We start from the raw sequence: 115,343 nt of genomic DNA, 5'->3' as shown, positions 1-115,343 counted from the left end.
AAGCGATATATTGCTCAGCAAGGCGCACATGCTACAAATTATCCAATGCTTAATGTGAGGAAAACAGATAGCGGCTTCGTTACAATGGTAGGAATACCTACTAATAAAAAGTTACCTGCAAAAGGTGCATTTTATCCTAAGCGCTTTATACCTTATAAGAATAAAATACTTACCGTACAGGTTATTGGTGGTACATCATCTGTATTAGATGCTTACCGCCAAATAGAGCTATATATGCAGGATCATTCGTTAGATGCGCCTGTTATTCCATTTGAACTAATGATCACAGACAGAAGTAAGGAAGCTGATACAACCAAATGGGTGACCAGGATTTTTTATCCTATTGTATAATATCCATACTGTACCGCAGTGTTTTATTTGGGAAACTTGTAAACGAAACAATAAGGCTGAGATACCTTCAAATCTGTTTCTTATATTTATATACCTGATATAGTTGTGTGATGAAGTTGCTTTTTTCTATTACTGTTATGTTTTTTCTCCTTGCTCTTATGTCTTGCAAGCATAAGCAAGCGCCGGTACTCTTTCAATTAATGGATAAAACCGGCATTGACTTTTATAATAAAGTAGAGGATGGAAAAACAGAAAACACCTTTCTTTTTAGAAACTTTTACAACGGTGGTGGCGTAGCTATCGGAGACATTAACAACGATGGAAAGCCCGATGTTTTTTTTACCTCCAACATGGGTGATAACAAATTATATGTAAATAAAGGTAACTGGCAATTTGAAGATATTACTCTCAAGGCAGGCTTTAAACAAGACAGCATGTGGAGTACTGGCGTAGTAATGGCAGATATCAATGGTGATGGCTGGCTTGATATTTATGTATGCAACTCGGGGCACATGAGCGATGGCAACCGGCGAAATAAATTATACATCAACAATCACAATCTCACTTTTACAGAAGAAGCTGCTAAATATGGCCTAAACATTTCAGCTTACACAACACAAGTTTCTTTCTTCGATTATGATTTGGATGGTGATCTGGATTGCTTTATGATCAACAATAGTCCTATCAATATTAACAAATTAGGCTATGCAAATGACCGCGACTTGCCGGAACAGCAATGGAAAGTGGGAGATTTTTTGAAGGGTGGCGGTGACCATCTTTATCAAAATAATGCCGGACGTTTTACCGAAGTTACCAGGCAGGCAGGTATTCATGGCAGTTTAATAAGCTTTGGGTTGGGCGTATCTGTTACCGATATCAATCACGATGGCTATCCCGATGTATATGTTTCCAATGACTCCTACGAGCGGGATTACCTGTACATTAATCAAAAAAATGGCACCTTCAGAGATGAGTTTGAGCAGTGTATGGAGCACACCAGCTTTTCCTCAATGGGAGCAGATGTGGCAGATATTAACAACGATGGCTACCTTGATATCTTTACTACAGATATGCTGCCCGAGAGCGATTACCGCATTAAAACAACCGGCGCTTTTGATAATTATGATGTGTACAATATCAAGCTGAAGCAAGGTTTTTACCATCAGTTTATGAAAAACTGTTTACAACTGAATAATCAAAACGGCAAGTTTTGCGAAATAGCCAATTACAGTGGAGTGTCGGCAACAGATTGGAGTTGGGGCGCGCTTTTCTTTGATGCAGATAATGATGGCTATAACGATATCTATGTATGTAATGGTGTGAACCGTGATTTAACCAATCTTGACTTTATGGACTTTTTTGCCAATGATGTAAATCAAAAAATGGTACTAACCGGCAAAAAAGAAAGTGTAGATAATATATTAAAAGAAATACCTCGCACGCCTTTGGCCAACAAAGCGTACCGAAATAAAGGCAACCTGCAGTTTGAAGATGCCGGTGAGCAATGGGGCTTTACGCAGGGCTCCTGGAGCAACGGGGCAGCTTACGGCGATTTGGATGGAGATGGCGATTTGGATTTGGTGGTAAGTAACGAAAATGGCCCTGCTTTTATTTATAAAAATAATTCGCGCGAGCAAAACGATAATAACTACATCAGTATAGCGCTTAAGGGCGATAGCCTAAACACCTTTGCTGTGGGTAGTACCCTTAAAATATATGCAGGTAACGAGGTGATTACACGCGAAGTGGTGCCTAGCCGTGGTTTTCAAAGTTCTGTGGACTATCGGCAGGTGATTGGGGTGGGCAAACATAATACTATTGATTCAATGGTTGTTATTTGGCCTAATCACTATTATGATGTTTACCTGCACCCGCAGCTTAATAAACTCCATCAGTTAACGAAATCTACTTCATCAAAGCCTTATAATTTTTTACACAAAAATAATAATGCAGTTTATTTTGACAGCATACATACGGCTTTTGATAAACATACCGAAGACGACTATGTTGATTTTTATTATGAACGCAATGTACCGGAAATGCTATCGCGTGAAGGCCCAAAAGCGGCGGCTGGCGATGTAAACGGTGATGGACTGGAAGATGTATATATCGGAGGCGCTTTAAACCAGGGCGGACAACTTTATTTACAAACTGGGGATGGGCAATTTATAAAAAAAGACGAACCTGTATTTAAGCAGTTCCTCGATTTTGAAGATGAAGCGGTGCTCTTTTTTGATGCAGATAAAGACGGCGATCTGGATTTGTTTGTTGGTCCCGGCGGCAATAACACTATGCCTAACAGCCGGCAGTCGCAGCTTCGCTTGTACAAAAATGACGGTAAGGGAAACTTTGCTATTGATGCAAGTGCTTTTCCCAACAATGCCCATAATATAGGAGTAGCAGTTGCCAACGATTTTGATAGTGATGGTGATTTGGATTTATTTGTTGGTGGGCGTAATGTGCCCCGCGATTATGGCATTACACCGCAGAGCTTTATTTTTATAAATGATGGTAGCGGACATTTTACAGATATTGCAAAAAGCAGTAATGTTTCCATTTCCAATGCAGGTATGATTACCGGTGCCGTTTGGGCAGATGTTACCGGCGATACACACAAAGAGCTTATTGTAACTGGCGAGTGGATGGCGCCACATATTTTTACTTACAACAACAAAACATTCACGGAAGTAAAAAGCAATCTCAACAACATGTATGGATTATGGCAAACTGTAGCCACCGCGGATGTTAATGGCGATGGCAGGCAGGATTTAATACTGGGTAATATCGGTGAAAACTTTTACTTACATCCGGATGCTGAAAAACCTGTAAAGTTATTCATCAATGATTTTAATCAAAATGGCAACAGAGATAAAATTCTTACGTACACAGTGGATGGTAAAGACATGCCTGTGTTTATGAAACGTGAACTGCAAGACCAGATTCCGGCAATTAAAAAACAGAATCTTAGGCACGAGGACTATGCAAAGAAGTCTATACAAGAGCTGTTTCCTGAAGAGTTGGTAAGTAAGTCGGTGGTAAAGCAATTCAATTATTGTAGTTCTATAATAGCTGTTAATAAAGGCAACGGGCAGTTTGAAATACAAAAGTTACCACCAATGACACAACTATCATCGGTGAATGCTATCCACTGCATGGACGTAAATAGCGATGGTTTTACAGATTTGGTGCTCGGTGGCAATCTGTATGCACTACTGCCACAATTTGAGCGGCTGGATGCTAGTTATGGTGATGTGCTTATCAATAATGGTAAAGGAGCTTTTAGCTTTACACCACAACAACAAACCGGCTTGCAGGTGCAGGGTGAAGTACGGGATATTGTGCGCATTGAAACACAAAAAGGTAAACAACTCTTGTTTTTAAGAAATAATGATTACCCCGTAATGTACCGGCTACATAGCATTGCTTCAAACTCGTTGGCAGATAAATAAATATCCTGTTTTTGTACAGCAGCGTTATAAGAAGCTCCGTGCTGGTCTGTGCCGCCTGGTGCCGTTGGGTTCAAAAAAGTGTTAACAAAACTACTCCTTGTGGTATAATAAATGGCCACTAATTTAGTCACCTCTTAATGACGAGCGGGCAAGTGCATAAAAGAATACTTTTTTACATACTCATACTTACCAGTGCATTTGGTTGCCATTCAAAAAAGCAACCGCAGTTGCCGTCATTGTTTCAGGTACTCGACAGTAAATTTACAGGTTTAAATTTTATTAATCAGCTTACTCCTACCGAGCAGTTCAATGTATTTGATTACATGTACTTCTACAATGGTGCAGGCATTGGGGCGGCTGACTTTAATAATGATGGAAAAACAGATTTGTTTTTTGCAAGCAATCAAGGCAAAAACAAGCTGTTTTTGAATGAAGGCAACATGCACTTCAAAGAGGTAACAGATGAAGCGCATATACCAAACGATGGCGGCTGGAGCACCGGCGTATCGGTTGTAGATATCAATAGTGATGGCTTGCTGGATTTATATATCTGCCGGGTGGGTAAATACGAAATACTCAACAGCCACAATCAATTTCTTATTTGCACCGGTATAGATAAAAATGGCGTACCGCAATACAAGGATGAAGCTGCGCAAATGGGGCTCGCTTTCTCTGGCTTCAGCACACAGGCAGCTTTCATGGACTATGATATGGATGGTGATCTAGACATGTATCTACTCAATCACTCCATTCATCAAAACGGCACGTATGGCCCGCGCGCGCAAATGCTTGAAAACACCAGCCCCATATCCGGTGACCATTTATACCGAAATGATGGTAGCGGTAAGTTTACCGATGTTACCAAAGCAGCAGGTATCAACAGTTCTGTATTGGGTTATGGCTTGGGAATTTGTGTTTCCGACATCAATATGGATGGTTACCCTGATATGTATATCAGTAACGACTTTCACGAAGATGATTACCTATACATCAATCAGCGCAACGGTACATTTAAAGATGAAGATACTACCTGCCTCATGCACACCAGCCAGTATTCAATGGGAGTAGATGTAGCTGATGTAAACAACGATGCCTATCCTGAAATCATTACAATGGATATGCTCTCCAATGATCCTTATATTTTAAAGCGTTCACTGGGCGAGGACGCATATGATATCTTCAACATGAAGATTAATTATGGTTACACGCATCAATACACGCGCAATAACCTGCAGTTGAACGATCGCAATGGTATGTTTAGTGAAGTGGGTTTGTACGCCGGCGTGGCAGCCACCGACTGGAGCTGGGCACCGCTGTGGATGGACTTTGATAATGATGGATTAAAGGATTTATTTATATCGAACGGCATTCCCAAACGATTGAATGATATTGATTATGTAAATTTTGTATCGAACCAGGATTTGCAGGAGAAAATGCGAAACAATACATTGGACAAAAAGGATCTGTCGCTGATTGATAAATTTCCGCAAATAAAAATTCCTAATAAACTATATAAGAATGAGGGCGACCTCCGGTTTGCCGATTTGAATGTGCAGGTGCAGGGCAATGTGCCTACCTTTTCAAATGGTGCCATCTATGCCGACCTCGATGGTGATGGCGACCTGGACATTGTAGTAAACAATATTGATGGCGACGCGCTGGTGTACCAGAATAAAAACAATGATGTACAAAAAAAAGCTTTTATAGATATCAACCTGAGAGGCACACCTGATAACATCAATGCGCTCGGCTCCAGAATTATTGTATATACCAACAGCGGTATTCGTACGTATGAGAAATACCCGGTTCGTGGTTTTTTATCCAGCATGGAAGTGCCACTGCATATTGGACTGGGCAACACCAAAGTAGATAGCGTATTATTGGTATGGAATGATAATACGTATCAAAAAATAGACTGGCAGCACGATACAATGCAAACGGTAACTTTTACTTACAAAAAAGGCCTGCCTCTTTTTGATTATGCTGCTTTTTCAAAGCATTGGCAAAACAGTACGTTGCCGGTAAAAAACATTACTACCGCCACTGCACTGCAGTATAAGCACAGCGAGAACCCTTTTGTGGAATTTGACCGCGAGCCGCTGATGCCGCACATGGTATCGCGCGAAGGGCCGGCATTGGCTGTTGGCGACATAGATGGTGATGGACTGGAGGATGTGTTTATTGGTGCTTCCAAAAGAGAAAAAGGAGCAGTTTTTATACAAAATACAGCCGGAAAATTTGATAAAATGCTGCAGCCTGCTTTGGATAAAGACAGTATGTGGGAAGATATAGATGCTGTGTGGACAGATGTAAATAGCGATAAATATCCCGACCTTGTTGTAGCCAGCGGCGGCAATGAATATTATGGCAACGACGAGCACTTGTTGCCGCGCGTGTATCTCAATGATGGAAAAGGAAACCTGTCGCGTAAAATGGATGTGTTCAGTAATGAGTATATGACAGCATCGTGCGTAGCGCCTTGCGATATTAATGGCGACGGCTATACCGATCTGTTTATCGGTGGCAGAGCCGTACCCTGGAAATATGGCGAAGTACCGCGATCGTATTTATTGCAAAATGATGGTACCGGAAAGTTTAAAGATGTTACGGCAACCTACGCCAAAGATTTATCACATATCGGTTTTGTAACGCAGGGTTTGTGGTACGATATAGATAAAGACGGTGATAAAGATTTAATTCTTTCTTTAGAGTGGGATGGTATTGTGGCATTCATCAATAATAATGGGCATTTTACAAAGCAGTATTTAACGGATAAAAAGGGCTGGTGGAATTTTGTATTACCAGTGGATATTGATAAAGATGGCGATGTGGATTTAGTTGCAGGTAATTTAGGATTAAACAGCAGGCTAAAAGCCAATGATGCGCAGCCCGTACGCATGTACTACAACGATTTTGATAACAATGGCACCAAAGAACAAATCCTTACCTACTATTTGAATAACAAAGAACTGGTATTTGCCAATAAAGAAGAATTGCAACGACAAATTCCCACATTGAAAAAGCAGTTTTTATATGCGGAAGATTTTGCAAAGGCTACCCTCACCGATTTGTTTCCGCAGGATAAACTGGATGCTTCGAAAATATTTACGGCTGACTATTTTGACAACGCTATCCTTATCAATAATGGCAATCTGCAATATACAGTGCAGCCAATGCCCTGGCAGGCGCAACTTTCACCCTATAAAGATGCACAGGTGATAGATGCCAACAACGACAACCTGCCCGATATCTTGCTCTTTGGCAACTACGATGCGAACAACATTGAAATGGGCAGGTACGATGCCAATTTTGGAACTATTTTATTGAATAAAGGTAATAACCAGTTTGCAGCGCAAAGCCTCAACGGCTTGCAGGTAAAAGGTGAAGTGCGGCATGTACGCAATATTACCATTGGCGGAAAAAAGGCATATATTTTAGCCAAAAACAACGATAGTGCTATGGTGATACAATTTGAGCAGCCTGGTGTAAAGCAATATGGCTTTGTAAAGCAGCAGGAGAAGAAGTGAGCGGCCGATTATAAATTGAACAGGTAATATGTACTACTGAATATTTGCTCTTTTATAGAAATTCCCTATCTCAGCGAACGTTACTTTAAGTATCAAGCAACATTTTGCGCATTATTGTAATCATGCAAATTATGAAAAGGGTTGCCTTTGGTATTATATTGATAACGTTTGCCTGTAATAAACCGCCTATGCCGGCTCCTGCAACTCCTCAAACGGTTTGGATAGATGCAGCGACACATAGTGATACTATCATTACCAATGTTGGCAATCAGTATCCTGTTTTGTATTATGCTTCAAAAAACTGGCAGCAATCAGTAGACACAAATTTGTCACAAGGTTTTAGATTTATAGCGATCCGTTTTGGTGACAGTATTCTTGTTAAACAACTTAATGATACTTCTACCGGTTATGATGGTCCGTTCTTGCTTGCAGTCAATGCGGAGAATGATACATTAATGGCGCAAAATTTCATTGATACTGCAAGTGTTAATCCGGCAAGAACGTTTATACCATTCCATTAAGACTTTCAGGCTCCAAAAAGCTGATACCTGAAGATATGCATCAGTAAAAGGTATGGTAATGTGCAATATTCTTCCAGAAATTTTCTACCTTTTTCTTATCTCCCGAATTCTCCGTTTACATTTACAACTTTAACAGCTTCTCCGTATGAATAAACGTGTTCTGCTTTCGCTTGTTTGCTCCTTACTTTTAGCTTGTTCTTTTGCACAAGATGTCTGGACTATCAAAGCTGATAGCATTAATCCTAATAATTATTTTGGCGAAACAGTTGCTAACGGTATGGTGGGTATTGTGTCTTCACCAATACCTTTTACTGTAAAAGATGTGGTGCTCAATGGTGCTTTTGATTTATACGGCAGAGGTCGCGTAAGCAATATCCTCAAGACTTTCAACTTTGTGAATATGCACCTGGATATTGACGGGCAGCGTATCGAAAATTTTAACCAGGTGCAACACATGCAGCAGGTGCTCGATATGAAGCACGCCAGTTTTACTACCACATTCGATTATGGTGATAAAGCCAGTATTAGCTATACCTATTACTCCCTTCGCCAACTGCCTTATACCGCTTTGGTGGATGTAACGATTACTGCTAAAAAAGACATTGAAATTATTCCTGCTTCCGTAATGGAAGCGCCCGATATGCTGCGGGATGTAGAGAATTATTTCAATCAGATAGACCGCCCGCATGTAACTATTTCGTTGCTTACTTCCACCGCCAAAAGCCCCACCGGCAAACTGTTTATGGCAGCGAGCAACAGCTTTTTGTTTGACGAACCGCACGGCAGCGAACCCGTAGTCATTCATGAAATGTGGGATAATAATTTGCATCTTTTAAAATTTAAAAAGAACCTCAAAGCTGGTGAGGCTTATCACTTTGCTATTGTTGGTTCCACACTTACTTCGGCACACAACGATGATCCGCTGAACGAAGCTGAACGCCTCACTCTTTTTGCCACTTTGCAAGGTGCTAAGCGGTTGTTACAGTTTCATAATGAGGCATGGGACAGCCTTTGGAAAAGCGATATTGTAATTGAAGGAGACAATAAGACACAACAGGAAGTGCACAGCATGATTTACCACTTATATTCCTTTGCACGCAGCGGTACGGCGTATAGTTTATCGCCGATGGGCTTGAGTGGTTTGGGCTACAATGGTCATGCGTTTTGGGATACAGAGCTGTGGATGTATCCTTCGTTGTTGCTCTTACAACCCGATATTGCAAAGTCGCTGTTAGAGTACCGTTATCAACGGTTAGGCGCCGCCGTAAACAATGCGTTTTCGCACGGCTATAAAGGCGCGATGTTCCCGTGGGAAAGTGCAGCGAGTGGTAATGAAGAAACCCCGGTGTGGGCGCTCAGCGGACCTTTTGAACACCACATCACCGCCGATATTGCTATTGCTGCCTGGAACTACTATTGCGTAACGCAGGACAAAAACTGGCTTCGCGAAAGAGGCTATCCACTGCTAAAAGCAACTGCCGATTTTTGGGCAAGCCGTGTTGAACGGAACGGTGCTGGTCATTACGATATTAAGAACGTAGTAGCTGCCGATGAATGGGCAGAAAACATAGATAACAACGCCTTTACCAATGCTGCTGCAAGAGCCAACCTGAAGTATGCCACCGATGCGGCAAAAATATTGGGAATAGTACCGGATGCAGATTGGATGAATGTGTATAACAACATCCCGATTCTCAAATTTCCGGACGGTGTAATAAAGGAACACGCCACGTATGCAGGCGAAAAAATAAAGCAGGCAGATGTGAACCTATTAGCCTATCCGCTGCACGAAGTAACCGGCAACGCAGCCATCAAAAGAGATTTGGATTATTACCAGCCGCGTGTAGGTGAAGGCCCGGCAATGACGCACGCCATTTTCTCTATTTTATATTCAAGGCTTGGAATGCCCGACAGCGCTTACCACGCTTTTAAAATTGGCTTTGAGCCCAATATGCGTCCGCCCTTTGGTGTAATTGCTGAAACTGCCACCGGCAATAATCCTTATTTTTCTACCGGTGCAGGCGGCATGATACAAGCGATGCTCAACGGATTTGGCGGACTGGAAATTACACCAAATGGCATTACGCAATTAAAAACAAAACTACCTTCCAACTGGCAATCGCTTACGCTTACCGGCATTGGCGTAGATAAGAAAACGTATGTAGTGAAGTAGTGCTTTTCCTGATTAATATATTTATTAATGAAAGAAGCGTATTATCAAATCATTTCAGGCAAAGACTTGAAACATTCAAGGTTATAAGTGTTGGCACTAAAGGAAGCACTACTAAGGTTATTTATTATTTGCAAACAGAGGTTGAAAATGTATAAAAACTTGCTTTTGGAAATAAGATTAGGCATTCAAACGAATTTGATGATACGCAGTTTAGAACAATGGGGATACTGAAAAGGTATTAGAAACGGTTGCATCTACTATTTATACTTATACGGATAAACATTCCAATGCAATCATCTTTACAACTGGCAGTTCTACATCCAAAACCCGTCTATACCCGATGGGAATTGCAAAGTTTATAGAAGAAGCATTTACTGAATTTGAGATGTATAGTGAATATAATAATGAATGGCTTTCTTTTATAAAGGCGTAAACTATGATGCTTTCCTGCTAAGAAGAAAATAAGTAGATTTGAGTTATGAAAAAGGATCCGGTTCCGGTGGATAGAAAACCAGACATTGACATTGATGATTCTTTAGATAAGTACAAGAATGTTGTATGCTTTCCGGAAAAGCTTGCAAAAGCAAACGAGAATTTTGAAACGGATAGGACTTTCTAAAGAACTGCAACAGGAGGTAAAGCAAAAATAATTTATCATATTTTTTGCATTGTAAGTAAATTTATCGTTTCTTTCCTTAATATTGTAACCTCAAGTCGTGAAAAAGCTGGCTGCCATATTGCTCCTTTTACTCTTCCTGTTCAATCTTGTAGGTTACAGGCTGTGGTTCAATTATGTACAGCAGCAATCTGATATTCAGCTAACAGCTTCCCTCGATAAGCACCAATACAACGATGCAGATCTTATCAGCATTAAAGTACCACTTTCCATGCCGTACCAAACGACGCAATCCAATTACGAGCGTGTAGATGGTGAAATAAAAATTGACGGAAAAATTTACAAGTATGTAAAGCGCAGAATTGTAAATGGCGAACTCGAACTCCTTTGCCTGCCCGACCATAACAAAATGCGCCTGCAAAGTGCCAAAAACGACTTTTTTAAAACTACCAACGATATTGCTACAGATAATAGCAGCAAAAAATCGGATAACGGCAAAACAAACGTTTTTAAAAATCTTTCCTCCGATTACGAGCAGCAGGTAGCCACCTTTAGCTTATCTGCAGTTGCTGCTGTAAAAGCAGCCTATTCTTCCGTAATTATTTTTTCCCTTTCTTCCACCCCGCACACCCCGCCCGGGCAACCGCCGGATGCTGCATAAGGCATACATTCAACAGTTTCTTCTGTCATAATGCGCCAAAAGTTATTACACTGCCTCTGCCGTTACCAGGCAAGATGGCTGCTGTGTTGTTGTATTCCATTTACGTATAAGGCAGTTTTTATTCAAACAAAGCAAATGTGCATCCGGACTTTTCAAGGTCTGAAGTGGTTTTTTACAAGCAGATTTTCACCTTCGTGCACTTGTGTTGCGTTTTAAATGTAAAGCAATGTCTTATACCATTTTATGGTAAACATTACAAATTGAGTAAGGGGCATTAGGGCTTTTTGAAGCCTGAAGCAGTTTCACAAGCAGATTTTCACCTTCGTGCAACTTTATTTTTTGTAATACAACATACAAATGCAAAGCAGCAACAACCAGCTTAGCGGCAGATGCAGTAAGTATCAAAAAATTAATTTCGTTTTAACCATATCTAATAGTAGCAAAATAGTGTTCCTGAGGAAGTTTATGAAACAGATTTTCTTTTTTCTTTCAGTAATTGTTCTTTTAAGTGCCTGCAAAAACAACGGCGAGTATAAAAAAGTAATGCACGATCCCATTTTGTTTTCGCAAACTGTACATGAGTTAAATGGCATTGTAATGGGCAACAATTTTTCGCCGGTAGTAGCAACGCGCAATTATACGTATGCCAGTATTGCCGCTTACGAGGTAGTAGCTGCAGGAAATAGTAAATACCATTCACTGGCTGACCAGTTAAGGGGGTTGAATACTTTGCCACAGCCAACTGATGCGCAGCAAACCGATTTTCCTTTTGCAGCCTTGCTGGCTTATTGCAAAGTAGGCAGTGCTGTTACTTTCCCCGAAGGCAGTATGGATGCGTATGTAGATGCTTTAAAACAAAAAGCAAAAGATGCGGGTATGCCTTCCAAAATTTTTGACAATAGCGTAAACTATGCCGATGCCGTTGCAGATGCTGTTTTGGACTGGAGCAAAAAAGATAATTATGCCCAGACACGCAGCGCCAGCAAGTTCACTGTTACACAGGAAGAAGGCCGCTGGGTACCTACGCCCCCTATGTATGCGCAGGCAGTGGAGCCGCACTGGATGGAAATACGCCCGATGGTAATGGATAGCGCATCGCAGTTTCGCGTGCCGCCGCCACTTGAGTTTAATATGAAAGATACCAACAGTGAATATTGCAAACAGGTAATGCTTATTAAAAATGCAATAGAAAATCTTACACCAGAGCAGGAAGAGATTGCCAACTTTTGGGATGATAATCCATTTAAGCTGAATGTGAACGGACATGTGATGTTCGGCACCAAAAAGTTTTCTCCTACCGGCCACTGGCAAAGCATTATTGGTATTGCTGCACAAAAGGCAAATGCCGACTTTGATGAAACGGTATATGCGTATACCAAAACATCCATTGCTATGTTTGACGCTTTTATACAGTGCTGGGATGCGAAATACACCTACAATACCGCGCGCCCTGAGACAGTTATCAACAAATACATTGATCCTAACTGGCGCCCGTTGTTGCAAACACCTGCTTTTCCCGAATATACCTGCGGCCACTCTACTGTTTCCTCGGCTGCGGCAGAAGCATTGACCAGCGTTTTTGGTGATAACTTTTCTTATAAAGACACTACAGAGCTGGAGTTTGGACTTACAAGCCGTTCTTATCCATCCTTCCGCGCAGCAGCGATAGAAAACAACTGGGCGCGCTTTTACGGTGGTATTCACTATCATAGCTCCTGCATTACTGCTACCGAGTACGGACGAAAAGTAGGTGACTTTGTTGCCAACAAATTACGCATGAAAGAAGGGGAGGATCGCGTTGCACCCGCTGCCGATACCACACACTATTATTAACCGTATTCTTTAATTATTACGCTTCATTATTAACTACACAAAACAAATTGTTTATGAAAAATATACTACTGTATTCAGCTATACTAATACTTGCTCTCTGTCATATTAATCAGGCTAACGCGCAAGGCTGCGTGGCCATTCGCAGTACCGGCGGCACTTGTATGACGGCGCACCCCGATAGTACGCACAACAGCCAATGGGTGTTAGCAACCAATTTCAGGTATTTCAAATCGTTCCGCCATTTTAGCGGAACTACCGAAAACAAAGCCCGGCTTACACAGGGTACCGAAGTCATCAATCACAACGGCACCATGGACATTAATCTTACGCGTATCCTCAACGATCGCTGGTCTTTGATGATAGATATGCCTATTCTTGCCAACACACGCTCCTCCTTGTACGAGCATGGATTGATAAATGGTGTAAATAATTACAATCAGCGCCATACCATGCACTCTTTTGGTTTGGGTGACATGCGTTTAGCGGCTTACTATTGGTTATTCGACCCGGTGAAGAGCTTTCGTGGCAATATTCAGGTGGGTTTGGGTATAAAGCTGCCTACCGGGCAGGATGATTATGAAGATTATTGGTACAACGTAGGTCCGGGCGGCACCAAAGAATTGCGCCCCGTTGATCAAAGCATACAGCTTGGTGATGGCGGCACCGGTTTTACGCTTGAAGCAAATATGTTTTACAACTTCGTGCACAACTTTGGCATGTATGGCAATGTATATTACCTCAGCAATCCGCGCGAGCAAAATGGTGTGCGCACCTACCGCGAAACATTGACGCCTGCACTCGCCAATGAAGCCATTATGAGCGTGCCCGACCAATATATGGTACGTGCGGGCTTCAACTATGCTTTTGGTGGTGCGGTACATGGTTTATCGGCTGCTGCAGGTGTGCGTTTAGAAGGTATTCCGGTGCATGATATTATTGGCGGCAGCGGCGATTTCCGTCGTCCGGGTTACATCTGGAGCATAGAGCCAACCGTTAGTTACGCTGCCAAAAAATTCAGTGCTTTTGCCAGCGTGCCGGTAGCGTTTGTACGAAACAGAACACAAAGCGTAACGGATAAGGAAAACTCCATCGAGCAAGGCAAACATGTGCAGGGCGATGCCGCTTTTGCCGATTATGTTATCAGCGCAGGCGTGGCCTTTAAGTTTTAAAATAGTAGCTTATATGATAGCGTACAAAACATTCTTCCCTTCATTAGTATAATTAAAAATTAATTGCTTAGTTATGAAGCAAATTGCCTTACTGTACAGGCATTGCATTGTATTGCTGTGCACTGTACTGTGTATAATCACTGCCAACGCGCAAACCGACCATGATGCCATTATGCTGAATAAAAATCAATGGTGTAATGGATTTAATTACGAACATGCTCAATGGAAAAACTATTGGGAAGGCACACTCAAAAGAGACAATGAGAATATTGGTACTTTTACCTCGCATGCTGTGATGTATATGTCTGCTTACGGCATTACCAATAACCTCAACATTCTGGCTGGCTTGCCTTATATATGGAATCATACTTCTGCCGGCACATTGCACAAAATGCATGGCTTGCAGGATGCGAGCGTAGCTTTAAAATGGAAACCATGGAGTGTGACCTGCGGCAAGTCAAAATTATCGTTGTTTGCTGTAGCGGGCATCAGTACGCCAACAAGCAATTATACCGCCGATTTTTTGCCGCTGGCCATTGGCTTCCATTCTACCAACGTTACCGGCAGGGCAATGGTAGATTACCAGGCGGGTAAGTTCTTTACTACGGCTTCGGCTGCTTATATAATGCGCAGCAATACTACGATAGACCGTAATGCTTACTACACCGATCACCTGATTTACTCCAACAAAGTAGATATGCCCAATGCAGCCAGTTACATGCTGAGTGCAGGGTTACGCAGCAAATACCTGATTGCCGAAGCCATGATAAGTAATCTTACTACCCTTGGTGGCTTTGATATTCATCGCAACGATATGCCTTTCCCAAGCAACCGCATGAATATGACGAATATAGGTGCGCACGTAAAATATACCTTGCCATTTTATACGCATATAGAGCTAACTGCTGATGGTGGCTATACCATAAAAGGCAGAAATGTAGGACAAGCAACCAACTTTGGCTTTGGGGCTTACTATATTTTCAATTTCAAAAAGAAAACATCAGAACCTGCTACCCATTCGTAATCTGTTATTCATCATTCACAAACCCATTTATGAAAAAATATTATTGGCTTTTACTTACTGCCATGATGCTTGTAACTATTATCGTTATTTCCTGCTCAAAAATAGAAGGCAGAACCGATGATTTGCCCGCCTTGAATGCACAGGATAACGACCTGAATGCAGGCAACTGGAAAACCGTCTTACTCTCACACCCCGATACATTTCTTGTAGCAGCGCCAGCCACTACTACTTCGGGTACGTACGTTGGCGAACTGAATGAAGTAAAAGCTTTGCAGCAAAACCTTACTGCTGCACAAAAAGCAATAGTAAAATACTGGAGTGCCGGTGCTGTATTGCGCTGGAATGAGATTATGCGCGAACTGGTGGCAAAACACAACCTGCCACCGTACCAGCAAGAAGATGGTACTTATCCTATTCCCAATGCAACCAACCCTTTCAATTATCCGCAGTTTCCTTTTTCCAACCCGCCGTATGCAGCCCGTGCGTATGCTTATGTAAGCGCTGCGCAATACGATGCATTGGTAAGCGCCTGGCACTACAAAATGCTGTACAACCGCCTGTCGCCTTATCAGGCAGATTCTTTTATTAATGCCAATAAATTAGTACCGGCCTCTAATTTACCTTCCTATCCGTCCGAAGATGCAGTAGTAGCAGGCGTTACCGCCGAAATGATGAAAATGCTGTTTCCAACAGAAATTGCTTTTATTGAGCAAAAAGCAGCCGAAGCAGAAGAGGCAAGATTGCTTGCCGGTGCCAATGTGCGCAGCGATTTGGTAGCTGGTGAAGCACTGGGCAGAGCAGTGGCGCAGGTGTTTATTGCACGTGGTAAAACCGATAATGCCGGAAAAGCCGGCGGTACGCAAGCCGACTGGGATAAAATGGCTGCCGATTGCGTAGCACGTGGTGAGAAAGCCTGGATAAGCCTCGAAAGCCCAAAGCGCCCGCCCATGCTGCCGATGTTTGGTAATGTAAAGCCATTCTTATTCGATTCGGCTGCCTGTGTTGCGCTTCGTCCCGGGCCACCACCTTCTACCGGTAGTGAGCAAATGAAACAGGAAACAGAAGAGATTTATCAACTGGTAAACCATCCAACACGGGAGCATATACGCATTGTGCAGTTTTGGGCTGATGGTGTAGCTACCTATACACCCGCAGGACACTGGGATGCTATTGCAGCAGAAGATTTTATTAAAAAGAACTGGAGCGAAGTGCGCTGGGCACGCAACATGGCGCTGCTTAATATGAGCCTGATGGATGCTGCCATTGTATGCTGGAATACGAAGAATTATTATTACAATCCGCGTCCTTCGCAGATGAACCCGGCAATTAAAACTTTGACCGGCCTACCCAACTTTCCTTCTTACATTTCTGGTCACTCTACTTTCAGTGGTGCTGCTGCTGAAATATTAGGTCATATTGTTCCAGAGCGTGCTGCTGATTATGCGGCAATGGCACAGGAAGCTTCCCTCTCGCGCATGTATGGCGGTATCCACTTTCGCAGCGATTGTCAGGTTGGATTGGAGGTAGGTAAAAAAATAGGCGATTATGCCATAGCAAGAGCAACAACAGATGGAGCAGAGTAAAACTACTTGTATGTGCGGGTATGCTGCAAATTTAACAAAGGGCTTGTGGCGAGCCCGATTTGCATGCAGTACGCTGTGCACAACAATCCTTTATTCCTTAATTAAACAACTGTTCCGTTAAGCTCAATTAAACGCTGACAGGAATATAACCTGTCGGCGTTAGTTGAGCAATTCTTGTAATACCCTTTCCTCATAAGCAGAGCTTTTTGTAAGTGATAGTCATGCCCCTGTGATGGTGAAAAGATTCATTTACATAAAAAGCTGGTTGGCAAACAATGAAAAAAAAAGTTGTAAGTATTAGCGTTCTTATTTTATTAATCAGTAAAAGTCTGCTGGCACAAAAAGATACCACTACCCGCACGCTCGATAGCATAACAGTAAGCAGTTATTTGCACGGCACTACAAAACAACATCTGCCCGATATAAGTGGCACTTACATTTTTGCAGGTAAAAAATCAGATTTGCTTTCGCTTGATCCCTCTAAAGGAAATATGGCGCAGAATATGGGCAGGCTGCAATTTGCCCAAATACCCGGCTTGAATATGTGGCAGATGGATGGCGCCGGCACACAGCTCAACATTGGTACGCGCGGCACCGATGCACACCGCGATATAGAAATGAACATGCGGCAAAACGGCTATATGACTAACAGCGACGCCTTTGGCTATCCCGAAAATCATTATACCGTACCCTTGCAAGCTGTGCAGCAAGTGCAATATGTGCGCGGCTCCGCTGCATTACAGTTCGGGCCGCAGTTTGGCGGCATGATGAATTATGTACTAAAAGAAGGCGATACTACGAAGTCTTTATCTATCGAAAGCAATCAAGCAGCAGGTTCTTATAACTTGTTTAATTCTTACAATGCAGTAGGCGGCACGGTGGGCAAGCTGCAATACTATGCTTACTACGACAACCGCAGCGGCAATGGCTGGCGCGATAATGCGCGGTTTAATTATCGTGCTTATTATGCCGATTTGAAATATCATTTTACCAAAGACATATCGCTGGCTTTGCAGTTTTCGCGCATGGATTATGTACAGCAGATTGCCGGTGGTCTAACGGATGCACAATTTGCAGCAAATCCAAAACAGTCGGAGCGGGCGAGAAATTATTTTCAGCCGGTTATTAATATTCCGGCGCTTATTTTTAATTACAACATCAGCAATAACACCCAACTGCAAATAATCTCACATTATTTATTCGGGCAGCGCAACAGCGTGCAGTTTATTAATGCCGGTAATGTTCCCGATACGGTTAATACCGCTTTAAACAGCTACAATCCGCGGCAGGTGGACCGGGATTATTACAGCGGTTTTACTACCGAAGCGCGGGTAAGGCACCGTTATCAGTTGGCCCATATAAAAAGCACATTAGCAGGTGGTCTCCGCTATTTTACAGAAGTAACCAAACGTCGCCAAAAGGGCGTTGGTACCACCGGCAGCGATTTTGATTTATCGCTTACAAAACCGTACGGCATTGACCTGCATTTTACTACAAACAATTATGCGGTTTTTGCCGAAAATATTTTTCAGCTTACCAAAGACTTTTCCATCACGCCCGGCGTGCGCTACGAAATGATTGATACCTGGCTGACAGGCGTTATTAATAATGCAACCGATGCGGTGAATTATAATGGTAAAAGACGTTTTCCGCTGTTTGGTGCAGGCTTGCAATACAATGTGGGCAAAATGGTGCAATTGTATGGTAATGTCTCGCAGGAATACCGTCCTTTTTTAAATGCGAATGTAACGACTGCCGACCGGCTGGATGTAATAGACCCCAACCTGAAAGACAGTAAAGGCTACGATATAGACCTTGGCTATCGTGGTGTTTACAAAAATGTATTAAGCTGGGATGTAAACGCTTTTTATGTATTTTATGGCAATCGCGTAGGGCTCACTTCTTTTACAAGCGAAGATAGCAACAATCATTTATATACTACCAACATCGGCGATGGCATTATCAAAGGAATTGAAAGTTATATAGAGCTTTCGTTGCTGAAAATGACAGGTTATGCTGCAAAGGAAAACAACATCAGCATTTTTAATTCATTGGCTTACAACCATGCGCGATACCAACATGCAGTCATTAACAAAAGTGGTGTAAATACCAGCATCAACGGCAATCGTATAGAAAATACACCCGACTGGATAGAAAAAGCAGGCATTAGCCTGAAACGTAAAACTGTCAACCTGTGCATTCAATACAGTTATAGCAGTATGCAATACAACGATGCTTTAAATACAGTTGCAAGTGGTAATGGCGTTACCGGTATTATACCGGCTTATCATGTGTGGGATGCTACGTTTGATTGGGTGATTTTGAAAAATTACCGGCTGGGTGCAGGCATCAACAACTTTACCAACGAGCACTATTTCAACCGGCGTATTACCATGTATCCCGGCCCGGGTATTTTGCCCGCAGATGGCAGAACGTTTTATATTTCTTTTGGGGTGAAATGGTGATGTTGTGAGTTGTCAATTGTGAATGGTAAGTAAGGGTTTTGCTTACTTTCCATATTTCATTCCTCACATTATTATCTTATTTCTTATTCACAATTGACAATTCACTATTCACAAACTCCCCCACTCACCATCCCTATCTCGTATTTGCTGCTTTCTTCAGCAGGCTGCCTTCGGTAGTCAAATTATTATCTACTATGCGATTGTTGTATTGCTGTATCATTGCCTGTACTTTGGTGGTGAGTGCTTGTGCGGTATCCGGCATTTGCTGTAGCAGGTTATGTTGCTGGGTAAAATCCTGTTTGTAATTGTACAGTCCAACGGCTTTATCATTATTATACAACAATAAATAGTCACTCCAATACAGGTTGAAGGTGCCGTTCATGTAGTTAAAGGCATATGGCGTGGTATCTTCTTTGAACACATCTCTGCCAAAAGCAATATAGGGTTTGTGATAATGCAGATAACCTAACACTGTAGGCATGATATCAATCTGGTTTATCACTTCCTGCTTCATAGAAGACCAGTCTTCGCCGGGTTTATAAAAGAAAACAGGTATGGAAAAATTGCCCGGAACAGAACTGTTGTATGTAGGATATTGCGATTGTGAGGAAACATGGTCTGCCGTAATTACAAACAGCGTATTTTTAAACCAGGGCATGTTGGCAGCAGTTTCAAAAAAACGCTTTAATGAGTAATCGGTGTATTGAATACAGCGCTGCTCGGGTAATGGTCCACCTTTAAAAACACTATTATATTTTGCCGGTATTTTAAACGGGTCGTGCGATGAAACAGTAAAGAGCGTAGTTAAAAACGGCTGTTTGAATGTATTCATTTTATTAGCAAAAAACTGTAAAAATGGCTCATCCCAAATACCCCAGATACCATCGTAATCATCATCGTTGTTATATTCATCTTTGCCAAAATAATCATCGTAACCGATGGTTTTGGAGAAAGCTAAAAAACCCATAGACCCGTTGGGTGCACCATGAAAGAAAGCACTGTAATAACCTTTATCTTTCAGCAGCGAAGCAAGGCTGTTTACTTTATCACCCGAATAATGCGACAGTATATATGGCACTTCAAGGGAAGGCAGGCTGCAAAGCACCGAAGGCATCGCTTCGATGGATTTATGTCCGTTAGCGAGCGAATACTGGTAAGCGCGGCTTTTACCCGCCAGCGAGTCAAGGAAAGGCGCATAGCTTACAAAAGAGTTGCCCAGGTCTTTGTTGTAAGCACCCATAAACTCTTTGGAGAAGCTTTCCAATATCAAAATCACCACATTGTCATACCTGAATGGTACGGTATCAGCAGGCGTATGCAGCGGTGTAAAAACATTGCTTAATTCTTCCTCCGATTTAAAATAGTTAGCCTTTTTGATGGTTGTAGTAGTAGAAGTGCGAATAATGGCAAAAGGCGTATTCAGTACAATATTGGCGTACTTGGGGTTCTTGCTGTACTCGGCTGCATTGCTTAAGGTAATAGGACGGGTACTATGTTTAAAACCACCTCGTACACCGCCTACAAACAATACTATAAACAGAGGCACGAGCACCACACCGCCAACATAATGTGCCCATTTATTTTTTACCTGCGGACCTTCGTAATCTATTTGCTCGTACAGTTTTTTGAGCAGCCAAACCAGCACTGCAAAAAGCAATACTGCATACCAGTAAGTAAGAAAGAAATGCAGGAATAATTTACCTATATTTTGTTCGTGCTGAAACTGCGAGAAGATGCTGAGTGTAGTGCGGGCAAGTGTAAACTTATAGTAAATAAAATCAATTACATTAGTAGCTATTGCAACCGCATTTACAATAATAAACACCCATTTCAATACCTGCTTATACTTTTTATTGTAGCGGTAAGGGTGCGGAATAATCAGCATTAAAATAAACAAAATATTGCTGTACAACACAGCCGCCAGGTCAAATACCAATCCGCCCCGCATCACCTGCAAAAAAGTGCCTGCATCCATGCTGCCGAAGGAAGAGATATTGAACAGATAAAAGCCAATACGGCACAGGGAGTAAAACAGCATTGCCAGCAGCAGGTATAATAATAAGGCTACATAGATATTTTTCTTCCAGTTATTATTAGAGATAAGTGACTTGATAATATTGGGCATTAAAGAATGAATAAAATAACAAATTTAGAAAACGCTGCTGCTAACGGCTTAGTAATAAAAAAATATTTGTAAATATTTACCAAACCTTTGTTTAAGCCGCGAATTAGCCTTGCAGCAAAGTTGGGATACAAATACAAGAAAATATACGAAGTGCCTGGTATCATTTTTCAATAAGTTGTGTATAAGTTGCAAGCTTATGATTTTAAGCTAAACATTGTAATGCTACTAAATTTAAAATGGAATTACTCATGTTATTAGTACTTTGTGCAGCTTGCTGATCTCCGGGTTTTCGTAGTTCAAACAAGAGCAAAGCATAAATAAAAAAAGGAGTTGCTGTTGCAGACTCCTTTTTACACTAACATACACAAAAGGTGGGGAGGGTTTTATATGTTTTAAATGCTCAAAGCAAAATTAGTTTGGTTGCGGCCCCCTAAAGCGATTTTAAAAATCGGGGCGCAGCGTAGAAACGCGCACCCGTTAGGAATTAACATTTTTACTAATATGCCAATATAAATGCCAGATATAGAAACTAATGATAATAAGTAAGTTATAATATTACAGCTTATAATATCAGTTTCAATATTGGAAAAACAAGTTGCAAAAAGGGAGGAACTGCTTTAATGCCGCTCTACTTATTCAAAAAATGAGGCCCACCAGAAGGCAAGCCTCACCACATCAACACTCCTATATGAAAACCTGCTTATCTTTTATTGTATCATCACCGATGCAGTAACAATCTTTTGCTCTTTTGCATTGATGAGTTTGATGTAATAAATGCCCTGCAAATAATTATTAACGGGTATTACTTTTTGATTAATCATTTTGGCAGTCGTCAACACCTGTCCAAAGCTGTTGGCAACCGTTATCACATATTCTTTACCATCATTCATTACAATATTTAATTGCTTGCCTGCCTGATATACTTTTAACTGCTGCTGGCTGTTGTCTTTTGTAGCAGGTTGTGTATTGGATGCAACGGGTGCTGCAGCTTTTGTAGCAGTACGTGTTTTATTAAACTGAATATCAAACCGTTCGCCGCCAATGATGCCTGTTCTGTCCACCTGCTGCACATCAAACAGGTATAATAATCCGGTACTGAATTGCACAGGTGTAACTGCTACCGTAATGCTGCCCATTTGCGTAGCACCAATTGGCACACCATAAATCCTGCCTTTAGTTGCGGCTACCCTGATGAGCGTTTTGCCATTCTTATCCTGATACACTCTTCCACCTTCTACTTTTCCATTATTCTTCAGCCACGCTTCTGTAAACTCGCCCAGGTCTATGTCTATATTTGCCACGCCCAATATATTATTGTTACCTTTTTCATCTGGTACATTAAAAGCAATATCGGTAGTGGAGAAAGACCGGCGCAACAGCTTGGCGCCTGCAATAAGCACCGAGGTGCGGAATGTTGACATATCGGGTAGCAGATTAACAATCGAAACATTTTTCCATACAATATTGTTGTTGTCCTTCACATTATTGCCCAGGTTTGTGGTTTCGGAGAACGCCATACCATACGGACTGCTGTTTTTTGTTTCGATACGTGCCAGCAGGCAGAAGTGAGAAGCATCAGCGCCAAAGCAGGGATAATCGGAAGGCTTTGGTGGTGTCCAGGCAAATACCAGCGTGGTATAACTACCTGCTGAGATGGAAGAAATAGTTTGTGCTGAGCCTATTTGTCCGCCAATACTTACCGTACTACCAGAGCAGGAATAAGTAGCACCTGTCCAGGGGAAAGTCCAGCTAAGCCCGGTAGAAGCTTTTGCCCAATACAGTTTCAGTTTGCTGCCCGAAGCAGGTGAACTTAAATAGCCGCGGTTTCTTACCCGTACATACACGTAGTTCGTTTGGCCGGCTTCGGGGTTTTGATGTACTGTACCGCCATCATTGCTGTTCCTTACCCAAATATCGGGCGTAGCATAGTAAGCATCGGTGCTTGGGTTAGGTTCAATGCCGCTGTCTGTTGTTTGATCTTTCATGTATAAATCAGCACCGGCTTTCAGTACAGCTCTGTACAAATTAAGACGCCCAAATCCCATTTCATTACTGAATCCCGAACTATTGTAGGTATAACCACCTACTTTATCGGCATTTTGGGTAAGGATATTAAATACCTGCTGCTGGGTAAGATTGGCATTTTTAGAAAGTAGCAAAGCAGCAGCAGCAGCTACTTCGGGCGTAGCAGCCGATGTGCCACCCATTCGCCCCGTGTAAGATTGGTAATTGGTGCCGCTCGCCGGTAAATACGTGCCGCCCGACTGAGGATTGTAACCCGAAGTACCCGGAATATCCATAGACCAGATTTCAAAGTCTTCGCCGGCTATCTGGGTGGGATAAGCACGGTGCGAAGGCGCCACAATATCTACTATCTGGTTGTTGGCACTGGCAGGATTGCTGGTAGGGCTGTAATTAGCCTGCTTATCATAACGATCAGATGCACCCACCGTAAGCACACCCGCAATATTTACATTGCCCGGAAAACCTACGTAGCCGGCACTGCCATGTACATGATCGGCGGTATTAGTGGCGGCAAAAGCCATTACACAGCCCAAACCTCCACGACCAGTAGTAACCGCATCATTAATAGCAGTCACAATAGCCGGTATATAGTTGGGATCGGAAGTGCCATAGCCCCAACTGTTTGATATTACCTGGGCGCCATTATTTTTGGCAAATGTGATAGCATTGGCAATATTAGCGTCCGAAGCGGCGGGATTGAGAATTTTAATGGGCATTATTTTACAATTGGGCGCAATGCCGGCTACGCCTTCGCTGTTGTTTCGCGTAGCGGCTATAATGCCAGAGCAGGCATTGCCATGGTCGCCATCGCCTATGGGGGACGGATTGTTGCCTGGTACAGATGTGGAGAAGTTACTGCCATTCAGCCGTACCTGGCGGGTGTTGGGCAGGTCGGGGTGATTGCTGGTAACACCTTCGTCAATTACGGCAACCACTACACTGCTGCTGCCCATCGTTATTGGCCATGCTTCCACTGCTTTTATATCGGCGCCGGGTGTACCGGTATGCCCATCATTAATTACCTGCCCGGTATTGCGCAGGTTCCACTGGTAATTAAAAAATTCATCATTCGGCACTTGGTACATTTCGATGCGGCGATAAAAATTGGGATTGGAAAATTCAGCGACGCCGCTTTCCATAATAGCATTGGCAACAGCTAAAGTGTTTGCTTTTTTGGCAACTGTAAAAGTGTAAAACAATTCTCCTTTTTCTTTGAGTTGCAGATTGAAATTTTTGATAGTACGGTCAATAACTTCCTGGACAGTGCCTTTTTTAAAGCGTACCAAAATTTCATCGGTAGCTGCAATATCCAGCTTTTCGGCACTGGTGGTGTACAGTGGCTGCACACTCACCATTTCCGGCTCGTCCTGCAAATCGCTGATAATTTTATCCGTTGCCGCTTTCAAAAAATTGACGATGATGGTGCGTTCGTCTTTCCATTCCTGGGGTTTCAGCAAACCACTTTTTTCAAAAGCAGTTAGTTTGGCTTTAGCAATATCGCTGCCGGTGAAGCGTAGTACAAATTTGTTGGGTACGATTTCAAGTAGTTTTTTCTCGTTAAACTCATAATAATACAGTTCTTTCTGAAAATACCTAAAGCCGCTGAATGCAATAACGGCAAGGCAAAGGGTAGCAATAAGAAATGCGAATAAAAAATGTCTTTTCATAACAGCATTTTTAAGTGGGTTAAAGAATAATTGGTTTGTTTGAAAGGTGTAAAAACAAGGTCTTGAAAGGGGCGGGCTGCATCTTTCAACAGTTTTGTCGTATTTTTTGGTAAAAGGGAAATAGGAGCCGTTCCTTTATATAAAAAAACTTTTATAACCGGAACGGGTATACATACTACTCATAGAATAGATTGGAATATTACTGCATCAGAGGATAAATATGCCATACAGCTTCCCCAACAATTACTTTTTTTGAAGTATAGTTTTTGATACATAAAAACAAATGAAACGGTAAAGTTTTCAATCTTCACCTATGAAAAAAATATTCTTATTGGCAGGTATTGTTATTAGTATGATGGCGGCTGCACAAACACATATCCGATATATCGAAAACTTCGATAACGGCTGGAAGTTTATACTGGATAGCGTAAATGAATACAGTGCAGCCAACGTGAACGATACTGCGTGGCGCAACCTAAACCTCCCGCACGACTGGAGTATTGAATTTGCTTTTGATAAAAACAGTCCTACCGGCGTTGGCGGTGGTGCTTTGCATGGTGGTGTGGGCTGGTACCGAAAGACCTTCACGCTGCCCGAAGCATCCAGCAATAAGCAAGTGCTTATTGACTTTGATGGCGTATATATGAATAGTTCTGTTTGGGTAAACGGGCATAAAGTAGGCTTCCATCCTTATGGTTATACTTCCTTCCGGTACAACCTAACGCCGTACCTGCATGTGGATGGCACACCTAATACCATTGCTGTAAAAGTGGACAACTCCAAACAGCCCAATTCGCGCTGGTACAGCGGCAGCGGCATTTACCGCAATGTATGGCTTACCATTACCAATCCGGTATATGTAGATCATTGGGGCACTTATGTTACAACACCTGTGGTAAACAATGCATCTGCTACTGTACAGGTAAACACCAGCATCTGCCGCGCAGATACTTTGCATAAAGTAACACTCAATACGGTGATTGTGGATGATAAAGGCAATAAAGTGGCGCATAAAATAAATACGCTTGTTGAACTAAATGATAGTGTTACCAACGTGTCGCAGCAACTCACATTAACTAATCCAAAATTGTGGTCTGTCAACCACCCCGTTTTATATAAAGTAATTACTACGTTGCTGGATGGGAAGTCAGGACTGGATGATTATGTAACACCCTTCGGTATAAGGACATTCGGTTTTGATGCAAATAATGGTTTTTCGTTAAATGGTGAACATTTTAAAATCAATGGCGTATGCAACCACCACGATCTGGGTTGCCTGGGCGCTGCCGTTAACAGGCGGGCTTTGGAAAGGCAGTTGGAAATATTGAAAGGCATGGGTGTGAATGCTATCCGCACCTCGCACAATCCACCGGCGCCTGAATTATTAAATTTATGCGACAGCATGGGCTTGCTGGTAATGGATGAAGCCTTTGATATGTGGAAAAAGCAAAAAAATCCATACGATTATCATTTGTATTGGGATGAGTGGCATGAAAAAGATTTACGCTCGCAGGTAATGCGCGACCGCAATCATCCATCGGTTATTATCTGGAGCATTGGCAACGAAATACCGGAGCAATGGGGTGGCAAAAATGGCGAAGATTCGTCGGGCAAAATGATTGCCAGGGAACTTGCTGATATTGTTAGAAGCCTCGATACTACAAGGCCAATCACTGCCGCCAACAACAATCCCGAACCGCCGAATATGATTATTGAATCGGGTGCGTTAGATCTAATAGGATATAACTATCATCATCAATTGTATGCGGCTTTTCCGCAAACGTATCCAGGCAAAAAGTTCATTGCTACCGAAACCGTTTCGGCGTTGGAAACCAGAGGTCATTACGATATGCCTTCGGACAGTATCCGCCGCTGGCCGGTGCGCTGGGATATTCCTTTCAACAATGGCAATCCCGATCTTACCTGCTCTGCTTACGATAATTGCAGTGCACCCTGGGGCTCTACCCACGAAGAAACCTGGAAGGTGATAAAAAAGTACAATTTTCTTTCCGGGCAATTCATTTGGACGGGCTTTGACTACCTCGGTGAGCCAACGCCTTATGGATGGCCGGCACGCAGTTCTTATTTTGGTATTGTTGATTTAGCCGGCTTTCCCAAGGACATTTATTACATGTATAAAAGCGAATGGACAAATGAGCCGGTGCTGCATATTTTTCCACACTGGAACTGGAAGGTGGGCGATACCGTGGATGTGTGGGCTTATTACAACCATGCCGATGAAGTAGAATTGTTTTTAAATGGAAAATCGTTAGGTAAAAAACATAAAGAAGGCGATAGTTTGCATGTATGGTGGCGTGTTGTTTACCAGCCCGGAACATTAAAAGCAATATCAACTGAAAACGGAAAAACAGTACTAACGCAAGAAATAAAAACAGCAGGCGCTCCCGCCAAAATTGTATTAAAAGCTGACAGGAACACCATTCATGCCGATGGCAAAGACCTTTCTTTCGTAACGGTAACTGTTGTGGATAAAGATGGCAATACTGTGCCTTATGCAGATAATCTTATCTATTATAATATAACCGGACAAGGCAGTATAGTGGGACTGGACAACGGCCAGCAAACCGACCTGGAACCGTTTAAAGGAACACAGCATAAAACGTTTAACGGACTTGGGTTGTGCGTTGTTCAATCCAACGGTGCAAAGGGAGACATTACGTTACAGGCAAGTGCAGATGGATTGCAAGGGGCGAGCATTGTAATGAAGGCTTTGTAAAGATGTTTCTCACAGATGGCACAGATGAACGCAGATAAATTTATAAATAGCGTTTTCGGGATATAGAACTACCAAGACTCAAACAAATTAAGTCGCACCAAGTATTCACTATTTTTCTTCGCGTTTTTTGCGCCTTCGCGTCTTAGCGGTTTAAACCCTATTTTTCATATGTGCTCATCCGTGCCATCTTTTAGCAAACTACCCGTGTTTCACTTCAAATGTTTCAAACAATTGATCGGGTACATGGGTTATTGCTACTGATTCTACTTTAGCTCTTACAGGACCCACATGGCACCAGTCAATAAAGGCCTGTAATGCTTCTTCGCTGCCGCCGGCCATTACTTCCACATCGCCATTGCCGGTATTGCGCACCCAGCCTGTTATACCTTCTGTTTCAGCTATTTCTTTAGCTGTTTTTCTGTAAAAAACACCTTGTACTTTTCCTTTTATCAGCAGGTGAACGGTTGGCATGGTATTCAATTAATTATAGCACAAAGATAAACCCCGACATCTGCATCAATCATTTACCAGAAACAAAAAGCTGCGGCATATAGCCACAGCTTTTGCTCCTATTCCTATCCAATCATCAATAGTACATTCCAATCAAAAGTTCACTTCCGTTAAAGTAGCTATTCTATTAAAACAAAAAACTAAAAAACGACTGTAAAGTAATGGCACCTGTAAAAGAAGTTGCTTTAGGAAAAACGGCATCCAGCAATTGCTCAAGGCTATAAAAAGTGCTGTTTTTTTGTCTGGAAGAGCCGGCTCTTGCAAACGTATCTTCCAGCAGCGTATAAGCATATTCATTGCCTGCTTGTGCCTGCTGTATATTGCCAATTGCTATTTTGTAGCGCCTGTTGAGCGGCGAGAAGCTTACGTAACAAATAGCATATCCCTGGTCGGAAGCAATTTTGGCATCACTTATCGAAAAACGCACCGTCATTTTGTTGTAAGTAGCCTTCAATTGTTGCAGTGCATCTGTTGCACAAGCGAATCCTTTACTTTGAAAAAAAGCAATAAACTGACTTTTGGCAGTGGCGGCAAAGCTCGTTTCGGCAGTGGGCGCGTTTATTTCTTCTGGTACAATTGCATTTGTTGTAAGCATGGCAATACAAGTAAATTGGAGGTTAAAAATACCGGATTCAACAACTAAGTTTATAATAATACTGCAAAAAGTTATGCAGAATATTGGAATAACTTATTGGTTGTAAAATTAAATGGTGCTGTAGCTATGCTCACATTAAAGCTGCTTAAAAAAGATTAAGGAATGATTAATCTGTAAATGTTTAATGGAGACCGGACCATGCACTTATTTACAGTTGTCTTCTCCAACTTTTTGTGGAGGTGGAAACCTGTATTAAGTCAGCTTTGTTTTCATTCGAAATATAAATTGAAATAAATGTTGAGCACTTGTTCATCGCTCCACTCGCATAAACTTATCGTTGGTGGCTGATTTATTCTTTTACACGCTTATATATTAACTCATTTCCCCGCTCCAAATAGGTGAGGATTAAATAATTAGAGTCCAATGATGTAATATACCAACATAAGTCAGACTCTTTACAGCTTATATATTTATCCTTTTCTTTTGGTTCGTTACTAACACTATTTGATTCATTAAGGCAATGGTCAGATAAAACAAATATCTCATCCTCCCATTTATCCATTCCATCAGCTATTTCTCTTCTATGGTTCTTATCAAAAACTAAAAAGTTAGATTTGTCTTCCACTTGTTGCCACCTGCCTTGCAGTAAGTGCAAAGTTGAGCTTTTTTCCAAACTACTTATGCTGTCAATATTTTCTGATTGTTTTAGTGTTTTGTTATCTGGTCTCAGTTGATTATCTGCCTTGTTTGGGCTAATATTTTTGCATCTGGTAAAAATTAAAGTTGTTGCAGTTACAGTAAGAATAAAGTATCTGTTTTTCATTTAATAAAATATTTAACCGTCACTATTCTTATCTATTAAGCCTGTCAGCGCTTACTACTTCTTTAATGCTTTGCAATATAATTTCACAGGCTTGCGCCAGTTGTTGTTCGGTAATGATTAATGGCGGTGCTATGCGCATACGTTCGGGCGAAAAAAGAAACCAGTCGGTGATTAGTCCGTTAGCAATGCAGCGATGAATAATGGCAAGATTGGTTTCAAAGTCTTTAAACCGGAGTGAAGCCCACAAACCGGCACTTTGTACAGCCAAAATCGCCGGGTGCTGCAAATATTGAAGTAGTAGCTGTTCTTTCTTTTTTACCGCTTTTATACAATTGCTTTCCAATAAAACTTCCAATGCAGCTTTGCCCGCGGCACACGACACGGGATGCCCGCCAAAAGTAGTAATATGCCCCAGTACCGGATTGTGCGTAAGGGTTTGCATTAATTTATAATCAGCAACAAAAGCGCCCAACGGCATACCGCCGCCCAGGGCTTTTCCCAGCAATAAAATGTCGGGAACAACGCCGGTTTGTTCAAATGCCCACAAAGAACCGGTTCGCCCAAAGCCGGCCTGTATTTCATCAAAAACCAGTAAACTACCCCATTTATTACACGCTTCGCGCAATAGCTTTAGCCAGTCCGCCGGCGGTTTAGTTACACCACTTTCTGCCTGCACCGGTTCTACTAAAACACAAGCTACATTTTCATCTATTGCTTTTACAGCTTCTGCACTTCCATAATCATAATGATATACTTCGGGCAGCAACGGGCGGTAAGCATTTCTAAAATATTCGCAGCCCATGGCGCTTAATGCACCTTGCGTGCTGCCATGATAGCTGTTGTTGAATGCAATAATTTTAGTGCGTCCGGTACTGCGTTTTGCCAGCTTCATCGCACCTTCGGTGGCTTCGGCGCCACTGTTGGTAAAATATACGCAGTTGAGCGATTGAGGTAATAGGCTCGTAAGCAGTTGGGCATACGCCACTTGCGGATTTTGTATAAACTCGCCATATACAATCAGGTGCATATAGGCGGCAGCTTGCTCCTGCACAGCAGCAATTACTTTGGGGTGGCTGTGACCAATATTGGCTACGCTAAAGCCGGATATGAAATCTATATACGGTTTATTATTAATGTCGTATTGGTAAATGCCTGCCGCGCGCACCATTTCCAGTCCTATAGGCGATGGTGATGTTTGTGCTACATGGCGCAGGAATAATGCCCGGTTATCCATAAATTGGTTTAAAAATAAAGTACAAAAGTAGCTGAAGAAGAGGAGATAGAGTGCCGGGGGTTTAGCGGGAAAAACTGCACTAAAAGCAAACTATTCAGGATAAATACCTACTTTACTCTGCCAAACGGGCTATTTTGTGCCTTTTAGTTGTATATAAAAATTATTTATGGCTGTTATTTTACCGGTTTTAGGAAAAGAACCCCAAATGGGCAATAATTGTTTTTTGGCGCCCAATGCTACGGTGGTGGGTGATGTAGTAATGGGCGATGAATGCAGTGTGTGGTTTAATGCGGTTGTGCGTGGCGATGTCAATTATATACGCATGGGCAACCGGGTAAATGTGCAGGATAATGCGGTAATCCACTGCACGTATGAACGCTGCCCCACTGAGATTGGCAATAATGTGTCTATTGGACATAGTGCCATTGTGCATGGCTGCACAGTGCACGATAATGTATTGATAGGTATGGGAGCTATTGTAATGGACCGGTGCGTGATACACTCCAATGCTATTATTGCTGCCGGCGCCGTAGTGCTGGAAGGTACCAATGTGGAGGCAGGTAGCATCTACGCAGGGGTGCCTGCAAAGAAAGTAAAAGATATTTCTCCCGAAAAAATAACCGGCGAAATAGACCGGATTGCCGGTAATTACGTGAAATATGCAGGCTGGTTCAAAAAAAATTAATTTTTTGTGCAGCACAATTGAAAAGGCGTTTGTCTATTATCAACACAGGTAGCCTTTCTAAACAACAAAACTAATTGCTTATTTTATTTTTATGGTTCTTAATCCCTTCAGAAAGGCTATCCTGTTTTTTTGCATTGCTTTAGTTTGTACCTCCTGTGCTGTAAAGAAAGGATGTCCGACCAATGGAGCCAATATCGGTGCAGAGCGCGTATTAAGTGGAGACCCTAAGGCTATGAAAGCAATAAAGCACGGTAAGAAATTTAATGATTAATACAAATGCTAAATAATGGGGGAGATGAGCTATGCAAACGATGTACTACACCACCGCTACAGAAAAGGTGATTAGCGAAACCGGCAGCCTTACCGAATTTTACAACCTAACCAACAAATTGAGTAAAACCCGTTTTGTACGTTTTACCGGTAAAAGTGATGATGCCGATAATATTGAATGGCACTTTACTTATCGTGGCCACAAACTGATGCTGCAATACAGTATTTACACTGGCGTATCGCTGCATACCAGCAATGCAAAAGACATCAAAGCGGTAGAGAAACTCGCGGAAAAATTACTGCAGCACTAAAACTTAGCTTTTACTTATTTATCAACCTGCTTGTTTTTCACATAAAACGGGGTGGTTCTTTATTGCTCCTTTATTGTAAAAAATGGTTCTTAGATTATAGGTGTAAGCCGTAAGCTGCTACACAACCCGGTACAAAGTGCCGGGTTTTTACCTTTTTATGGAACAAATTTGGTGCTGTTATGTGGCTTCAGAGGCATCATTCATTTCAACTGTTGAATAAAAGTTGAGCTTTTAAGCGAGTACGTTTTTCACCGCAGCATAATGAGCGTTTGGCGCAGAGAAATTAAACATTTATCAATTTTATCTTTTTAGAGCAGCCTAAAGCAATAATCTTAAGTTTTTCTTTCAGCTTCTTCATCTGCATAATCCCAAAATCCTGGCTAAAACACTTTGCGTCTTTGCGGTATAAAGCGGCTCAACAATCTTCTTAATAATGCTTGTCTTCTATACTATCCAAAATATTTAAATAGCTGATATAGCGGCTATAGGCAATAGTACCGTTTTCCACCGCAGCTTTTATGGCGCAACCCGGCTCGTTAGTATGCAGGCAATTATTATAGCGGCAATCATTTAGCAGTCCGCGCATTTCCGGAAAATAATGTGATAATTCCTGCCGGCTGATATCGGTTATCCCAAACTCCCGTATGCCCGGCGTATCTATGATGCTGCCGCCAAACGGCAGGTCAAACATTTCGGCAAAAGTAGTGGTATGCATGCCCTTACCGCTCCAGTTGCTTACTTCGGTGGTACGCAGGTTGTAGCCGGGCATTACGGCATTAATAAAGGTAGATTTCCCCACGCCGCTGTGGCCGCTGAGCAAAGTAGTTTTACCATGCAACAATTCTTTAAGTTCCGGTAAGCCTTCGCCGGTTTGCATACTAAGCTTTATTACAGAATAGCCACAAGCTTCATATATTCCTTTCAGTTTTTCAAAAACGCCTATATCTTTTTGCCTGTACACATCGGCTTTATTAAACACAATAATAGCAGGCACATGGTATGCCTCGGCAGATACCAGAAAACGATCTATAAAACCTTGCGAAGTGCGCGGCTCGCGAACAGTGGCAAATAACAAAGTCTGATCGAGGTTGGAAGCAATAATGTGGTGCTGGCTTTTGCTGTGCGGCGAGCTGCGGGCAATGTAGTTTTTGCGATCTTGTATTTGGGTAATAACAGCCGTATTGCCCTCCTCCGTTTCGGGCACCAACTGCACGCTATCGCCAACAGCTATGGGGTTGGTAGAGGTAATTTCATCAATTTTAAAAATGCCTTTTATACGGGCATTGAAGGTTTGCCCGCTTTTCGTTTTAGCGATATACCAGCTACCTGTAGATTTGTAAATAATTGCCCGCATTGTATTGGCGAAGATACTATTGTAAGTGCTTATTAAAATATAGCGATGCAGGCGGGTTATCTCTTAATAAAGCCTTTGCTGATGGCATTTGTGTAATAAAAAGCAGAAAGGCATTACCCCGTGCAATGCCCTTTCTACTCAACCTTCAAAAACATATCCTGTACTATTTATATCTGCCTTTCTACATACTATATACGATAAAAGAGGTGCAGCAGTTTTAATAACTTTTGTTAAATGCAGGGGCACAACAGGCTGGCATTAACTTGGTGTTGCAACTCTATACATGGAAACCGCTATACCGTTATTTATTGCCGATGTACATTTGGGAAAGCTGGCGAGCATGCTGCGTATGCTGGGCTTTGATACAGTGTATAGTAATACTTTTTCCAATGCAGCATTGGTAAATATAGCCCTGGAACAACAATGTGTATTGCTAACACGCAATGTTACTATTGGCAGGCATCAGCATGCGCTACAAACTTTTATTATCATCCACGATGCGCCTGCCGAGCAATTAAAAACAGTGTTGCAGCATTTTCATTTATTAGCACATATTCAGCCTTTTTCGAGATGTATGGTGTGTAATGGCGCGCTGGAGCCGGTTGCGAAAGAAACGGTGATTAATGAACTGCCGGAGAAAACTGCCCAATATTATCACCAATTTTGGCAATGTACCCATTGCAGGCGTTTTTACTGGAAAGGGCCACATTACAACCGGATGGTGCATTTTATACAAAAAATTACAGGGGATTCTATTCGATAAATTATTGGGATAAGCGCAAATACTTTCTCATTCCTGCCAAAGCATTGCTTTTTTATCCGCTTGTACGACCGGCTTTTTATACATCGTCAAAACCATAATAAAATATATCATATCGGCTACAAAGCAACTGCTACCTAAAAATAGAACAAACGGCGATTTGACACCATACAGAATGGTTGGCGCCAGCGTACCAATCATTTTAAATAGTGCAATCCAAACCGATTGCCCTTCCCTGCTTTGCCTTTTGATGAGCAGGAGGATAAACAGCCAGCTCATCATTAAGTTTTGTATAAAGGCCGCATACGTGCCCCGCGACTGGTCCAACTGAACCGAGATAAGATAAACAAACAGGTAAGCGGTTATCAGTACCAGTAGAGAATAGGGGTAAAACCATTTTTTGCTTATCTGCGCCGGCCATTCTTTTTGTCCATACAGGCAATAAGCAATTACAATAGCCACATCAAAAAGGAGCCATAGTCTGTTAATCAGCGTTTGCAGCAGCATGGTAGGAAAAAGGAGGACTAAAGAAAAAATGGCTTCCCAACTGATGTTGAAAGCCAGCGCCCAAAAAGGCATTCCATACGTTTTATCTTTAAAAGAACGGATGATGATAAGGATATACACTACCGTCCAGCAAATGCCGCTGGTAAGTGTAAGTGCAGTATTTAAGGTTGGCCCTATTTCCACTTTTGCTTTATTTAGTTGGTTGCGTAAGCTAGTTTGTGTATAAAGTGTTATATCAGCAGCAGAAAGCGGTTGTAAGTTAGTAAAAAAGAAAAACGGGTTATCTTTGTTGCGCAATAAGCAATGAAAAGAATTTTCCTCATACTACTCATTTGTGCTTACGCCGTTTCTACAATGGGCGTAGGATTTGGAGAGTTTTACTGCTGTGGAAAACTGAAGTCAAAATTTATTACACTTGCCGATAACAACAAGGAAAAGTGTACTAAAGAAGGTTGCTGCAAAACAAAATACCAGTTTCTCAAACTGAAAGACAATCATGTAGCCAGTGCAGATATTTACCTCCCGGCTAAGCATTTTGCAGCACTGCATTTTTATGCACCTGCTTTTATAACTCTTTCACCCGAACGGCCATCTGTACCTACCAACCGCAGCCATGCGCCGCCTTTGTACGACGATGGTTTACCGCTCTATTTATCCAATTGTATTTTCCGCATTTGATACTGCTTTCTTGTAAGCAATAAGCATTGTTTCGCTATTGCTTTATCCTGTTCACACATTTCATTATTTTATTTATTACAGCACACATAGCAGAGCAATCTATCTAATTAAAAATGCTGTAATTATTTCATACTTAACTATTGCTGTTTTTTTCTTTTTATGAGCAAAAAAGAAGCACATCAAACGAACTATTGAATATATGAAGCGATTGAAATATATCGTGCTGTTGTATCTGCTGTTTACCAGCATTACATCGCAAGCACAAAATGATAAAACAAACCATACCGACACTACTGCCATTTTTAAAGTATCTGGCGTATGCTCGCAATGCAAGGACAGGATAGAAGAAGCATTGCAGGTTAAAGGTGTTCAGGCAGCCGATTGGAATCTGGATACTAAAATGCTTACAGTTACTTACAATACAGAGCGCCTATCGCTGGAAAAAATAAACAATAAAATTGCGGCTGCCGGGCACGATACTTATACCAAAAAAGCAGCCGATGCAGACTATTATGCACTGCCCAAATGCTGCCGCTACCGGGAACTCAATAGTATGGCAGATATAGACCATACAAAAGATGCTGCTGCAACAGCATCGGACAACAGTACCACACACGCTACTACACACTACATTAAAGGCGTAGTGCTGGAAGAGGATAAAAAAGGTGCTTTCAAACCTTTAGCGGGAGCAAGTATTGTGTGGCTTGGAACAAATACCGGTACCACTACCGATGAAAACGGGGTGTTTAGCATTCAGCATGATGGCGAAAGACTGGTGATAAGCTATACCGGCTTTGCATCTGATACCATTGCTGCCTTTCCTGCACAGGATTTGAAGATTGTTTTGGCAAACGGTACACAGTTGAACGAAGTGAAAGTAACTTCTTCGCGGGCATCTACTTACATATCTTCAAAAGATCCGTTTCGTACCTCTACCATTACGCAAAAAGAGCTCTTTAAAGCAGCCTGTTGCAACCTGAGTGAAAGCTTTGAAACCAATCCTTCGGTAGATGTATCTTATAACGATGCGGTCACTGGCTCCAAGCAAATTCAACTCCTGGGATTGGCCGGCGTTTATACCCAATTAACCGTAGAGAATTTGCCGGGCCCGCGCGGGCTGGGTACGTCTTTGGGTTTAAATTCTATTCCAGGCACGTGGATAGAAAGCATACAGTTGAGTAAAGGCACCGGCTCGGTAGCAAATGGTTACGAAAGCATTGCCGGGCAAATAAATGTGGAACTAAAAAAGCCGCTCACCAGCGAGCGGCTGTATGCCAACCTGTATGTAAATGATTTTGGTAAAACCGATGTCAATCTCAATCTTACCCAAAAGCTGAACAATAAATGGTCAACCACGCTGTTGCTGCACGATGATTTTTTCAACAATAAAAAATTAGACTTTAATAAGGATGGCTTCCGGGACTTGCCAACCGGTAATTTGTTTAGTGCTGTTAACCGCTGGAATTACGATGATGGCAAAGGCTTGATGAGTCAGTTTGGAATAAAATTGCTGAATGATAAAAAGACCGGTGGTCAAATTGATTACAACGAATCAACTGATAAGTTTACCACCAACAATTATGGTTTGGCCATCAATACAAAGCGGATAGAAGGCTTTGCAAAAATTGGCTATGTTTTTCCGCAAAAGAAATACAAAAGCGTCGGCTTGCAGCTATCTGCATTCGACCATCAGCAAAGCTCTTATTTTGGATTAACCAACTACGATGCACATCAGCAAAACTTTTATTCCAATCTCATTTATCAATCCATCATTCACACCACTACGCATAAGTTCCGCACGGGGTTAAGCTTTGTGTATGATAAATACAACGAAGACTTTAAAACAAACAATTATAAAAGAAAGGAAATTGTATCCGGCGCTTTTTTTGAATACACTTATACTCCCTCAGATAAGTTTGATGTGGTTGCCGGTATTCGCGAAGACTACAATAGTCTGTACGGCTGGTTTACTACGCCACGATTGAACGTGCGTTACGAGCCAATTAAAGGAACGGTTATAAGAGTGAGCGCAGGCAGAGGACAACGAACCGCTAATATTTTTGCTGAAAACAATAGTGTGCTGGTAAGTGCCAGAGCCATTGAGATTATGAACGGGGATGCAACCGGTGCTTATGGTCTGAAGCCGGAAGTGGCCTGGAATAAAGGCATTTCTGTTGATCAGAAATTCAGGTTGTTTAACAGAGCTGCTAACTTAGGAGTTGATTTCTTCAGGAACGATTTTGTGAACCAGGTGGTAGTAGATGTAGAAGACCCGCGTACCATCAAATTTTATAATCTGCAAGGCAAATCTTACTCCAACAGTTTGCAGGCAGAGTTATCTTTTATTCTCATTCAGCATTTAGATGTTCGATTAGCGTATCGCCTGTTTGATGTAAAAACAACATACAGCGATCAACTGTTAGAGAAGCCATTAACTGCCCAAAACAGGGCATTTGCCAACCTCGCGTATGAAGTAAAGGGCTGGAAGTTTGATTATACAGTAAGTTACAGCGGTAAGAAAAGATTACCTTCTACAACTGCTAATCCGCCAATGTATCAGCGGGCAGGTTATTCGCCCTCGTTTGTCACGATGAATGCGCAGGTAAGCAAAACATTGGGCAAAAAGAATCCCTTTGATGTGTATGTTGGTGGAGAAAACCTCACTAATTTTTATCAAAAGAATGCTATTATCGCTGCCACACAGCCGTTTAGCGAATACTTTGATGCATCGCTGATTTGGGGACCCGTAAGTGGCAGAATGTTGTATGCCGGCATACGGTTCAGGATAAAATGATTTATTCTCACAGATGGTAAAGATAAGGGCGGATAACACTGAATTATATGAATTCCATCTATGTTTATCTGTACCATCTGTGAGCAACAAAGCCTTACTTTCTTATTATTTCCCCTACTGTAAGTTTTTCTACTTTCAGGTCTTTAATTACAGCTTTACCTACGGCTAATCTGCCTACAGCTAAAACGCCGATAGCCAAAGCTCCCATTGCCAAAGCACCTAAAGCTGCAGCACCAACAGCTATGGCTGTAATAGTTGCGGGCTGTATTGTTTTATTTTGTTTCACACATGCATATTTTAGAGTCGCAAAATAGGACGCATTTGTTGAACCGCGAAGACGCTAAGTCGCGAAGTTGAGCAAAGAATATTAACAGGAAAGGTTCCAGACTTCAACAGTCCGGAACCTTTTATATTTAAAATCTTCGCATCTTAGCACCTTCGCGGTTAAAAAGTAATTATTTCCCCAGAACAGCTTTTGCTTTGTTCACCACATTTTCCACCGTAAAGCCAAATAGCTTCATTACTTCATCGCCCGGGCCAGACTCGCCAAAGCGGTCTATACCAATCACCGCCCCTTCAGCAGTTACCCATTTCCACCAGCCCATCGTAATGCCGGCTTCTACCGCTACACGCTGGTGAATGTTTGGAGGTAGTACTTCATTGCGATAGGATTGATCCTGTTGTTCAAACAACTCCCACGACGGCATGCTTACCACGCGTGCTTTGATATTTTCTTTTTTCAGTTCTTCCTGTGCCTGTACAGCAAGGTGCAGTTCAGAACCGGTGCCAATCAAAATCACATCGGGCTGACCACCTTCGGCTTCGCTCAGTATGTAAGCACCTTTTTGCACATTACCGGCAGCCGGTGCATATTTTTCCTGGTCGATATTTGGCATCTTTTGGCGCGAAAGAATCAATGCAACCGGCCCGTGCATTTTTTTCATTGCTATGCGCCATGCTTCTATGGTTTCATTAGCGTCGCCCGGGCGAATAACCGTAAGATTAGGTATAGCACGCAATGCGGTTACCTGTTCTACCGGCTGGTGCGTAGGACCATCCTCGCCCAAGCCAATACTATCGTGTGTGAATACGTAGGTTACCGGCGCTTCGGTTAAAGCAGCGAGACGAATAGCACCACGCATATAATCGGAGAAAGTAAGGAATGTACCGCCATACGTGCGCACGCCGTGGTGCGAAGCAATGCCATTCATAATAGATCCCATAGCATGTTCGCGTACACCAAACCATACATTGCCATTATCATAATGTCCCGGTTGAAAGCTGATATCACCTTTTGTGGGCATTTCGTTGGAGCTGGCTAAGTCGGCAGAGCCGCCCAGCATCCAGGGAACGTTCTTTTTAATAATATCCAGTGCTTTACCCGATGCCTGCCGGGTAGCTAAGGCTTCGCCACCTTTAAATACAGGCATACCCTTATCCCAGCCTTCGGGCAACTTGCCTTCGAGCGCCATGTGTAACTCTTTGCCTTCCTGCTCAAATTTTTGACTATAAGATTCGTACAATTTATTCCATTCAGCCTCCAGTTCAGCACCTCTTTTAGCCGGCTCCTGTAAATGTGTTCTTACTTCGTCGGGTACATAAAAAGTAATATTCGGATCCCAGCCAAGGGTTTCCTTTGTTTTTCTTACATTCTCTTCACCCAGCGGACTACCATGCACTTTGCTGGTACCCTGCATCGGGCTGCCAAAACCTATAATGGTTTTAACGGCTATAATAGAAGGTTTTTCTGTTTCCTGCTGTGCATTGCGGATAGCCTGCTCAATGGCAGCCACATCGTTGCCGTCCTGTACCGTTTGCGTGTGCCAGCCATACGCATCAAAACGCTTCATGGCGTCTTCGGTATAAGCAAGGCTGGTAGGGCCATCCAGCGAAATATTGTTATCGTCGTACAGATAAATGATTTTGCCCAGTTTAAGATGCCCTGCCAGCGATGCAGCTTCCGATGCTACGCCTTCCATCAGATCGCCATCGCTCACAATGCCATAGGTGTAGTGGTCAAATAGTTTGAAGCTATCTTTGTTATAGCGGGCGGCTAAGAAAGCTTCTGCCATAGCAATACCTACCCCATTGCCAAAGCCCTGTCCCAATGGTCCGGTAGTTACTTCCACGCCGGGGGTTAGCATAGATTCGGGGTGGCCGGGTGTTTTGGAACCTACCTGGCGGAAGTTCTTAATTTCTTCCATCGGAAGGTCGTAGCCATACAAGTGCAGCATGCTATATAACAATGCCGAACCATGTCCTGCAGATAAAACAAAACGGTCGTGATTAGGCCATCCGGGATGTTGCGGGTTGAAACGCAAAAACTTTGACCATAACACATATGCCATGGGCGCTGCACCCAACGGCAAACCGGGATGTCCTGAATTTGCCTTCTGTACGGCATCTACCGAAAGCAGGCGGATGGTATTAATACTTAACTGATCAATATTTGTTTGTTCTGCAACATTTGACTGTTCTGCAGCGGACTGGTTAGCCATAATTAGCGGTTTTTAGTTATGAGATAATTGAAGGTCTTACTGTTTAGCCGATAAAAATATAAACTTCGATGGTTTATGCGTAATCTTTTTGGCGATATTCTGTAATACGGCTAAAATGTTTGAGTTTAATATTAAAGTAATATAGATTTTAATATGCAAAACAGGCGCTGGCAAGGAACAAGATGTTAAAGTTGCAATTTTCTTTTGCTTTTTTTCCTTCACTTATGAGTCACTACTCGCACTATTATGTGCTTTATCCTTATCGGTTGCAAACAGGTTATTGTGCCGTACCCGGCTGTACACTATAATATTTAAGGGTGTGAATGCGCACATTGCCATTTGCTACCGATACCAGCTTGTAGTCTCTAAAAACACCTTTGTCATCCAAAAAGCCAATGACGCACGAATAATCGTCTTTGCCTTTTTGCAAGGCAGGCTTCGGCATAAAACCAAGGTTAGGCAATTGCAGGCTGTCGGTTACGTTTAGTTCGGCATATTGTATTTGCACGCGATACATAAATGTTTGATGCGTTTCGTACATCGCTACGGCAAACTTCCAATGGTTCAGCCTGCCCATTTCGCTCGTTATATCCTGGCTGTAGGTAGCTACCGGCTTTGGATCTGGGTTTGGTCTTTCCGCTGGTATGGAGCGGGTTGCCTCCTTACCGTTATCTGTATTATTCTGATGGCACGAAATGCAAATAAGTATAATAAATAGGTAAATAATTTTTTTCAGAGACTGAATTACTGTTTGCATTTATTTTTTATAGGTAAAGTAAAATAAACAAATGCATACTTATTCTACTTTTTGCTTTGAAAAACAATAAGTAATAACTACCATATTTGCAATTCGTTAAAAAATGGTTCGGAAATATAGTAGTATCATTGCCGTTCCTGATTGCCGTTCCGTGGCAAGATGATTGTTGACCTTTTATTCGTTACCCCTTCGGTTTATTTATTAATCAGAATGCCGTTGCCTGGTGCAGCAGCAAAAAATTATTGTCTAATGAAAATAGCTATAACTGTCGGCTTGTTGTTTTTGGTGGTACAAAATATACTGGCGCAGGATGTTTCGCCCAGACCCGATTATGAGAATGTAAATATTACTTTGACGGGCAAGATAACTGATGGACTGACCGATAAACCTATACCGGGCGCGGTAGTGCGCGTGGCTGCTGCAAACACGGGCACACCGGCTGTTGCTACGGATAATTATTACTCTACCATCAAGATTACAGCGCAGGATGGTTCCTTCGAAATATTGCATATCCCGTTTAATAGCCAATACAATGTTACTATCACGGCTATTGGCTATGGCACAGGTATGCGCACTATTAATTTTAACGAGCCGGGTGAAGAAGAAACTGGCAGAAAAAGTATCATTACTAAGGCATTAGGAACAATAAGCCTGCTGCCCGAGGCCAATAATTTAAAAAGTGTAGTAGTTACATCCACTGCCAGACCGGCTTTGCAGTTTGGCATTGACAGGAAAATATTTGATGTAGAAAAAAACATCACCAGTAAAGGCGGGACAGCGGTAGATGTAATGAAAAATATTCCTTCGCTTACGGTGGACGTGGAAGGCAATGTGCAAATGCGTAATAGCAGTCCGCAAATATTGATTGATGGCCGTCCTACCATACTTACCTTAGACCAGATACCCGCCGATGATATTGAAAGAATAGAATTGCTCACCAATCCATCGGCTAAGTACGATGCATCGAGTGCCGGTGGTATTATTAATATTGTTTTAAAACAAAATAAGAGAAAGGGTTTTAATGGTATTGCATCTGTTGGCGCTGGTACACCGGGTGTATTAAATGGCAATATAAGCCTGAATGTACGGCAAAAAAGTTTTAATGTTTTTGGCAGTGCCAACTATAACCAATCGGATGGAACAACCAACGAGCGTGCTTACCGGATAAATAAGGATAATGGCATTGTTACCGATTATTTTACCCAAAATTCCAGCAATAAAAGGCATAGAAAATTTTACTCTATCCGTGTGGGTGCGGATTATTTTATTGACAGTAAAACAACGCTTTCTTTTACACAGGGTTTTCACAATGGACGCTTCAGTAATCACGAAGATCAGGATCAACAGTATTTCGACAGCCTGCAGCAGCTCGATTATACCGGGTTGCGCTATACCGATGGTACCGGCAATTTCAGCCGGTCGAGCAGTCGTTTGAGCTTTGATAAAACATTTAAATCGCCCGACCAAAAACTGACCGCCGATGTTACCTACAATAAAGGTACAAGAGGCAGCGGTTCTGACATTTTTAATAATTATTATAGCCCCGATGGCAGTATTTACCAGCCACAATCACATGTGCGCAACGACGGTTCGGGCAATGATGACCAGTTGACCGTACAGGCAGATTACAGCAATAAAATAAACGAAAGCAGGCGTGTGGAATTTGGTTTGCGAAGTTTTACCAGCAATACCACCACGCGGTTTGGTACGTATGCAGTGGATAATGCGGTAGAAACGAAATTGCCGTTAAGCAGCAACTATAAATACAAAGAAACCGTAAACGCCGGCTATTTTAACTATGCTGATAAATGGAAAAGCTTTCAATACCAGCTTGGCCTGCGTATGGAGTTTTCTAAGCTGGATGGGCATTTGATGGACAGTGCGCTATCTTTTGGCTACAAATATCCTGAAGATCTGAAGCATTTTTGGGATGCTCTGTTCCCGAGTATTTTTATTACTAAAAAACTGAATGAGAACCAGGATATCCAGTTAAATTATTCTAGGCGCATCAGAAGGCCAAGATTTTGGGAAGTGAATCCTTTTATTGACATCAACGACCCGCTGAACATCAGGCAAGGCAATCCTGCTCTTCGTCCGGAATACACGAATTCCCTGGAGTTCAATTATTTCAATCAATATAAGAGTGGCTCCTTTTTGGGTGTGTTGTATTTTAAAAACAACCAGGGAGATATTACTTCGTACAGCGATACTATTACCACCGATGTGTACAAGCAGTTAATCAATGCCGGCGTATCGCCCAATGCTATTTTAAATACATTTATCAATGCAGGCTATACCAACCGGATGGGCGCAGAATTTACGGTGACAAAAAAATTCTTCGACAATCTTGAATTTACTTACAACCTGGATCTGCAATACCGGCAAACAAGTGCCAAAGTAAATGACCTTGACCTCAGCAACTCGGGCTTTTACTGGGATACCAAGCTGATAACCAACTATAAGATAGTTACTCCGCAAAAGAGCTTGTTTAATAATCTGAGCTTTCAGTTAATAGCAGATTACGAAGCACCGCGTGTAATTCCGCAAGGCAAGACCAAACAGCAGTTTGTATCGGATTTTGCGATGCGTAAAGAGTTTTTACGGAATAAAAAAGCAGCTATTTCTTTCAACATCAACGACATTTTTAACACCCGCCGCTGGGGTACTATTTACGATACCGAAGATTTTTACCAGGATGCTTACCGCCGCTGGGATGTGCGCACATTCCGTATTACCTTCAGCTACAAGTTTGGCAACGGCGATTTTGATATCTTCAAGAAAAGGAACAATAACGGCGGTGCAAATGATGATGAGGGTTAGTGAGACAGTAATGAAATGAGTATCATTTGAATTGTTGCATATCTATTTTATCTGCAGCTGTAAATAGTTGCTGGCAGACCTTATTACCTGATTTTTCTTTAAAAATCAGGTAATAAGGTCTGTTATCATTTTTGGAATACCGTAAACCTTTTGCTATGTAGTACAGGTTGTTGCTTGTAAGGATTTGTTTCCGTATCTTGTTACTGTGCAAAAATTATAATTGTTTATGAATCCATTCTGGAAGCAGATTGTAATACAAACAGTACTCAAAAACAGGCAGCATAAAGCGCCAGAGCCTTATTCGGATTACGACTTTGCCAGAGGTTTTTTTGAGTTTAAAATTCTAACCCTTAGCCTGGTTCGTGACATTTTTTTTATGATGCTCGGCATTGGCTCTGCTGCTTTTGGGCTCGAAAGCTTCCTGCTACCAAGCAACTTTATAGACGGCGGCGCTACAGGCATATCGCTACTCATCTCTACTATTTCGGGCATACCGTTGTACTGGCTACTCGTTATTATTAATATCCCTTTTGTATTTCTTGGTTTTAAAGTAATTAACAGAGCTTTTGCTGTTAAAACAGCACTATCTATTACTGGCTTGGCTGTATGTGTGGCTACCGTTCATTTTCCTGAAGTAACACACGACAAGTTTCTGGTTGCGGTGTTTGGAGGCTTCTTTTTGGGTGCTGGCATTGGCATGAGTATAAGGGGCGGTGCCGTACTCGATGGCACCGAAGTGCTGGCTATTTCTCTCAGCCGCAGGCTGGGCACAACCGTAGGCGATGTGATTATAATGGTAAATGTGATTATTTTTTCTGCAGCCGCTTATTTATTATCTATAGAGAATGCCCTTTACTCAATGGTTACTTACCTGGCTGCATCCAAAACGCTTGATTTTGTAATAGAAGGTATTGAAGAATACACCGGCGTTACCATCGTTTCGGTGCACAACGAGGAGATAAAGCAAATGATTGTTAATACAATGGGAAGAGGCGTAACAGTGTATAGCGGTAAGCAGGGGTTTGGTAAAAAGGGCGAAAAGAAAGACATGGATATATTATACACCGTTGTTACGCGGCTGGAACTCAATAAGCTAAACACCGAAATAATCCGTATAGACAAGTATGCCTTTGTGGTGATGAGTGCAGTAAAAGATACCAGGGGCGGCATGATAAAAAAGCGTCCGCTGGAGCATTAATTATCCTTTATTTAAGCCTTTTTCCTGCTACGTGCTACGCGCAAAAAAATTTGCTTACGCCATCTTGTTTAGTCTGCAGTTAAACAAGTAACGTAAGCAATTGTTTAAGAAGAAGTTGTATAAGTTTCCCGGTTTAAACGGGGAGAATTTTATATGGCTGTTGTGGCAGCTTAGGCCAGGTTTCTGCTGGCAATTAAGTATTCCTGTAAGGTAATCCTGCCGTTGCTAAGATGGTTATACAACATTTCTTTAGTCATCTTAGCCTGCCTTAGCTTTGACACTATTTCTCTGTCAAAAATCAAATCTTTAATCGAGTTCATAATTCTAAATTTTAAAGTTCATCAATAAGATGTGTATCTTATACACATTAATACAATAAAGAGAAAAAGGTAACCCAAATTGTTTAAACGTTTAAACAAATGCCATGCCACTCATTTTTATTTACCTTTTGGCAGGTCATTACTGCCGTCCTGCTGTACCTTTTTTATTGAGAAAGGTGTATAAGTTCTCTTCCATTTACAGCCGCTAACTTATTTTTACCTGTATGAAAAACCATTATTTTCTCTGCTTATTGCTGCTGTGTGCTACCACGGCTATTCACGCGCAAAAAACAGATAAAAAACTGCGGGCAAACATCCAATCTTTACTGCAAGGCTTCAACGGCGATGTAGGTGTGTATGTGCATGATTTGGAAAAGGGCAAAACCGTTGCTATCAATGCTGACAGTATTTTTCCTACAGCCAGTATGATAAAAATTCCCATTCTTATTGGTACGATGCACAAGATTGAAGACAGCGAATTGCAATATCATCAGGAATTGATATATAGCGATTCGCTCTTGTATCCTGGTGTAGATATATTAGGCTCCTTCAAAGACACCGAACACATAGAACTGAGTAAGATAATGATGCTGATGCTCACCATGAGCGATAACACCGCCAGCCTGTGGCTGCAAAGTCTGGCTGGCGGCGGGCAGCGCATTAATGCATACTTGGATAGTCTGGGCATGAAAGTAACCCGTGTAAACAGCCGTACGCCGGGCAGAAAGGACAACCAAAGTAAATATGGCTGGGGACAAACCTCTCCCCGTGAAATGGCAACCTTAATGGAGATGATTGTAAAAGGACAAATCATCAGCAAAGCTGCAAGTGACCGGATGTTGCGGTTATTAAGTAGGAATTATTGGGATGAAGAAGCGGTTTCGCAAGTGCCGGCGGGTGTATTTGTTGCCAGCAAAAACGGTGCGGTGGATGAAAGCCGCAGCGAAGTGATGTATGTAAATGGTAAACATTGTCGCTACATTTTTTGTATTTGCACCAACAATAATAAAGACACCAGTTGGGCCGCGAACAACGAAGCCTGGGTGCTTACCCGTAAACTTTCAAAACTGCTGTGGGAGTATTATGGTAGTAGGTGAAGCGGAAATGCTGCTTTGAGCTATGCCTGCAAATGAAAAACACAAGCGTTTCATCTTTCCCATTTCACAGTTACAGCAGGTATCAGTATTATCAGTTATTTATCAGCACAATCATTATTAAAAATTATAATCGCGGGCACCCAAATATCTTTCGCGCCAGTTTGCTCCATTTGTTGTGTACGGGTGCTCTATCTTTCTCTTTATACTCCCGGTAGCCGAAGAAAGGAATGCGTAATATAAAATAGGCATCCACGCCTTTTCCCTTACCCAACAAAATGCTGCTGGCAGCCGTAGCTGAGCCTATTACCAAAGGACCTAAGCGCACTGCACTGCCTACTTGCAAGCCGGCCGCAAAGTGGTAACTAATGGGCAGGTAAGCACCTACCCAGGGCAACTCGGCGCGTGGCGTAATGGTGAGCATGGATAAATTGTGTGTGCCGGTATAATAAGGAAATGCGGCGCCCAAAAGCGGCATAGAGAAATGTGCAGCCGTGGAGAACCATTTATTAAAACTATAATCAAACATTACATGTAAGGTGGTGGGCAAAGCCATTGTAAAATACGGTGCGCCATTGCTGCCATTAAAAGTCGTTTTATAATAACGGACAATCTGTTGCAGGCTGCTGCTGTCGGCAGGTACAGCGAGGTCGTTAAACACGTATGTTTGCCCTGCAAAACGAACACTTGCCGAGTTGGGCGAAGCGTTGTATTTAATACTGCCAATGTCGGTAACAGAAGCGCCTGCCTTCCATTTATAGTTCAGTGTATTTTCGTTGTAAGCAGTTTCATATACCTGCATTACATCGCGGTATTCATATGTTACACCAATGTCGGCTGCAATGCCCGGCTGGCGAAAAAAGTGGTAATTATGAGTATCTCCCCAATCGTCCATAAAATTAGCATAGGCAAGGTTGATATTGCCGGATGTATTGGCAGCGCCGCCGTACGCCTCGCGCAATGCCTGGTTGGTTCTTAAAGAATCGTTGTAAATAAACCGTAAGTTATTGGCTTTAAAATAAGCAGCGCCTTGCCCGCCGGTGAACTTGAGCGATATGGCTGCTTTCCATACCCCCAGGTCGGAGATGGCTACCTGCCGGCTGTAAGTAAAAGCCAGCTCATTCCACGCATGCGCCTGTATAGTGCCGCCGGGTGCTGTAATGGGCAAATGATTAAGGCTTTTTACATCTTTCAGCAGGCTCAGGTTGAGTACCGGCGCACTTAGCTTATCGACATTGGCTTGTGCCCTGAAACGGGTGGAAATGGCAAAAGCATGTTTATCGGACAAACGAACCATGAAGGAAGGTCCTAAAATATCTGTTTGAAAACCTGCTCTTCCGGTTTTGTGGGTAGGAAAGTTAAGCGTTGCGCCATTATCGGTATTCCTGAATTGCAGCTTTACTATGTTGTTGGCTTCCGAAAAGGAAAACCCGGCTAAGTTGACGTCGGCCCGTACACGATGGTCTAAAATATTGGCAGGATTGTACAAGGTACCATACACACCACTATATGAAGCCACATCGTAGCCTGTAAAAGATTGCGCCTTCGCTATGGCGAGTGTAAAAGAAGAACAATACAAGAAAATAGCAAGGCGAAAGCACTTCATGAACAGGCAGTTGTGTTGTAGTGAAAATTTTGCAGTAAATAGTGAGGTTTTGTTGTAAAACGTAAGAAGGAGTGTAATATTTTAAGTATCAGTAATTATTCACGCTTATTACTTTTACCAGGGTAAGTTATCCTTTATCCCACCTTAGTTTTTTATTAATTACACCTTATTATTTTCAACACAATTTAATGCCATCGAACAGCAACGAGTTTTAATTTTGCACAAAATCCAATATCAAGATGAAATTGAACAGTCATGTGCAAGCAGCCTTTGCTGCGCTGTTATTTACAGGTTTATTGAGTTGTCAGAAAGACATGGCCACTATTACAAACAAAACATCGGACGCTGCAACAGACAGTGCGGTAAAAAGAGCAAATGCAGCCAATGCATTTACCACCTATACCATCCGTGCAGGCCAGCATTATTGCGTGGGTAACAGTTATCCTTCTTTTGAAGCACCGGCATTGTATTTTACCGTACAATTCGACTCTTCGGCTATTTATCAAAGTAAAAACCCGCAAAACCAGCATGACGAAAATAAGCTGTATGGTTTTAGCGACAACAACAGCCTGCACCATCAGTATAGCGCGCGCTTTGGCTGGCGCTGGTGCAATAATGAGCTGGAGCTATCAGCTTATACTTACAATAAGGGTGTACGCAGTGATAAAGTGCTGGGTGCAGTGCCTATTGGTGTAGAAAATAAATGTGCCATAATTGTACGGGGCGATCATTACGATTTTGTGGTAAATGGTGTTATTACATCGGTACCACGCGCCAGCAAAACTGTAAAGGCAAAGGGTTATAACCTGCTGCCTTACTTTGGTGGCGATGAAGTAGCGCCACATACTGTAACCATTAAAATAAGAGAAGATAAAAGTTTGTAATTTTTTGAAACCACAAGGACTATAAGGACAGAAAGGTTCACAAAATATCTTAATGAGAAAAGGTTCCGGACTTTTAAAAGTCCGGAACCTTTTTGTTTACAGTTGTTTTATCCACCGACGGCATATCAGCAGCGGAATAATGCCAAAAACGCCAAATGCACAATCAATGAATTGCCAGTAGAGCGGTATGCCTCTTATTGGACCCGCAATAAGTGCTAATGGAAGTACGCAAATACAAGCTATGATTGCCCAGTTTATTACCCAGATATTCTTTTGCGGGTCTTTATAAGGTCCTATGAATACGAGTGCAATAACCAGGTGTGCAAATGCAAGCCAGTCGTAGCCGTACATTAGAAAGGGGTATTTGCTGTTTGTTTCGCTTATGGCGTTATATACCTCTTGTATCCACTGGTATAAGGCAGAAGGCATACTGCCTTCAAATTGGAGCAGCCATTTTAATTCCAATTCCGGTGCAAAAGCAGTGATTCCACTAAGTGCAAGCATCAGCATGAAAAAAGCAATGAGTGCGCGTATGTTGGTAAGCCGCTTGCTGTTATTCATAAGAGATAATTAGCCCACAAGATAAAAACAGATGTATTATAAACTATGCTTTGCAAACTATCTTCTCTTTATAATTGTGGTGTTATTTATTCTTGTCTTTTAATGAAAAAAGGCGTGTTTTTATACACGCCTTTTTAATTGTAATTAATCAGACTTACTCTCTTACTTCCTTACACCATATACCAGCTTATACACCTTGCCGGTATTTCCCATAGGGCCAAGTTGTCCTGAAGTCATTACATATACTTCGCCATTCAGGTCTTGTCCAAAACTCTTTACATATTGTCCTAAATCATCAGGAAAGCTCTTTAGCTTCAGTTCTTCGTATCCCCATAGTCCGCTGGCTGCAGGCTTACCCAAATACAATTTGCCGGCTGCCTCTTCGTCATCAGCAGATAAAGAACCGAAAATGTATTTGCCATATAAGAAAGGTATGCTCTTACCACGATATACATTACCGCCTACAATAACAAGCGTAATGCCTCCTTTGGGATTAGCGTAGTTAGGCTGTTCAATAATCGGATCAATCAAAGGATTACCGGCAGTATCTTCCATGGGGCAGGCTGCACGTTCTGTAAAGAAATCATCGGTATTAAAGCAGTGCGTACCTTCTTTTACATTCCAGCCATAGTTACCACCTTTTGTTACAATATCTATTTCTTCGTACAAAGACTGGCCGGCATCGCCTACATACAGTTTGTGGTCATCACCCATATCAAACGAAAAACGGTAAGGGTTTCTAAAGCCATAAGCGTATATCTCAGCTTTGGCATCAGTACCTACAAAAGGATTGTCGGCTGGTATGCCATAATTCATTTTTCCCCAGGTGCTATTCACATCAATTCTTAAAATATTACCCATCCGGTTATGCGTTATATCCTGCCCATTGCCACCAGCATTTACTGCATACCAGTCATCCACATGTCCAGGATCAATGTCACCGGCACCACCACCATCCCCAATGGAAATATACAGGTAGCCATCGGGACCAAAAGCAATCGTGCCACCATCGTGGTTCATTTGCGGATGATCTTCTTCCATTATTACTCTTTCCGAAGCCATATCTGCCTTGTTAGGATTTGCCGAAACCCTGAATTCGGAAATGCGGGTAAGATTGTCCCAGGATACACCAGGCTCAGGACCACCGGCACGTGGAGGTGCGGTATAAAAAAGATAAAACTTGCCATTACTTTTAAAGTTGGGGTGAAAAGCAAAACCCAGTAATCCGCGTTCGTCGTAGAAAGGGGATAAAGCTGGCAGTTTGCTGCTGATGTCAATAAATGGCTCTGACATTTTGCTGCCGTCGGCGTTCAATATCCATATTTTACCTGTTTGGTCGGCTACAAACAAGCGGTGCGTGCCATCGGGTGCCTCGGTAAGTACCAGTGGCGATGTAAGCCCATCGGTTACGAGTTGCAAATCGTAAGCACCCACCGGCGGCGGATTAAAGTCGTGCTTTTTGCAACTTTGAAAAAGCAGTACACTACAAAGTAGCAGTACGATAAAGTTGAAATAGGGGATACATGAAAGTTGTTTGGTGATAATACTCGTAATTTCTGTGATTGGTTTCATAAGGAAGCGATTTTATGTATTGAATAATTAGAGAACTCTTGCTTGTGGATGACAGCGCACGCAATATGAATGCTGTAAACGGTACTATTTTCTGTGGAATTATTGCCTGCCTACAATGGTGCTATTAAAAAGAGTACGCACATTGGTTGCATCCGTTGCCTTGAGTATAAAAAATTTCTGAAGCAGGAAGAGGAATATTTAGGGTTAAACAGGATTGAACAGAAAAACTTAAGACCTAATTGCTTGTCTTCCTTTGCGTCTTAGCAGTTGCATTCACATATTCGCTTACATGCTGAATAGCGAACAAAATCCTAAAACGGAGCGTCGCCGCTAAAGCCTCATAGTAGCACTGCAGCCCGTTACATAAAAAGAAAAGCACAGGAATGTGTTTTCTTATGTCTTTTATAAATAAAAAAGAGTATAAATATTTACTTAAAAACTATTGTAAAAGGCACTTATTTTTACAAGAAACAACAATAGCTGTATGCCGCACTTTATGTTTAAACTGATTGCTCCGCGAACTACGTTTGCTATGGATATGAATGAAGAAGAAAAGAAGCTGATGCAGCAACACGCTATTTTTTGGAATGATTTACTGGCAAATGGAACAGCCCTGATATATGGTCCGGTGCTCGACCCAAAAGGTGCCTACGGACTGGCAATTATAGAAGCTGCCGGCGAAAGCGACGCACAAGCCATTTGTACAAAAGACCCGACTATCCAGGCAAAGCTGCATACGTATGAGCTGCACCCGATGCATGTGCTTACCGGGCAGCAAATATTGTAGTATGCTTTTGCTTTTTAGCACTGCTCTATTTCCTTACAATACATTTCTTCAGTTTCGGTTTCTATGGTGCTGTGCTGGATATTGTGATGCAGAAAAGTGTGTTTCAGTTCTTCTTTGATGCGCTGCACTTCCTGCATCGTTAAATTGCTTTGCACTACTACATGCGTGGTGAGCGCATTTTGTGTAGTGCTCATAGCCCATACGTGCAGATGATGGATGCGAACGATGCCGTTTATCTGTTCGGCAGCAGCTTGAATGTCATCTACATTAATATCTGCCGGTACGCCGTCGAGTGCAAGGCGCACACTATCTTTGAGCAGCGACCACGTACTTATCAGTATCACCACAACGATAATTATACTAAAAGCAGGATCGAGCCAGTACCAATGTGTATAGTGAATAATAATACCAGCTACCACGATAGCTAACGACACGGCAGCATCGGCCATCATGTGCAGGTAAGCACCTTTGATATTGATGTCTTTTTCCTTATTGCGCATGAATAAAAAGGCGGTGCCGGCATTTACCAAAATACCAATACCTGCTACAATAGCGATGTCGGTTCCTTCTACCTGCTCGGGATGAAGCAAGCGGCGAACGGCTTCGTAAGCAATAGCCCCAATAGTAACAAGCAACAGTACGGCATTGAGCAAAGCGGCAAGAATAGAGGTTTTGCGGTAGCCATACGTAAACTGTTTATTGGGCTTCTTTTGTACCAGTTTGAAGGCCAGCAGCGATATAGCCAGCGCACCTACATCGGTAAGGTTATGACCTGCATCGCCCAGCAGTGAAAGCGAGTGAATATATAAACCAACACCGGCTTCTACCAGCACAAACAACAGATTAAGCACTATGCCAATGATAAAGGCTGTGTTTACATTGGTGAGCACCTGTATATGGCTGTGGCTATGCGGGTGAGTATGATTATGGTCGTGGTGATGGCTCATGCGTGTTGTATCCGTTAAATGTATGCCATTCCTGAATGAATGGTCAACCACTGCATTTACAAATAAAACTGCTTTTACATAAAGTTCAGCTTTGCCAGCTCGTTCAACTCAATTTTTCCTTCGTAAATAGCTTTGCCAACAATAGCACCTTTACAGCCAATCTCTTTTAACTGTTCTAAATCATTTATAGAACTTACGCCACCACTGGCTATAAAATATAGCTCAGGAAATTTTTCAATGATGTGTTTGTATAAATCAAGTGATGGGCCAGCCAACATTCCATCTTTATTTACATCGGTACAAAACACCTGCTGAATGCCTTGTTGTACATAGCTTTCAATAAAATCATAGATCCAAATATCAGTCGTTTCGAGCCAGCCGCTGACGGCAATTCTTTCATCTTTTACATCGGCGCCAAGCAAAAATTTATCAGCGCCAAACTGCTGCAGCCATGTACTAAATGTATCTTTATCCTTCACTGCCAGGCTGCCAATAGTAGCCATTGCCGCGCCGGAATTAAAGACAATTTCCACATCTTTCTCCTGCTTGATGCCGCCGCCAAAATCTATGAGTAAAGATGTTTTTCCGGCAATGGTTTCCAGTACTTTCCAGTTTTTTACGGCACCGGCTTTGGCACCATCCAGATCCACTAAATGCAGGCGTTGTAAACCAGCGTCTTCAAACTGTTTGGCTACTTCCAGGGGCTGCTCGTTATACACTTTTTTTTGTGCATAATCGCCTTGCGAAAGGCGCACGCATTTGCCTTCAATAATATCTATTGCAGGAATGATAAAGCCCATGTCCCTAAAAGGGGAGTTTTTAGCTTCTTGTTTATTTATGGTTTGATTTTCCATTTATCTTTTATAACGCTGATGCGGTTTTAAACCCTGTCAGCGTTTATTGCATAGTTATAAAATTCTTCAAAATCTGTTCACCAATTTCTGCACTTTTTTCGGGATGAAACTGTACGCCGTAAAAATTATCCTTATGCAACGCTGCGCTGTACGGTTGTACATAATCAGCGGTGGCGATTGTTTCATTTCCTAAAGCTGCAAAATAGCTGTGTACGAAATAACAGTAGCTGTTTTCTTTGAGATGGTTGAATAAATCTGACTTTAAGTTGTAAATATTATTCCAGCCAATTTGCGGTACTTTGATGTCGGGTGTTGCCGGTGCAAAACGTTGTACCTTTTCGCTAAAAATACCCAGGCAGTTAGTGTTATTCTCTTCACTGTAGGCACACATCAGTTGCATGCCCAAACACACACCCAACAGCGGCTGGCGAAGGTTTTTAATCACTTCATCCAGCTTTCTTTCCTTTAAATAATGCATGGCTGTACTTGCCTCACCCACTCCGGGAAAAATCACTTTATCAGCAGTTTGTATCACTTCTACGTTATCCGTTACAACAGCCGTTGCACCAATGCGCTCCAGCGCATACAGCACCGATTGGATATTACCTGCATTGTATTTTACAATTACTATATTCATTTGTACATTTGATTTATTAGCGGAAGTAGCTCAGTTGGTAGAGCATTAGTTTCCCAAACTAAAGGCCGCGGGTTCGAGCCCCGTTTTCCGCTCTTTTTTATGAATGGTGAATTGTCAATTGTGAATAATGAAAGCTAATTCACTTATATTATTATCTTATGCGTTACTCCGATTTTCCTTATTCATTCACAATTCGCCTTTGACAATTCGCCATTACTATTGCAAAATGCTTCCCAGAAATTTCTTCGTTGCTATATTTACATCCTCTGCGTCCTCTAATGCTTTGATATAAGCCGTACCAATAATAGCGCCGTTTGCATACTTGCAGGCCGACTGGAATGTTTGCTTGTCTTTAATACCAAAACCTACCAATATCGGGTTTGTTAATTGCATATTCTGCAAGCGTTGCAGATAGCTTTCCACCGCTGAGAAATCTTTATCGCTGCCGGTGATAGACGAAGATGAAACAGCATATAGAAATCCGGTGCTTAATGCATCTAATTTCCGCACTCTTTCTTCCGAAGTTTCGGGCGTTACGAGAAATACAAAGTCTAATCCATAGCGTTTGATAATATCACCATATATCGTTTCAAATTCATATTCGGGCAGGTCGGGTAGTATCAAACCATCAACAGGTAACTCAGCAGCTTGACGGCAAAATTTTTCAAAGCCATACTGTAAAATTGGATTCATATAACCCATCAATAAAACAGGTATGCGAATCGCATCTTGTTCAGCCGGTGTATTGCGAAAATCTTGTAACTGCTCAAACATTTTTTCTATCGTCATGCCGTTGTGTAGTGCCACGCTATTGCTGGCTTGTATGGTAGGTCCATCTGCCAAAGGGTCGCTGTAAGGCATACCTAATTCTATAATATCAGCACCATTGTTTTGCAATGCCCGCATAACTTCTAAAGTGCTGTTTAAGTGCGGGTAGCCGGCCGTGCAATACACATTCAAAATGTTGTGCTGCTTATGCTGAAACAAATTCTTTATGAGACTCATTAGTTCTTCTAAAAAGGATGATTAAATAAGTTGGTTGTCATTGCTCCCTTTAGGACTGGGACGCTACATTTTCCATTGCTTTCATGTACGTGCTTAAATCTTTATCGCCGCGGCCGCTCAGGCACACTACTATCACATCTCTCGGGCTCAGTTTTAATTGGTCTAATGCGCATAAAGCATGAGCGCTTTCCAACGCCGGTATGATGCCCTCCAGCCTGGTTAATTGAAAGGCAGCAGCTAATGATTCATTGTCCGTAGCACTTAAAAACTTACCACGGCCTGTTGCATATAAATGCGCGTGCATTGGTCCAATACCCGGATAATCCAACCCTGCCGAAATGCTGTGCGGCTCTACTACCTGTCCATCTGCTGTTTGCATTACCAGGCTTTTGCTGCCATGCAATACGCCCGGTTTACCTAACTGTGTAGTAGCTGCACTCATACCACTATTGATGCCATGTCCGGCTGCTTCTACAGCTATTATCTGTACGTTGTCGTCATCTAAAAAATGATAGAAAGCACCGGCTGCATTGCTGCCGCCACCTACGCAAGCTATTACATGTGTAGGCAATTCACTGCCCGTTTTTTCTTTTAATTGCCAGCGCACCTCTTCGCTAATCACACTTTGAAAACGTGCTACCATATCGGGGTAGGGGTGCGGGCCTACTACGCTGCCAATTACATAATGCGTTTCCAATGGATCATTTATCCACGCGCGAATAGCTTCGTTAGTAGCATCTTTCAAGGTTTTGCTGCCGCTGGTGGCAGGCACTACTTTTGCACCCAGCATCTTCATGCGGGCTACGTTAGGCGCTTGCCGTTCTATGTCCACCTCGCCCATATACACCACACATTCAATGCCTTTTAGTGCACATACGGTAGCTGTTGCCACACCATGCTGGCCGGCGCCGGTTTCGGCAATAATTCGCTTTTTGCCGAGGCGCTGTGCAAGTAGTACCTGCCCGATAGCATTGTTGATTTTGTGCGCGCCGGTATGGTTAAGGTCCTCGCGTTTCAGGTAAATAGTAGTGTTGTATTTTTTACTTAACCGTTCGGCTAAAAACAGTGGCGTTGGTCTGCCCACATAATCTTTCAGCAATGCCTGAAACTCTTGCTGAAAGCCTGGCTCATACATAATTTCTAAATAGCGTGATTTTAATTCTTCTACATTTCTATGCAGCATTTCAGGAATATATGCGCCACCAAAATCACCATAGTAGCCAAAGATATTCGGCTGCTTATATGTGCCTTTTTGGTTGAATGAAGTAATGTTTATCATAGCGTGAGATTAATGAGATTTTTAAAATTGGTGAGATGACTAAAATATGTTTTAATAACTAAAATTATTGCTCTGCTAACCAGTCTATTTCCTTTTGCATTTCTGCTGTTAATTGTTGTTCCGATGGCAAATAAGGCTCCTATCTGCTGGCAAATATCTGTCGATTATTTTCGAAGAATAATTGACTACCTTTTATTTCGTTTACAATAGCAATATTTTATGCAATTTTGCATTGTGCATGCACTGCATTCACAACTGGTATAAGTAATTGCGCAAACAACGCCTGCATAGTTTTTTCACGACTAACTATCTTCCAAATTCTCGTTATACAATCAGCTCCAAAAATTTTAAATCCAGCCAACGGTTAAACTTATAACCCACCTCTTTAAAGTGTGCTACCTCCACAAAACCAAACTGTTTGTGCAGGGCAATACTTACCTCATTAGTAGCATCTATGCCAGCCACAATTGCATGCAAGCCCAGCCTTTTTGCAGCATCAATTAAAGGTGGCAACAATAACTTACCAATACCTTTGCCGCGGCAATCTGCTTTTACATATATCGAATTTTCAACCGTGTATTTGTATGCCTGCCATGCACGAAAGGGACCGATGCTGCTGAAGCCAACAATTACATTTCCTTCTTCGGCTACAAACACCGGAAAACCTTGCTGCTGCTTTGTTTCAAACCACTCCGTACGCATTGCCAGCGTATGCGGATCGTAGTTGTACACAGCGGTTGTATTGAGAATGACCTCGTTATATATCTCCATCATTTGCGGAATATCTTTCCGCTCTGCCTCTCTTACGATAATACCTCCTTTCTCCGAAGGAGCGTCATGTGTATTCATTTATAAAAATTATAAATTCAACTGCAAATCTTAGTGCTTCACGCTATTGATAAAAGTCCTTACTTTTTCTATATTTTTTATACCAGGCGCCGTTTCAAAACGGCTGTTGATGTCGAGTGCAAACAAGTCTTTGGCCGCCGGTTGGTGCATAAAAGCTTTAATATTTTCTACGTCTTCAGGCGCTATACCGCCACTCAAAAAAAATGGTTTATTGATGTTTATGTCTTTTAGCAGCTGCCAGTCAAACTTTTTGCCGGTACCGCCAAATTGGGTGCTTTCGGTATCAAAGAGATACATATCGGCAACATCATAGTAATCCTTTATTTTCCATGCAATGTTGTCATCGGGCTGCACGCGAAATGCCTTTACAACCGTAATGTACTGCGAGATTTTCTCGCAATAGTACGGCGATTCATCGCCATGTAATTGTACCAGGTACAAACCACATTGATCCACCGTGCGCAATACTGCTTCTACATCGGCATTTACAAAAACGCCTACTTTATTAATGCTGCGTAACTTTTTTATTTGTGCCGGAGCCATGCTTTTGTAAACATACCGTGCTGAAGGCGGATAAAATATAAACCCACCAAAGTCGGCTCCGGCTTCTTTAATTTGCAGTGCCTGACTTACCTGCGTAATGCCACATACTTTTACCCTCATGTTACAATTTTTGCTTGTAGCTTATTTATAAAATCAGCAAAAGCAATCGCAGGATTGGTGTGCTTCATAAAGTTTTCTCCAATTAAAAAACCTCTAAAACCAGCATGCCGTAAAGTTGCTATTGTATCTGCATCGCTAATGCCGCTTTCGGCAACAGCAGGCTTATCGCCGGGCATTTTATTAATTAGCTTCAGCGATGTGTTGATGTTTACCTCAAATGTTTTGAGATTGCGGTTGTTTACGCCTATCATATCCACTTCATCGCATATATGTTCCAGTTCTTCTTCGTTGTGTACTTCCAGCAATACTTGCAGTTGAAGGCTTTTGGCTGCTTGTGCAAGTTGTTTCACCTGTTGTTTGGATAAGCAGGCAGCTATCAGTAAAATCACGTCGGCGCCAATGCTGCGCGCTTCATACAACTGGTATTCATCTATTATAAAATCCTTCCGCAATAAAGGGGTGCTCACCGTTTCGCGGGCAAGCATCAGGTCATCATTCGAGCCGCCAAAATATGGCTCGTCCGTAAGTACCGAAATACCTGCTGCGTACTGGCTGTAAGCAGTTGTAACCTGTGCCACATCTGCATGGCCGTTGATGATGCCTTTGGATGGCGATTTGCGTTTAAATTCTGCAATAATACCCGTAGAGTCTGCTGCCATTAATGCTGCTTTCAACGATCTTCTATCCACCTCAAATAGCGGCATTTTGCTGTAAACTTCTACGGGAATCATGCTTTTTTTTAAAGCCACCTCTTTGTATTTGTCCGCAACTATTTGTTCAAGTATATTCATTGGTATTGATGTAAATGTTATTGTAGAACAGGATAATAATAACGCATTGGATGACATGGACTAAAGCACGGGGTTTTATACACCATCCGTGTTCCATAAACGTGTGTTATTAGCATTGTAATTCAATTAATGTTTGAAGGCATTGGTATGCTTTGCCTCCTTCTAAACTCTCCACTGCAGCTTCGTACGCATCGTTGTAACTGCTAAAATTACCGGTGCACTGTAGCGCCATTGCTGCATTGGCAAGCACAACCGCATTTTGTGCCCACGTACCTTCGCCCATAATTATTTTCCTGAACAGTTTTGCTGCTTCTTCTACTGTATTACCTCCATATAAGTCTTGTTGCTCCACTATACGTTTACCTAACTGTTCGGGTGTGTATAAAAATTCACCTTTGTTGGTAATCACTTTTGTATCGTTGGTTAAGGATATTTCATCATAACCATCCAGGCTGTGAATAATGGTAAACGGTTTGTCGTTTTGCTGTAATAAATAGTTGTAAATGCGTGCCATTTCCAAATTGTACACCCCTACTAACTGATAGTTGGGCGATGCCGGATTGACCATTGGTCCCAACATGTTAAAAAAGGTACGCAAGCCAAAATTTTTGCGAATGGGCGCTACCGTTTTTAATGCCGGATGAAATAGCGGCGCGTGCATAAAGCAAATATTGGCTGCTGCTACTTCTCTCTGCAGCTTAGCATTGTCCGATGAAAGTTTATAACCTAACTGCTCCATTACATTGCTCGCTCCACTTACCGATGTTGCACCATAATTGCCATGTTTTGCTACCTTTTGCCCCGCACCGGCTACAACAAAACAAGCCAGCGTAGAAATGTTGAACGTGTTTTTTCCATCGCCGCCGGTGCCTACAATGTCTATTACTTTATAACCGTTTAAGTCCACATTTACACACAATTCTATTAATGCGTCTCTAAAGCCGCGTAATTCTTCAATCGTAATGCTGCGCATCAAAAACACGGTTATAAAAGCCGTTACCTCGGTATCGTTGTACAAGCCTTTGGAGATAGCAAGCAATGTTTCTTTTGCCTGCTCGTAGGAGAGTGTTTTATGCTCGAAAAGGTGTTGTAAAATCTTTTTCATGGTCTGAACTGGGATTAATGAGATGGTTGGGATTGATTGGATAAAACGGGATGTTTAAGTGAGGGATTGTATTTTTTATTTGTAAACCGGTGAAACTCTAATCGCTTACTTCCGAAATTGATTAACAAACCAATTTCTAAGTTATATGCTTCCAAATAATTCATCGCTTGCGCAAGATGTACCTCTTCCGGTTTAATAATTGCTTTTAATTCAACACTAATAGTATCTTCTACTAAGAAATCAACTCTTCTTGTGCCAATATGCTGATCAAGATAAAATATAGGCATTTCAAATTCTCGTATAAAATTAAGTTTGGCGATACCCATTTCTATAACCAATGCCCACTGATACATTATCTCTTGGAACCCATTGCCTAACGTATTATGCACTTTAAAAGCTGCGCCAATAATCCTTTCCGTTATATGACTGTGCTTAAGGTCCGACATAATCTTGTATTTTGTATATAATTATTGTATCAATATCCTATTCATCCAATTATCCTAATTCAGACACTTAACCAATTGTGTAAAATCTTTGCCCCGTCTGGTGTTAATATACTTTCCGGATGAAACTGCACACCTTGCACATCATACCTTTTATGCTGCAATGCCATGATAAACCCGTTATCATCTTCGGCAGTAATTTCCAGGGTTTCAGGAAATTCCTTTTTATCTACTACCCATGAATGATAGCGACCAATCTCGAGGCATTGTGGTAAACCTTTAAATAGTGGTGAGCTGGTAGCTGACAGTTGGCAGGTGGTTGCGACACCATGATATACACTGGACAAATTGGTAAGCGTTCCGCCAAATGCCTCACCGATTGCCTGATGTCCCAAACAAACGCCCAGTATACTTTTGCTGGCAGCGTACTCTTTAATTAATGGTAACAGCAAGCCTGCTTCTTCCGGTAGTCCGGGGCCGGGCGATAAAATAATTTTATCGTATTCTTTTACCTTTTCCAATGGTATTTCATCGTTGCGAAATACATCCACTTTCTGGTGCAATATCTTTTCCACCAGATGCACCAGGTTGTAGGTAAAAGAATCATAATTATCAAAGACTAATATTTTCATAACCTTCTTTATTAATATTTGAATATTGTTGCTTTGTTTAGCAAATAGTTTCTGCCAGTTCAATAGCTTTCTTTAATGCACCCAATTTATTTTTTACTTCCTGCATTTCGCCTTCCGGCTTGCTGGCTGCTACAATACCGCCGCCAGCCTGGTAAGTGAGTGTATTTTCTTTACTTAAAAAGGTGCGTATCATAATAGCCTGGTTGCAGCTTCCATCAAAACCCATAAAGCCAATGCAACCGCCATAGTAGCTGCGCGCCGTGGGCTCATAAGTATCTATTAATTGCATGGCCTTGTACTTGGGTGCGCCACTCAATGTACCTGCCGGGAATGTTTTTGCCAGCAGCATAAACGGATTGGTACCGGGCGGAACAGCACCGCTCACTTCGCTTACCAGGTGTATCACATGTGAGTAATATTGCACCTGGCGGTAGTGGTCCACTTTTACATCGTTGCAAAGGCGGCTCAAATCGTTGCGGGCAAGGTCAACAAGCATCGTGTGCTCTGCATTTTCTTTAGCGTCAGCCAGTAAAATATTGGTCAATTGCTGGTCTTGCTCGTCGTTGCCGGTGCGCTTGGTAGTGCCGGCAATGGGGTGAATAATGGCCCGTTCGTTTCTGATAATCAATTCAGCTTCGGGGCTGCTGCCCATGAGCTTGTAATTGCCATAATCGAAATAAAACAAATAAGGCGAAGGATTGATGCTGCGCAATGCACGATATACATTGAACTCATCGCCTGTAAACTGCTGTTGATAACGCCTGCTGAGTACAATTTGAAACACATCACCGCGATAGCAGCTTTGTATGCCTTTGCGCACCATCGCAGTGTAAGCTTCATCGGTCATATTGGTGGTTTCACCAGCTGTAGTTTTAAAAGGGAAAAGCGGAACGTCTTTGCTCTTAATCAACGATTCCACTGCCTGCAAATCGCTTTGTACTCCGGAAGTTACATTTTCGCATACATACATTTCATCTTTGAAATGATTAATGGCAATTACATATTGGTATAGCCGGTAACGCATGAGTGGAATGGCTGGCGCTGCTTGTTGCGATTGCAACGTAATGGTTTCGAAAAACTGTACAGCATCGTAAGCAGCGTAGCCAAACAAACCTTGCGCAATTTTTACTGCTTTATCATCTGCTTCTTCCACCTCAAACTGCTGCATAAAGTTCCAAACAATATTGGGCACATCCTGTGCCTGCTGCAATGCTTGCTGCTGCGGCTTTTGCGCCGGATATTTAAATTCAATGCAGTTGTAATTGGTAATTTCAATACCTGCTATAGCATTAACGCCAATAAAAGAAAAACTGTTATCGGCGGCGCTGTAGTCGGCGCTTTCCAGCAAAATAGTATCCCGAAAGCGGTCGCGCAGGCGCAGGTAAATACCAACGGGTGTGTACACATCCGAAAGCATTTTTTTGTAAGTAGTGCGTATGTTTATTTTCTTCATATTACTGATCAGGATTGTACTGATTTTACGCTGATTAAACTGATTTGCCTTTCTGATAGTTCTTCTTTAAACATGCTAATGAAGTAAACTGATATTGTATAAATGACCAGTTATATCAGCTACGCATCAGTTTAATTTGGATGAATAAAACAAAAGCCCCGACTATCAAGTCGAGGCTTCAAATATGATTGAATAACGTACCGGCAATGCCACTACAAGCCCCGACCGAGGTTTGCGTGCCACCACCAATTGTTATTTAATACTCTTTTTTTCATTTTGCGCTGCGAATATAAAAACAGAAATGAGAAACAAACAAATTTTTTATTTAAGACTGGAGCGTTGCGCTCTTAAAGTTCTGGCAGGTTTGGCAAAATATTCATCGGGCAGTCCTGTTTCGTAGCCAAACACATTACCATCTTCGTAGTTGCCACAGTCCTTCACCCACTCCGATAAAAATTTTTTATCGTTCTCCGTTCTGTTTATGCCTATTAAATAACCTATTAAAATACCAGTTAATAAACCTGCTAAAGTAGCACCTGCAATTTTCTTGTTAACATTCTCCATGCTTATAAAAGTTTATAATTTATTTCAAAAACAATGAATTGATGAATACAGTAATACTGTGGGCAACAGCAATCATTTTTCTAAAAGTACAACAATATCCTGAAATAATAATGCCATAAAACGTGTTACTAAACAAAGCGGTTGAAAAGCAACAAAAGCGTAACAGACTACGCGCAGATTAACTGCTGAAGAGCAGATTATATATGGCATGTTTCCGGTGGAAGCTATTGTTGGCAAGTACTAATTTATATAAAAACCGGAGGGCATTTTACCCTGATAAAACAATACGGTTGAATATTATTTAAATAAATGTCATTAAAACAGTATTGTTTTTTAAGGAAGCCCCTTATTTTTGCAGCATCAATTAAAACCAATGATTGAGGATTTAGAAGAAAAAAAAGAGAAAGATTTCAGGTACGACTGGGTAAGCTCATCGCGATTTTTGTTTTATGTGGTTGTGTTTTGCATGGTAGCATGGCTGCTGGGTGGGTGCTATAAGTTGTACCAGGAGCGCTGGAAAGGCAAGCCCGATGTGGAAGTACCCGGCAACACCTTATACACGCCGGAATACAAATAAAAAATAGCATAAATAATTTTGTATTGTAAATGGGATTGCTATTTTTGCAACCCGCCAGTTCTTACAGAGGTTCTATAGTTATCTGCGGAAGTAGCTCATTTGGTAGAGCACGACCTTGCCAAGGTCGGGGTGGCCGGTTCGAGCCCGGTCTTCCGCTCCACATCCTCTCCTTGTTAAGGGCAGAGGATTTTTTTTACACCAACAGCCCTGGTGGTGAAATTGGTAGACACGCAGGACTTAAAATCCTGTCGCCCGCAACGGCGGTGCGGGTTCAAGTCCCGCCTGGGGCACCCATTAAAGCCAATCTTTAAACTAAAGATTGGCTTTTTTATTTCTTAATACCAATTACTGCTAAATCAATCGCTCAATACTGTTTTTCTTAATACCTTTTTAACTCTCATTTTGGGAAAGGGGTATAATTTTTGCTAACGAAACGCGATTTTTATTTTTCATCAGGTATTGCCATTTTCCATTATATCAAGTCGTAATACCAAAACACCCCTGTTATGCAAACGATTTACCTAACGATCCGTTGCAGCTTCATGTATATTGCTGAAGCAGCCAAGAGTGTATTCAAATTTAAAAAAGCGCAACCATCTGTTGTGGCGCGGTATTGTAAAAGTTTTACGATTACGGGCAATGTTTACTTGCCTGTTATGGCATGCATGACCTTATTTTTTTTCAGTTGCCAAAAAGAAAGTTTAACGGACGATGCTATGCTTAACAGCACGGCCTTATCTGCCACTTCTGCTTCGGTCAAACAATTGGAGCCACCTATTGCAGGGACTCCAAAAAGCTATCTGAATTATGGCGCTTTTATATGTCCGCCCACTACAGGACCGGGCTGGTTAGCTTTTCAGCAGAATGTTGCAGGGCAGCTTGGTATAACATGTCTCCGGGGTGGCACACTGGTGCCAGGCAATGGAAACCCGCCAACCTTGCTAACCTCCGGCTACGATGTACTTTTCAACTTTAATTGTAACAACGATGCGGAAGATGAAAATGCTCCTACTCCTTTTGTTTCAAATCTTACACAGTATAAAGTTGACTTAAGCAGTATTATAGCTACTTTTCTTGTTAAGCCGGTAGTAGCGGTAATTGAAAATGAAGAGCCCAACCGTTTTTACTACTCGGGTTCTGCATGGGATTATATAAAACAATTAAATGCAGCGATCAATGTAATGCATGCTAATGGTATAAAAGTAGCAAATGGTGGTCTCACCGGTGGCGGTCTGGAATATCTTGTTTATCAGGACCTTGTGGATCAGGGTGAAGAAGATGCGGCAGAGGAATTCAGGAAAATTACACACGTTACACCTAATAGTCCTATTACACTGGACAGAGCAGTATTTACCGATTCATTACTGTTGGCTTACAATCAGATGGATGTAGATTATGTAAACTTCCACTGGAAGTGCTCTTCTCCCGATGATGTGGAGGCACTAAAAAATGTAGTAAATTATCTGAAGAAAAGGTGCAATAAGCCCATCATCAGCAACGAGCTTGGCCAGGTAGATAAAGATCCTAACACGCTATTATCAATGATACAGGTATGCACCGATGCAGATATGCCGTACATGGTTTGGTACAGTCCGGATGATAATCGTGGAAAGAAAGAAACCCCACTACAATACAATGATGCTACACTCACGCCAACCGGCGTCGCATATCAGGATTTTTTAGCGCAATAAAGAATATATCTGATAAAGGGTTGTTCTGATGCTGTTGGAATAACCTTTTATTTCCGACATATCATTCCGGGTTTTATTTGTTATTAAAAACTTCAGCTTTTTTCTAATTTCTTCTGATGTCTTTTAAGGGTTTATGAGTTGAAGGGTTATAGATATTATAAACTGCACGAAAAATTTTTAATCAACAAACTTTTATGGTTATCCATTTTATCAAGTCACAACTATTCAAGTTGTATTCATTTGCGTCAACGATTAAACATTCGGGCGCTTTTTCTCTTTTTCGTTCTTTAAAAAGTGTGTTCCGGTTCCTTGTTGCTGAGCAGCATGCCAGAAGGTGGTGTGTAGCAAAAAGTTATCCGGTGTTTGCCGCAGCAGTGGCCGTATGCCTTTGCAGTTGCCAGAAAGAAAAGCTGAACGATTCTGCTACTCTTAACAGTACCAGCAGTTCGGGCAGTTCGGCCGAGGCAAGGTCAGGATTTGGATTGCCATGGCAGCATAAAGACCCGGTAATATTGTACGGGTCGCTCATTGACGCACCGGAAACGGGAAATAGTGCAGAATTTGAGTTTGCTGTTGGTGACCAGCTTGGCATATCCTGCCTTAGAGAGCGGGTTGTAGTACCTGCCAGATCGTTAAGTGTAAATCTGGTGCCCGAACTGAATACCCGTTATAAAGTGCTGCTCAACTTTGTAACCCCCAATAGTTCAGATGGATCGCTGCTACCTTTCGTTTCGGACCTTGTCCAGTACCAAATTGATTTAAATAATATTCTCAATACATTTACTGTTATGCCTGAGGTAGCGGTAATTGAAAACGAAGAGGGTAACAGGTTTTACTATTCGGGTACGGCAAGCGAATACATTGACCAGTTGAATGCCGCAATTCTTGTAATGCACGCACGCGGTATAAAAGTAGCAAATGGCGGCCTCGGCGGTGGTCTTGAATACCTTGTTTATCAGGATTTGCTTGATCAGGGTAAAGAAGATGCGGCAGAAGAATTCAGGAAAATTACACACGTTACGCCCAACAATCCCCACACACAAGAGAAAGGTGCATTTGTTGATGAGTTGCTTACAAATTATGCAACAATGGATCTCGATTATGTAAACTTCCATTGGAAGTGCTCTTCTCCCGATGATGTGGAAGCTTTGGAAGATGCAATTAATTACCTGAAGAAAAGGTGCAATAAGCCCATCATCAGCAACGAGCTCGGCCAGTTTGATAAAGATCCCAACACCTTGCTGGAAATGATGCAGTTGTGTACCGATGCGAAAATGCCGTACGTGCTTTGGTACAGTCCGGACGAAAATGCAGGGAAAAGAGATACACCGCTGCAGCACAACGATGCTACGCTAACGCGAACCGGTGTTGCATACCAGGGTTTTTTAGCAGACTAAAAGGGAAGAACTAATTTCCGGTTTTAAAAAGGAAAAGGTTATCCTATTGAATCTTGTTTATGGGATAACCTTTTACTTTTAGCTAATAATTGTTCTTTTCCAGGTACACAAATGCTAAACCAGTTATGTACCAGCCAAACAAGCTATGCAATGGGGGTTTGTAGTTGGCGGTTGCCGGTATAAGAGTTTTGCAACCGGGTACAATACCATTACAGATTAAGTTGTGCAGATTAGTAAAATTATGCAACTGATTTATCTCTACTAATTAACCGAACTATCTACCTCGTAATGGTATAAGTTGCTGTATGTATTCATACGAAATTGATTACAAAAACAAAAGGCTGCTTCGGTATATAAGTAATTCTTTTTACGAGAGTTATCCTTACCTGCATAAAGGCTGCTTTTTTACTATTTACATAACTATCTGCTGGTTGTATTATTTACAACTGCAATAACTAATAACGTGTGTCTGGCGCAGAAAAACAGTTGTTATAGAATATGGATGTTGCATAAATTTCTGATCACTGCGCTTTTAAATAGAAGTGTTCAGCATTTTTATAATTTCTTCTAATGTTTTTTTAAGGTCTAATGAGTTGAAAGGTATAAATATTGCTAACTGCACGCCGAATTTCTAATCAATAAATCTTATGAGTATCCAATTCATCAAGTCACAGTTGCAAAGGCAATATGCCTTTGCGCAAACGATTAGCTTACCAAAAGTTTTGGCTTCTTTAAAGCGTGTATTCCAGTTACTACCATTTGCCAGGCACCGCTATAAAAAACGGCTTGCCATAGCAAACTATTATTTGCTGATTGTGGTAATGGCAACCACATTTTTCTGTAGTTGTCAAAAAGAACAGGTGAGCGATCCCTCTGATCTTAATAGTACCTCGTCATCGACTGCTTCTGTTGATGCAAGACGAAGACATCGTTCCTCTACCAATGTGATTACAAATTATGGTGCTTTTATTTGTCCTCCCGATCCAGGGCCGAGCGGATTAGCTTTTCAGAAAAACGTTGCAGGTAAGCTTGGTGTAAGCTGCCTGCGCGGTTACACCCCGGTACCAGGCACCGGCAATTCTCCTCAGATATTATCTTCTGGGTACAGAGTGCTTTTAAACTTTGTTGCTGAGAATAATTCAGGAAGCGACCCGGCACCTTTTGTTACAAACCTCACGAAGTATAAAGCCGATTTAAACAAGATTATTGATGTCTGCACTGTTAAACCTGTAGTGGCAGTAATTGAAAATGAAGAATCAAACCGGTACTTTTATTCAGGTACAGCCCAGCAATACATCAATCAGTTAAATGCAGCCATTGAGGTAATGCACGCACGCGGCATAAAAGTAGCAAATGGCGGCATTACCAGCCAGGGACTGAATTATCTGGTTTACCAGGATTTTATGGACCAGGGTAAAGAAGACTCTGCAAAACAGTTTCAGCTACTTGTTGGTGGCATCGCTGTAAAAGATGCTGCCACGCAAGACAGGGGTGCTTTTATTGACATATTACTGACTAACTATACTAAGATGGATCTGGACTATGTAAATTTCCATTGGAAAGGTACTTCGCCGGATACGGAAGGATTAAGAGAAGTCATCAACTATTTGAAGAAACGGTCTAATAAGCCTATCATCTCCAACGAGTTTGGACAGTTCGACACCGATCCCAACACTTTACTTGCAATGTCACAGTTGAGTGACAATCAGAATTTGCCATATAGTATTTGGTACAGTCCGGACGAAAATGCAGGGAAAAGAGATACACCGCTGCAGCACAACGATGCTACGCTAACGCGAACCGGTGTTGCATACCAAGACTTTTTGGCGCAATAAAATATAGCAATTACTAAGTGCAGTTTTTACAAAAAGGTTGTTCTGCTATTATTATTTGGCAGAGCAACCTTTTTATTTTATAAATTCAGGAACGTAAAATATGCTTGTAAAAGCAACAGCTACCATCTTGGCTCATGCTAATTTTATTAAGATAATTATAGTTTTGGTGCATCATTAACTAAATAAATTTGAACGTTACTATTGCCATTTCGGATGGTATCTCACTGTTCGTTAGAGCGCTGCCGGCGGGTGCTCCTGCACGCCAAACATTTCAATTATTTAGTTGATATTGTACTTAGTATAATGAGCATGAAAAATTAATTTGTGCCCCGATAAAAATTGCAAGCGCACATTAGTCTGCAGGTCTGTAAAGATTTTGATACCATGCTGCTAATGTAACAAATTGTTTTATCTGCCATCAGCAGTGGCCTTGTAAGGAATTTGCAGGTTGCTTTGGTTACAACTCATTTATCCAATACACTTAATATTCCTGTGATTAAAAAACTCCTATTTACTGCTGCATATCGCCACCATAATAGAACATCCAGTTGATACCAAATTTATCAGACAGGTCGCCTATGGTTCCGGCAAAGAATTTTTCAACCGGGTGATTTACCTTACCACCCTCAGCAAGCTTATTAAAATAAGTATTCAGTTGCTCCTCGCTATCACAAACAATACATAGGTGCATAGCAGTGCCCGGCGTAAAGTTATTATTCATATCCGCAGCCATTAATGTGATCCCTCCGCTTGTAAGGCTGGAATGCATGATGTGTTGTCCCATCTCAGCGGGCATTTGCCCCGCCATCGGCGATTCTGCAACGGTTTGCAGGTGCAGCTCTCCGCCTAAACATTCTTTGTAAAAAGTCATAGCCTCGCGGCAGTTTCCAGGAAAACTTAAGTAAGCATCAATGTGTGCCATAGTTTATTTTTTAAGATGAAAAATCCTTGTTTCAGTGTTCAAATTTATTATCCTTTTGCAGTGAATAGCGGTGCAAAAACGACTTTAAAAGGGGGTAATTACGAACACTGCAATTTTATTATTTTTATCCTATGAAACACATAACGATTCTGGTTCCTTATGAAGCAGTGCTGGCAAGTATAGACGATCCGCGCTGCATGTTTTCCGGCGTTAATGATATGCTTGAAGCCGCCGGTAAACCACCCGCATTTAAAATACAATTGGCAGGACTTTCAAAAGAAGTAAAACTGCATAAAGGCTCCTTTACAGTGCACACCGATTTGCTGCTGCACGAGGTAACAAAAACCGATCTGGTAATTATACCGGCATTGAGCGGCAACATGCAGCAATCTTTGGAACTGAACAAAGCTTTTATTCCCTGGATTATTGAAAAATATAAAAGTGGCGCCGAAGTAGCCAGCCTTTGCGTAGGCGCTTTTTTGCTGGCATCCACCGGCTTGCTGAACGGTTGCCAATGCTCCACACACTGGATGTTTGCACACCAGTTTAGAAGTATGTTTCCCGAAGTGGATTTAGTGGATGATAGAATTATTACCGAAGAAAAAGGATTATATACCAGCGGTGGCGCCAACTCTTATTGGAACCTTTTGTTGTATCTCGTAGAGAAATATACCGACCGCGCAACAGCTATTTTGGCTGCCAAGTTTTATGCTGTTGAAATAGACCGTAAAAGCCAATCGCCCTTTATTATGTTTAATGGGCAAAAGGGGCATGAAGATGAAGGGGTAAAAAAAGCACAGGAATTTATTGAGCAGAATGTAGCTGAAAAAATATCGGTGCACGACCTCGCAGTGCAATTTGCTATTGGCAGGCGCAGCTTTGAAAAACGCTTTAAAAAAGCTACCAACAATACGCCGGTTGAATATATACAGCGGGTAAAAATAGAGGCTGCCAAAAGAAGCCTTGAAACCAGCCGGAAAAACATAGCCGAAGTGATGTATGATGTAGGCTATTACGACACTAAAGCATTCAGAACGGTGTTTAAGAAAATAACAGGTTTATCGCCTATAGATTACCGTAATAAATATAACAAAGAAATTCTTTCTATTGCATGAGGCGTTTGAACCGGGATTGTTGTGATGTGTGGGATTTTAAGATTAGAAAAAGGATTTAAAATAGATTGCATAAAGGTTCCGGACTTTAAAAGTCCGGAACCTTTTGTATTCGGAATATAAGTAGGCGGATACTATTAATTTTTAATGGATAGCTGACATAAGCTAATGCTTTATTGTAAGACATTCGATTAAGATTAGATAAGCCTTGTAAGGGTGAAATATTTAAATTATTAATGCTAAACATATCGCTCCTACCGGAGCTTAACTAAATGACTTTGAACTTCAGCTTCTGATTATTATAAATGAATGTTTTCTTATCATTTATTAGTCTCTTTTAAACCTTTATAACGGGCTGCATACAAGCAATATCACTCCTCCGAATGACAGTCGTAATCAACCCCATAAATAGTCGTTTTTGCACCCCTTTTTACTTGTAGTACCGCTATAGTTTTACACTTGTAAACACATTATCTGTTACTAAATTTTATGCTATGAAAACGACTAAGATTTCTTATTGGGCTACTACCATTATTATCTTTTTATTGGACGGATTAATGCCTGCTTTAACCTCCAACACCGAACTGGCAAAACAAGGAATAAGTCATTTAGGGTATCCGGATTATTTCAGGGTAATGCTTACTGTATTTAAAGTAACAGGTGCTTTGGTGTTGATTTTACCCACCATAAAAATGCGGTTTAAAGAATGGGCATATGTAGGTTTTGGAATCAACTTTATTTGCGCTGCTGCTTCTCACTGGGTAGTGGATGGTTTTGGCGGCGATGTTATATTTCCACTCGTAGCTTTTGTATTGTTAGCAGTTTCTTATGTGTGCTATCATAAATTATACGATGGTGCACCTGCTGTTTACAATAGCAATAAGCTGGCGGTTTATTAATATATTTTTCAGCAATACCTATCGTATGCTTATAAAAAGAAGCATACGATAGGTGTTAATGAAACTATTATTTGTCTTGTGTAAAGTAGCGTGTTGCTGCTTTTCTCTTTATCACTTCTATTGCATCACCCACTTGTATCCAGCCTTCGCCTTTATGCAGCAGGTTTTGACCAAAGTAAATTTTATTATTCTCCATCCGGTAAGTTGCTAATGTGCGCAGGGGTTCTTTTCCTTTTGTTGCCGTATCAGGATTAATAGTAGTGATAACGCAACGGGCACACAGTTTTACGCCAAAAAAATGAATACCATTTATGGTAAATGCTTTCAGTTCATCTTCTTCAAACGGTTCGCCACCGGTAAATACAATGCTGGGACGAAAGCGCCGCATGGTTAATTTTTCCTGCAACTTGTTATTTAAATCATCTAATGAAGATTGCCCGATGAGCAACATCGGATAACCATCGGCGAAAGAAACAATTTCTTTGTCCAAAGCATATTTTTCATCTACACTCCGCTTTACCGCATCGGGCATATACACCAGTTTGCAATTCATATTCAGCAGCTTACTAAACCACGCATTTGCTTCGTGGCTTACTACTATTGCTTTGCAGTGGTCGCTCCACACTTCCACAGTAAGCACTTCACTTGTTTGCGACTCAAAAGGAACCAGCATGGCAGCGCCATCCGGTTTATGTGTTACCAATAAACCTTCGTCTTTTATTGCCACATCAAACAAAGCCATAGCGGGCCATTCGCGCTGCGTAAGAAAAATATTATTATCGTCAACCAGCATCCAACGGCGGTCATATTGCAATCCGCGGTCCGTAACATAGGCATTGGAAACAGCAATGCCACCTAATGATTTGATGGGGTAAATAAACAATTCGCTAATGGTAAGCATGATGTAAAATAAGGAAACAAACAGCATTGAATAAGCGTAAATTTTTAAACTATTTTTCTGCACCAAAAAGAAAGGCAATCATCTTTTGAGTTACCATTTCCCAGTTTTGTTTACCCATTGTTCCTTCGCTCACAACGAGGTGATGATAATGTGCATTCCGCTTTTTAAGATTGCTGTCGAGTGCAATTATTTCATGGTTGGTAAGTTGGAAGATACGTGAAAATTTAACCAGCTTTTTATAGCTTATCAGTTCGTCTTTCGGGTCTATAAAAATGAGCGTAGGAATATTCAATGTATTAAACTGTGCTTCCACAATAGTTCTTTCATTCCTGAATAATACTTCAAAAACGGTGAGCGGTAAAAAATTATGTACTCTGTACGGGCTTGGTGTAAAGCTGGGCAGCATCATTTTTTTATAAGCAAAAGAAAACAGCTTCAATACATAACTTCTGTTTCTTACGGCTGTTGCGGGTGCAATTAATATTTGCTTATCAAATACGTTAGTCCTTTTTAAAGATAGTATCATTGCTTGCCCAAGCAACGCGCCAAGCGAGTAGCCTACAAAGAAAAGTGGCATATTGTGTTGAATGGATGCTGCTTTTGCAATAGTATAAACATGCAACATTTCTTCTTCCCACATAGTGGGAGTAACGTGTTTGATGTGTATTGATTGTTCGTGGTGTCCGGATAATTTTACAAGATATACATCCGAGCCTTGCTCATTCAGCCATTGTATAATGGCAAGCATACCTGCAGGTTTCATGTTCAGTCCATGTGCAACCAATGTGATGGCTTTCCTGGATAATGTAGTTGGATAATATGCAAGATTATTTTGCATTAAGGATAAATAAATTTATACATCAAGGTTACTGCATTCATCTTATTTAAAAATAAAACAGCAGCAGCTTGTATGTTATCGGTAATAGTACAATAAATATCATTTTTCAATTGTTCAAAAATCATACTTTAGTAATATTAAAACACCATGTTATGAGAGGTAAGCTTGTACTCCTTTTCGTTTTTACAACCGTTATGCTATTTACCAAAGCGCAGCTATCCCAGCCAGACCATGAAAAAGTAAATGGCGGTGAGCTAACCATACAACCAGTTCAACATGCTTCGCTCGTATTAAGTTATCACAATAAAAACCTGTATATTGATCCTGCCGGCGGAGCTAGTTTGTTTAAAGGATTGGCAGCACCGGATGTGATTATCATTACCGATATACATGGTGATCATTTTGATACGGCAACACTTAATGCCATTAACACCAATAATGCAATGTTTGTTGTGCCGCAGGTAGTGGCTGACAGACTTCCTGCCATGGTAAATAAACAAAGAGTAACAATACTTAAAAATGGTGATGAAATACATGTACAGGACATGGCTATAAAAGCTATTCCCATGTACAATCTTCCCGAAGCGCCTGATGCTTTTCATACCAAGGGCAGGGGCAACGGTTATGTACTTACTATTGGCGGTAAAAACATTTACATTTCCGGCGATACAGAAGATATTCCTGAAATGCGGGCGTTGAAAAATATTGACATTGCCTTTGTTTGTATGAACCTGCCTTATACCATGCCGCCCGATCAAGCGGCGCAGGGCGTGCTGGCATTTAAGCCCAAAATTGTATATCCTTATCATTATCGCGGGCAGGATGTAAACACGTTTAAAAACCTGGTAAATACAGGCGATAAAAACATAGAAGTGCGGCTACGCAACTGGTACCCAACAGCTCAATAGCTTTGATAAGTATGCTTTTTGTGCAGATGTCTCAAAGTAAATTCCTGCTTATGTAAAGTGATATTCTTTTACCTTCATTCCATTAATTAAAAGAAATATACATGCGAGCCGTTAGATTATTCATTCTTTTTGTATTTATTCAAATAACCATCAGCACAACAGCCACAGCGCAAAAACAATTTAAAGCACTCATCGTAACCACCACCAGAGGTTGGCATCACGAATCGCTGCATGCCGGTGTTTTAGCCTTACAGGACTTAGCCCGGAAAAACTTTTTTGACGCGGTTTTATGGGAAGATCCCAATGGCTTTACCGATAAATATGTTGCACAATTCCAGGTAATTATTTTCTTAAATACTACTGGTGATATTTTTGATTCCGCACAGCAAAAAGTAATGGAGCGTTATATACAATCGGGCAAAGGTTATGTAGGTATTCACAGTGCATCGGATACCGAGTACGACTGGGATTGGTATAACAAACTCGTGGGTAGAATGTTTCATATTCATCCTGCCATACAAACAGCAGCATTAAACATTGTAGATACAACATTCCCCGGCTTGCAGGGCTTTGCCAATAATAAATTATGGACAGATGAATGGTACGAATTTGGCCCCGAAAAAATAACGGAACTACATTATATATTGGCGGTAAATGAATCCACCTACAACCCCAAGGCCGACTGGGGCGCCAGAGGTAAAGGCGAAGGGATGGGCAAGTTTCATCCTATTGCCTGGTATCACAACTTTGATGGCGGCCGTGCCTTTTATACAGCACTTGGTCACATGCCTACCGACTTTAGCGATCCTGCTTTTTTAAACCATTTATATGCAGGCATTTTTTGGGCTGCAACAGGCAGGAAATAGCGCAGCATTTTTAACTGCAAAATCGCAAAGTAAAGGACTTGCTGACAAGCAGATAATAAATTTGCGTTTATCCGCACCGTTATTTTTAATCATTCTTTGTGCCTTAAAGTCTTGGTGGCAATCAACTCTATCTTAGCTTTGGCGTTATGTGGATGATATGCAAAAAAGAATGGCTGCAATTTTTCAGCAGTCTCACCGGCTATATTGCATTGGTTATTTTCCTGCTGCTCACCGGTTTGTTTCTCTTTGTTTTTCCCGATACCGATCTACTCACGTTTGGTTATGCATCGCTGAGTGGTTTCTTTAGTCTGACGCCCTGGATATTGTTGTTTTTGGTGCCTACCATTACCATGCGCAGCCTTGCCGATGAATACAAAGGCGGCACTTTTGAGTTGTTGAAAACGATGCCGCTTAAACCCTCCCAAATTGTATGGGGTAAGTATTTTGGTGCATTGCTGGTGGTAGTTTTAGCACTCCTGCCAACTATCATTTATGCCATTTCCATACAACAGTTAAGTGCCATTGGCGGCATTGATGTGGGAGCAACCATAGGTAGTTATATTGGCTTGCTGTTGCTGGGTGCAGTGTTTACGTCTGTGGGCATTTGCGCCAGTAGTTTTACCAATAATACCGTAGTAGCGTTCATCACCGGCGCATTTGCTTGTTTTATTTTGTATACCGGTTTTGAAGCTGTAAGTAAGTTGCCGGTATTCAATGCGGGGCCGGATTATTACATAGAAATGCTGGGTATTAATTTTCATTACAACAGTATTAGTCGCGGAGTGATTGATATACGCGACATCATTTATTTCATTGGAATTATTATATTGTTTTTGTGGATAACACAGCGAAATGTAGTGAAAAGATGAGTGTGTTGACAGATGAAAAAGCTTTAATAATCCAATATTCAAATTATATAAGCATCGTATGAATAAAGTACTTCAGCATAAATATTGGTGGGTGGTAATGGTAGCTTTTTTTGCAGCTATTGTTTATTTATCCTCTTTCATTTATTATCGCATAGATCTTACAGCAGAGAAGCGATTTACTTTAAGTCCTTCTACAAAAAAAATGCTGGAAAATGTAGATTCTACCATCAACATCAAAGTGTTTTTAAATGGTGATCTACCTGCTGATTATAAAAAGCTGAGCATTGGCGTACAGGATTTATTGCGTGAATTTAAAGACATAAATAATAACATACAGGTAAGTTTTGAAACACCTGGCGAAGGTTTGCCCGATAGTGCAAAAATGCAGTTGTACGACAGCTTAGCCCGTACGGGTGTTGTATTTGAGCGTAATGAAGATATTAGTGCAACGGTTAATAAAGCAACCAATCAACTCATTATTCCATCGGCATTGGTGTATTATAAAAATAAGCCACCTTTTGCCATTGATTTGCGCAGCAGCCGAACGGTGTTTAAAAATTTTAATGTTATCAATGATGAACCGCAACCTGATAAAGAAGCTACGCGCAATGCCGCAGAAGCGTTACTGGAATTTAAGTTTGCCAATGCCATAGATAAATTGACGCGCACGTATGTGCCTTCAGTTGCGTATTGTGTGGGTAATGGTGAGCCAACCGATCTTACGGTGAATGATTTGGGCGAAAGCCTGCGCAATGAATATCGCCTGGCGGTTTTTGATTTGAAAAGAGGCTACCCTAATCCCGATGAAATTAATGCTTTGCTGATTGTAAAACCTACGCAGCCTTTTAGCGATGAAGACAAACTGAAGATAGATCAGTATGTGATGCATGGTGGCAAAGTGTTGTGGTTTGTAGATAAATTATATGCCGAATTGGACAGTTTGATGCGTAGCCAGGCAGATTTTGTAGCATTTGACCGCAACCTCAATATTGATGATATTTTGTTTAAATACGGTGTGCGTATCAACGGCGATCTGGTGCAGGATTTAAACTGCTCCAAAATACCTATTGTAAGAGGTTATAATCCCGATGGAACGCCGCAGTTTGTGAGAATTCCCTGGTCTTATTATCCGTTTTTGTATTCCAATAACAACAATTTAATCTCTAAAAATTTAGATAAGGTATTATCTATTTTTCCTTCGTCTATTGATACGGTGAAAGCACCGGATATAAAGAAGACGATTTTACTTGCTACCGATACTAACAGCCGCATCATTGCTTCGCCAGCTTTAGTAAGTTTGAACAGGGCTATTGAGGAAATAAGCAGTAATAATTTTGCTACCTATAATAAAAGCCATATCCCGGTAGCGGTATTGCTTGAAGGAAAGTTCAAAAGTCTCTTTGCCAACCGCCTGGATGCAGCCGTGCAGGATTCGGTACAACGTAATACTGGTAAGCCTTTTGCGACTTCAGCAACATCAGCTACAAAACAAATTGTAGTGTCTGATGCAGATATTGTAACGAACGCCGTAAGCAATACCACCGGACCGCTGCCAATGGGTGAATTACCGTTAGAAAACTATCGTTTTGCCAACCGTGAATTCTTTCTCAACAGCGTAGATTATATGGTAAGCAACAGCGGCATTTTTGAGAGCCGCAATAAAGATTTTACCTTACGATTATTGGATAAAAAGAAGATACAGGAGCAGCGCACACAATGGCAATTCATCAACATTGTAGTACCTGTTGTGCTTATCATTGTATTTGGAATGTTATTTCAATATTTCCGTAAAAACAAGTATGCGGCATAACACAAGTTCGCCTTTGCAAATATGAAGATGTGAACCGAAAATGCGATGGCGAAGCACCATCGTCATTGCGAGCGATAACAAAGCAATCTGTGAGTTATTGTACAATCAAAATAATTCATCAATAGTATTGCGGTAAATTGTATTAAGCCTGTTATTAAGTGTAGAATAAACCCATTAATAATAATTTTGATAAAACCTGCAGATTACTCTGCTACTGCTTGCAGTAATGTGGGTTTCAAACAATTGCAGTTCTCTTCTCCAGCTATGGAGAAGAGTTGGGAATGAAAAGCTACATCTTAATCTACTACTAACACTTCAACACTCATTTCCCGCTCCGCAAAGCTGTTTATCCATACTGCCGCTTTTTCTTTTGCTCTTTCCAGCGTAGTGCCTTCTTCTATCAACTGCTGCCGGATGCTGTCTTCCAAATGACCTATCTCTAATTGGTTTTCCGGCTTTGCCATAGATAAATTATACAGCGCTACTTTATTATCCCAAATCCACCTTGCCACTTCACGACTATTAAACGGTGGCTGTGCCACTGCGCGCATCTTTTTAGGTGTACCATTTTCTTTTATAGCAAGAGAAAGAAAATTGACCAGTTGTTCGGGTGTTATGCTTCCTTCTCCTATGGCAGCATTCAATGGCGTACCATCGTTATAATCTATAATGTATAAGATCCAATAGGCACAGTCATTATTGAATGCTTCCTGCAGCACACCCACTTGCCAAAAGGCGCCTTCGCGCTTTAGGCGAAGTGCTTTATTGGTATGTACAGGTGTCCTCGAAATAATATTATTTAACAGCCTGGTATTGCGTGTACGGGTACGTTTCAGGTATAATCTTCCCTGCCGGTAAATGCGTTTTATTTGCTTATGCGTCCACTCCGGATGTGTGCTTTGCAACACGGTATAGCAATCATCTAATCCTTTGGAAGTGTCTTCCGCAATCAATCTCACCAATTCATCATATACCAGTCTGTCGGCTACTTCGGGCTTACGTGGTTTATAGTTATAAGTGGCTTCTTCTATGCCTGCAATACTGCATGCCTGCGCTGCAGTTAGCGTGTAGCGCTTCATCAGTTCGCTTACTAATTTTTGACTTACTTTTTTATCCTTATCTATTTTGTTTAATGCAGCCAGCAGCATCTTGTGTTTATCCAATGGCTGCCATGCAATGGCTTCCTCTTCCTGCTGTGCAGCTTCATTATTCACACCTGCATTTTCTTCCGAAAACTCCTTTACCCAGTTGTATAAGGTAGCCCGCGAAATAATTGCTTCCTTGCAAATTTGCTTTACCGGTTTCAGCTTATGCTGCATTTCATACACCCATTTTCGCCGCTGCTGCTCGTGGTACCTGTGCACTTTCATAATGCCAAATATAGCAGTCCATGTCTAATTATGTGCACAGATAATTGCCTTACCAATGGTTATTAATTTCGTTGAGAAGTAGTACTATGAAAATGAATAGTGTATAATAATGCAATAATTTTTATAGAAAAAAGAATAGCCGCATTGTAAAACAATTTATCTGAGCATAGCTCATCAATTTTCAGTGTTCGTCTATTAATGCAGCATAAGACAGGCAATAAATTCTTTTTAGAATTACACAGCTTAAAACTTAAAAAATGTCTTCCAGTTCCTGCAGGTGATGAATCATATATGTAGGTTGTATGTGCGCATCAATGCACAGGTGGTTTACAAATACCGTATCCAGCCCGGCATTCAGGGCACCGGCAATATCCGCGTCCAGGTTGTCGCCAATCATAATGCATTCGGTATTGGTAGCATTGCACTTAGCCATGGCAAACTCAAATATTTCGCGGTTTGGCTTCAGGCTGTTACTGTTTTCGGAAGTAATGATTTCAACAAAAAAATTGCGCAGGTTACTGCTGTCGAGCTTACTTAATTGCACAGCATCAAAACCATTCGTAATGAGGTGAAGCTGGTACCCTTTGTTCTTTAAGTAAGTAAGTATTTCAACCGTATAAGGAAACAAATTTTTTTTAAATGGCAGCAGCTCTAAAAACTCCGCAGCCATTTGTTTTGCCAAAGCTTCATCGGCTACTTTATATTCCAGTAAAGCCAGCCACATACGCTTCCAGCGAAGTTCCTCTTGTTTTATAAAACCCTTTGTATATCGGTCCCACAGGCGGTTATTATGATAGCTGTATTTATTAAAAAAAGAATCAAAGTTATATACGCCTCTTTTTGCTAAATCGTGCTTCAGATAAAGATCGTGCAAGGTTTCGCTGGCATTAGCTTCAAAGTCCCACAAGGTATGGTCAAGGTCAAAGAATAAATGTCGGTATTTCATAAGTGAAGATAACGCGGCAAAGTTTAAAAAGAAAAATCAAACTTTTTTAAGTGATGAGTTGGGAATGGGAAACTTGCTTATATTTTTCATATTTCATTTCTCAAGCTATTTCGTATTCACTACTCACTACCCACCACTTACAACTGAACACTTATCAATCACAAAAACTATTATCCACATTTGCCAACATACTTTCTATTTTTGAATTTTACGTAAGTTGTTTAATATCCGTGGGGTAACAACCACGACGGCTCAAAGAACAAAAACTATACAAAATATTTCTTGTTAATCTTTGTGCAGCTTTGTGTTCTTCACGATTTTGTGGTTAAAACTATTTTTAAACAGCTTTTCAATTCATTACTATTATGAATATTGTTGTTACGGGTGCATCAAAAGGATTGGGGTTAGCCATTGCCGATAAATTTGCCGATGACCGGCAGGGTCATACTTTGTTGTTGTGTGCCCGTAACGAGCAGCGGCTGCATCTTGCAACTACCTATATGCAGGCGCGCTATCCGCGTGCGAGGATTCTTGCCCGCGCCTGCGATATGAGTAAAAAAGAGGCGGTACTTCAATTTGCAGACTGGATATTGCACAAGGTAGATAAAACAGACATAGTTGTAAATAATGCCGGACAATTTGTACCCGGCAGCGTACACAATGAGCCGGATGGTGCTTTGGAGCAAATGATTAATACCAACCTGTACAGTGCTTATCATTTAACGCGCGCCTTATTGCCTGGTATGATGGCTGCTAAAGAAGGTCATATTTTCAATATGTGCTCTATAGCTTCTTTGCAGGCTTATCCTAATGGTGGCGCATACAGCATTAGCAAATTTGCCTTGATGGGTTTTAGTAAAAACCTGCGTGAAGAACTAAAGCAGTACAACATAAAAGTAACAGCCGTATATCCCGGTGCTACAATGACTGATAGCTGGAGTGGGAGCGGTGTTGATCCGCAGCGGATAATGAAAGTGAGTGATGTAGCCAATATGATTTATACGGCTTCGTTCCTTTCGCCGCAGGCCTGTGTAGAAGAAATATTGCTACGCCCGCAATTGGGAGATTTATAGGAAGTTGTAAGCCACAAACTGCAGGCAATAACCCACTACTGAATTTGGTAATTATTATCAATATTCAATTAATAAAATTCAAATAACCCCTTATAGGCATCTTTGTGTTTGAGTAAACGGTTTATTGGCCAACAAGGCCCCTCCTAACAGCTAAGGCGAAGACCGTCCGATGGAAGATAAGTTATGCAACAGGGTACTTATGCTTTTTAAGCCATAATGGTTCGTAAACTTCTTATATTTTAAACAACTCTTGAGTTAAATTTGTTTAACGATAACACCAAATAAAGCCATTTGAAACACTTACCTTTTCTGCTTATTATTGCCCTAAGCATTGGTTTATACGCCTGCCGGTATGCATCCAATGAAGCAGCCAGTGCAGGCGCTGATTCAACCAGTACTACAAACGATAGTACAGCCTGGGCACTGCTTCCTTTTGTGAAGATAGACAGTGTTAATCCTATATTGCAGCCCGGAAACAGTACTTTTGTTGATCCTGTTACGAATAAAAAAGTAGGTTGGGAAGCCAGGAATGTTTTTAATCCGGCTATAGCCGTGCGCAACGATACGGTGTTTATGCTGTATCGTGCGCAGGACAGTATTGGCAAACCTACCGGCACCTCGCGCATTGGTCTCGCAGCCAGCACCGACGCCATCCATTTTACCCGTTATCCAACTCCTGTTCTGTATCCGCAAAATGATGCTTTTAAAAAATGGGAATGGCAGGGCGGCTGCGAAGACCCGCGCGTTGTGCAAGACAGCGCCGGTATGTACTACATGACCTATACCGCGTACGATGGTACCACCGCACGGTTGCTCATTGCTACTTCGCCCGACCTGCTGCATTGGACAAAGCATGGTTCTGTATTTACCAAAGCATACGGCGGTAAATATGTGGACAAATGGAGCAAATCCGGCTCTATCGTTTCTACTTATCAGAATGGAAAAATCACTGCTACCCGCATCAACGGAAAATACTGGATGTACTGGGGTGATTTGTTTATCTGGGCAGCCACTTCGGATAACTTAATTGACTGGACGCCAGTAGAAATGCAACCTGGCCAGCAACCGCCTGTTGCACTGAAAGGGGTGGCTGAAAAAGTGCCCAACCTGCAGATAGTAGTGCCCACACGTGCGGGCATGTTTGATAATGATCTGGTAGAATCCGGTCCGCCCGCTATGCTTACTGATAATGGAATTTTACTACTCTACAACAGCCGCAGTATGCCGCCCGATGGTGATTCTACTTTGAAAGAGGGCACTTACACTACCGGACAAGTATTATTGGATAAAAACGATCCTACCAAAATTCTTCATCGGTTAGACCATTTTTTTATGAAACCGGAAAAGGATTATGAGCTCACCGGCGAAGTAAACAATGTATGTTTTATAGAGGGCTTAGCACAGTTTCATAATCATTATTATTTATACTACGGCACTGCCGATTCTAAAATTGCAGTGGCGGTAAAGGAATAAGGAGCGCAAAATAATTTTCATCATTCAGTAATGATTTAAATACCGAATCCTTGTAAGCTAAGGGCTTACAAGGATTCGGTTGTAATGTAATTAACAGCAAATTAATTAACCCGCATCAATCGGAAGCCTGCAAAAAACGTTTTCGGTATTCTTTTGGAATAACGCCGGTGATGCGCCGGAAATGCTTATAAAAATTAGAAAGATTTTCAAAGCCGCTATCAAAACTTACCTGGGAAATACTCTGGTCATCCATCATCAGTAGTTTGCAGGCATGGCTTATCCGGAGTTCGGTTACATAATCCGAAAAAGTTTTTCTTGTATGATGCTTGAAATACCTGGAGAAAGAAGCATTGCACATGTGCAGCTTGGCAGCAATTTCATTTACATATATTTCCCGGTGAAAATTGTTGGTGATGTATTCGAGAATAATACCCATACGGTCAGTATCCTTACAACTGTCCACAACTGCATACTTGCTTTCGTTAAAGCGGGCAGATAAGACAGGACTTACTTCGTTGCTTTCCGACAGTTTTACTAAGATATCTAAAAGGCTTACCAGGCGCTGCGGAGCACTTTCGGTACACATAGCTCGCAACCTGTTCATAACATACGGCTTTACCGTACCATGAATTTCCAGAGCATAATATGAGTTTTCGAGCAGCTTTTGCACCAGTTTCATTTCGGGCAAATCAAAAAAGTTTTTGCCTAAACAATCCTTGGTAAAATGGATGAAAATAGAGCTTGCTTCCAGCTTCCCGTTTTTCTTGTAATACTCTGCATTGTTGCGAAAGAAATGCGGGATCTTTGGACCGATAAGCATTAAATCGCCGTCTTCAAAATCAGTTACTTTATCACCAATAAATTTTTTTCCACGGCTTTTCTCTATCATTACAAGTTCGTATTCTTCATGAAAATGCCACGGCTTATCAAAATAATCGCAGTGCCAGTTGTTGTATAAAAAAGAAGAATCGTTTACCAGAGGTAGCTTGTGTAATTGGGGTCTCATACGGCAGTGTTGTAATCGTTATAATGGCAATTTATATGAATTTTTCACTTTGAAGAAGCAAAATGGGTAAAAAGTTATAAGCGGTAATACCTGAAAAATTATTTCCCATCGGTCATTTACAGCTTCGGCAGCGCTTGTATTAGTGTTAGAAAAGAATAAGAAAAAGCAGGATTAAAATATTTTTCCTTTTTTAAAACATTTCATTTTTGTAAGGAAGCACTGTTGTATAAAGTTAGCCAATTTTATTTAAAGCGTATAAAATGTACAAGCGGTCGGCAATTGTAGTGTTGGTAAATCTTGCCTATTTTGAAGTAGGATTGATGGTGTCAATCATGGGTGCTATCATCCCCGAAATTATCCGGTTTTACGGGCTGAACTATGCTGCCGCTGCATCGCTGCCGGTTGCTTATTATCTTTCATTTGGCTTTATGGCCATTCCGTCGGGCTTGATTATCGAAAAGTTTTCTTACAAAAAATCCTTGTTGTTTGCCTACCTTACTGTATTAGCCGGCATTTTACTGTTTATTTATTCGGGCAATTTCCCCAGTCGTATCATTTCTATATTCGTTATTGGCTGCGCATTAACGCTTGTACAAGTGCTTGCCTTCCCACTTTTGCGTGAGGTGATGGGTGCCGAAAAACTGCCTTTTAATACCACTTTAAACACATTAATGTATGGTGTAGGCGCTTTTGCAAGTCCTTATTTTTATACCCTTATTGCACAATGGATAAAAAATCCTTCTACAGCTTTTCCTTTCAATATTTTACACGCAATAAGTGCAGGCAGCTATCCATGGCTGGCGGTGTATTATATATTCCTCGTCATTTTTATAATAACTACAGCCATCATTATATTGGTAAAATTTCCGCCGGTGCACCTGAGTGCATCCGAAAAGATTGGTAACTTCCACACCTTTAAAGAGCTGCTGAGTAAGAAGTATTTATACCTGTTCTTTTTTGCACTATTTTCTTATGCAGCCTGCGAGCAGGGCATATCCAACTGGATACCGCAATTTTTAAGCAGTTATCATGCAGTGGATCCGCAAACAACAGGCTCATTAGTGCTATCGTTATATTGGTTATTATTATCGCTCGGCTGTGTATTTGGCATGGTACTGCTCCGATATTTTAGCAGCCTTAAGATACTGCTCCTGTTCACCATAGCGGCAGTAACATCTTTTTGTTGCGCTATATTTGGCACGCGCACAATGGCTATCTGGTTTTTTCCTATCACCGGTTTATTTCATTCGGTTATGTGGCCACTCATTCTTTCACTGGCTATGAATACCATTAACAAACATCATGGTTCGCTTTCGGGCTTGCTGTTTGCAGCCAGCTCAGGAGGTGCATTTGGTGCTATGATGGTGGGCAAACTGGGTGATGTATTTGGATTGCGTTGGGGACTTTTCTTTTTGATAATTTGTTATAGTGTGGTAGCCAGTATAAACGTATGGTCGAAGCAAAAAAAGGAGAACAATGCAATGGTAATAGCTTAACAATATTCATCCTTTTGCAATACAAATTTGTTTTGCGGAGGTTCTTCGCAAACTATAAAATATTAATAAAAAGTAAACAGGAGTGTCTACCTTTTGCTTTTTAATATACTGCCCATGAAAATAGAAACAGTTGACTTTTTTTACCTCAGCATGCCCGAAGTGCTGGACATTGGCGATGGCAGCCAGGATGCTTTGCTGGTGCGCATCAGGGCGGCTGGACTCGAAGGCTGGGGCGAGTGCGAAGCATCGCCGCTTACCAGTATTGCCAGTTATGTATGCCCTATGTCGCACAGCGCCTGTAAGCCGTTGAAATATTCCATCGAAGGAAAGGGCATCAACAGCGCGGAAGACATCTATCGCATTACGGCTGACGTGCGGGAAAACTCGTTGGACTTACTGCAAGCCGACCATACATTATCCGGTATTGATATTGCCTTGTGGGATTTGTTGGGTAAAAAATTAGAACAGCCTGTTTATAAATTATTAGGTTATCAGCAAGCTTATCCAAAGCTGCCGTATGCTTCGCAATTATTTGGCAACACGCCGGAAGAAACTTATGAAAAAGCAACAAGCACAGCAGCAAAGGGTTTTAGGGCCGTGAAGTTTGGCTGGGGACCTTTTGGCAAGCAAAACCTGGAACAAGACATTGCACACTTGCACGCAGCAAGAGAAGGAACGGACAAAGATGCTTACCTGATGATTGATGCAGGCACCGCCTGGACAGAAAACAATAGTGAGGCTGCACGGCGCTTACCTGCTTTAAAAGCAATAAACGCTTACTGGCTGGAAGAACCCTTTGTGAACGGTGCTTTGGAAGCATATAAAATGTTGTCTGAAACAGCACCGCAGGTTGCACTGGCTGGCGGAGAAGGCTGCAACAATTTTGTACAGGCACAAGCTATGATTAATCATGCGGGACTCCATTTTATACAGATAGATGCAGGCAGAATTGGCGGCATTACTACTGCTAAAAAAGTAGCTGATTTGGCAAGGAGCAAAAGTGTAACATATGTCAATCACACGTTTACTTCTCATCTTGCATTAAGTGCATCATTGCAGCCGTATGCCGGTATAGAAAACGATTTGATAAGTGAATATCCCGTTGAGCTAAAAATGCTGGCACAGGAGATTGGTAAAGAAAAAATTATTCCTGATAGCAGCGGTTATATTCATGTGCCTGAAAAGCCGGGACTGGGTATTACAGTAGACACGGCTCCGCTTCAGAAATATTTGGTGGATGTAGAAATTAAAGTGAATGGCAAACAAATCTATTACACCCCTCAACTATAAAACTAATTGCATGTACGAACGTTTTACAAATAAAATAGCCATCATTACCGGCAGTGGTAGTGGTATAGGCAAGGGCATTGCCTGCAGATTAGGCCTCGAAAAAGCAACCGTAGCACTCATTGATAATAACAAAGCAACACTGGATTATGCAGTAGCTGAGTTAACAAACAAAGGTATTGATGCACATGGTTACCTCACCGACATCAGCAATGAAGAAGAAGTGAGTCAAACGGTAAATACTATTGAAGAAAAGTGGGGAACAATAGATGTAATGGTGCACGCCGCGGGAATAGTAGGGCCTACCAGCACAAAAATTATTGATTATCCAACAGCAGATTTCGATAAGATCTATGAAGTGAACCTGAGAGGCGCTTTCCTGATAACTAAATACACCTTGAAGGTAATGGCTAAAAAAGGCTGCGGGCGCGTGTTGCTGGTAGCTTCTATTGCTGGTAAAGAAGGTAACCCGGGTATGGTGGGTTACTCCTCCACCAAGGCAGGTTTGATAGGATTGGTAAAAGGCGTGGCTAAGGAATTTGCAACCACCAATATTACCGTTAATGGCATTGCGCCTGCTGTAATAAAAACAACAATGAATGAAAACACGCAGCCTGAGCAGATGGCTTATATGGTTGCCAAAATACCTATGAAGCGCTTAGGAACGATAGAGGAAGTAGCCGCCATGTCGTGCTTTATCGTATCCGAGGAAAACAGTTTTTCTACTGGCTTTATCTATGATATTTCAGGCGGCAGGGCTACTTATTAATGCGCTTTCAAACAGCGCATATACTGTGGCTCTTTTGTATTAATTGTATTCAAAAATAACCTTCGCTCTAACTTAAATTTATTAAGATTTTCAGCAGCATTCCTTATAACTATTATAAGTAACATTTTCGTCAGCCAAACCATTCACCCTAAAAGTTATAATCCATCCTGGAGTAAGTGGTGGCGGAGGCTCGGACAAACGCGCGGAGCGATCGGGTTGTCCTTGAACTTTTTTGTTACTTTTTTCTTTCAAGAGAAAAAAGTAAAAGTGAAAACTATCTGTAAGCAATCATACTTAAAAGCGCTTACAACTTCAACAGCATCAAAACAGATTTATTCTATGCTAAATATCCCTAACTAACAATATAGTAAATTGTCAACTTTTTCATAAAATGATATTTAAAAATAACCTTATTGCACTTCATCCATCTCAATAACAGCAGCACTAAAATCATATTTTAGATTCACAGTAATTCCGACATTCATCAGCTCACCACCTGTTAATTGTTTTATCTTTTTTCCATCAATATATACCACATATTGCTGAGCAGCATCTAGGTTGCGGAGCTTATAATTTTCTTCATCCTTCCCATTTTCTAAACGGTATGCCATTAGCAAATTTTTATCATTATTTTGGTATTGAATTGCCATACTTCCCACCGGTTTGTCATGGTCGGGCATAGGGGTAAGGTGATATACATCTGCACCTTGAATAATAGTACGAATGCGCTTGTACAATTGTATATTTTGCTTTGCTGTATCCATCAGCGCTTTACTCCAACGCTCCAAACGGCTGGATATTCCAAACTGCCCGGTCATCGCTATCCTGAACATATAATTCCACCATTCGGGATGCAGTGGTTCTTCCTTACAGAACCATACATCCTGGTGCACCGTGTCACCAGTCATCCAATAGTTATTGATGCCCGGTGTAAGTTCCAGCGTAGCGCCCCAAACAAGTTGGGGTGCATTGTGCGGGTAAGTAATATCCGAAAGCCAGGCTGTATTGGTATGCTTCATAGTACCTAAATCGGTACGCAAACCGCCGCTGGCGCAGTTTTCTACAATTAAAGATGGAAAAAGATGATGTACAGCATCCAGCAGTTTAAAGTATCCCTGCAGGTGCTCATACAGAGCAATACCATTGTACTGCGCATCAAACGACTCCCCAACAGAATTGTTATAGTCAATTTTTATCCATTTCAATTGATAGGTATTCACCAGCCGGCTGATGGTGTGCAGTGCCCAGTTACGGGCACTGTCATTAGCAAAGTTTAAATGGTAGCGATTGCTCGTAAATACCGGCTTTCCTTCGTTTTGCAGAAACCAACCGGGATGTTCTTTTACCAAATTCGATTGGCGGCCTACGCTTTCTATTTCTACCCAAAGCCCAAACAACATGTTGTTTTGATGCACATAGTTTACCAGTTCTTCCAAGCCATTGGGAAAGCTGGTTTTGGTTGGATACCAGTTGCCCAATTCTGCCGACCAATCCTGCTCCTGCTCGTTGTACCAGCCGGCATCCAGCACAAAGGCTTCGCAGCCCAATGCAGCCGCACTATCTACCAGTCTTTTTACTTCCTTTACATACACTTTATTGGGCGTGGCAAACCAGGTATTATACTCTACCAGTAAAGGCCTATTGGTTTGCACTGCCGGAATTACAAACTCGCGCTGATAGCGGTGTAAATAGTTTGCTACCTCATCCAAATCACCACTGTCTAATGTGAAGGCAACTTCCGGTGTTTGAAATGTTGCAGAAGGAAGGAGTGTAAGTGCTTCTCCCTTATCGAAGCGCATACCCATTTGCACTGTTACAGGAGCATTTGCCTCTTTTTGCAAAAACTGCATTTGCCAGTTGCCCGAATAAGCAAGCTCTGCCATATAGCGTACCGAAGTAGTGTTGTTTACCAATGAAAACCAGGAGGAATAACCTTCGCCGGAACGTCCTCTGTTCATAATGAACGAACGCAGGCTATCCGGTTGTAAAGCCTCTGTAGTAAAGCGCCTTTCGTGACCCCATTCTGTTTTTAAATATTGCAGGTCATAATTTCCTCCCGGCAGCGAAGCAGAAAAAGAGGGAATATTAGCGATGTGGATAGCCTGCTGCGAAGTATTTTTTATGTTGATGCTTCTGGTAAAAACTCCGGTATTATTATACGCTTTACAAGTAACTATTGCTTGCAGCGGAGACTTCTTTGCCTGGAGCGTAAGCATAAGATAAGCAACGCCGTTTTTCTCATTGCCTGTTTGATTATTTGTAAGTGTAAAATCAGCAGCATTCAATTGCTGACCGTTAATGGTGCAGACAACAAGATGGTAATCCGGTTCAGCAGCCGGTGATACCGTTGCAGTAGCATCTGTAAGATAAGCTTGTTCAATACCTTCCGGCGTGTTGGTTATAATGTACCTGTTTTTACCGGAACGTACGGTCCACTCCTTTTTTTGACCGTTATAACTTACCTGGGAAAAACTGTTGATTACAGTTGAGAGAAACAATAACAGGAATACAACTTTTATTGAATGGACAAGCATACGCATTAATAATTCTTACAAAAATCCGCCATTCAGCATAGAAAAAAATCCACCAATTTGACTGATTATTATGGTTTCATTACAAGAGCATGGTTACATCCGGCAAACGGTAAATTATAACCCGGCATTTGTGTTAACAAAATATACAAATCCGCTGAATAAAAAGATGTTTTAAGTAATAAAAGTATTCACCTTCGTAAAGGAGCGTGTAGCTGTGTTTAGAAAAATTAGAATAGTACATTGCATACTGCATAGTAAAATCAAAAACAATAAATAATTGATTGTTCCTGTATGAATTTATTTAGCATAAAAAACCCGATGCTCACCACAGCATTTATTGCCTGCATTGTTGCCTGTACAACAGCCACCAGCAACACACAGACTGATGCTTCAACACCAACAGCAGTGCTTATCCCTTCAGAAAAGTTCCTGTTTAACTCTTTTGTAGATTGTAATATGGCTACGGTTTGGGTAGGTGATACATTCAGAATTTTTCCCGGCAAATATGGCGAAGATCCGTTATGGGGAGAAGCACACGATCTTAAGTTTGCCAGCGGCAGCAGCGTGGACGAGGTATTTAAAAAAGCCTCCACCGAATTTACTGAACCGAATATGCCTTTGAATGCAAAGCCGGGCACACCGGGCTTGCATGGTGCCGTATGGTTTGAAACATTGTTTAAAGACTCCAACGATGCAACCGGCAAAACGTTGTATGCATTATATCATAACGAAAATTATCCTTCTACTTTGCCCTACGATTCTTCAACAGGCGTTGGCTACCTCGATGTAAAGTGGCCACAGGGATTGAAAGGACCTGAAACCAAAACTGCCGTTTGCCGTATAGGTATTATGAAGTCAATGGATGGTGGACATAGCTGGCAGGATAAAGGCATTATACTGCAGGATTACCAATCCCGCATGATATTGAAGCCGCACAATACAGGGATCAATTTTGCAGGCGGTGTAGGCGATCCTTCGGCTATTGCCAATGGCGATTACCTGTATGTGTTTTTTGGTGAATACGGCTACCCGGGTAAATATGATTCTGCTACTTACAACAGGAATGCCGAGTGGAAAGGGCAGTGCATCAGCATCGCACGTATCAAATTATCAGACCTCGATAATCCTGTGGGTAAAGCTAAACGGTGGGATGGTAAAGGATTCAATGCGCCTGCGGATAGTGTGGGTGTTCCTATAGCTTCTTTGCAGATTCCGGTTGCCGAGGGTGGCGGTCCGGCTTCGTCGCCTACAGCAAAATATTATTGGGGACCTTCGGTTAGCTGGAACAATTATTTGCAATGCTGGGTGATGCTGATGGCGAGGGCAGAAGGTCCTTCGTGGAAAGGCAGCAGTATTTATATTTCGTTTAATACAAACGCAGACTTCGGGGAAGGAGACAATTCGCAGCAATGGTCAACCCCAAAACTGTTTTTAAATAAGCCCGGGCATACGATCTGGTACCCTTCCTTGCAGCCAGTCAATACCGCAGAAGATAAAGCGAAACATTATACTTCCCTGAACTTGGGACAGAGGGCAAGACTGTTTTATAAAGATATAACCGACACGGCGAGCCCTTATTTATCGGAATATGCGGTAGAGTTTAAAAAGTAATAATAAACAGCTTCCTAATTACATTCTTTGTTTCTCTCAAACCAATAACACCATGTTTTCAAAAATACTTACCAACGGTATTGAAATGTTAACGATGGAAACAGATCATCTTGCCTTTTCCATTGTGCCTGCACTGGGCGGTAAAATATGGAGTATCTACAACAAGCAATTGGGCAAACAGTTTTTATGGACTAATTCCAATCTTCCATTACAAATGCAGGAACGTGGAGCAGATTATGATTCCAACTTTTTAGGCGCTATTGATGAGTTGATACCAAATGATATGACGGAAACAATTGATTCAATAGATTATCCTGATCATGGAGAGTTATGGACAACGCCTTTGCAGTATTTTCAAACCGAAGATAAAATAACAGTGCATGGACATTTAGCATTAAGCGGACTACATTATAGCAAAACAGTGTATGCCGATGCCAATAGTCCTATGCTATATATGGATTACACCATCAAAAACACCACAAATGAACAGCGTAATTTTTTATGGAAGCTTCACGCTGCCCTGCGCATTGAAGCTGGTGATCAACTGCTCACCAATGCTCAATACGGACAAGTTGTTGACCCCACTTATTCAAGATTTAAAGATACAAATCCCTTTATCTGGCCTATTGTTGAAGACACAAATGCTTCAATCATTCCGTCCAAAGGCAATGCAATAGATTTCTTTTACCTCTACAATATTCCTGCTGGTGAAATGCAATTGCTGAGCAATGAAGGCAAACATGTATTCAGTTATCAGTGCGATATAAAGGTGTTTCCCTATCAGTGGTACTTTGCTTCGTATGGTGGTTTTTTTGACCATTATACGGCTATACTGGAGCCTTGTACCAATATGCCTATGAGCGTAAACGAAGCAAAGGAAAAGAGACAATGTGCCGTATTAGCACCTGGCGAAACACTACACACCTCAGTACGTATTTATGCAGGCGAAAAGCAATAATTTTTAATTACATGAACAGACCAAAAGTACTCATTACCGGCGCTGCCTCGGGTATTGGCAGGGCAACCGCTATACGTTTTGCACAGGAAGGCTATGATGTATGCGCCAATGATATACAAGAAGAGAAATTAAACACTTTACTAAATGAATTAGGTTCTGGCAATCATTTGATATTGCATGGTAGTTATACCAATACAGCAACTATTGAAAAAGGGCATCAACTAATTAAAAACAACTGGGGTTCGCTGGATGCATTGGTAAATTGTGCAGGCATCGGCGGCATAACAAACCCTATAGTAATGCCTATTGAAGAATGGCGAAAGATATTCGATATAATGGTCAACGGCACTATATTGATATCGCAATTAGCGACTGCATTTATGTACAATGGTGGCAGAATTATTCATATTACCTCCATCCACGGCACGCGTGCAGAAGTCGGTGCAAGCAGTTACGCTATGGCTAAAGCAGCTATCAACCAATATTGCCGGGCTGTGGCAGTAGAACTTGCAGATAGAAATATTTTAGTAAATGCTATTGCACCCGGATTTGTAGATACACCAATGGCGATAGCAGCAAATGGAGTTAATGAACTGGAAACAGAATGGTTCAGGAGCAATTATGTGGAAGGGCATCATTTACCATTGAAGCGGGCGGCTGCACCCGAAGAAATCGCGGGCGTTGCTTTTTTCTTAGCCGGCAAAGACGCATCTTATATCACCGGACAGGTAATTGTAGTAGATGGCGGCTTAACAATCACTTTTTAGGCAAATGGGGGTCATGATGAAATAGGTGACTTAGCATTGACAATTAAAGATGCAAACAGTTTTGAAGCAATCCCGCTGCTATAGAATTTCTTTTACGATTTGTTTTAGTATGATTGGAAGGTTGCTTTATGATGAGGCTTAATTAATACTATTCACAGTTTAAGGTAGTGTACTATTATTATAACTGACAATAATGCTGCAATTATTTTTGTAATTCTTTCTTTTAGGGGTAATTTCATATATTGGTATATTTATTTCCTCCACACTAAATCTTCATCTTTATGGCTGAAACTACCTCAAAAAGTACCATCAAGTTAAGTTGGCTCACCGTTTTAAGAGTTGTATTAGGCCTGATTATACTTTATAAAGCAATAAGCTTTATTCGTAATACTGAGATGCTGAAATCGTTGATAACGGAAACCGGTATAGGTATTTTCTCGCAAAATTCAGAAGTGCTTGCATTTGTAATAGCTTATCTTGGTTTATTATGTGGATTTTTTATAACAGTTGGGCTTTTTACAAAAGCATCTTCCATTGTTCAGATTCCAATTCTTATTGTAGCAATCTTTTTTGTGAATATCAAAAACATGGACTACAATACTTTTGAATTAGTTCTCTCTCTTATTGCTCTTATTTTACTTATTCTTTTTGCTATAAAAGGGAGCGGTACGCTTTCGGCTGATGAATATTTCCGCAGAGGAGCTGCTATAGATAAAAAATCAGGAAGCGCTTTTAAGTAACATTGCACAAACGGCGATACAGTCTTTTAAAGGACTTTTAAAGCGTAATTAATTTTCCCTTTACGCGATTGAGCATTTAAATTAATCTTTTTTTGTTCCATAAGCCTTTCCGATCTTATTTGACAAATATTTCATCAGCTCAATGCAAAGAAGGGATGCTAATGAAACTAAAGAAATTATCTGTATAGCATTCGAGTTTAAAGTCGTTGTTTTGAACACAGGTTGTAAGAAAGGAATGTAAACAATTAATAACTGCAGGATTACCGTAAGGACCACTGTGCCCCACATTCCTTTATTTGCAAATATTCCTTTGGAGAAGAGCGAATGATAGACTGAGCGAACAGAAAGGGCATTACCCAATTGAACAAAACATAAAGTTGTAAACACCATTGTTTGCTGGGTTTTTACATCATACCCCTGCCTTACTGCCCACCACTGAATAAAGATTGCAGACAGCGTTAAAACAATTGCGGAAAAAATTATTTTTACTATCAACCCTCCGGCGAACAGGTTTTCTTTCGGAGGTCTGGGTGGGCGATTCATAATACCTTCTTCTGCTGGTTCTGCTACAAGAGCAATACCGGGCAAGCCATCTGTTACCAGATTTATCCATAAGATGTGGATGGGAAGTAATGGGATAGCAAAGCCGAGAAAAGGTGCAAAGAACAGCGTAAGAATTTCACTCAGGTTGCAGGAGAGGACATATAAAATGAATTTTCTTATATTCTCATAAATTCTTCTTCCTTCTTTTACAGCTTTAACGATGGTGGCAAAATTATCATCAAGCAATATCATGTCCGATGCTTCCTTGGCTACATCGGTACCGGTTATACCCATTGCCAAACCAATGTCTGCCTGTTTCAAGGATGGCGCATCATTCACACCGTCACCGGTCATTGCTACAAATTCGCCATTGCTTTGCAGCGCTTTTACAATATTTAATTTTTGTTCGGGAGATACTCTTGCATACACAAAAATCTCTTTTACGCTATTTTTGAAATCTTCTTCCCCCAGTTTATCCAAATCCATTCCTGTCTTTGCTTCACCACCTTCATTAATTATTTCTAAACGTTCGGCTATGGCTTTAGCTGTAAGAGGTTGGTCGCCGGTTATCATCATGGTTTTAATACCTGCTGTTTTACATTGACGGATGGCATCAATAACCTCTTCGCGCGGCGGGTCAATCATAGCCGTTATTCCTAAAAAATTCATATCTTTTTCTAAACTTACATCCAGTTTACCGGGCTCCTGGTCAAAAACTTTATAGGCAAAAAATAAAACTCTTAATCCATCTTTTGCCCATTCCTTATTTACATTTAACCATTCCTGAATACTGTTCTTATATTTTTCAGATAGTACCGCTACCATTTTTACAGGCGCACCTTTAGTAAATAAAATCCATTTGTCTCCATTTTTATGTAGCGTACTCATCCGCATTCGGGATGAATCGAAAGGCAGTTTTAATAATAGCGGATATTTTGCATCTGCTTCCTCTTTTGTATAGCCATCTTTTAGTGCGTAATAAACCAATGCTGTTTCTGTAGAATCTCCAAACAATTCATTATTCTCCGAAGCGCTTACTTCATTGTTTAAAAGCATGGCATATTCCAATAATTCTTCGTTATTATTAGCTGCCTGCATTTTTTCAACCGTCATTACATTTTGGGTAAGTGTTCCGGTTTTGTCGGTGCAGATATAAGTAACCGAACCCAAAGTTTCTACAGCCGGTAGCTTTCTTATGAGTGCTTTTTGTTTTACCATTCTCGCAGCACCGCGGGCAAGCGCTATGGTTATCACTGCAGGGAGCGCTTCGGGCAAAGCAGCTACTGCAAGTGACAGCGCTGTTAAAAACATTTGAAATGCCGGTTCTCCCCGCCACAAACCCAATGCAAATACTATTACGCAAATGAGTATCACAATTACAGCTAATTGTTTACTGAACACTGCAAGCCTTTTCTGAAGTGGTGTTTTTTGAAGGCCTACATCCAATAAACCAGCAATTTTACCTATTTCAGTGTTCATGCCAATTGCAGTTACAATTGCCTTTGCAGAACCATTACTCACCATTGTTCCTTTGAAAACCATGTTATGCTGGTCGCCCGGAACAAGATTATCTTTGCTTATAGCTTCAATTGTTTTTTCTACAGAATAACTTTCTCCTGTTAAAGACGCTTCATCTGTTTTAAACGCGCTTACTTCAATCAACCTTGCATCTGCAGGTACAATGCCTCCTGCCTCCAACAAAATCACGTCGCCAGGCACCAATTTGTTGGCTTCAATTTTTACCGGTTTATTATCCCGCATCACCAGTGCAAATTGTGCCGCCATTTTTTTCAGCATTTTGATGGATTCCTCTGCTTTGCTCTCCTGAGCGTATCCCATCCACGCATTTGCAATAATTATTGCAATAATTACAAGCCCATCTGTATGTTCTCCAACAAAAAAAGAAATGCCCGCAGCAATAATGAGAATGATAATCATTGTATCATTGAGCTGCCCAAGAAGAATAGATAATTTGCTTTTTTGTTTTGCTTCCTGTAAAGTATTTTCTCCAAATTTTTCCCGAAGGGCTGGAACCGCCTCATTTCTTAAACCAGAAAAAGATGTTTGAAGCTGATTAATGACTTCTTCTTTGCTGAGCTGGTAAAATGTTTTCATACTGGATTGTATATATCTTAAAGTTATAACATCGGTGATACAAGCCTTGCTGTTTTTTCAAGCATTTGCTTATATATAGAACGGCTGCTCCAGGCTGCCGCATCAATTCTTTCTGCTTCTTTTAAATCTTCGTAAAAAACTTCAGTGAGCGTTTTGGCTATATCACTATCATAAACAATCGCATTAACTTCAAAGTTTAAATCGAAGCTCCTGAAATCCATATTGGCTGTGCCAACAATCGCAATCTTTTTGTCTGCAACTTACGTCTTGGCATGAACGAATCCTTTGGTATATTGATAAATTTCAACGCCTGCATTTAGCAGGTCATTATAATAAGACCGTGCAGCAAAGTTTACAAGGAAGGAATCCGATATTCCGGGCACTAACAGCTTTACCGAAACACCACCAAGAGAAGCAATAATAAGCGCATCGAGCAAACTTTCTCCGGGAATGAAATAAGGAGTTGTAATAAGAATTTCTTTTGTCGCCAGGTTTATAGCTTGTAAAGTTGAAAATAAAATAGTTGGTGTTTCAGAATCAGGACCACTGGCTGCTATCTGAACCACTTTATTATCACGCAGCACATTTTTATCTTCCTTCGGAAAAAACAATTGGTCAGGCTGTAATTTTTTATTGGCGCAAAAGTTCCAATCGCATAAAAAAAGATATTGCAGATATTGCACGCCCGGCCCATCAATACGCAAATGAGTATCCCGCCAGAAAAGTTTTGTATCACCAGGTTTATTGATATACCTGTCACTAACGTTAATGCCACCAACAAAACCAGTGTTTCCATCTACAATAATTATTTTTCGATGATTACGGTAGTTAAGGCGGTTAGCAAAGGCAATAAAATAAATTTTCAAAATAAAATAAATTTTCAAAAAAGGAAAGGCTTTTACACCATTGGCTCTAAGCCGGTGCACTAAATTTCTTCAAATTGAACGGCTTCCAAAATCATCGTAAATAAATCTGACTGTTACGCCCTCTTTTGCTTTTTGAATGATGAGTTTTTCAATTGCCCTTCCTGTTTCGCCGTCTTCATAAATGTAGTATTCAATATGAATATGATTTTTTGCTTTGCTTAATGCTTCCAGCACTTCAGGAAATTTATTTTCTCCGTTCACCAAAACTTTTACAGCATTATTTGCAGTTAAAGGACTGTTTGTATCCCTTACCAGCATATAGGCCAATTCTTTATTGCTTTGAACAGTAGCATCGCTTTCATTAAAGGTTTGCTTGGAATATTTATATAAATCTTCTTTTAATTTTTTTGCCAGGTCTTCATTTTCGTAAAGTTTTTTGCTGTACATTTTTTTGTTACGGTAATTAATCCCGAAAAGAAAATATCATACCTGCAAAAGGAACAAAAATTGTAAACAGCAGATAGTCCAGCGTTTTAATGGTGCTTCGGGTATCATAAATAATACGTAAACATACCAGGATAAGAATAACAATGTAAGCAATCTCATAAATAAGCAGCCAATTCATATTGAACTTTTTAGTGAGACACTGCTTTGTTTTTTACTACTGTTTAAACTACTTTAGTAATTGTAAGCCCTTGTACTATGATGGAAAAGATAATAATAAAATAGCAGCTTGAAAGAATTATTTCTTAGCAAGGAAAAGCAGGAATAATAAAGCCTTAACTATAGAAATACCGCCTCTGATATGAAATTGACGAAACCGTTAATGAGGATTAATATATCGTAACCTGTTGCCTATTAGCTTTGCCAGCCATTTAGAATGCTGTATGGTTATGTCAAATACATCACCATGAAATATCCATGCCTGTTTGCCATTATCAAGCTCCGGCAGTACTTTGTTGGTTATAATAAAAGCGCTTAATGAAAAGCCGCTAAATCTTCTTGGCATCCCATCATTATTGCAGGCGGATAGTAGATATGTACATCATCACTGATAAGTGTAAATGAATTGAATTAAACTAAAGAATTAAAATGGAAAGCTGGTTTTCAATATTAAATTTGTGTTATCATTTTAAATTATAAACCAATGGCCGGCAATAATCAAACGAAAGTAAATGTGCTCCATAGCAAAAAGGAGATGAGGAAAGCCATAACTGATAAATTACAAATTGCCCTTCCCAAAATGAAGGTTACCCTGGGTGATAAGAAATTTAGCCGCCGGTTGAAAAAAGCAGTGAAAGTATTGCTCCAAGGCATCCACAGCGATGCTGTACTGAAAAGGGCAAAGAAGAAAGCCGATGCTGGCAAAGCAGCAAGCACAAAAAATTTATCTGCTAAAAAAGCAAAAGTTACCAAAAGGTGAAGACAGCTAAAGTTACGATACCTGAAATGATTTAATAAATAAGGCTCTTAATTGCTTACTAAGCCGCTATTCATCACTGTTTTATGCAGCGAAAATTTAAAAACAAGTCGCCTTCTACAGTAAGGCAACCTGTTTATTAGTTTAATTACAATTAAAGTTATTGCCTTATCAGGTGAGGCAATTTTGGTTCATTACTCTTATGCCTCTACCAAATAAACATCGGGTTTATAAGTATCATCAAAACTAAAGGTGGTGTTTACAAGTTGAGTGTTGGGATACTTAGAATATGGTGCCTGTAAAAAGCTTCAATCTTAAACCATCCTTTAGAGACATATTAATTTTTTGTAGTATTATAAACCAATCGCAAGAAAATTTCTAGACTGCTTTTTAATAAGCATTCTCTTCATTTTTTATGTAAAGCAAACATCAGCAACGCCAAGACACCTGATGCTGTCTTTTTTAAGAAACCTGCAAATGATATTATTTAGCGTTTGTATCCACTAAATTTGCGCCATGAAAAGCAGTGCAGATACTACATCGTACAACCAAAATAGTAACATAATCCGGTTCACTCCGAGGCAACTGATAAAATACCACATGGAACATCCTGAGGTGCCCATTACAGACCAGGATATAGAAAATTTAATACTGGATATTCCATCAGTGAGTACTTTGGATGATAATGGCATTGAAAATAGTAACAACTTTAAATTATATACTATAAATGAAAATAATGCTACACTAATGCTCTAAGCTTATACTTTAAAGAAGTAATTCAAACCAGCTATTCCTATTATCTTAAAAAGATGTTTATAATACAGCGCTTTATAATTTTAATAATATATAAAAACAATTTAAGCTGATTGTTCTACCAAAATATCGTGCAGTTTGATGTGTTATCCTACTTTTAAATAATTGCCGGATACAAGCAATTGTCTCAATATTATAACTATAACTATTTTACATCCATAAAAGTGCAGGAAGAATCTTCAGGTATGATAGCAGAACGTTTAAAAGCTGATACCAAAACTCAAATTACTTTACAGGAAGATGTAAAGTTGTTCCTGCACTTTTATGTATAACAGGTAAATACTTTCTTCTGTATTGTTCTGTAAGTAACACATTTTTGCCTCCTGTTTCGCAATAATCAACTTCTCCTGCATGTGTTAAGTCCATTGAACCATATTTTTCTTTAAGCCGATTCTGATGCTGCAGTGAAATAGCAGTATCTGTTATTGAAGTATGTAATTTTATTTATGTTCTGACTACACAATCACTAAAACTATAATCGAAAGATCATATCCTACGCTTTATACATTCGTGTCAATGTTTCAAGAGATTGCTTGGCTTTCCGGTCAACTGTAACCACACCGTAAGGACCATAGGCGGCGTAAGTAATGAAATATTTTCTGTGAAAGTAATCGGCCCAACACCATAACACGCCACCTGCTATACCGGGAACACTTTTAATCCCCTCCCATATCCGCTCTATATATGCAGCCTGGAACTCCTCTGAATAGGAAATATCGCCATGAATGCCTTTTATTCCCTGCGTTCCAAATTCTGTAATAACAATGGGCTTGGTGAAGCTATTCCGATGTTCTTTAAGTTCTTTTACTAAAGGTTCATAGCCCAATCTTTCAATATCCGAAAAATGATTGCAGGTTGTATCGCCAAATACACCAGGGTATTTATTGATGCAAACAATATCGGCCTGATCAAAGGCAAGATGCGCTTTAGGACTTCCGTTGACAACAAATGTTACCAGGCGGGTAGGGTCAATCCCTTTTGCCTGAGTTAGCAGATCGCGCATTACCTTTATTCCCACCGCATTGTCTGTGGCAGATTCATTCGCCATGCTCCAGAAAACGATTGCAGGATGATTCTTGTCCCTCTTAATCATTTTTGTAAGAGCAGGTTTAGCAAATTGAAGAATGTCTGCACTTTGCGTCGCTTCACCAAACCAGTTTACTCCCCACCAGCACATCGTATTCTCTTCCATCACCATAAAGCCGTATTCATCATACAGTGATAATAAATTGGGCGACTGAGGATAATGCATCCGTATGAAGTTTATTCCAATACTTTTCATCAATGCCAGTTCTTCACGTAAAAGCTTTTCGGGTACCACCGGGCCGTATCTGTCATAATCGTCGTAGCGGTTTACCCCTTTTATATGAATCGGTTTACCGTTCAACATAATGGAAGTACCCTCAACACGCAATTCCCTGATGCCGAAGCGCTCGGTTAAGTCATCAATAATTTCGCCGTTCTTTCTCAGGGTTGCTGTTGCGGTATATAATGCCGGGCTATCAGGCGACCATACATCCGGATTATCCAAAGCCAGATCTATATTCACCGTAGTGTTTTTGTTTGGCTTTAGCCGGATATCCACTGTTTTACTGATAATAACTTCTTTTTTTGCTATAGCCAGATCCAGTTTCATTTCGGAAGCATCATTGCTTTCATTGGCTACGTTGACGATGCAACTGATCAGCGCTCCCGCGTTTTTAAGTGTAGTCCGTATAGCAAGATCTTCTATGTAAGTATATGCTGTATTTATCAGCTCTACTTTGCCTAATATGCCGCCGTACTGGATCCATTCAATTTGTTTAGCACCCGGCAACCATTCCGGTCTTGGCTTATTATCCACTCTCAATACTAACGTGTTCTCTACTCCCGGCTTCAGATGATGGGTGATATTAAAATCAAAAGGAAGGTAACCGCCAATATTCTCACCAATAAATGCTCCATTGAGCCATACTTTGCTGTAATACATCACCCTGTGGAAAAGGATACTATTTCTTTTATTGTTGATAAAATCATCCGGATGTATGGTGGTCATGTACCAGCCAATACCTTCATATTGCCACAGTGCGGTTTCATAACAATCCCAGGGAAAGGGAACCTGTACCTTGCCCCAGTCGCAGCCGTTGAAGTCTTTTTTAAACCAATGCTCCTTTTCACCAATATCCTTAATATCTGCCCCAAATTTCCAATTTTCAGACAGCACATTTCTCTTTCTGGAAGAGTTACTCGTTACATCTGTATTTTGTTTCGCGGAGCTTGCATCCGGTGTTGGTAAATGAGCGGGAATAATAGCTGCGCCAAGCAACGTTCCTAATTCGCACAAGGCTTCTCTTCTATCCATAATATTGATGGTGATTTATAATAGTTCAACGTACATAACAATACTAACTTATTCGCCTGCATGAAAACGCCGGCCACAAAATATGCTGGCTTTCAAAAAGTCTTATTGTTTGCTGAGCTTAATTAAAAATCCACCTCCCGGCGCCAGATGAATTTTCATTTCGTCATTCTTCTTCACCTGCACATCTTTCTGCAGCACATAATCTGCTGCATACCGGTCTGCATTGATGCCATCCTTACAAATTGTTGCTGTATAATTTCCTTCTCCCAAAAAATCAAATTTTACAATCACATCTCTTTCCGTCCAGTTACTCATTCCGCCAACAAACCAATCATTGCCTTTTTGTCTTGCTGAAACAATATACGCTCCAACCTTCGCATCTGTAATGACCGTTTCATCCCAACAGGTTGGAAGGTTTCCAAGCAGTTCCATAAATTCCGGTTCGCGCATTCCTTCAGATGGATTACCCGAAAATATCTGCATCGGGCTATCATACACGATAAACATGGCAAGTTGATGGCAACGTGTGCCGGGACTGGTTACAGTGCCAGAAATAGGTCTTACAACCTTTTTTGTAGCATTATTAAGTAATCCCGGCTCATAATCAAAGCCACCGGCGAGCATGCGGGTAAAAGGTAGTGTTACGTCATGCTCCGGCGTTATCCTGTTGCTCCACATATTAAATTCTGAACCCAGCACGCCTTCCCTTGCTACTGCATTGGGATAAGTGCGGTTGAATCCTTTAGGAGGAAAAGCACCATGATACATGATCATAATTTTATGCTCCGCGCAGGCTTTTGCTATCCGGTGATAAAAGTTTACCATTTTCTGATCATCGCGGTCCATAAAATCGGTCATAATAAAATTAACGCCCCACTTATTGAATTGATCCAGCGCGCTGTCCAACTGCCTGTCAAGTGTTTTTGACAGGGTCCACATGCTTATTTTAATACCTTTTTCTTTCGCGTAAGCAACAAGCGTATCCATGTTAATATCCGGATTTATCTTAAACAGGTCGTTATTGTCGCTCCAGCCGGCATCCATCATAATACGGTCAAAGCCGAACCGCTTTGCAAAATCAATATAATACTTGTAAGATGCTGTATTAAGACCAGCCCTGAAAGGCACGTTGAAAAGATTAATATCAATAATCCATTCATCCGTAAGATTACCTGGCTGCACCCAAGAAGCATCACCAATTCTCGATGGTGCACCTAATTTATACACCAGGTCATTATTAGGTAAATCCTTATCTTCTTTAGCAATCAACAACGCTCTCCACGGAAAGCTTCTTGTACCGGAAGTTCTTGCAATATAAGGAGCCCGTTTAGTAACAACCATCTGTGAATAAAGCGCATCTGTAGATTTTTCTTCAAGTGGATACCCTGCAAATACGCCCTTTAAAGTAGAAGAGCCGGTGCCGCCGATAAACATGCCGGGGTAATCTTCCAAATCAGACTCTGTGATGGCAATCTTAGGGTTCGATTCGGGAGCAACAAGTATAGGTGAATAACCGATAACGCCATCGGCAATGGTATCTATTCTTCTCAGTGGATACTCCTCTTCAAAACTGGTATGAAAGATATCAGCATCTTCCCGCTTCTTTACCTGTGGAAAATAAGCAGATGGAGTGCCGGGAAAAGCAAACGCTGCCACCTCATTATTTACATAAATGGAATCTTTAAACATAGTTGAAATACGATAAGCAACTCCATCATCATACACCCTGAAATCAACCTTATAGGGTTGTTTGAATGTAATAGATAAAATAGTATATACATCTGGTATCACCCTTCTTCTCTCAGGAACCGGAGAGATAATTTGTTCCCTGACTTTTTTTATAGAAGACGATTTAATAGTATTGTTGTAAGAAAGAGACCTGTTTTTGTCTAATAAAAAATCTATTGATGAAGGTGCGAGAATGGTTTTATTATCATATAGAATCTGATATTGCAACTGCTTACCCATCCAAACCTTCACTGCAATATTGCCCGAAGGAGAAACTACCTGTAAAGTATCTTTACTCCAGGCATTGCAATAAATAAGGATAAAAAATAATGGTAGTAAATAACTTCTCTTTTTATATTGTTTCTTATGTTTCATAATATTTAGATGGTGATTTCTGATAGTTTTTGTTTTTTATAGAAAGTACGCTGTTACATAAGTTTATTTCATTCATCAACGGGTGTAAACAGTCATACAGGAAGTTATTGTTTGTCACTTTTTCTCTTGAAAGAAAAAAAGAAGACAACCACTTGCTGTAAGAAATTATTCTAACAATACTTACAAGCATTACAGCATTGCGAATTGATCTAATCTTTTAAGCTTATCTATATTATCACAATACTAAATAGCTTCTCAAATCTATCTTTAATTTAAGGCTCCCCACAGCATTTTTAAAATCATTCTTTTGCTCCAAAGAATACCATTTTGGCGCCACTTTTATCAAACGTCATCTGTAAAACAGCTCTTCCTTTTGCATCAAATGAAACCTGGACGCCTTCATTTTTCCAGCTATCTTTTGCTACTTTATTCTGTGAAATATACGTGTAGGTTCCGGGAACATTAGCAAATGCTACTATTACACCTTTGCCTGTTTGCTCATTGATCTTTTCATATATCTCCGGGCTCGATCCTGTTTCCCCCTGTTTCACAAGGCTACTTTCAGTAATATCATTTTTTACTTGTTTGTATATGCCTAACACTTCATTAAAATAAGCTATGCCTTCAGGAGATACTTTCATAAGTTCACCCCATAAGCCATTAGCGCCTAATATCAAAGAAGCGATATTGATCGTTTGCGAGTTTTTTGGCTCATCCGACATATATGGGGCAAATAGCAAAATGGAAGGAATCCATTGGTCGTAGTTTAAAACAGACCGGGCAAACCAGCCGCGTGCGGGACCAGGATTGACAAATATATTAGTGTTGCCATTTTTTAAAGGACTTTTACCTTCAGGAGCGAGGTCATAGTTAGCATAGTAAGGACCATTATTGATGAAAAAAAACTTTCCTGACGATAAGAACTGTAAACCCACACAGCGGTCTCGTTCCGTTACGTCAAAATCAAAAATAGTATTGGGATATGCTTTGCACACTTTATCTATTACTTTCGACATGTAAATGGGCAACTGAAAAGCATAACTTTCAGCCCTTTCCTCTTCGCTGTTTCCGGAGGTACCATGAAAATGATTTGGGTCGTCACATCCATAAGAACCCACACCATCCCAATAAATATAAGTGACTCCTAATTTTTTTATTATATCCATCAAGTTATCGGCATATGACTCCCAATAAGAACTTACCAAACATAGGTTAACGCTTTCTTTGGTTTCCCATATTAGTCTCGGTTTGCTCTTTTCACCCTTCCAACTCATCACGGAGGAAAGATTATCTGCAAGTAGTTTACTGTCAACAGCCGCAACGGTAGGGTTAAACCATAAGCCCAGTTTCATACCATATCCATCTAATTTTGCTTTTACCTGTTTCAGGCTGTCCGGAAAAAAAGAAGTATTTACCTGCCAATCACCTGTTTTTGAAAACCATCCTGCATCTATCTCAAAAATATCTACACCCATCTGGTGAGCAATATCTATTTCTTTAAGTGTAGTAGCCAGGTTCATGCTGCTTAAATAACTCCCGCTTACATTTTTGTCGCGCTCCTGTCTTCCCCATGAATTATAAAAAATATAAGGTTTGCGGCTTTCCATGTTTTCAGTAATATAATGAAGCATAAAGTCCCTGTAATACTTTTGAAGGGCGGACTGGTTGCCTTTTGCACCGCCGATTTCAAACCAGAGTGTTTCATAGGAATGTTCATCGTTTAATGGTTGATTATTCAGGTAGTTTGATTTAACTGCCTGAAGTGATACATCGCGTAAGGGATGAAACTGAAATTCCAGAAAACGATTTGGCAATTGCGAGCCATGCTCATAAGCAAGTAAGAATTGTTCTTCCGCATCGGAAAAAACAATCATAGGTCCCATAGCTGAGAAATCATCTTCAAAATGCCGGTTATTTACAGATGCTTCCTCAAGCGTATAAGCGTGGTATTTGTCGTTAAATTCTGAAAGCCGGATTTCTTTGATATTGGTGAAGCTCTTTAAAGAAGTAGCACAATAGGTAAAATTATCTTTCCCCTCTGACTTCGTAAGATTGTGATTTCCCGTAGTATGTAAGCTGTATTGAAACCTGATGATGGGATTATCGGGAGCTACACGAAAAAGGATGCTTAATTGAATGGTTGGATCAGCAAGAATAGGCCCCTCAAACGTATATTGAATAACGCCATTACGAAGTTGAAGCGTTGGTTTTTTATTGAATGTAGAAACCATTGCTGTTATGTTTTTACCATCCACTTCAAAAACCGGCGCATGGATACGTAGTGTGTCTTGCCCTTGCTTGAGATGAAAAGTCCATAAAATATCATTAGCATTACTTAAAGCTATCTCGCATAAATCATTTCCTATCCGGTCTAATTGTCCAGCATATTCTTGTGAACTGGTAATTTGTTTTGGAACCTGTGCCATTAAAGTCATGGAGATCCCTGATACAAGTATTAATATAAGAAAAAGGAATGCTGTTTTGTATGCCTTCATAGTACGTATGTATGTTGGTAATAGCCTGGCGTGTACTCAATTACCTGCTCTGTGTAATAGCTACGATGACCTGTTATCTACAAGTGGTGATTTAATTCATGAATTATTCAAGCAATCATCTTGTTCATTAATATACACTCCTTTAATGGTCCTGATTGGCTAAAACAGTATAATAAACCGCTCCATATCAATAACCCGGATTTTGCACCAGTTGTGGTGCCCTGTTTATTTCATCAATCGGGATGGGTACCCAATATATTTTTTTGTCGGTGGTGCCACGCTGCTGCACAATTATCTGGCGCCAGGTAGTAGTGGTCGTATTGTTATCTAAATTGGTGGTTTGTACAATATCCACACCGGTAGCATCTACCAATGCCTCATCTAATATTTTCCAGCGCCGGATGTCGTAAAAACGGATGTCTTCATAAATAAATTCTATCCTTCTTTCGTAGCGCAATGCAGCGGTAATATCTCCGGTAAAGTTGGGCAAGCCAGCACGGTTTCTGATCATGTTGATATACGTAGCCGCTTCATCTAATTGCCCCAATCCAATGCATGCTTCCGCATAGTTCAACAACACTTCTGCATAGCGGAACTCAAACCAGGCATTCTCATTATTGTTTGTTTCTGTACCATATACTGCATCATCCAGGTACTTCTTAAAGGTATAGCCGGTATAAGTGCCATCATCACCGTCAACCGGTCCCTGGCGGGTATCAATGCCAGGTATTTTACTTACTTCTGCACCGCCCTTTATGGTAACACGTGTGCGTCTGTCGTAAATACCCAGCGGATCTCTAGGTGCAAGATCGGCATAACGTTTTTGCCATATAGCGCTATCGTACAATATCTCTGCATAAAAGCGGGGCTCGCGGTTATAGTACATATTTTCCGAATGGTACTTCGTAGAAATGTTGCGATAATAGCCATTGTTATCTACGGTGTAATGATCTGTAAAGGGCGAGCCATCTGCCATTTGAAATGCATCTGCGAGGTTGCCGGTGGGTGCATTACAACCATACATTACAAAACCATTAGTGCCATTAATCAGATTAATCTGGTTTCGGCTGCCTACGTTCTTCAAAAACATTTTGCCCCATATCACTTCGGGGTTAGATAAGTCTTTTGCTTTGAAAAAATTGAAATAATTAGTAGCTACGGCTGCCTGGTCGGGAGCACCAAAATCGGCAAGCTGGTAAGTGCCTAAATCCATCACTGCTTTTGCAGCATTTTTTGCGGCTGTCCACAGTGCTGTTCTGTCAGGATTTTGATAGCCTACATACTCATTCTCGGCGGTGCCGTCAGCAGTTAAATCGCTGGCTGCAAACAATAACATTCTCGACTTCAATGCCAGCGCAGCACCTTTAGTGGCTCGTCCCATTTCCATATCCGCTTTATCACCAAGCAGGGCCGCGGCAGAATCGCATTGCGAAACGATAAAATCAACCGTCTCCTGGAATGTAGAACGTTCAACAGAAAGATAATCATCACCAATCTGGAAAGGTTGTGTTGCGAGAATAACGCCGCCATAGTTGCGCGCTAATTGATGATAGCAGAAAGCGCGCAAAAACATAGCCTCGCCTTTCATCCTGTCTGCCTGTGCCTGTATAGTACCTTGCTGCGCTTCGGGGTAGGAAGCAGGCACCCTTTCAATATTAGCCAGAAAAGTATTCAGCTTTTGAATAGTGTTGTACATGTTGGTCCATTCGGTATAGCCAAAAGCCCAGATACCAAATGGCGTCGGATCGCTGGAAGTAATATTTCCCTGCAGGTAATTGGCGGTACCAAAGTTGTGTGTATCGTGCGACTCATCAGTGATAGATGCAGTGGAAAGATAACCAAAGCCACCGGTAATAGTAGTATTATAATTATCCAGCAGGTAACGGTCTGCGAGGTTAATATCACTCCAGATGAGAGCATCAGAATATTTATCCTGTGGGGTTTTGTCGAGTATTTTATTACATGCCGGTAAAATAAGCACCAGCAAGAACAGCAGCAGGAGGTAAGATTTATTGAGTTGCATAAGATGTTCTGTTTTGAAATAAACAAATAACTAACAATTTACAGCGATATTCTTGCACCAATGGTAAACACCTTCATAATAGGATAATTTGTTACACCGGCAGTTGCAGGATCGGGCAAGCCGCTAGCCGCCGTTCCGGTAACTGTTCTGATGCCGCCTACTTCCGGGTCAATAATTTTATTACCTGAATAGATGAGAAATAAATTCTGTCCTGACAGGTACACTTGTGCATCTTTAAGACGTATTTTACTAATGAGGTTTCGTGGAAAGGTATAAGCAAGCTGTAAATTCTTAAGGCGTGCATATGCTTCATTCTGGAAGGAATAATCTGTCAGATAATTATTTCTCCAGTAAGCATCAATTCTATCAAAGGCACGTGGCTTGCTCGCATCAATGTTATCCGGTGTCCATCTGCCTTCGGCATCGTAAGCAAAATAGTTTCCGGCAAAGCCCTGTAATTCCTGGTATACTCTTCTCATGGCATTGCCTGCGCCTTGCACGAGCCCGGTTAACGACCAGTTTTTGTATTGCAGATTAAAGTTGATACCATATGTAACTTCAGGATTAACGGTCTTGGGAAATAAGATACGGTCATTGGCAGTTATTTCCCCATCCTTATCATAATCTTCTATGATAATATCGCCCGGTATTGCACCCGGCACATGTGGTGTTTTGTTGATTTGGTCTTCATCTCTGAAAATACCAATGGCGTTATATAACAATTCGGTGCCTTGCGGATGACCTGTTAAATGTTGCCAGGGAACCTGACTTGCAGGCTCATCAAACTCAACTACCTTGTTGCGGGCAAAAGCAAGATTGCCGTTGATAGAGTAGGAGAAATCGCCACTTTTGTCGTTATAGCCGAGTACCACTTCAAAGCCCCTGTTTTCTACAATACCATAGTTTTCATCAGGCAGTTGGATGCCGGTATAATTGGGCACCGAAGCATTGCGGTGAACAAGAATATTATTACGGCGCTGATAGAAGAAATCGGCATTAAAGGTGATTTTATTTTTGAATAAAAACGATTCAAAGCCAGCATTATAAACATTGGCTACTTCCCAGGTAATACCGGGGTTGGGCGCACCGCTGAGGCTAAGACCCGTGGCGTACGTTCTGTCTGTTCCAACCACATAGCCGGTGCTATATCCATAAGATGGTAAATATTGGAATGGGGCTACCAAATCATTACCCAACTGCCCCCATGAAGCTTTTAGCTTAAGAAAGTTAATAAAGGGTACGCCCTCTTTCCAGAATTCTTCGTTTGAAATATTCCAGCCTGCCAGTACGCTTGGAAAATTACCCCAACGTCCGCTTTCCTTTGAAAATCTTATGGATCCGTCTCTGCGGAAGGAAAACTGCAGCAGGTACGTTTCTTTATAATTGTAAGAAATTCTTCCAAAATAATTAACTCGGGAATCTATGCTTACAAATTCCGAATTGTTTTTCTCTGCGTCGCCACCGGCAAAGAGATAAGGCAGTTGGTCGCTGATGAAATAGCGGCGAAATGCACCAATACCTTTACCGCTATACTCCGAGGTTTCTACGGCGGCAAATGCGCTTACATAATGATTGCCCAATTGCTTTGTATAATCTACCTTAAAGTTGAATGTTTTTGTTTTAGAGTCATCGTAATAATCGTTGAGGTTAGGCTCTGAAGTGCCTTTTAATGAACCTACCAAGAAAGCCGAGCCATCTTCTACACCGGTGTTGCCGGCGGCGAGATAGGCAGGCTCATCCAATTGATATAAAGTCCAGGGTTTTTGAAATACTTTACGCTGGCCAATGTTAATATCATACGCATAATAGCTGGATAATATCAACCCATCTACCCAGGGAACTTTGAGCGAAGCACTAAAAGTATTGTTGGCTATATAGCGGCTTTCCTGGTCAAAACCTGTCTGGTCGGAAGCGGTTACCACAGGGTTTTGCCCGTAGGCAATGTCTGGTCCCGGAAGTCCGTTGGGATACACGGCAGGCGAAGTAGGCAAGCTTTTTACCGCGCCATCAAAGTTAAAGCCTGCACTTACCGAAGGGTAATCCCTGTTTTCCTGTGTGCCCAGTACATTCAAACCTACTGTAAGGTATTCATTCACCTTTGCATTAAAAGTTGCTTTGATATTGTAGCGGTTGAAGTTGGTGGCAGAATTTTTAAAGATACCATCGTCGTGCTGCGTACCAAACGACACAAAATAATCTACGACCTTGCTGCCGCCGATGATAGATGCATTATGGTTGTAGGTTTGGCTCCAGTTTGCCAAAGCCGCATCAAACCAGTTGGTGTTGGGGTGTGTCCAGGGATATTTTCCCGAGCGGTATTTATCAATATCATCCTGCGAAAATTTCATTTGCGATTCATCTACCCCCGCATACGTTTGTACTTCGCGTATCATCTCGGCATAGGTAGCAGCATCTGCCATTTTGGGTAGCTCGGTTGGCTGCAGAAAGCCCTGGTAAAAACTGTAGTTCACTGCCAGCGGAGCACCTTCCCTGCCTTTTTTGGTAGTAATGAGAATAACACCATTTGCGGATCTTGCACCATAAATAGCTGCAGAGGCATCTTTCAATACAGAGATACTTTCAATATCATTGGGATTAATGGAGTTCATATCTCTTCCGGGAATGCCATCTACTACAACCAATGGAGTATTATTACCAAGCGTAGATAAGCCACGTATGGTAATAGTAGCCTGGTCTTTGCCTGGCTCACCATTGGACTGTTGTATTATGGCGCCGGGTAGCCTGCCTGCTAAGGCATTGGATACATTAGATACCGGTGCAGCCGTAATGTCTTTACTATTTACCGTTACTACGGAGCCAATCACGTTTACTTTTCGCTGGGTGCCATAACCTACTACTACTACATCGTTGAGCGTAGTGGCATTATTGTCGGTTTCCAGCTTTACATTAATAACCGATTGACCATTCACTGGTATTTCCTGCGTGGTAGTGCCTATGTAAGAAAATACCAGAAAGGAGGTATCGGTAGCATTAATGGCATACCTGCCTGCGTCGTCGGTTGCTACGCCTGTAGTGCTTCCTTTGAGCAGTACACTTACGCCCGATAGCGGGTCGCCTTTACTGTTGGTCACCACACCTCTTACCGTTCTGGCTGATGCTTTTATTCCTTGCGCAAGCACCTTGTTTTGGATACAGAACGAAAGTAAGAGCAACAGAAAAAGACTGGATAATAGCTTTGTAAAGCAGCAATCTCTTTTCATATACAAATTGATTATAAGCGTGTAGTAATAGTTTGCAGAAGATAAAAGTAGCATACTCTGCAGGCAGAAAAATTTACTTATTTTGCTATTACGTATGCTTTTTAAACATCCGAATTTGGGCTTGCAAGAGATGGCTGTGGTGGAGAAAGGAGAAATTTAATTGAGGTGAATCTTTATCTTTTACAAATTCAGCGGGTTCACCATTATTATTCAATTTACAGCCTCAAAGTTCAAAGACTTTTCTAACGAATACATATTACAGGGTAAAGCCGGAAGCACACTTTACCAGGATGATCATCCGGATAGCAGATGGTGCTTATTAAAGGGAGCAATAAAAAACGGGGCAAAATCAAACTACCTTTGATTTTGCCCCGTGAGGTAAGCATTATTTTGCGGGAAGCAATGTATATTCAAATTCAGAAAGCTCCCGGAAAAGTTACAAAAGAATTACGTTGGAATAGAAGTGAAACATAAAGTTCTCAATTCAATTTATCATATAATCATGTTTATATCGATACTTTAGTTCACTTCTTTGTTGCCTGATGCTTGGCTTGCACTTGCAATTTATCTTGCTATAATAAACCTCATCGAGGCTGGTTGTTGTTCGTTGAGGATTTGCAACACATAAGCACCTGCTGTAAGACTGTTTACATTAAGTGTTTCAACCAATACGGATGTGTTTTTATATACAGTTTTGGTTTGTACAAAACGGCCCTGCTGATCATAGATATTTAATACTGTTTTACCGGCTATTTTATCGTTCAATGTCACATGCAGCACCTCCGCAGTCGGGTTAGGGTATAAGCGTAGTTGCTGGCTTTGCAAACCAGTACTATTATTACTTAATGCTGCCCCGCCCGAAGTAATAAAAGACATTTTACTTTTAGTACTATCAATGCCACAAGTAAAGCACCCATAATGCCTGTTTGTATCGCCACTGTTTAAGGCCGCTGCTTTAGCGGTAGTGGTTGAAGCCAGTTTATTCTGAGTAGCATTGGAGCCACAGGTAATACGTCCTAAATACTGCTTTGTATCACTAAGAATATCTATATAACTCAGGTAAACTTTTTTCCAATCTTCATTTGCAGGTGTGCTTTTATAAAGTGTATTTTGAACATCTGTAAACGTACTGCTTAGTACAAAGCCACCCTTAGCTAAGGAAGCAGGTTTTATCCCACTTATAAACGTACAGCTATCTAAAGCATATCCGCCTGAAACTGCAAGAGAATCAAAATTGGTAAATGTACAGTTCCTTATATTTTTTAATACTCCCTGGTATTTCGATGATGTTCTCCCCGAAAAGGTACTATTAATACATACAGTCGGCCTTCCTTCTATAAATGTTGTTAGTGTTGAAGCAAAACTTTTAAACTCAGATACGAATTGGCAACTGTCTATAATTCCAAGTTTTAAGCTGGATGCCTGGTTGAAATTTACCCTTGCATTTGTAAACTGGCAACTTTTTATAGATACAATACCTGTTCTGTTGGAAAGGTGTACGCTTGGGTGGTATTGATAACCCGTATCAGCGCCAACCGTACAGTTATAAAAGAAATTTTTGTAGCAATCCTCTATATGAATAGCATTTTGAACCTGATTGTAAAACTTGCAATTGACGTGTACCGATACCGTTTCATTGTCCATTGTAGCATTCTCCGGATAAGAAACGTGCGTGCCAATAGAACCACCGTCGCAAGTCAGATTGAGGAAGTAACATGTTTTTAAACCTGCCCTCGTAAACTTAAAATAAGTACCCTGCTCCTGTACCTGATTATATTGAAGCGGTGCTCCGCCACTTGCCTTGCTATCTGCAATAACACCCAGCTTGCACGCCTCAATGCTAATTCCATCAACAACCGTATTGATAACCGTAACATCTTTAAACAGCGCAAATTCTGCAAAGGATACGCCTACAAACCTTCCATGATCTTCTGCCCAGGCATTATTTCCAGTGGGTGAGCCCGGCCAGGATTGTTTGTTTTTATTACCATTTAATGTGCCTCCAAGCCAGATAACCGTGTTATGATAGCTGCCCGATAGATATTCAAGCGACAAAAAACTGTACCGGGAAAATGCCGCCATTTTAATGGTAGCGCCATAGGCATATACAGTAAGATCGTGGGTTAAAACAACTTTCAATGTTTTACTTACAATAAAGGTCTTTCCGGAAGGAAATATCACACCATATTGTGCAGCTTTAAAAGCATTCGCAATGGCATTATCATCCAATGTTTTCCCATCGCCTTTGGCACCATAGTCCATTACGTTTACAAACTTAGATTTATCTATTGCATTTAATTTATCATTATTTACTAAAGGGTACGGACTAGCGCTTGTGGTATATAAATAGTCGTTTAAAGGAAAAGTGGTAACATCTGTAATTTGTGCTTTTGAGTGTGCAGATAGTATTAAAAAAAATAGTGTTGCAAAAACACTTAATCCTGCTGATAGCCGGTTTCTTTTGTTTACAACTGCACGATTAAAACATGGAGCCTCTTTGGATGTGTAAAATTGCGGATAAGGAGATCTGATACTGCTCTTAAAAAGCAAGAGTAAATAGCATTTCATTATGTAGGAGATTTTGATATTGGATGCAGCAAAAGTACTTGCAGGAGCGACAGCGAAAATGAAATGCAGATTAAATAAAGGAGATATAGATTAAAATAAGATATAGGTTATTAAAGTAGCCTTATAAATGAAATCTTATTTTAAGAACCTGAAGCGGTTATTATACTGCATTCTTCCAATTTCAGGAGTCTAATATTAATTGAGGTAACTTTAGAGCTAATAAGTTATTGAATGGATACAAGAACGCATAAGATTGCTTTATTGATAGATGGCGATAATGCTTCGGCTAAGTTACTTTCGCTGGTACTGGCAGAAGCTTCCAAATATGGCAAGGTAACCATACGAAGAGTGTATGGCGACTGGACCACTCCACGCATGAACAACTGGAAAAGCAGCCTGAATGAACTGGCTATC

The 115,343-nt window shown here is 41.2% G+C and carries 90 protein-coding genes, 3 tRNA genes and 2 pseudogenes (1 of these 95 running past the window's edge); 49 read left to right on the top strand and 46 right to left on the bottom strand.

The genetic code is table 11. From position 1 onward, the window contains the following. The 13 genes and pseudogenes from FC093_RS05480 to FC093_RS05430 form a co-directional block, all read left to right on the top strand. Positions 1-351 carry the 3' end of a hypothetical protein gene (locus tag FC093_RS05480; RefSeq protein WP_137260746.1) on the top strand. It extends 384 nt beyond the left edge of the window, so only the last 351 of its 735 coding nucleotides appear in the window; its start codon lies off the left edge, out of view; the stop codon is at positions 349-351. Positions 352-509: 158 nt separating this feature from the next. Continuing rightward, positions 510-3,800: a VCBS repeat-containing protein gene (locus tag FC093_RS05475; protein WP_240743205.1), complete on the top strand. Its 3,291-nt coding sequence runs from the start codon at positions 510-512 to the stop codon at positions 3,798-3,800. A 137-nt stretch (positions 3,801-3,937) separates the two neighbouring features. Continuing rightward, entirely contained in the window at positions 3,938-7,327 is a 3,390-nt protein-coding gene (locus FC093_RS05470; protein WP_137260745.1) for a VCBS repeat-containing protein, read from the top strand. 131 nt (positions 7,328-7,458) lie between these two features. After that, positions 7,459-7,848 (top strand): hypothetical protein, encoded by a 390-nt coding sequence (locus FC093_RS05465; protein WP_137260744.1) that lies wholly within the window; start codon positions 7,459-7,461, stop codon positions 7,846-7,848. Positions 7,849-7,993: 145 nt separating this feature from the next. After that, positions 7,994-10,021: a glycoside hydrolase family 65 protein gene (locus FC093_RS05460; protein WP_137260743.1), complete on the top strand. Its 2,028-nt coding sequence runs from the start codon at positions 7,994-7,996 to the stop codon at positions 10,019-10,021. A gap of 226 nt (positions 10,022-10,247) precedes the next feature. After that, positions 10,248-10,454, top strand: a pseudogene (locus tag FC093_RS24555) (DUF6934 family protein); the annotation flags it as partial. Between the two features lie 45 nt (positions 10,455-10,499). After that, positions 10,500-10,640, top strand: a complete 141-nt coding sequence (locus FC093_RS23695) for a hypothetical protein (RefSeq protein WP_170970997.1) — start codon at positions 10,500-10,502, stop codon at positions 10,638-10,640. Positions 10,641-10,737: 97 nt separating this feature from the next. Then, positions 10,738-11,298 (top strand): hypothetical protein, encoded by a 561-nt coding sequence (locus FC093_RS05455; RefSeq protein ID WP_137260742.1) that lies wholly within the window; start codon positions 10,738-10,740, stop codon positions 11,296-11,298. 465 nt (positions 11,299-11,763) lie between these two features. Continuing rightward, the gene (locus FC093_RS05450; RefSeq protein WP_137260741.1) at positions 11,764-13,131 is read left to right on the top strand and encodes a vanadium-dependent haloperoxidase; all 1,368 of its coding nucleotides are present in this window, start codon (positions 11,764-11,766) and stop codon (positions 13,129-13,131) included. A gap of 53 nt (positions 13,132-13,184) precedes the next feature. Continuing rightward, positions 13,185-14,300 (top strand): hypothetical protein, encoded by a 1,116-nt coding sequence (locus tag FC093_RS05445; RefSeq protein WP_137260740.1) that lies wholly within the window; start codon positions 13,185-13,187, stop codon positions 14,298-14,300. A 73-nt stretch (positions 14,301-14,373) separates the two neighbouring features. Continuing rightward, positions 14,374-15,324, top strand: a complete 951-nt coding sequence (locus FC093_RS05440) for a transporter (RefSeq protein ID WP_137260739.1) — start codon at positions 14,374-14,376, stop codon at positions 15,322-15,324. A 29-nt stretch (positions 15,325-15,353) separates the two neighbouring features. After that, complete coding sequence (locus tag FC093_RS05435; protein WP_137260738.1) at positions 15,354-16,907, top strand: phosphatase PAP2 family protein; 1,554 nt, start codon at positions 15,354-15,356, stop codon at positions 16,905-16,907. Positions 16,908-17,182: 275 nt separating this feature from the next. After that, positions 17,183-19,372 carry a TonB-dependent receptor family protein gene (locus FC093_RS05430; RefSeq protein ID WP_137260737.1) on the top strand — a complete coding sequence of 730 codons (2,190 nt, stop codon included), beginning with the start codon at positions 17,183-17,185 and terminating at the stop codon, positions 19,370-19,372. Between the two features lie 133 nt (positions 19,373-19,505). Here FC093_RS05430 and FC093_RS05425 read toward each other — a convergent pair whose 3' ends face one another. Then, positions 19,506-21,497, bottom strand: coding sequence for an LTA synthase family protein (locus FC093_RS05425; RefSeq protein WP_137260736.1), 1,992 nt, complete (start codon positions 21,495-21,497; stop codon positions 19,506-19,508). Positions 21,498-22,204: 707 nt separating this feature from the next. Then, positions 22,205-25,189 carry a S8 family serine peptidase gene (locus FC093_RS05420; protein WP_137260735.1) on the bottom strand — a complete coding sequence of 995 codons (2,985 nt, stop codon included), beginning with the start codon at positions 25,187-25,189 and terminating at the stop codon, positions 22,205-22,207. Between the two features lie 313 nt (positions 25,190-25,502). Here FC093_RS05420 and galB point away from each other — a divergent pair, with 313 nt between their 5' ends. Continuing rightward, complete coding sequence (galB, locus tag FC093_RS05415) at positions 25,503-27,926, top strand: beta-galactosidase GalB (protein WP_137260734.1); 2,424 nt, start codon at positions 25,503-25,505, stop codon at positions 27,924-27,926. A 198-nt stretch (positions 27,927-28,124) separates the two neighbouring features. On the opposite strand, the gene FC093_RS05410 is transcribed toward galB, so the two are convergent. The 4 genes from FC093_RS05410 to FC093_RS05395 form a co-directional block, all read right to left on the bottom strand. Continuing rightward, a complete protein-coding gene (locus FC093_RS05410; RefSeq protein WP_137260733.1) occupies positions 28,125-28,397 on the bottom strand; it encodes an acylphosphatase in 273 nt (90 codons plus the stop codon). A gap of 166 nt (positions 28,398-28,563) precedes the next feature. After that, a complete protein-coding gene (locus tag FC093_RS05405) occupies positions 28,564-29,031 on the bottom strand; it encodes a hypothetical protein (protein ID WP_137260732.1) in 468 nt (155 codons plus the stop codon). Positions 29,032-29,380: 349 nt separating this feature from the next. Further along, a complete protein-coding gene (locus FC093_RS05400) occupies positions 29,381-29,854 on the bottom strand; it encodes a hypothetical protein (protein ID WP_137260731.1) in 474 nt (157 codons plus the stop codon). Between the two features lie 28 nt (positions 29,855-29,882). Beyond that, positions 29,883-31,088, bottom strand: coding sequence for an aspartate aminotransferase family protein (locus FC093_RS05395; protein WP_137260730.1), 1,206 nt, complete (start codon positions 31,086-31,088; stop codon positions 29,883-29,885). 166 nt (positions 31,089-31,254) lie between these two features. On the opposite strand from FC093_RS05395, the gene FC093_RS05390 reads away from it, so the two are divergent. Then, entirely contained in the window at positions 31,255-31,773 is a 519-nt protein-coding gene (locus FC093_RS05390; RefSeq protein ID WP_137260729.1) for a gamma carbonic anhydrase family protein, read from the top strand. Between the two features lie 302 nt (positions 31,774-32,075). Further along, positions 32,076-32,354 (top strand): DUF3630 family protein, encoded by a 279-nt coding sequence (locus FC093_RS05385; RefSeq protein WP_137260728.1) that lies wholly within the window; start codon positions 32,076-32,078, stop codon positions 32,352-32,354. Between the two features lie 427 nt (positions 32,355-32,781). On the opposite strand, the gene rsgA is transcribed toward FC093_RS05385, so the two are convergent. Then, the gene (gene rsgA, locus FC093_RS05380; protein ID WP_137260727.1) at positions 32,782-33,708 is read right to left on the bottom strand and encodes a ribosome small subunit-dependent GTPase A; all 927 of its coding nucleotides are present in this window, start codon (positions 33,706-33,708) and stop codon (positions 32,782-32,784) included. 283 nt (positions 33,709-33,991) lie between these two features. On the opposite strand from rsgA, the gene FC093_RS05375 reads away from it, so the two are divergent. Continuing rightward, positions 33,992-34,471, top strand: a complete 480-nt coding sequence (locus FC093_RS05375) for a Mut7-C RNAse domain-containing protein (protein ID WP_137260726.1) — start codon at positions 33,992-33,994, stop codon at positions 34,469-34,471. 27 nt (positions 34,472-34,498) lie between these two features. Here the strand turns inward: FC093_RS05375 and FC093_RS05370 are convergent, their stop codons facing one another. Continuing rightward, positions 34,499-35,158, bottom strand: a complete 660-nt coding sequence (locus tag FC093_RS05370; RefSeq protein ID WP_137260725.1) for a transmembrane-type terpene cyclase — start codon at positions 35,156-35,158, stop codon at positions 34,499-34,501. A gap of 120 nt (positions 35,159-35,278) precedes the next feature. Between FC093_RS05370 and FC093_RS05365 the strand changes: the two genes are divergently transcribed. Both FC093_RS05365 and FC093_RS05360 read left to right on the top strand, forming a co-directional pair. Then, positions 35,279-35,653 (top strand): hypothetical protein, encoded by a 375-nt coding sequence (locus FC093_RS05365; protein WP_137260724.1) that lies wholly within the window; start codon positions 35,279-35,281, stop codon positions 35,651-35,653. 199 nt (positions 35,654-35,852) lie between these two features. Next, positions 35,853-38,447, top strand: coding sequence for a TonB-dependent receptor domain-containing protein (locus FC093_RS05360; RefSeq protein ID WP_137260723.1), 2,595 nt, complete (start codon positions 35,853-35,855; stop codon positions 38,445-38,447). Between the two features lie 94 nt (positions 38,448-38,541). On the opposite strand, the gene FC093_RS05355 is transcribed toward FC093_RS05360, so the two are convergent. The 3 genes from FC093_RS05355 to FC093_RS05345 form a co-directional block, all read right to left on the bottom strand. Continuing rightward, the gene (locus FC093_RS05355) at positions 38,542-38,733 is read right to left on the bottom strand and encodes a hypothetical protein (protein WP_137260722.1); all 192 of its coding nucleotides are present in this window, start codon (positions 38,731-38,733) and stop codon (positions 38,542-38,544) included. Positions 38,734-38,902: 169 nt separating this feature from the next. Then, entirely contained in the window at positions 38,903-40,945 is a 2,043-nt protein-coding gene (gene tkt / locus FC093_RS05350; RefSeq protein WP_137260721.1) for a transketolase, read from the bottom strand. 277 nt (positions 40,946-41,222) lie between these two features. After that, entirely contained in the window at positions 41,223-41,702 is a 480-nt protein-coding gene (locus tag FC093_RS05345) for a hypothetical protein (protein ID WP_137260720.1), read from the bottom strand. Between the two features lie 249 nt (positions 41,703-41,951). Between FC093_RS05345 and FC093_RS05340 the strand changes: the two genes are divergently transcribed. Together FC093_RS05340 and FC093_RS05335 are read left to right on the top strand one after the other, a co-directional pair. Then, positions 41,952-44,522 (top strand): outer membrane beta-barrel protein, encoded by a 2,571-nt coding sequence (locus FC093_RS05340; protein WP_170971002.1) that lies wholly within the window; start codon positions 41,952-41,954, stop codon positions 44,520-44,522. A gap of 226 nt (positions 44,523-44,748) precedes the next feature. Next, positions 44,749-45,720 (top strand): YitT family protein, encoded by a 972-nt coding sequence (locus FC093_RS05335; RefSeq protein ID WP_137260718.1) that lies wholly within the window; start codon positions 44,749-44,751, stop codon positions 45,718-45,720. Between the two features lie 170 nt (positions 45,721-45,890). Here FC093_RS05335 and FC093_RS23690 read toward each other — a convergent pair whose 3' ends face one another. Then, a complete protein-coding gene (locus FC093_RS23690) occupies positions 45,891-46,040 on the bottom strand; it encodes a hypothetical protein (protein ID WP_170971001.1) in 150 nt (49 codons plus the stop codon). Positions 46,041-46,264: 224 nt separating this feature from the next. Here FC093_RS23690 and FC093_RS05330 point away from each other — a divergent pair, with 224 nt between their 5' ends. Beyond that, complete coding sequence (locus FC093_RS05330; protein WP_137260717.1) at positions 46,265-47,137, top strand: serine hydrolase; 873 nt, start codon at positions 46,265-46,267, stop codon at positions 47,135-47,137. Positions 47,138-47,261: 124 nt separating this feature from the next. Here the strand turns inward: FC093_RS05330 and FC093_RS05325 are convergent, their stop codons facing one another. Further along, complete coding sequence (locus FC093_RS05325; protein WP_137260716.1) at positions 47,262-48,740, bottom strand: DUF5723 family protein; 1,479 nt, start codon at positions 48,738-48,740, stop codon at positions 47,262-47,264. A 239-nt stretch (positions 48,741-48,979) separates the two neighbouring features. Between FC093_RS05325 and FC093_RS05320 the strand changes: the two genes are divergently transcribed. Then, positions 48,980-49,624 (top strand): hypothetical protein, encoded by a 645-nt coding sequence (locus FC093_RS05320; protein ID WP_137260715.1) that lies wholly within the window; start codon positions 48,980-48,982, stop codon positions 49,622-49,624. A gap of 96 nt (positions 49,625-49,720) precedes the next feature. Here the strand turns inward: FC093_RS05320 and FC093_RS05315 are convergent, their stop codons facing one another. Further along, a complete protein-coding gene (locus FC093_RS05315) occupies positions 49,721-50,185 on the bottom strand; it encodes a hypothetical protein (RefSeq protein ID WP_137260714.1) in 465 nt (154 codons plus the stop codon). Between the two features lie 162 nt (positions 50,186-50,347). Beyond that, positions 50,348-51,757: a PQQ-dependent sugar dehydrogenase gene (locus FC093_RS05310; protein ID WP_137260713.1), complete on the bottom strand. Its 1,410-nt coding sequence runs from the start codon at positions 51,755-51,757 to the stop codon at positions 50,348-50,350. Between the two features lie 484 nt (positions 51,758-52,241). Between FC093_RS05310 and FC093_RS05305 the strand changes: the two genes are divergently transcribed. Continuing rightward, positions 52,242-52,544, top strand: a complete 303-nt coding sequence (locus FC093_RS05305) for a YciI family protein (RefSeq protein WP_137260712.1) — start codon at positions 52,242-52,244, stop codon at positions 52,542-52,544. 14 nt (positions 52,545-52,558) lie between these two features. Here the strand turns inward: FC093_RS05305 and FC093_RS05300 are convergent, their stop codons facing one another. Genes FC093_RS05300 through hisH form a run of 3 tightly spaced genes read right to left on the bottom strand, consistent with a single transcriptional unit; the run spans position 52,559 to position 54,982 of the window. After that, entirely contained in the window at positions 52,559-53,542 is a 984-nt protein-coding gene (locus tag FC093_RS05300) for a cation diffusion facilitator family transporter (RefSeq protein ID WP_240743203.1), read from the bottom strand. 23 nt (positions 53,543-53,565) lie between these two features. Beyond that, complete coding sequence (gene hisA, locus FC093_RS05295; RefSeq protein WP_206106520.1) at positions 53,566-54,345, bottom strand: 1-(5-phosphoribosyl)-5-[(5-phosphoribosylamino)methylideneamino]imidazole-4-carboxamide isomerase; 780 nt, start codon at positions 54,343-54,345, stop codon at positions 53,566-53,568. Positions 54,346-54,388: 43 nt separating this feature from the next. Then, positions 54,389-54,982 carry an imidazole glycerol phosphate synthase subunit HisH gene (gene hisH / locus FC093_RS05290; RefSeq protein WP_137260711.1) on the bottom strand — a complete coding sequence of 198 codons (594 nt, stop codon included), beginning with the start codon at positions 54,980-54,982 and terminating at the stop codon, positions 54,389-54,391. Positions 54,983-55,001: 19 nt separating this feature from the next. Between hisH and FC093_RS05285 the strand changes: the two genes are divergently transcribed. Beyond that, positions 55,002-55,074: transfer RNA gene (locus FC093_RS05285), tRNA-Gly, on the top strand. A gap of 124 nt (positions 55,075-55,198) precedes the next feature. Here FC093_RS05285 and trpA read toward each other — a convergent pair. From trpA to FC093_RS05235, 10 genes are all read right to left on the bottom strand, one after another. Continuing rightward, positions 55,199-55,987, bottom strand: a complete 789-nt coding sequence (gene trpA / locus FC093_RS05280) for a tryptophan synthase subunit alpha (protein WP_137260710.1) — start codon at positions 55,985-55,987, stop codon at positions 55,199-55,201. Positions 55,988-56,036: 49 nt separating this feature from the next. Beyond that, positions 56,037-57,266 (bottom strand): tryptophan synthase subunit beta, encoded by a 1,230-nt coding sequence (gene trpB / locus FC093_RS05275; RefSeq protein WP_137260709.1) that lies wholly within the window; start codon positions 57,264-57,266, stop codon positions 56,037-56,039. 324 nt (positions 57,267-57,590) lie between these two features. Beyond that, positions 57,591-58,115, bottom strand: a complete 525-nt coding sequence (locus FC093_RS05270) for a GNAT family N-acetyltransferase (RefSeq protein WP_206106519.1) — start codon at positions 58,113-58,115, stop codon at positions 57,591-57,593. A 30-nt stretch (positions 58,116-58,145) separates the two neighbouring features. Beyond that, complete coding sequence (locus FC093_RS05265) at positions 58,146-58,778, bottom strand: phosphoribosylanthranilate isomerase (protein ID WP_137260708.1); 633 nt, start codon at positions 58,776-58,778, stop codon at positions 58,146-58,148. Beyond that, on the bottom strand, positions 58,775-59,569 hold the full coding sequence (gene trpC / locus FC093_RS05260) for an indole-3-glycerol phosphate synthase TrpC (RefSeq protein ID WP_137260707.1): 795 nt from the start codon (positions 59,567-59,569) through the stop codon (positions 58,775-58,777). Before trpC ends, FC093_RS05265 begins: the two co-directional genes overlap by 4 nt. A 109-nt stretch (positions 59,570-59,678) precedes the next feature. After that, entirely contained in the window at positions 59,679-60,674 is a 996-nt protein-coding gene (gene trpD, locus FC093_RS05255; protein ID WP_137260706.1) for an anthranilate phosphoribosyltransferase, read from the bottom strand. A gap of 14 nt (positions 60,675-60,688) precedes the next feature. Then, positions 60,689-61,120, bottom strand: a complete 432-nt coding sequence (locus FC093_RS05250) for a GxxExxY protein (protein WP_137260705.1) — start codon at positions 61,118-61,120, stop codon at positions 60,689-60,691. Positions 61,121-61,179: 59 nt separating this feature from the next. Further along, positions 61,180-61,749 carry an anthranilate synthase component II gene (locus FC093_RS05245; protein ID WP_137260704.1) on the bottom strand — a complete coding sequence of 190 codons (570 nt, stop codon included), beginning with the start codon at positions 61,747-61,749 and terminating at the stop codon, positions 61,180-61,182. Between the two features lie 37 nt (positions 61,750-61,786). After that, the gene (locus FC093_RS05240) at positions 61,787-63,202 is read right to left on the bottom strand and encodes an anthranilate synthase component I family protein (RefSeq protein WP_137260703.1); all 1,416 of its coding nucleotides are present in this window, start codon (positions 63,200-63,202) and stop codon (positions 61,787-61,789) included. A gap of 321 nt (positions 63,203-63,523) precedes the next feature. Further along, positions 63,524-63,766: a hypothetical protein gene (locus tag FC093_RS05235; protein WP_137260702.1), complete on the bottom strand. Its 243-nt coding sequence runs from the start codon at positions 63,764-63,766 to the stop codon at positions 63,524-63,526. A 373-nt stretch (positions 63,767-64,139) separates the two neighbouring features. On the opposite strand from FC093_RS05235, the gene FC093_RS05230 reads away from it, so the two are divergent. The 6 genes from FC093_RS05230 (at position 64,140) to FC093_RS05205 (ending at position 69,266) form a co-directional block, all read left to right on the top strand. Beyond that, on the top strand, positions 64,140-64,343 hold the full coding sequence (locus FC093_RS05230) for a hypothetical protein (protein ID WP_137260701.1): 204 nt from the start codon (positions 64,140-64,142) through the stop codon (positions 64,341-64,343). Positions 64,344-64,427: 84 nt separating this feature from the next. Then, positions 64,428-64,503 (top strand) — tRNA-Gly (locus tag FC093_RS05225). A gap of 44 nt (positions 64,504-64,547) precedes the next feature. Beyond that, positions 64,548-64,633: transfer RNA gene (locus FC093_RS05220), tRNA-Leu, on the top strand. Positions 64,634-64,849: 216 nt separating this feature from the next. Further along, positions 64,850-66,034: a hypothetical protein gene (locus tag FC093_RS05215; RefSeq protein ID WP_137260700.1), complete on the top strand. Its 1,185-nt coding sequence runs from the start codon at positions 64,850-64,852 to the stop codon at positions 66,032-66,034. Positions 66,035-66,228: 194 nt separating this feature from the next. Then, positions 66,229-67,431 (top strand): hypothetical protein, encoded by a 1,203-nt coding sequence (locus FC093_RS05210; protein ID WP_137260699.1) that lies wholly within the window; start codon positions 66,229-66,231, stop codon positions 67,429-67,431. A 647-nt stretch (positions 67,432-68,078) separates the two neighbouring features. After that, complete coding sequence (locus FC093_RS05205; protein WP_137260698.1) at positions 68,079-69,266, top strand: glycoside hydrolase family protein; 1,188 nt, start codon at positions 68,079-68,081, stop codon at positions 69,264-69,266. Positions 69,267-69,777: 511 nt separating this feature from the next. Here FC093_RS05205 and FC093_RS05200 read toward each other — a convergent pair. Beyond that, the gene (locus FC093_RS05200) at positions 69,778-70,188 is read right to left on the bottom strand and encodes a VOC family protein (protein ID WP_137260697.1); all 411 of its coding nucleotides are present in this window, start codon (positions 70,186-70,188) and stop codon (positions 69,778-69,780) included. A 131-nt stretch (positions 70,189-70,319) separates the two neighbouring features. On the opposite strand from FC093_RS05200, the gene FC093_RS05195 reads away from it, so the two are divergent. Both FC093_RS05195 and FC093_RS05190 read left to right on the top strand, forming a co-directional pair. Then, complete coding sequence (locus tag FC093_RS05195; RefSeq protein WP_137260696.1) at positions 70,320-71,303, top strand: GlxA family transcriptional regulator; 984 nt, start codon at positions 70,320-70,322, stop codon at positions 71,301-71,303. 491 nt (positions 71,304-71,794) lie between these two features. After that, on the top strand, positions 71,795-72,199 hold the full coding sequence (locus FC093_RS05190; protein ID WP_137260695.1) for a DoxX family protein: 405 nt from the start codon (positions 71,795-71,797) through the stop codon (positions 72,197-72,199). 67 nt (positions 72,200-72,266) lie between these two features. Here the strand turns inward: FC093_RS05190 and FC093_RS05185 are convergent, their stop codons facing one another. Further along, positions 72,267-73,127 (bottom strand): MOSC domain-containing protein, encoded by an 861-nt coding sequence (locus FC093_RS05185; RefSeq protein WP_240743201.1) that lies wholly within the window; start codon positions 73,125-73,127, stop codon positions 72,267-72,269. A 22-nt stretch (positions 73,128-73,149) separates the two neighbouring features. Then, on the bottom strand, positions 73,150-73,938 hold the full coding sequence (locus FC093_RS05180) for an alpha/beta hydrolase (protein WP_137260694.1): 789 nt from the start codon (positions 73,936-73,938) through the stop codon (positions 73,150-73,152). 152 nt (positions 73,939-74,090) lie between these two features. Here FC093_RS05180 and FC093_RS05175 point away from each other — a divergent pair, with 152 nt between their 5' ends. From FC093_RS05175 to gldG, 4 genes are all read left to right on the top strand, one after another. Continuing rightward, positions 74,091-74,846, top strand: a complete 756-nt coding sequence (locus FC093_RS05175) for an MBL fold metallo-hydrolase (RefSeq protein ID WP_137260693.1) — start codon at positions 74,091-74,093, stop codon at positions 74,844-74,846. Positions 74,847-74,947: 101 nt separating this feature from the next. Further along, entirely contained in the window at positions 74,948-75,712 is a 765-nt protein-coding gene (locus FC093_RS05170) for a ThuA domain-containing protein (protein WP_137260692.1), read from the top strand. A 146-nt stretch (positions 75,713-75,858) separates the two neighbouring features. After that, on the top strand, positions 75,859-76,581 hold the full coding sequence (locus tag FC093_RS05165) for an ABC transporter permease subunit (RefSeq protein WP_137260691.1): 723 nt from the start codon (positions 75,859-75,861) through the stop codon (positions 76,579-76,581). Between the two features lie 58 nt (positions 76,582-76,639). Beyond that, positions 76,640-78,391: a gliding motility-associated ABC transporter substrate-binding protein GldG gene (gldG, locus tag FC093_RS05160; protein WP_137260690.1), complete on the top strand. Its 1,752-nt coding sequence runs from the start codon at positions 76,640-76,642 to the stop codon at positions 78,389-78,391. Between the two features lie 296 nt (positions 78,392-78,687). On the opposite strand, the gene FC093_RS05155 is transcribed toward gldG, so the two are convergent. After that, the gene (locus FC093_RS05155; RefSeq protein WP_137260689.1) at positions 78,688-79,761 is read right to left on the bottom strand and encodes a transposase; all 1,074 of its coding nucleotides are present in this window, start codon (positions 79,759-79,761) and stop codon (positions 78,688-78,690) included. Positions 79,762-80,011: 250 nt separating this feature from the next. Continuing rightward, positions 80,012-80,707, bottom strand: coding sequence for a YjjG family noncanonical pyrimidine nucleotidase (locus FC093_RS05150; RefSeq protein WP_137260688.1), 696 nt, complete (start codon positions 80,705-80,707; stop codon positions 80,012-80,014). 365 nt (positions 80,708-81,072) lie between these two features. On the opposite strand from FC093_RS05150, the gene FC093_RS05145 reads away from it, so the two are divergent. Both FC093_RS05145 and FC093_RS05140 read left to right on the top strand, forming a co-directional pair. Continuing rightward, positions 81,073-81,780, top strand: a complete 708-nt coding sequence (locus FC093_RS05145; protein ID WP_137260687.1) for an SDR family oxidoreductase — start codon at positions 81,073-81,075, stop codon at positions 81,778-81,780. Positions 81,781-82,071: 291 nt separating this feature from the next. Continuing rightward, positions 82,072-83,253, top strand: a complete 1,182-nt coding sequence (locus tag FC093_RS05140) for a glycoside hydrolase family 130 protein (RefSeq protein WP_206106518.1) — start codon at positions 82,072-82,074, stop codon at positions 83,251-83,253. A 115-nt stretch (positions 83,254-83,368) separates the two neighbouring features. Here the strand turns inward: FC093_RS05140 and FC093_RS05135 are convergent, their stop codons facing one another. Then, positions 83,369-84,259 (bottom strand): AraC family transcriptional regulator, encoded by an 891-nt coding sequence (locus tag FC093_RS05135; RefSeq protein ID WP_137260686.1) that lies wholly within the window; start codon positions 84,257-84,259, stop codon positions 83,369-83,371. A gap of 260 nt (positions 84,260-84,519) precedes the next feature. Here FC093_RS05135 and FC093_RS05130 point away from each other — a divergent pair, with 260 nt between their 5' ends. From FC093_RS05130 to FC093_RS05120, 3 genes are all read left to right on the top strand, one after another. Then, positions 84,520-85,755: an MFS transporter gene (locus FC093_RS05130; protein ID WP_137260685.1), complete on the top strand. Its 1,236-nt coding sequence runs from the start codon at positions 84,520-84,522 to the stop codon at positions 85,753-85,755. Positions 85,756-85,869: 114 nt separating this feature from the next. After that, positions 85,870-87,045: a mandelate racemase/muconate lactonizing enzyme family protein gene (locus tag FC093_RS05125; protein WP_137260684.1), complete on the top strand. Its 1,176-nt coding sequence runs from the start codon at positions 85,870-85,872 to the stop codon at positions 87,043-87,045. Continuing rightward, positions 87,011-87,811, top strand: coding sequence for an SDR family NAD(P)-dependent oxidoreductase (locus FC093_RS05120; protein WP_240743200.1), 801 nt, complete (start codon positions 87,011-87,013; stop codon positions 87,809-87,811). Before FC093_RS05125 ends, FC093_RS05120 begins: the two co-directional genes overlap by 35 nt. A gap of 410 nt (positions 87,812-88,221) precedes the next feature. Here the strand turns inward: FC093_RS05120 and FC093_RS05115 are convergent, their stop codons facing one another. Continuing rightward, entirely contained in the window at positions 88,222-90,345 is a 2,124-nt protein-coding gene (locus FC093_RS05115; protein WP_170971000.1) for an alpha-galactosidase, read from the bottom strand. 291 nt (positions 90,346-90,636) lie between these two features. Between FC093_RS05115 and FC093_RS05110 the strand changes: the two genes are divergently transcribed. The 4 genes from FC093_RS05110 (at position 90,637) to FC093_RS05095 (ending at position 94,421) form a co-directional block, all read left to right on the top strand. Then, positions 90,637-91,956 (top strand): hypothetical protein, encoded by a 1,320-nt coding sequence (locus FC093_RS05110; RefSeq protein ID WP_206106517.1) that lies wholly within the window; start codon positions 90,637-90,639, stop codon positions 91,954-91,956. Between the two features lie 52 nt (positions 91,957-92,008). Then, positions 92,009-92,914, top strand: coding sequence for a DUF5107 domain-containing protein (locus FC093_RS05105; RefSeq protein WP_137260682.1), 906 nt, complete (start codon positions 92,009-92,011; stop codon positions 92,912-92,914). An 11-nt stretch (positions 92,915-92,925) separates the two neighbouring features. After that, a complete protein-coding gene (locus tag FC093_RS05100; RefSeq protein ID WP_137260681.1) occupies positions 92,926-93,681 on the top strand; it encodes an SDR family NAD(P)-dependent oxidoreductase in 756 nt (251 codons plus the stop codon). A 281-nt stretch (positions 93,682-93,962) separates the two neighbouring features. Beyond that, on the top strand, positions 93,963-94,421 hold the full coding sequence (locus FC093_RS05095) for a DoxX family protein (protein WP_137260680.1): 459 nt from the start codon (positions 93,963-93,965) through the stop codon (positions 94,419-94,421). Positions 94,422-94,502: 81 nt separating this feature from the next. Here FC093_RS05095 and FC093_RS05090 read toward each other — a convergent pair whose 3' ends face one another. The 5 genes and pseudogenes from FC093_RS05090 to FC093_RS05080 form a co-directional block, all read right to left on the bottom strand. After that, positions 94,503-97,079: a cation-translocating P-type ATPase gene (locus tag FC093_RS05090; RefSeq protein WP_137260679.1), complete on the bottom strand. Its 2,577-nt coding sequence runs from the start codon at positions 97,077-97,079 to the stop codon at positions 94,503-94,505. A 23-nt stretch (positions 97,080-97,102) separates the two neighbouring features. Next, positions 97,103-97,945: pseudogene (gene cls, locus FC093_RS24005) on the bottom strand (cardiolipin synthase). A gap of 69 nt (positions 97,946-98,014) precedes the next feature. After that, positions 98,015-98,392 (bottom strand): phospholipase D-like domain-containing protein, encoded by a 378-nt coding sequence (locus FC093_RS24000; RefSeq protein ID WP_206106514.1) that lies wholly within the window; start codon positions 98,390-98,392, stop codon positions 98,015-98,017. 16 nt (positions 98,393-98,408) lie between these two features. After that, positions 98,409-98,570: a hypothetical protein gene (locus FC093_RS23995; protein ID WP_206106513.1), complete on the bottom strand. Its 162-nt coding sequence runs from the start codon at positions 98,568-98,570 to the stop codon at positions 98,409-98,411. Between the two features lie 198 nt (positions 98,571-98,768). Beyond that, on the bottom strand, positions 98,769-98,954 hold the full coding sequence (locus FC093_RS05080) for a hypothetical protein (RefSeq protein ID WP_137260678.1): 186 nt from the start codon (positions 98,952-98,954) through the stop codon (positions 98,769-98,771). A 138-nt stretch (positions 98,955-99,092) separates the two neighbouring features. Here FC093_RS05080 and FC093_RS05075 point away from each other — a divergent pair, with 138 nt between their 5' ends. Then, positions 99,093-99,368, top strand: coding sequence for a hypothetical protein (locus tag FC093_RS05075; protein ID WP_137260677.1), 276 nt, complete (start codon positions 99,093-99,095; stop codon positions 99,366-99,368). A gap of 597 nt (positions 99,369-99,965) precedes the next feature. After that, entirely contained in the window at positions 99,966-100,121 is a 156-nt protein-coding gene (locus FC093_RS23685; RefSeq protein ID WP_170970999.1) for a hypothetical protein, read from the top strand. Positions 100,122-100,671: 550 nt separating this feature from the next. Here FC093_RS23685 and FC093_RS05070 read toward each other — a convergent pair. From FC093_RS05070 to FC093_RS05045, 6 genes are all read right to left on the bottom strand, one after another. Beyond that, complete coding sequence (locus FC093_RS05070; protein ID WP_137260676.1) at positions 100,672-102,519, bottom strand: glycoside hydrolase family 2 protein; 1,848 nt, start codon at positions 102,517-102,519, stop codon at positions 100,672-100,674. Positions 102,520-102,621: 102 nt separating this feature from the next. Continuing rightward, complete coding sequence (locus FC093_RS05065) at positions 102,622-104,622, bottom strand: glycoside hydrolase family 97 protein (RefSeq protein ID WP_137260675.1); 2,001 nt, start codon at positions 104,620-104,622, stop codon at positions 102,622-102,624. Positions 104,623-104,921: 299 nt separating this feature from the next. After that, entirely contained in the window at positions 104,922-107,057 is a 2,136-nt protein-coding gene (locus FC093_RS05060) for an alpha-galactosidase (RefSeq protein ID WP_170970998.1), read from the bottom strand. A gap of 247 nt (positions 107,058-107,304) precedes the next feature. Beyond that, positions 107,305-109,140, bottom strand: a complete 1,836-nt coding sequence (locus FC093_RS05055; RefSeq protein WP_137260673.1) for a RagB/SusD family nutrient uptake outer membrane protein — start codon at positions 109,138-109,140, stop codon at positions 107,305-107,307. Positions 109,141-109,178: 38 nt separating this feature from the next. Then, the gene (locus tag FC093_RS05050) at positions 109,179-112,361 is read right to left on the bottom strand and encodes a SusC/RagA family TonB-linked outer membrane protein (RefSeq protein WP_137260672.1); all 3,183 of its coding nucleotides are present in this window, start codon (positions 112,359-112,361) and stop codon (positions 109,179-109,181) included. 564 nt (positions 112,362-112,925) lie between these two features. Then, the gene (locus FC093_RS05045) at positions 112,926-114,929 is read right to left on the bottom strand and encodes a T9SS type A sorting domain-containing protein (RefSeq protein WP_137260671.1); all 2,004 of its coding nucleotides are present in this window, start codon (positions 114,927-114,929) and stop codon (positions 112,926-112,928) included. Between the two features lie 231 nt (positions 114,930-115,160). Between FC093_RS05045 and FC093_RS05040 the strand changes: the two genes are divergently transcribed. Next, on the top strand, positions 115,161-115,343 hold a 183-nt coding region (locus FC093_RS05040; RefSeq protein ID WP_137260670.1), incomplete at its 3' end, for an NYN domain-containing protein.

This window comes from Ilyomonas limi (assembly GCF_005233845.1).
Classification (GTDB): domain Bacteria; phylum Bacteroidota; class Bacteroidia; order Chitinophagales; family Chitinophagaceae; genus Ilyomonas; species Ilyomonas limi.
The sequence above is the reverse complement of the archived record's forward strand: the minus strand, read 5'-3'. Positions and strand labels throughout refer to the sequence as shown.

Coding starts and splice junctions, on each gene's coding strand:
- FC093_RS05055 (WP_137260673.1), bottom strand. CDS start 109,140: ATGCAACTCAATAAATCTTACCTCCTGCTGCTGTTCTTGCTGGTGCTT.
- FC093_RS05335 (WP_137260718.1), top strand. CDS start 44,749: ATGAATCCATTCTGGAAGCAGATTGTAATACAAACAGTACTCAAAAAC.
- FC093_RS05230 (WP_137260701.1), top strand. CDS start 64,140: ATGATTGAGGATTTAGAAGAAAAAAAAGAGAAAGATTTCAGGTACGAC.
- FC093_RS05050 (WP_137260672.1), bottom strand. CDS start 112,361: ATGAAAAGAGATTGCTGCTTTACAAAGCTATTATCCAGTCTTTTTCTG.
- FC093_RS05385 (WP_137260728.1), top strand. CDS start 32,076: ATGCAAACGATGTACTACACCACCGCTACAGAAAAGGTGATTAGCGAA.
- FC093_RS05060 (WP_170970998.1), bottom strand. CDS start 107,057: ATGACTTTAATGGCACAGGTTCCAAAACAAATTACCAGTTCACAAGAA.
- FC093_RS05460 (WP_137260743.1), top strand. CDS start 7,994: ATGAATAAACGTGTTCTGCTTTCGCTTGTTTGCTCCTTACTTTTAGCT.
- FC093_RS05390 (WP_137260729.1), top strand. CDS start 31,255: ATGGCTGTTATTTTACCGGTTTTAGGAAAAGAACCCCAAATGGGCAAT.
- FC093_RS05310 (WP_137260713.1), bottom strand. CDS start 51,757: ATGAAACCAATCACAGAAATTACGAGTATTATCACCAAACAACTTTCA.
- FC093_RS05445 (WP_137260740.1), top strand. CDS start 13,185: ATGAAAAATATACTACTGTATTCAGCTATACTAATACTTGCTCTCTGT.
- FC093_RS05180 (WP_137260694.1), bottom strand. CDS start 73,938: ATGCAAAATAATCTTGCATATTATCCAACTACATTATCCAGGAAAGCC.
- FC093_RS05410 (WP_137260733.1), bottom strand. CDS start 28,397: ATGCCAACCGTTCACCTGCTGATAAAAGGAAAAGTACAAGGTGTTTTT.
- FC093_RS05205 (WP_137260698.1), top strand. CDS start 68,079: ATGAGTATCCAATTCATCAAGTCACAGTTGCAAAGGCAATATGCCTTT.
- FC093_RS05215 (WP_137260700.1), top strand. CDS start 64,850: ATGCAAACGATTTACCTAACGATCCGTTGCAGCTTCATGTATATTGCT.
- FC093_RS23695 (WP_170970997.1), top strand. CDS start 10,500: ATGAAAAAGGATCCGGTTCCGGTGGATAGAAAACCAGACATTGACATT.
- FC093_RS05095 (WP_137260680.1), top strand. CDS start 93,963: ATGGCTGAAACTACCTCAAAAAGTACCATCAAGTTAAGTTGGCTCACC.
- FC093_RS05270 (WP_206106519.1), bottom strand. CDS start 58,115: ATGAATACACATGACGCTCCTTCGGAGAAAGGAGGTATTATCGTAAGA.
- FC093_RS23995 (WP_206106513.1), bottom strand. CDS start 98,570: ATGAATTGGCTGCTTATTTATGAGATTGCTTACATTGTTATTCTTATC.
- FC093_RS05330 (WP_137260717.1), top strand. CDS start 46,265: ATGAAAAACCATTATTTTCTCTGCTTATTGCTGCTGTGTGCTACCACG.
- rsgA (WP_137260727.1), bottom strand. CDS start 33,708: ATGCGGGCAATTATTTACAAATCTACAGGTAGCTGGTATATCGCTAAA.
- FC093_RS05200 (WP_137260697.1), bottom strand. CDS start 70,188: ATGGCACACATTGATGCTTACTTAAGTTTTCCTGGAAACTGCCGCGAG.
- FC093_RS05165 (WP_137260691.1), top strand. CDS start 75,859: ATGTGGATGATATGCAAAAAAGAATGGCTGCAATTTTTCAGCAGTCTC.
- FC093_RS05375 (WP_137260726.1), top strand. CDS start 33,992: ATGGAAACCGCTATACCGTTATTTATTGCCGATGTACATTTGGGAAAG.
- trpC (WP_137260707.1), bottom strand. CDS start 59,569: ATGAATATACTTGAACAAATAGTTGCGGACAAATACAAAGAGGTGGCT.
- FC093_RS23685 (WP_170970999.1), top strand. CDS start 99,966: ATGGAACATCCTGAGGTGCCCATTACAGACCAGGATATAGAAAATTTA.
- FC093_RS05365 (WP_137260724.1), top strand. CDS start 35,279: ATGAAAAGAATTTTCCTCATACTACTCATTTGTGCTTACGCCGTTTCT.
- FC093_RS05340 (WP_170971002.1), top strand. CDS start 41,952: ATGAAAATAGCTATAACTGTCGGCTTGTTGTTTTTGGTGGTACAAAAT.
- FC093_RS05325 (WP_137260716.1), bottom strand. CDS start 48,740: ATGAAGTGCTTTCGCCTTGCTATTTTCTTGTATTGTTCTTCTTTTACA.
- FC093_RS05320 (WP_137260715.1), top strand. CDS start 48,980: ATGAAATTGAACAGTCATGTGCAAGCAGCCTTTGCTGCGCTGTTATTT.
- galB (WP_137260734.1), top strand. CDS start 25,503: ATGAAAAAAATATTCTTATTGGCAGGTATTGTTATTAGTATGATGGCG.
- FC093_RS05195 (WP_137260696.1), top strand. CDS start 70,320: ATGAAACACATAACGATTCTGGTTCCTTATGAAGCAGTGCTGGCAAGT.
- trpB (WP_137260709.1), bottom strand. CDS start 57,266: ATGATAAACATTACTTCATTCAACCAAAAAGGCACATATAAGCAGCCG.
- FC093_RS05235 (WP_137260702.1), bottom strand. CDS start 63,766: ATGGAGAATGTTAACAAGAAAATTGCAGGTGCTACTTTAGCAGGTTTA.
- FC093_RS05075 (WP_137260677.1), top strand. CDS start 99,093: ATGGCCGGCAATAATCAAACGAAAGTAAATGTGCTCCATAGCAAAAAG.
- hisA (WP_206106520.1), bottom strand. CDS start 54,345: ATGGAAAATCAAACCATAAATAAACAAGAAGCTAAAAACTCCCCTTTT.
- FC093_RS05045 (WP_137260671.1), bottom strand. CDS start 114,929: ATGAAATGCTATTTACTCTTGCTTTTTAAGAGCAGTATCAGATCTCCT.
- trpA (WP_137260710.1), bottom strand. CDS start 55,987: ATGAGTCTCATAAAGAATTTGTTTCAGCATAAGCAGCACAACATTTTG.
- FC093_RS05245 (WP_137260704.1), bottom strand. CDS start 61,749: ATGAAAATATTAGTCTTTGATAATTATGATTCTTTTACCTACAACCTG.
- FC093_RS05150 (WP_137260688.1), bottom strand. CDS start 80,707: ATGAAATACCGACATTTATTCTTTGACCTTGACCATACCTTGTGGGAC.
- FC093_RS05110 (WP_206106517.1), top strand. CDS start 90,637: ATGAATTTATTTAGCATAAAAAACCCGATGCTCACCACAGCATTTATT.
- FC093_RS05405 (WP_137260732.1), bottom strand. CDS start 29,031: ATGCTTACAACAAATGCAATTGTACCAGAAGAAATAAACGCGCCCACT.
- FC093_RS05265 (WP_137260708.1), bottom strand. CDS start 58,778: ATGAGGGTAAAAGTATGTGGCATTACGCAGGTAAGTCAGGCACTGCAA.
- FC093_RS05185 (WP_240743201.1), bottom strand. CDS start 73,127: ATGCTGTTTGTTTCCTTATTTTACATCATGCTTACCATTAGCGAATTG.
- FC093_RS05360 (WP_137260723.1), top strand. CDS start 35,853: ATGAAGCGATTGAAATATATCGTGCTGTTGTATCTGCTGTTTACCAGC.
- FC093_RS24000 (WP_206106514.1), bottom strand. CDS start 98,392: ATGTACAGCAAAAAACTTTACGAAAATGAAGACCTGGCAAAAAAATTA.
- FC093_RS05170 (WP_137260692.1), top strand. CDS start 74,948: ATGCGAGCCGTTAGATTATTCATTCTTTTTGTATTTATTCAAATAACC.
- FC093_RS05420 (WP_137260735.1), bottom strand. CDS start 25,189: ATGAAAAGACATTTTTTATTCGCATTTCTTATTGCTACCCTTTGCCTT.
- FC093_RS05145 (WP_137260687.1), top strand. CDS start 81,073: ATGAATATTGTTGTTACGGGTGCATCAAAAGGATTGGGGTTAGCCATT.
- FC093_RS05435 (WP_137260738.1), top strand. CDS start 15,354: ATGAAAAAATATTATTGGCTTTTACTTACTGCCATGATGCTTGTAACT.
- FC093_RS05430 (WP_137260737.1), top strand. CDS start 17,183: ATGAAAAAAAAAGTTGTAAGTATTAGCGTTCTTATTTTATTAATCAGT.
- gldG (WP_137260690.1), top strand. CDS start 76,640: ATGAATAAAGTACTTCAGCATAAATATTGGTGGGTGGTAATGGTAGCT.
- FC093_RS05090 (WP_137260679.1), bottom strand. CDS start 97,079: ATGAAAACATTTTACCAGCTCAGCAAAGAAGAAGTCATTAATCAGCTT.
- FC093_RS23690 (WP_170971001.1), bottom strand. CDS start 46,040: ATGAACTCGATTAAAGATTTGATTTTTGACAGAGAAATAGTGTCAAAG.
- FC093_RS05395 (WP_137260730.1), bottom strand. CDS start 31,088: ATGGATAACCGGGCATTATTCCTGCGCCATGTAGCACAAACATCACCA.
- FC093_RS05400 (WP_137260731.1), bottom strand. CDS start 29,854: ATGAAAAACAGATACTTTATTCTTACTGTAACTGCAACAACTTTAATT.
- FC093_RS05475 (WP_240743205.1), top strand. CDS start 510: ATGTCTTGCAAGCATAAGCAAGCGCCGGTACTCTTTCAATTAATGGAT.
- FC093_RS05465 (WP_137260744.1), top strand. CDS start 7,459: ATGAAAAGGGTTGCCTTTGGTATTATATTGATAACGTTTGCCTGTAAT.
- FC093_RS05425 (WP_137260736.1), bottom strand. CDS start 21,497: ATGCCCAATATTATCAAGTCACTTATCTCTAATAATAACTGGAAGAAA.
- FC093_RS05070 (WP_137260676.1), bottom strand. CDS start 102,519: ATGGATAGAAGAGAAGCCTTGTGCGAATTAGGAACGTTGCTTGGCGCA.
- FC093_RS05135 (WP_137260686.1), bottom strand. CDS start 84,259: ATGAGACCCCAATTACACAAGCTACCTCTGGTAAACGATTCTTCTTTT.
- FC093_RS05100 (WP_137260681.1), top strand. CDS start 92,926: ATGAACAGACCAAAAGTACTCATTACCGGCGCTGCCTCGGGTATTGGC.
- trpD (WP_137260706.1), bottom strand. CDS start 60,674: ATGAAAAAGATTTTACAACACCTTTTCGAGCATAAAACACTCTCCTAC.
- FC093_RS05120 (WP_240743200.1), top strand. CDS start 87,011: ATGGCAAACAAATCTATTACACCCCTCAACTATAAAACTAATTGCATG.
- FC093_RS05315 (WP_137260714.1), bottom strand. CDS start 50,185: ATGAATAACAGCAAGCGGCTTACCAACATACGCGCACTCATTGCTTTT.
- FC093_RS05450 (WP_137260741.1), top strand. CDS start 11,764: ATGAAACAGATTTTCTTTTTTCTTTCAGTAATTGTTCTTTTAAGTGCC.
- FC093_RS05250 (WP_137260705.1), bottom strand. CDS start 61,120: ATGTCGGACCTTAAGCACAGTCATATAACGGAAAGGATTATTGGCGCA.
- FC093_RS05175 (WP_137260693.1), top strand. CDS start 74,091: ATGAGAGGTAAGCTTGTACTCCTTTTCGTTTTTACAACCGTTATGCTA.
- FC093_RS05130 (WP_137260685.1), top strand. CDS start 84,520: ATGTACAAGCGGTCGGCAATTGTAGTGTTGGTAAATCTTGCCTATTTT.
- FC093_RS05440 (WP_137260739.1), top strand. CDS start 14,374: ATGAAGCAAATTGCCTTACTGTACAGGCATTGCATTGTATTGCTGTGC.
- tkt (WP_137260721.1), bottom strand. CDS start 40,945: ATGGCTAACCAGTCCGCTGCAGAACAGTCAAATGTTGCAGAACAAACA.
- FC093_RS05210 (WP_137260699.1), top strand. CDS start 66,229: ATGGTTATCCATTTTATCAAGTCACAACTATTCAAGTTGTATTCATTT.
- FC093_RS05345 (WP_137260720.1), bottom strand. CDS start 41,702: ATGCAAACAGTAATTCAGTCTCTGAAAAAAATTATTTACCTATTTATT.
- FC093_RS05305 (WP_137260712.1), top strand. CDS start 52,242: ATGCCGCACTTTATGTTTAAACTGATTGCTCCGCGAACTACGTTTGCT.
- FC093_RS05470 (WP_137260745.1), top strand. CDS start 3,938: ATGACGAGCGGGCAAGTGCATAAAAGAATACTTTTTTACATACTCATA.
- FC093_RS05125 (WP_137260684.1), top strand. CDS start 85,870: ATGAAAATAGAAACAGTTGACTTTTTTTACCTCAGCATGCCCGAAGTG.
- FC093_RS05155 (WP_137260689.1), bottom strand. CDS start 79,761: ATGAAAGTGCACAGGTACCACGAGCAGCAGCGGCGAAAATGGGTGTAT.
- FC093_RS05065 (WP_137260675.1), bottom strand. CDS start 104,622: ATGAAACATAAGAAACAATATAAAAAGAGAAGTTATTTACTACCATTA.
- hisH (WP_137260711.1), bottom strand. CDS start 54,982: ATGAATATAGTAATTGTAAAATACAATGCAGGTAATATCCAATCGGTG.
- FC093_RS05115 (WP_170971000.1), bottom strand. CDS start 90,345: ATGCTTGTCCATTCAATAAAAGTTGTATTCCTGTTATTGTTTCTCTCA.
- FC093_RS05190 (WP_137260695.1), top strand. CDS start 71,795: ATGAAAACGACTAAGATTTCTTATTGGGCTACTACCATTATTATCTTT.
- FC093_RS05105 (WP_137260682.1), top strand. CDS start 92,009: ATGTTTTCAAAAATACTTACCAACGGTATTGAAATGTTAACGATGGAA.
- FC093_RS05240 (WP_137260703.1), bottom strand. CDS start 63,202: ATGAAGAAAATAAACATACGCACTACTTACAAAAAAATGCTTTCGGAT.
- FC093_RS05080 (WP_137260678.1), bottom strand. CDS start 98,954: ATGCCAAGAAGATTTAGCGGCTTTTCATTAAGCGCTTTTATTATAACC.